Origin of the sequence: Kordiimonas pumila (genome assembly GCF_015240255.1) — a bacterium.
In the GTDB taxonomy this organism is placed as follows: domain Bacteria; phylum Pseudomonadota; class Alphaproteobacteria; order Sphingomonadales; family Kordiimonadaceae; genus Kordiimonas; species Kordiimonas pumila.
This window is the reverse complement of sequence record NZ_CP061205.1, coordinates 2,463,943-2,579,285: the sequence shown is the minus strand read 5'-3', so window position 1 is coordinate 2,579,285 and position 115,343 is coordinate 2,463,943. Positions and strand designations below refer to the sequence as shown.

The following is a 115,343-nucleotide window of genomic DNA, read 5'->3' as shown; positions in this document are numbered from 1 at the left end:
TCTCTATGTAAACGGCATCATCACCAAATGCTGCCTTAGCTTCTGTACGGCACGCATTGAGGGCAGTTGATAGATCTTCTTCTTTTTTAACGATCTTCATACCGCGGCCACCGCCACCGGCTGACGCTTTAATGATAACCGGAAAGCCTATTTCTTTGCAGACCTTGCGAGCTTCTTCATCCTCAGTAATGCCGCCTTCTGAACCGGGCACTACAGGTATCCCCAGCTTTTTAACAGTTTCTTTGGCAGTGATTTTATCACCCATCATGCGAATATGTTCAGGGCTTGGGCCGATAAATTTGATATCATGCTCGTTTACAATTTCTGCAAACCGGGCATTTTCTGATAAAAAGCCATAACCAGGGTGAATAGCATCTGCACCAGTAATTTCTGCGGCAGAAATAATGGCTGGTATATTTAAATAACTATTGGTTGATGCCGGAGGACCAATACAAACGGATTCGTCAGCCAAACGTACATGCATAGCATCGCTATCTGCCGTTGAATGTACAGCAACCGTTTTAATGCCCATTTCATGACAGGCTCTATGAATGCGAAGGGCAATTTCACCCCGGTTTGCAATCAGGACTTTTTCAATCATTCGGAATTAGCCTATTCAATGATACACAAAATTTCGCCGTATTCGACAGGCTGACCATCAGAAAAGAACACTTCTTTTACTTTACCAGACTTAGAAGAAGCAATTTGGTTCATAACCTTCATTGCTTCAATAATGAGCAATGTGTCTCCCTCTTTTACCATATCACCTACTTTTATAAAGTTGGGTGATTCTGGTGAAGGGGCTGCATAAGCGGTACCGACCATAGGGGCAGGGATAGCACCAGGATGATCAGCGATAACGGCTGCTGAAACATCAGGCACATGTGTTGGCGCTGCCATTTGTTGAGCAGGCTGGGCTGGGTATGCCGGTGCGGCGTAATTAACTGTATTGGTTATTTCGCGTGCAACCCGGATACGGAAATCATCTTCCTGAACTTCAATCTCAGACAATGTAGATTTGTCTAATAGTTCTGCGAGTTCATGAATGAGTTCTTTATACTCTTTTAATTTAGACATGTAGCTTACCCTTAGATCAAGACTGGTTGCGCAGCATACTGGCTATCGCATCAATCGCAAGTAAATATCCTTGTGCCCCAAAACCACAAATAACACCAACAGCTACGTCTGAAACGTAAGAATGGTGTCGGTAATCTTCCCGAGCAAAGACATTGGACAAATGAACTTCTATTACAGGCGTTTTAATTGCAGCAATAGCATCATGTATCGCAATGGACGTATGTGTGTAGGCGGCTGCATTCAGAATGATGGCATCAGCTTGACCAGCTGACTGCTGAATCCAGTCAACCAGTGTGCCTTCAATGTTTGTTTGTCGAAAATCTATTGTAAAGCCGTGGGAATCAGCCCTGGCTTTTGTCAATTCTTCAATTTCTGTGAGAGTTGTACTGCCATATGTTTCTGGCTCACGGGTGCCAAGTAAATTTAGATTTGGACCATTTAGTACCAAAATATTATGTATTTTGTTTTTACTCATCAGTAGCAACCACTCTTTCGACAGACCGCTTGAAGGAACCTGTATAATGCCATATGCATAGTATGCAAAGCAGGAACACTAAAATATTCATTATGCTGTTCGATGGCATGCTTATCCTGCTTCGCCGGTAAGGTAAAGCTTAATACTGCAAAGGGTTACTTCAAGTGAATACAATACTTGTAAATGGTGATGAAAAGAAAATTCCAGAAGGCATAACTGTTTGGAGTTTTTTGGTTAGCCTCAAACTTGATCCTAAAAAAGTTGCAGTAGAGAGAAACTTGGAAATTATTCCAAAATCCACATTTAGAGAATCAATGCTGAATGACGGCGATACTTTAGAAATAGTACATTTTATAGGCGGAGGATAATACCGTGACACATAAAGACGATACATGGACACTTGCGGGTAAGGAATATCACTCACGCTTGATCGTTGGCACAGGGAAATATAAGGACTTTGAAGAAACCGCCGCTGCGGTGAATGCTTCTGGTGCTGAAATTGTGACGGTTGCTGTGCGCCGGGTTAATGTTTCTGATCCCACTCAGCCAATGCTTGTTGACTATTTAGATCCTAAAAAAATTACATATTTGCCGAACACAGCCGGATGTTTTGATGCTCAATCTGCTGTTAGAACGCTCAGACTTGCACGAGAAGCGGGGGGCTGGGACTTGGTTAAGCTTGAGGTTTTAGGAGACCAAAAGACATTGTACCCGAATATGCAGGAAACTTTTGTTGCGGCGGAAGTTCTGGTTAAAGAGGGTTTTAAAGTTATGGTTTATTGTAGCGATGATCCAATTGCGGCAAAAAAACTTGAGGAAATGGGCTGCGTAGCCATTATGCCTCTTGGTGCACCTATTGGCTCTGGCCTTGGAATTCAAAACCCTGTTCAAATACGCTTAATGATAGAGCAGGCGGGCGTACCCTTACTTGTTGATGCAGGTGTAGGGGCTGCATCCGATGCGTCCATCGCTATGGAGCTAGGTTGTGACGGTGTTCTGATGAACACGGCAATTGCTGAAGCGAAGTACCCTGTTAAAATGGCTGAAGCTATGAAACTTGCTGTGCAATCAGGCCGGCTTTCATACCTTGCAGGTCGGATGCCCAAAAAGAAATATGCCGACCCCAGCTCACCGCTTTCTGGCCTAATCTAAGTTTTATAGGGTGAAAAGTAGATAATGCACCCGCTTTTCACCTGTATTTCTTCTTACTCTTTAGTTTTATTATCTGCTCTAGCCCTTGCTACAGCAGACTTTAGCCGCTCATAGCCTTCGGCTCCCAAAACAACATCATTACCAATGACATATCCGGGCGTGCCGCTAAAGCCAATGTCCTGCCCAATAGAAAGCGCATTGTTAATCACTTTGTCAGTTAGTTTGTTGGCCATATCAGTTTTTAATTTTTCAATATCCAAACCAACAGAACGGGCTGTATTAAATATATACTCTTCAGTGATAGCACCAGCGCCTGTCATCATAGCAATATGAAATTCAGCAAATTTCCCTTGGTTTCCTGCAGCGATCGCGGCAAGTGCTGCCTTGCGTGATAGAGCCGGTTCTCCTGGGCGGTCAAGAATTGGAAAATGTTTTAGGACCCATTTAACGTTACCATCATCTTTTACTAAACGCATAACTTCTTGAAAGTGCCGACGACAATAACCGCAGCGATAATCAAAAAACTCAACGATTGTAACATCACCGTCTGGGTTACCCAGTACAGGCTGGTTTTGTTCATTTTCAAGGTATTCTCTGTACATTTTAATGGCAGGCAACATCTGAGCAAGGTTTTGACGCCGTTGCAATTCCTGAATGGCAAGAGCAATAATTTCAGGCTTTTCCATTAGATAATTTTGAATAACAGCTTCTATTTTTTCACGCTCTGCATCTAATATTTTAGCTTCAGACGCATGTGTTGTAGGCGAAAGCAAGAGAGCTGCAATAACTGCAGAAAATACAAATTTCATATGGGACCTATTCTTTCAGTAATTCTTGTTGTTGGCCGAAGGTTACATTCAGTCGTTGACGGCCCCGTTGACGTTCCATTCGTTCGGTGGCCTCTTGCGAGACAAAGAAAATATCTTGAGCTCTTAAATGTTCAGGAGTACCGGGCTTAAAGCCTTCCATTGCACGTCGTGCATGCATCATTGCCTGAGGGGGAACCCCTGCAGAAAAAAAGCGCTCTGCTGTAGCCAGGCTAGCTTTTGCATCCTGACCTATCCAGCTATATGCCTTTGCCAGGTTAAACCAGGCAAACGTGTTTCCGGGGTCAATACGAGTTGCATCTTCCAGTATGGGTATGGCCTTTTCCATCATGTCTTCTTTTTCAAGTGAGACCATGGCTTGGCCTAGTGCAGTAGCCACAAGTGGTTCATGTGGCGCATAAGCTACGGCTGATTCGAATATTGGCAACGATTGTTCAACATGGCCATTTTCGAACAGGATTTGCCCTTTAATTTCATAAAAAAATGGGTTGTGCGGTTCTTTTTCGATTAAAGCGTCCGCTTCCTTTAGAGCTAAATCCCATTCTAAAGCTTTGTGGTAGGCATAAACCCGGGCGTAGTGTGCCGCAATGGAGGTATCACTAAGTGGATATTTTCTAAGTGTTATTGTGGGATTGGTTATATAGCCAAAAAGCTTTGCTTTTAACCTGTTAAATTCCTCATTTAAGACTGGGTCAGGCCCTTTGTTATAATAAGGGCTTTGGCTAACAACAGCTCGAAGGGATTGTATGCGCGTACCAGTAAGAGGGTGGCTCCTAACATAAGGGTCTTGGCGCGCTTGAGACAATATCTCCTGATGGCGAAGTTTTTCAAAAAACTCAATTAAGCCAATGCCTGAGTAACCAGACTTTTCCAAGAATGTCGCTCCTGCTTGGTCTGCAGTGCTTTCTTGTACTCTTGTGTATGCTAGAAACTGGCCTTGGGCCATAGACTGGCCTGCCATAAACATGCCCATGCCTGCATCTGGGCTGCCTGCCAAAATTGCTGCTGCGCCCAGAACCATTGAGATAATGCTGGTGTTGGTGGCAACTGATACGGCATCACCAATTCGAGATAGGTGTCCACCAGATATATGGCCGGTTTCGTGTGCTATAACGCCAATAAGCTGGTCAACATTATCTGCTTCCATGAATAAACCAGAATGGATGAATATATTTTGGCCACCCGTCACAAAGGCGTTAAGAGATTTGTCTGATAGCAGATATATTTTTACTGATTCTGGGTTCAGGCCTGCTGCAATAAATAGAGGCTTTGATATTTCATTCAGAAATTCTTCAGTTTCTGCATCCCGCAATATAGACTGGGCATGTGTTTTGCCCGCCGGCATCCATAAGAAGGCAAAAACAATAAAATATTTAATAAGGGCTGAATTTAGTCGCACACGTATCTCCTGCAATTGCAGTGTAGGCTAATGATACCCACGTTAACCGTCAATGAACATTCAGTGACAAGCTTGTGATACAATCTGCATAAAAAAAGCGGCAAAGCTAAGGCTTTACCGCTTTTGATATAGGTTTTAGCCAAATGTGCGTTGCCACCAGCCTTTACGCCGTGATGACGAATCTGTAGCAGGCTCACTGTCTGGTACTTTATTGACAACAATTTTAGTGTTGCTGTCTGCGGTTTTGGCCGCTGCTTTTTTAGGTGCACTTGTTTCGACAGCAGCCGCTGCTGCTGCAGGCGCGCGTTTACGCCGCACAGGTTTCTTTTCTGCTGTAGTGTCCGCAGTTTCTGCATTAGAAACTGTATCAGTAGAGGTGTCAGCCGGTGCAGCTTTTGGCTCAGCTTTTTTACGTGTTCTACGAACAGGTTTCTTAGCCTCAGGTACATCTACAGTAGCGTCAGCCACCGTATTTTCAGCAACTTTTGCGGCTGGCGTAGCCCTTTTACGAGGAGCCCGGCGTTTAGGTTGCGCCTTTTCTACAGTGTTTTCGCTTGGCGCAGATTGAGGGGCGGTATCATTTGCCTCTGGTTTTTGCGTCTCAATTACAACGGGTGCTGCCTCAGAAACAACAACCTCAGGCACGGCTGTTTTAACAACACGGCGTCTACGACGTACAGGCTTTGCATCTTCAATCGGAGCTGGAGCTATGGCAGGTGTCTCAGTGCTTGTTGCCACAGTAGCTTCCTGTGCCACGGCGTCAGTCGCTGCTATTGCTGCGTCTGAAGGTGGTGCTTCAGTTGCAACATCTGTATCAGGGCGTTCACGCCGCCTACGACCACCTCGGCTACCACGCCGCCTGCGTGATGTACGGTTAGCGGGGCTCGTTTCATCTTCAGATGAAGTTCCCTCAGGTGTTACAACTGCTTCACCTTCCGGCGCTTCATCTGACGTTTCGGTATTAGGCTGATTTGCAGCACGAATTTCTCCAGTTACAGCATCTTCTGGTCCCCGGCGACGACGGCGACGGCGACGGCGTTTCCTACGAGGTTGATCGTCAGAAGATGCTTCTTCGGTATGATGCTCCGGCACGGTGTCAACAGAAGCATGATTTGCAGCTGAGGCGCTAGCAACTGGAACAGGAGCAGCTACAGCAGGCATAATTGTTTCAGGAGTAATGGCCAGTTCTGGTAATACCTCAGGGCGTGGTTCTGTTGCAGCTTCGCGTGTTAACTCAATATCTGATTGCCCAAGTGACGGCTGAGAAAGTATCTCAATAACGTAATTATACTGCACCTCAAGGTTTGTGAGCATAGCACGCTTTTTATTAAGCAGATAAACAGCAACATCAGGATTTGTGCATATCCGGACCACTGAACTACGATTACGGATGCCTTCTTCTTCAAGCTGCCTCAGCGCCATTAAGGCAGCAGATTCAATGGACCTTACTATACCTGTTCCTGCACAGTGGTGACATGTCTCCATAGCCACTTCGAGAAGGTTAGGGCGCAAACGCTGGCGCGACATTTCCATCAAGCCAAAGCTTGAAATACGCCCAACCTGAATGCGGGCGCGGTCAGCCTTAAGGAAGTCCTTCATCCGCCTTTCAACAGAGCGGTTGTTGTTTCGGTCTTCCATGTCGATGAAATCAATAACGATTAAGCCGGCCATGTCACGCAGCCGAAGTTGGCGCGCTACTTCTTCTGCGGCCTCAAGGTTTGTTTTGAGGGCCGTTTCTTCAATATTATGTTCTTTGGTTGCCCGGCCAGAGTTAACATCGATAGAAATCAACGCCTCAGTTGGGTTAATAACAATGTATCCACCTGATCGCAACTGAACGATTGGCTGGTACATCGCCTCTAAGTGGCTTTCGACTTGATACCGGTGAAATAGCGGTATGCGATCTTTATAATGTTGAACTTTTTTTGCATGGCTTGGCATCAAAAGTTTCATAAAGTCTTTTGCCGCGCGATATCCCTCTTCACCTTCAACGAGAATTTCATCGACTTCACGAGCATAGAGATCCCGAATGGTACGCTTAATCAGGTTGCCTTCTTCATAAACAAGGGCAGGGGCCGTTGATTGAAGCGTGAGGTCTCTGATGCCATTCCAAAGGCGAAGCAAATATTCATAATCGCGCTTAATCTCGACTTTTGTTCGCTGCATACCCGCAGTTCTAACAATAAGCCCCATATCCTGAGGCACTTCAAGCGAGGATATAATCTCTTTCAGCTTCTTCCTATCAGCCATGCTTGATATTTTACGGCTAATACCACCAGCATGTGTTGAGTTAGGCATTAACACGCAGTATCTGCCAGCCAAAGAAAGGTATGTCGTCAGCGCAGCACCTTTATTACCACGTTCCTCTTTCACAACCTGAATGAGTAACACCTGGCGGCGTTTAATGACTTCCTGAATGTTATAGCGACGCTTTAGAACGCGCAAATTCCGGCGGCGGCTCGCAACTTCTTCAATTGCGGCATCTTTATCTTCTTCGTCACCACTTTTAACTTCAGTTGCAAGCTCATCAGTTTCTTCCATAGCCTCTGAACTGGCATCTTCACCAAGATCTTCTGCGTCTGATGAAATAGAAGCAGATGAATCTGCCACTTTTTCAGCAACAGCAGGGCGCCGTCCTCTACGCCGGCGCGAAGGTTTTGGCTTATCTTCTTGAATTGATGTATCATCATCAACCTCAGCCGCATTCACTTCTTCAGATTCAGCCGCGATAAGGGCTTCTCTGTCTTCGACAGGGATTTGGTAATAGTCAGGGTGAATTTCGCTGAAAGCAAGAAACCCGTGACGGTTTCCTCCATATTCAACAAACGCTGCCTGAAGGGAGGGTTCCACACGGGTAACCCGTGCCAAATAAATATTCCCTTTTAATTGTCTTCTAGTAGATGATTCGTAGTCAAATTCCTCTACGCGGCTACCTTTAACAACTGTGACGCGCGTCTCTTCTGAGTGACGAGCGTCAATAAGCATACGGGTGGACATATAATAGTTCTCCGGAAACACTGCCGCGCTATCACTCCGAAATCGGTTCTTAAGGCATGGGTAGCCATTTCGGGAATCGAACGAAGGGCACAGGCAGTTCCTGTTTTCAATAAAGTAAGTTGATTTGCTAAATGGTAGGAAAAAATCGGATGATTAAATATCAAAGAAACAGACCTTGCCAAACGCACAGTTTGACAAAGAACTTTAGTATTTAATAATGCGCACAGCCTTTTGGCCATTGCCGATCTTGTCCTTTTTTGGTTACCAATGTGCCGGCGATCCTAAACTAGTGGACCGCTACGTTTGCGCCTTTGGTACCGAGACTTGCCGCCCTTTAGCTGGCGGAAAATCAGTAAACCCATACTCGCAAGGTAATGAACAAGTTGCTGAATTACAATTGAAATCGTTATTATATGGTTCATAATTAGTTCTGGCTTGGCTTAATTATAGCAAATTTGTTCAGAACCATTGGTTTTTCTTGTGGGATAAACTATAAATTTCTAGTGTTTGAGTGTAAATATATTGAGTTATTATAAAGTTATGGGGATATCAGGTTTGCGTTCGCTTGTTTTTTTGGCACTCCGCGTATCAGCATTGTTGTGGCTAAGCTTTTCTGTTTTAGCGGAAAATACTAATATATCTGGCGTTAGGTTCGGACAAAACGGAGCAGATACGCGTTTTGTTATCGATATGTCAGGTCAAGTTGAACCTAATATATTCTTATTGGCCAACCCATCAAGAGTAGTTATTGATCTACCCAATGGCTCATGGGAAAAGGATAACAATACAAAGCCAACCGGTGTTGTAGAGGGTTATCGTCATGGTTTGTTTTCACCCGGTATATACCGTATTGTTCTTGACCTGAAGCAGCCCGCTATTTTGGCCAAATCATTTTCCCTGCCTGCTTCTGGGGGCTACGGTGACCGTTACGTTATTGACCTACGCCCTGCGACAGACTCTAGTTTTGCTGAAGCTGTTACATCTTCCAAGCACGAACGCCCGACACCAAGAGATGTTGTACCCGACACGCCAGAGCGTGTTTCAAGAAGCAATGGAAAACGTATAGTCGTGGTGGATGCGGGGCACGGCGGCGTAGACCCAGGCACCCTTGGGCGGTCTGGTGAAAACGAAAAAACGTTGACTTTGAAAATTTCAAAGCAAATCAAAGCTGATCTTGAACGCACAGGGCGATACCAAGTGTACCTAACGCGTGACAAGGACATTTATATACCCCACAGGCAACGCTTTGGGCTGGCAAAGGCTGTAAATGCTGACCTTTTCATAAGTGTGCATGTTGATGCTATTGCTGATCCAGATGTGCGTGGAGGCACTGTTTATACACTCAATGAAAATGCATCTGATAAGGAAGCTGGCCGCCTCGCTAGAATGGAAAACAAATCCGATATCATCGCGGGTGTTGATTTGGCTGAAACCAATAATGAAGTGACCAGTATTCTTATTGAACTTGCCCAGCGAGAAACGATGAATGCTTCTGCACAATATGCAGAAATTTTGTTAGCTGAAATGCGCAGCCAAGTGCACATGCATAAACGTGGGCACAGGTTTGCAAATTTACTTGTGTTGAAATCGCCTGATGTTCCTTCAGTGCTGATAGAAACAGGTTACATCACCAATAAAATTGATGCCCGTATGCTTGCTAGTACTGATGGGCAAAAGCGAATTGCAAAGGCCGTTGCCCGTGCTACAGACCAGTATTTTGCAACGCTGGTTGCACAAGGTCGGTGATATAACCATAATAGAGCCATAATTTTAGTACAGCTAATTATAGTATCGCATTTTCCCTATTATTAAGCCGTAATGAATGGCTTGAACGCCCGACTGGGCTATATTGAGTGTGTAATGAGCAATAGTTCTGAAGATAAAGCTAAAAGTACTCTAAACCTTAGAAAGCCACTGTGGGTTAGGCTGGTTAAATGGTGTCTTGTCCTTGGTATTGTTGGTGTGGTTTGTGCTGCGGGGCTGGTACTTTGGGCTATTATTTATTACGGCAAAGATTTGCCTGATTATCGTCAATTGGCAAACTATGAGCCTGCGGTCGTAACGCGTGTTCATGCGGGTGATGGTAGCTTACTAACGGAATATTCAAGGCAGCCACGTTTATTTGTTCCGATTAATGTTGTGCCCGAGCAACTTATTGAAGCCTTTTTGTCGGCTGAGGATAAGGACTTTTATAATCATAACGGCCTAGATTATATGGGAATGATACGGGGTAACATCCGTAATATTAGCAATTTGATTAAAGGCAGGCCCCTGCAGGGTGGCTCAACAATATCACAGCAGGTTGCGCGTACCTTTTTGCTAACGCTAGACCAGAAGCTTGACCGGAAAATTAAAGAAATCATTCTCACCCTGAGAATTGAGCGTGCCTACAGTAAAGACCATATACTTGAACTGTACCTTAATGAAATAAACTTTGGCAACAGGTCTTACGGTGTTGCCGCTGCAGCACTGAATTATTTTAATAAATCGCTTAATGAACTTACCGTCGCTCAGATGGCGTTTTTAGCAGCGCTCCCTAAGGCACCGCACAATTACCACCCACAACGCCATAAACAGCGTGCCCTTGAACGAAGAAATTGGATTTTAGGGCGCATGCATGATCTTGGCTATATTGATAAAGCGACTTATCAAGAAGCACTTGCTGAAGATTTACTTATGACACCTCGGGCAGGGCATCATGAATTTAAAGCGGACTATTTTGAAGAAGAAGTGCGCCGTAGGGTTAATAGCATATATGGCTCAAAGACGCTTTATGAAGGTGGCTTGTATGTTAGAACATCGCTGGAGCCTTCATTACAGGCAATAGCTGAAAAAACATTACGCCAAGGCCTAATTGCATATGACAGGCGTCATGGTTGGCGTGGCGCTATTGGCCGCATGCCTGTTGGCAAAAACTGGACTGAAACACTTTTAGAGAAAAGTGTGCCGCTCGGTGTGCCAACATGGCGTGATGCTGTTGTTCATGAGGTGGGGGCAAAAGGTGCTGTTATAGGTTTTCAGGATGGTAGCTTTGGCTTCATACCGTTTGAGGAAGTTGAATGGGCACGTAGCTGGCGTACAGGCGAATACTTAGGCCCCAGTGTCAAAGATATTGGTGAAGTTCTTGCGCTTGGTGATATTGTTGCAGTTGAGGCTTTACCAAATAGCCCCAAGGTGTCTTTGCAAAACTTTATGACAATGGATGGTCGTAAAGTTGATAAGGTTTCGGCTTATAGTCTTCGGCAGATCCCCGAGATTGAAGGGGCTATTGTTGTTATGGACCCCCATACAGGCAGGGTTTTGGCGATGGTTGGCGGCTATGATTATAAAAGCAGCCAATATAACCGTGCTACACAGGCAGAAAGACAACCAGGGTCTGCTTTTAAACCTTTTGTATATGCGGCTGCTTTAGATAATGGGTTTACACCCGCGAGTTTAGTGCTTGATGCCCCTTTTGTCATTGACCAAGGGAATGGCCAGGGTAAATGGAAGCCCAAGAATAGCTCAGATAAATTTTATGGACCTAGTACATTAAGGTTAGGCGTAGAGAAGTCTCGAAACCTTATGACGGTGCGATTGGCCCAGCATATAGGGATGCCTGTTATAATGCAGTATGCTCGTAACTTTGGCATAGCGGATAATATGGAAGCATCACTGGCGGCTTCACTGGGGGCAGGAGAAGTAACACTGATGCAGCTCTCTGCCGCATATGGTATGCTTGTGAATGGTGGTAAAAAAATAACACCATCTCTCATTGACAGGATTCAGGATCGACGCGGACAAACCATTTTTCGCCATGATGACCGAAGTTGCCTTGTGTGTAATTTAAGCTTTGATGGTACAGAGCCTGTGATTACGGACAATAGGGAAACTGTTTTAAACCCTCTTACTGCCTACCAGATTGTTTCCATTCTTCAAGGTGTCGTTGAAAATGGTACTGGTCGTAAGATACGCGTTCTAGGCAAGCCTCTCGCAGGTAAAACCGGAACGACAAATGATTCTCTTGACGCTTGGTTCGTAGGCTTTTCTGCCGATATGGTTGTCGGTGTTTTTACAGGGTTTGATAATCCTCGTTCTCTTGGGGCTCATGAAGAGGGTTCCAGTGTTGCAGTACCCATTTTCCGCGATTTTATGGCAGAGGCACTTAAAGGCGAGCCCGGTATTCCGTTTAGGATGCCTTCAGGCATACGGCTGGTCCGTGTCAACCGAGAAACTGGTTCTCCCGCAGGGTTTGGGGATAGTGATGTTATTCTTGAAGCCTTTAAACCGGGCACAGAACCACGCCCTGGTCAGGTTGCAGTACTTGACGGATCGCTCGAAGTCAGTAATACGAAGGGCATTGTTCGCGACGGTACAGGCGGTATTTATTAATACCGTGTGACTATTTTCACGAAAGGATATTTTTTATGGGAGCGGAAGCTTTAGCAACCGTTGATAAACTTAAGCAGTCTATGGCACTGCTGAGGAGGCATCTTTGACTGGGATCGTGCAGTCCTCAGACTAGAGGAATTGAATGCCCTTTCAGAAGACCCTGAGTTATGGAATAACCCTGCTAATGCACAAAAGTTGATGCGTGAACGCACCAAGCTTGATGAAGCTGTTTCTGCTGTCCTGTTCATTGAAACAGAGCTCACTGACACCTTAGAAATTCTTGCCCTTGCTGAGGCTGAAGCTGATACAGACATGGAAGCTGAGGCTGAGGAGGCTTTAAAGGCATTAGCTGAATCAGCGAAGACAGCTGAACTTAAAGCTTTATTATCAGGTGAGGCTGATGGGAATGACAGCTATATTGAAATCCATGCGGGAGCTGGCGGCACAGAAGCACAAGACTGGGCCGGTATGTTGTTTCGTATGTATTTAAGGTGGGCAGAAAGCCGCGGGTATAAAACGGAAACTGTTCAATATATGGACGGTGAAGAAGCGGGCATAAAATCTGCGACAATTCAGGTTAAAGGCGAGGATGCTTATGGCTGGCTGAAAACCGAATCAGGTGTTCACCGCTTGGTGCGAATCTCCCCATTTGATTCTAATGCAAAGCGCCATACCAGTTTTGCGTCTGTTTGGGTATTTCCTGTTATTGATGATTCAATTGATATTGAAATTATTGAAAGCGATTTGAAGGTTGATACCTATCGTGCATCTGGGGCAGGTGGCCAGCACGTTAATACTACAGACTCAGCAATTCGTATTACACACCTACCTTCAGGGATTGTTGTACAGTGCCAAGCGGAACGCTCACAACATAAAAACCGGGCTACGGCTATGAGTATGTTAAAAGCGCGCTTATATGAAGAAGAACTGCGTAAACGCGAGGAAGAAGCGAGCGCGGTGAATGCCCAAAAAACTGATATTGGATGGGGGCATCAGATACGATCTTATGTCATGCAACCGTATCAAATGGTTAAAGACTTGCGTACAGGTGAGGAATCAGGGCAACCTCAGAAAGTTCTTGATGGTGCACTGGATCCATTCATGGCTGCCGCACTTGCTGCCCGTGTGCACGGAGACAGCGGTAAGCCAGTAGAAGATATTGATTAAACCTTCTAGTAGGGAAAAATAACGTGAACGACGAAGACGATAAAAAAGACGACACGAAGATCGAAAGTGAACATCTGAATAAGATTTTATTTGGTGCGCGGAAGGTTTTCATTTCAAGTGCTATCAATATGGATATGGCAAAGGATGTTTGTGCCCGCTTGCATGCAATGGCGCATCTTTCAAATGAACCCATCACTATGCACATCTGTTCCCCTGGTGGCCACGTTGAAGCTGGTGATATGATACATGACACAATCAAGTTTATTGAGCCTGAAGTGATCATGATAGGTTCGGGGTATGTAGCGAGTGCAGGCGCATTAATCTATGTTGCTACAGATAAAAAGAACCGCTTCACAACACCTAATACGCGGTTTTTGTTGCACCAGCCAAGCGGCGGTGTTGGCGGTGATGCATCGAACATTTCAATACAGGCCAACCAAATACTTGCAATGCGGGAACGCCTGAATAAAATTTTTGCAGCAGCAACAGGGCAATCTCTTGAGCGGATCAGCAAAGACACAGATAGAGATTATTGGCTGACAGCAGAAGAAGCCAAAGAATATGGCTTGGTTGGTAAAATTATTACCACGCAAAAAGATATTAAATAATAGAAAGATACTTCGGTATTTAAAAAGGCGCTTTAAAGCGCCTTTTTTTATGAGAAAGAAGATAGAGCCTTACAGGTTACCCGTAAGACGTTTATTCTGCTGCAGCTTTTTTCTCGACAAAAGAGGGCGTTTCTTGCTCAGAGCTTTTTTTCTCGCGCGGGCTAGATGTATGTGCAAAATGCCCCGTTAATTTAGCTCCAGCCTCGACAGAGAGGCTTTCATGGTAAATGTCACCCTCAATAACCGCACTTTGTTCTAACCGAACTGAGCGCGCGCGTACTTCGCCTTTAACTGTGCCTCTAATACTAACTGTATCAGCTATAATTGTGCCAACAACAGAACCGGTTTCTCCCATGGCTAGGCCGCCACAGGCTAGGTCGCCTATAATGGTGCCATCAAGTTGCAATTCACCAGAGGTTTTAATGTTTCCTTTAATCTCAACATCTGATGCAATGATTGAAGGTGTTGCTGAAGAAACAGGTCGTGGAGCCTGTGTATTAAGATGAGCTGTTTTTTTCATGTCTTCCCTGGATTTTGAGAACATCGTTTGCTGCCTTTAAGAAAGGTAATGGATCTCTGACTTCACCTTCAAACCATATTTCATAGTGAAGATGACTGCCTGTAACGCGACCTGTTTTTCCCATTTCGCCGATCTGTTTACCTAAGTCTACTATTTCGCCCTTTTTAACGAGCAATTTACTCATGTGGCCATAACGGGTTTTAAAACCATTACCGTGTTCTATTTCGATCATTTTCCCGTATGGGCCAAACCAACCTGAATGAACAACTTTACCCGGAGCCGTCGCTAGTATCGGAGTTCCAGGCCACCCTGCCATGTCAAGGCCTGGATGATTAGCCCACGTGTGTTTAAGTGGGTCTTTCCTTCGTCCAAAACGGCTAGATAGGTAATATTCCTCAACAGGTTCGCCTACAGGAAAACTATCTAATACCATTGTGACAATCTCAAGGCGCTGCCAGCTTTCAAGCAATTCACTAAAGTTTTGGTTATCTTGCTCTGTGAATATGGGCTCAAAACCAATATCTGGGCTATACGGGCCGCCCATAGCTTGAGTATCGCTTTGCCATTGTCGAGTTAAATCATCCTGAGAGAGCAAAGTTGGCTGAAGGGCGCGGTCTATAATTTGGAGTTTGTTATTAACATCAATCGTTAAATGTCTAGCCAGTCTTTGCTGTTTATACTCTGCTTGCTGCAGCCGCGACATTAACTGTGCACGACGGGTAGAACTGGATAGTTCCCCAGCATTTACTTCACTACTACCCATAAGCACATCTAAAAGGGATGTTTTCGCTTTTGCTGCAGCTTCATCAGAGGTGTCATCCGTTTTTTTAGATTTTGGTTTAACGATGAGCGGCGCTGGCTGCATGGGGCCAATCACTTCTTCTAAAAATTTCTGCCGATCTTCAAGTTGGCGCGCACGACGCTCAATTTCTACTTCAAGGGTAGAAAAATCACTAGATAGAGTTTGATACTGCACAGACATGTTCGAGATAGTCTGGTTTTTTTGTTCAAGGCGCATATCATGTGTGAGGTAAGCGTAAGTTGTAACAGAACCCCAAATTAGAAACACCGAAGCAGCTGAAGCTATGAGAACTTGCGCATTGGTGCTGATGGTTAGAAACCTTACGCGACCTTCACTGCGCAGAAAAAGTTGGCGCTCAGGAAAGTACTTTCCGCGCCAGTATAAGATTTTTTCTTTTAATGTTAGTACTTTACTCAAATAAACTTCACGCTACTGCGTGCCCTAGCCATCCCTGTAGTATGTAGAGTATTCATTAAAATAATTAAAAATCACTCAAATTCGCTGCATTCCACCTATTTTGTGCAAAAAGGTCAAGGTAATTATGCATTATCTAACAAGTCTACAAGTGGTTCATAGAAAGAAACAGGCATGCCCGCTTGGTTTCTGGCATCACGGTTAAACGGGCCGCGCAAGGCACCTTTGAAATATGATTGAACCAATTCTTTAAACCAAACATTTGGGTCAAGGTCACCTTTTTCCGCTAAATACTTAAACCAGCGCGTTCCCGCCGCCACGTGGCGAATTTCTTCATCGTAAATAGTTTGCAGGATTCCAGCAGATACTTGATCACCGCTTTTTTTGAACTGCTCAATCATCTTGGGGGTTACATCCAGGCCGCGAGCTTCGAGAACCATTGGCACAATGGCCAGCCGGGCAGGTAAGCTATTTCTGGTATCAAGAGCTGATTGCCACAAGCCGTCATGCGCGGGCAGGTCACCATACAAGCATTCCAGAGTTTTCATCCTACTTGCAATAAGCGTGTAATGACGAGCTTCATCATCGCCAACACTTACCCAGTCATCTGTAAAGGCGCGGGGCATGACCCCCCCAAAACGAGCAATCAAATCGAACGCTAAATCAATGGCATTCAATTCAATATGTGCAATAGCGTGCAAGAGGGCGCGTTTGTTTGATTCAGAACCAGCTTTGCCACGCTTTGGCATTTGTGAAGGGTCTAGAAGCTGTGGGCGCTTGGGCCGTGCTGGCCTATCTGGGGGTGATTTATCAAATTGAAAGGATAGCTCGCCTGACTTCCACGCAGCAGCAACTATTCTGGCCTGATCAGCCTTTTCTCGTGCATTTTCTGTTTCCATAACACAAATGGCGGCATCAGATATATTCTCAAAAGTCTTTCTCATTAGGTGATAGCTTTCGCAGCATCTAGTACTGTCTCTGCATGCCCTTTTACTTTTACCTTACGCCAGATATTGTTAACCACGCCTTGGCGGTCAATCAAAAATGTAGCGCGCTCTATGCCCATATACTTTTTGCCGTACATGTTCTTTTCGACCCAAACACCATAATCCTCAATGGTTTTGCCTTCTTCATCAGATAAAAGCGTTACTTCAAGGCTATGTTTTGCAATGAATTTTTGATGCTTTGCTACGGTGTCCTTTGAAACACCAAGCACGATAGTTTCTGTTTTGTTGAAATCTTTAATAAGCGTCGTAAAGTCTTTAGCTTCTGTAGTGCAGCCGGGAGTGTCGTCTTTTGGATAAAAATACAGAACCACCTTTTTACCCAGTAAGGACGATAGTGATACAGTTTCATTACTATTCGCTGTTATGGTAAAATCTGGCGCTTTTTGGCCTATCTCAACAGACACTTTTTTCTCCGAAAATCATTTTAGAAGGTTGCTTTTACAGGGTGTTCTATCAGCTTTTTATATAGATTGAAAACCTTATGCTGTTTTTCCTTTAGAGTCTTTTCAAGTGCTTCAAAATTAGGTGCCTTTGTTGCGTCGATTAGAACCTGTTGCAGTCCTTCTGCAATTTCGTCTGAACTTTTAGGTGAAGAGCCTAAACATAATCTTAAAATGGATTGAATTTTTTGCTCATATGATTGCGCATCCAGTAATAAGGTTGCATCCTGCTTATGAAGAACCTTAGCAGTTTCCAGACGTTTTATAGCTTTTGTTAAATTTGAATGAAAAATTGAAGGGATCGCCGCGCCCTCTTTTAACAAAAGATATTGGCATATAAATTCCATATCAATCATACCGCCCCGGCAGTGCTTGATACTCCATATTGAAGTGGAGCCAAATTGGCTGAAAAGTTTTTCTCTCATATCCGCTACAGCTAATAATAGATCGTTTGTATCGCGGGGCTGAGTAAGCACATTCATAACGGCTTTGGTTAAGGGCGCTTTCATAGCTTCTGGGGCTAAGATAATCCGCGCGCGAGTAAGGGCCATATGTTCCCACGTCCAAGCCGAGGTTGTATAATATTCTTCAAAGGTTTTAAGCGTTACAACAAGTGGTCCTTGGCTGCCAGAAGGACGTAGCCTTGTATCAACCTCAAACAGACGACCTTCTGGTGTTAAGGCTGTGATAGCTGTTATGATATTTTGCCCTAAACGTGAAAAGTATAAGCTGGGTGTAAGCGGTTTTTCACCGTCTGATACAGCATCCATATTTTTCGTATGATAGAGAAAAATGATATCAAGATCAGAGGTATGGGTAAGTTCACTGCCGCCGTATTTACCCATGGCAAGGATACCAATTCCGCCGCCCGGAAATGCGCCATGCCGCCGCGCAAACTCCGTGCAAACACGGGGAACAAGTGCTTTTAAAACAACATCAGCTATACGGGCAAGTGCTGCACCAATTTCTTCTGTGCTTGCAATAGATTCAAGTAAATGGATACCTGTTCTAAATTTTTGTTCAGCAACATATTTTCTTGTTATGTCTAATACATCTTGAAAGTCATATGCGCTCGACAACATATTCTCTAGCTCATGCTGAAGGAATGCCTCATCCTCCACCGGTAAAAAAAAGTGTGGCTCCAGAACCATATCCCACAGTTGTGGTTTTTTTGATAATGTCTCTGCCAGTGCAGGGGCTAAGCCCATGACGCGTGCCAAAAGCTTAAATAAAGAAGGATTTGAGTGTAAAAGCGAAAACAATTGCACACCAGCAGGAAGTTGAGAGACAAAGCCGTCAAACCGGGCAAGTGCCGCCGACGGATTATATGTGCTACTAAAGGCTGTCACAATTTTTGGCAGACACTTTTCAAGGAGTTTTTTTGCTCGCTCTGTGTTTAGGGCTTTATATCTGCCTTGACGCCAACCGGCAATTATTGCCATTGCGCCTGATATGTCTGAGTAGGAAAGAGTTTCCAAGGTTTTTGCAAGTTCGGGCCCTGTAAAATTTTTATCTTCCGGCGTATTTTCTTCTGGCATGAGTTGGTCATAAATTTGGCTAACAGTTTCACAGTGCTCTTTGAGGGCAAACAGCAACTTTTCTGGGCTTTCATACCCTGTAAATAACGCAATCCGAAGTATGTCTTTATCGCTATTGGGAATTGAGTGTGTTTGTGCATCATCAATCATTTGAAGGCGGTGTTCTAATGTACGCAGAAATATATAGGCTGATCTAAGGGCTTGTTCAATTTCGGGTGGAATGAACCCTAATGATGAAAGTTCATCAAGGGCATTAAGTGTTTGTGTTACGCGCAGTTCTGGGTGTCTGCCAGCATGTAATAATTGGTTAATTTGGGCATAAAATTCAATTTCCCTAATGCCACCGTGACCTAGTTTAACATTGAAACCAGCCTTATATTCAGGCTTTTGGTCATAATGTCTGTTTATCTGGTTTTTGATGGCGGCTATATCGGTAAGTGCCGCGAAGTCTCTACTTTTACGCCATACCCAAGCAGCCATGTTTTTGAGATAGTCAGCGCCTACGGCTTTATCACCCGCTATAACTCTGGCTTTTATCATTGCTGATCGTTCCCAGTTAACAGCCATTGAATGATAGTAGTTTTCTGCCGCGCTTACGGATATGGCAAGAGGTGTGGCACTAGGGTCAGGCCTGAGGCGAAGATCAGTTCTAAATACATACCCATGCATCGTTCGCTGCTCAAGAATTTGCATCAGTTCCTGAGTGATTTTAACAAAACAAGTCGCTATTGATTTTGTACCTGAATATGTAATTTGTTCGGGATCATAAAGAGCGATAAGATCAATGTCGGATGAATAGTTTAGTTCGCCAGCACCTAATTTACCCATACCTAAAATAAAGTAACCACAGTTTTGTGCTAGTGAAACATTGACAGCTTTATCGTTATTTTTAGGCCACGGCAGTTCACCAGTTACCATGCGATCATGTAAAAGATGGGCGAGGGCAAGTTCTGTCGCCATATCAGCAAAATCACTGAGTGCTTTTGTGATTTTTTGAAGATGCCACCAGCCCGCTATATCCGCAACAGCAACTAAAAAGCTGACAAAAGCTTTTTGATTTCGCAAAAAAGCCATAAAATCAGCGCGTGTTTCTCCTTCAGGGCGGTCTGTTTTCATGCCGTCCATGATGTTTAAAAAGTGATGTTCTGAATCACCTTTTAGTATTTTAAGGGCAAAGTCAGGAAACCGTTCTGCGATGTTTGCCAAATAAGGACTGTTACCAAATATGGCATCAGCAAGATTTTTATCCGGGCCGTTTTGTTCATTTTGGTGCACAGTATTATTAAGAAGTACCCAGATTTCGTCTGCTTTTTGCGTATCATATGCATGCGGATATGGACTGGTTTGTATTGTCATGCTTTATATCCATAAAATAATCGGTTTATATAGTGTTCATACCTTGCGAACCCAAATCAAGGACCTTTGAGTGACTATCGACACTCCTATAACAAAACTGCTTAAATTTACCGGGCGCCTCATGGTGTCTCTATGCACTATTACGGTACTGTTAACATGTCTTGTGCTTGCACGGTTATTTTATGCACCTATTAATCTGGATTTTGCACGTGATGTAGTTATCGATGAAGTTGACGATTTTCTACCCGGATGGCAAATCTCTTATGAAACAGCAGAGATAGGGTGGGATTGGCGCTCAGTAAGACCATGGGTTTCGATTACTGATATCGCTCTGGTTGATAGACGAGAAAGAATGACAGCTTATATACCAGAAGCACGTGTGGGGGCTTCATTCTCAGGGCTGTTAACTGGCGCAGGTATATCCGACATTGAAATTGATAAAGCTAATGTTCATGTGCTTGACCTTGCTGGCTTTAGCGATTCTACGAGTGAAAGTATTTTTGCAGATTTATTGGCGTTTAAAGGCTTTCCTAAGCCTGTAGTTTTCAAACCAATCGCCGAAGCGTTCAGCCGCTTTACTGCGCGGCTACTTAAAAATGCGCCCAGACTGCAAAGCGTTATTCTTAATAATAGCAAAATATCGCTGGTGCGCGGCGCAAACCTGCCAGATGTAAGCCTAAGCTTACCTTCGCTTCGACTTGGAAATAACAATGAAGCGCTGGAAGTTAGTGCTCAAATAGATGCTTATATGGCTCAACAGCCAGTTAGAATCAGACTGGGTGGAAATGCTGAACCCTTTGAAGGGAAACTTTCGCTTAACCTTTCATTCACGGATATAGATTTTGCCCGTCTTGCCCTAACAAATGAAATGCCAGAAATTATGAGCTATTTGCATTTTCCTGTTGGTGTAAGTTTTGGCCTCAACATGACCTCAGCAGAGGGATTACGGTCTGCTTCCTTTAATCTAGATGTTGGTGAAGGGTATTTGCTTGATCCTGTAAGTTATCCCAAACCCGCTACCCTTCAATACGGGGTTATTTCTGGTGCATTTGATATGTCAGAAGAAGTTATTGTTTTCGACCGCATAGAATTTTCAACCGGCCAAAGAAATATAACTGGCAATGGGTTGATATACTGGGAAGAGGGGGAAGATAACGCAGGCTATCTTCTTGACCTAACCGCAAGTAAAGCCAGTATTTCAGATGTTTTAAGCTATTGGCCTATTAAAACACATCCAGATGGAACCCCGAGAGGGGCTCGCGTTTGGGTGGAAAATAATATGGTAGGTGGCACGGCGCTGGATGCACACTTAATGGTAAATATAAATCCTGATGGATCCACGCCGTTTTTGAATAATAGCCCGTTTCAATTAGACTTTAAGGTTCAAGGCGTTGAAACTTATTATCTTAAAGATATGAAGCCACTAAAAGATGTTTCAGGTTCAGGGTTATTAACAGAAACGAACTTTTCCGTGGATATTGATGACGGCACTATTGCGGGACTGCCTATTGCTGGATCAAAAGCTGATATGTCAGATATTGATGTGCCTGGCGGCGGAACAGGCGTGTTTTCTATTAACCTAAAGGGGCCTATTCAAGATATTCTTAGGGTGATTGATCCTGAACCGGTTCGTGTCTCTGATCGACTAAATCTAGATATTAATAGGTTTGGAGGTGAGGCAGAGGTTTTTGCAAAAATTACGCTGCCATTGGTGAAAAGCCCTGATACCGATGATGTTAAATATGAAGTTTCGGCGAAGACCTCCAACACTGTTTTAAAAGACCTATTGGATGGTGAAGGGCTAAGTGCGAGTGATATCACTCTCCAGCTAAATAACGATGAATTAACAGCGGAAGGTACGGGTGTTTTGAACGGCGTACCTATGAACTTATATTGGCGAGAAAACTTTCTTCTTGGTAGGCAAAATTTGTCAGCGGACACTAGTTTTTTGGTTATGAGCGCTAAGGTAGATGAAAATGACCTGAGTGCTTTAAAGGTTGACGTTAAGGATTATTTGGCCGGAAAAGCCATAGCGGAGGCAAGCTTTCTAGGACGTAACTTAAAGTTCAGAATTGGATATTTTTCAGCGGACGTTACGGATACTGTGCTTTCAATTCCTCAAATAGCTTGGGAAAAACAGACCTCTGTGCCGGCACATGTGACAGGCACATTAAAGCTAGATGGCGATAAGGTTACTCTTGAGCCTGTTATTATTCGTGGCGATAATATTGACATTGCATCAACGATGGAGTTTCCCTCTGCAAATAATGATACTTTTTCTCTTAATGCTACCGTGAGAAATTTAAATAAAACAACAGGAATGACGGTAGAGTTGCAGGCAGGTAATGCAAAGCCGGTTGAAGTGCTAATCACAGCTGACGCATTTGATTTGGCTCCCTTGCTATTAAAAGGAAAAACCACGCAAGCTGCCTCCGATGATCAGAGTAAAGACACTCAAGGCTTTAAAATATCACTAAAGACTGGCATTTTATACCTATTGAACGGTGAAAGCTTTTCAGATGTTGTTGCAAATCTTGAATTTACTAATGATGAACCCAAAAACCTATTCTTTACAGCCCGTGATGATATTGGACTTAGCCGTATTATTATCGAACCAAATGATCAAAATAATCAAAAAATTACTGTGGAAACCCAAGATGCAAGCGTTTTACTACAGGGCTTAGGCCTGTTCCCCCATGTTGATGGCGGAGGCCTTTTATTAAAAGGCGAGACAGGAGGGTGGGGCGAAGCTTTAGCTTTATCTGGTGATCTCGAAATCACGGGAACGCATCTTGTTGGCAGAAAACATCTATCTTCAGAGGTTACTGAAGGCATTATTGATGGCTTAGATGAATACCTAGGTGATGACGAGCTAGACCTTGATAAAGTAACTATGCCATTTTCATATGCAAACAGCTTGCTTGATATTAATAATCTGAAGGCAAATGGCTCATCACTTGGTATGACTATGGAGGGGCAAATACAAACAACTGAAGGCAAAATTAACATCAATGGTGTAATCGTTCCAGCCTACGGTCTAAATTCAATTTTGGGGAAAATACCTCTTGTTGGCGGCCTATTTTCTGGCGGTGATGGTAAGGGCTTATTTGGGGTAACATACAGAATTAAAGGCCTGACCAGCGACCCAAAAGTCTCTGTAAATGCTCTTTCTGGCTTGGCGCCAGGCTTTTTACGGCTACTTTTTGAAGGGGGCAAAGGAAAGGTTGACGCTATAGAAAGTCCAAAAGTCGATAAACCGCTGGATGAGCCTCAATCTATAACGCCCGAGGCCACGACAAACGAAAGCCAAGAGGCCCAAGATCCTGACCTTTACCAGGAACCTGAGCCTTAAAAATAAAGTTATTACGCAGTCGCTTTTACGAGAGCATGCCGCTTTTTACCCGAAGACAGTTTTATTTGACCACCCTGAATATTACTGGTGGTTACAAGCATCTCTTCACTGTCAATTTTTGCATCATTCAGCTTGGCCCCACCTTGCTTTATTAGGCGGCGCACCTCACCTTTGGAGGTGGCTAGCCCGGCATTTATAAATAGATCTACAATATTAATGCCAGTCTGTAAGTCAGATGATAACATTTGAATAGTTGGCAAGTCTTCACCCGCGCCGCCGTGTTCAAAGGTTTCTCGAGCAGTTTTTGCTGCAGCTATAGAGGCATCTTTACCGCGACATAGAGCAGTTACTTCATTTGCCAGTATAATTTTTGCCTCGTTAATTTCCGAGCCTTCAAGCGCTTCATAGCGTTTGATTTCACCCAAAGGCAATTCAGTAAACAAGCGCATAAAACGGCCAACATCAGCATCTTGAATATTACGCCAAAACTGCCAATAATCATATGCTGGCAGGCTAGCCTCGTTCATCCAAATTGCCCCGGAAGCCGATTTACCCATTTTTTTCCCATCTGACATGGTAATAAGCGGTGTCGTTAATCCGTAAAGTCCAAGGCCATTTACACGCCGGGATAGTTCAATACCATTGACAATATTGCCCCATTGATCAGAACCACCCATTTGAAGAAGGCAGTTATGTCGTTTCCCTAGTTCCATGAAATCATAAGCCTGAAGGATCATGTAATTGAATTCAAGGAAAGTCAGGGGCTGTTCACGGTCTAGCCTTAGTTTAACACTATCAAAAGTGAGCATGCGGTTTATGGTGAAATGAGGCCCAATTTCACGCAAAAACGGAATATATTCAATTTTATCGAGCCATTCTCCGTTGTTGACCATTACGGCATCTGTTGTGCCATCACCAAAAGTGAGAAAATTATCAAAGATAGATTTAATACCGTCCATATTACTCTGAATAATTTCATCGGTCATAAGTAGGCGAGATTCATCGCGTCCCGTTGGATCACCAATTTTACTCGTTCCGCCACCCATCAAAACAATAGGTTTATGGCCACATTTTTGCAGCCACCGAAGCATCATTATTTGTACCTGACTGCCAATATGCAGAGAGGGGGCCGTGCAATCAAAACCAATATAAGCTGAAATCGGACCAGATGCCATTTTATGATCAAGGGCATCCATATCTGTTGTTTGATGAATAAACCCTCGTTCATTCAATACGTTCAGAAAATCTGATTTTAAAGCAGCCATATTACATTCCAGTTAGATAAAATTTATCGTAATCTTAAAAAAGACTATTTAAGAAGTCGCTGATGTACCATAGGGTGTTCAAAAGGCAAAGCCTATCAAATACCCACAACGAATTTACAGGGAAAATTATGTCGTTTTTTGGTGAAACCGGTGAGATCAAGTGTGCAATCGGTTTAATGAGTGGCACATCAATGGACGGTGTTGACGCTGCGATGATTTATACTGACGGTGTTAGGGTGGAACGCTTAGGGCCATCAATGACAATTCCGTTTCCCTCAGATGTTAGGGACCGCATAAAAGAAGGAATGCATGTTGCAGCCAAGTGTGGCAGCAAGAATGATGCTCCAGAAGTTATTCGCTTGCTAGAGCAAGAGTTAACAGACTGGAATGCGCATGCGGTTGAAGAGTTACTTGCCATAACGGGGCAAAAGAAAAAAACTATCGATGTAATTGGCTTTCACGGTCAAACATTAACACACCGGCCCGATAGGGGCTGGACATGGCAAATTGGTGATGGTGGCCGGCTTGCAGGCCGTACGGGCATTCCTGTAGTGAATGATTTTAGGTCAGCTGATGTTGCGGCTGGCGGTGAAGGAGCTCCATTGGTGCCCCTATATCATGCGGCACTACTGAAAAGAGCAAGAAAACATAAAACGATTGCCGTTTTAAACATTGGTGGTGTTGCCAATGTGACTTGGGTTTCCTTCGCCAATAGTGATGATGAACCAGAAGTTATTGCCTTTGATACAGGCCCCGGCAATGCAATGCTTGATGATTGGGCTGAAATCCACACCGGCAAGCCATGTGACACCGACGGCAATTTGGCAGCGAGAGGCCTAAACCATGAAGAGGTTGTCATGGGCCTGATGGCTTCGCCGTATTTTGATGAGATGCCCCCAAAAACCTTGGATAGAGATGATTTTAATATTCAGGCAGTTCGGGGTTTATCGGCAGAAGATGGTTCGGCAACACTTACAAACTTTGTCGTAGAAACTATTGTTTCGGCCCAAAGTCATTTTCCAAGGCCGCCAGAGGCTTGGTATATTTGCGGCGGCGGGCGCCAAAATATTACATTAATGCGCAGGCTGAGGCGGCGTTTACCTGTCCTCCTTGATCCTATTGAGACCATAGGCCTTCGCGGCGACGCTATAGAAGCGGAAGCTTTTGCTTTTCTCGCCGTCAGGTCTAGACGGGGACTTCCTCTTAGTATACCTAGCACAACTGGTTGTAAGGAGCCCACATGTGGGGGCGTTTACCATGTGCCTTTAATGGCTAACTTTAAAAAATAAAACGCTAACCAATTGAGTGATGATTATTCACCACTCAATCGCATATTTAGGTATGCGTTAACTGATGCCATCATTGCGTTCAGTTCGGTTTCAAAAAAGTGGTTAGCATTTTTGATTATGTCATGATGAATGGTAATGCCTTTTTGCATTTTTAATTTTTCGACTAGCTTATGAATCGAAATAGGCGTCACCAAATCATCAGCGTCTGCTTGCACAATGAGTCCAGAGGACGGGCAGGGTGCCAGAAAAGAGAAATCATACTGGTTTGCTGGTGGAGCAACTGAAATGAAGCCTTTGATCTCTGGACGGCGCATTAAAAGCTGCATACCAATCCACGCACCAAATGAAAAACCTGCAATCCACGACCCTGTTGCATTTGGGTTCATCGACTGAAGCCAGTCAAGAGCAGAAGCAGCATCGGAAAGTTCACCAATACCTGCATCATATTCACCCTGACTTCTACCAACGCCGCGAAAGTTTATCCGAAGCGTTGCAAAACCACGATGCGCAAAAGCATGGTAAAGGTAATATGTGACCTTATTATCCATTGTCCCACCATATTGTGGGTGCGGATGTAAAATAAGCGCCACGGGAGACGTGTCTGTTTTACCAGGCTGGTATCGGCCTTCAAGTCGACCGGCTGGTCCGTTGAAAATAATTTCGGGCATAAGAAATCTTTTTCGGTACTAGATGTTAAATGTTAAAACAGCAGTAAAGCCGTAGTGTGAAGTGATATATAGAATTTTAACAGCAAACCGCAAGTAAACTCGACCATCATATGCAAATTAGAATTGAATGTACCCAAAAATGGGCCTATGCCAGCCATTATGAAATATAAACACTATCTTGATTATAACGCGACATCGCCGATTCGCACCAGCGTGATTGAAAAGGTTGCCTCCACAATGGCAGTGGTGGGTAACCCATCTTCTGTTCATGCTGCTGGGCGTGGTGCACGTGCTGAAGTGGAAGAAGCCAGATCAAAAATTGCAGCACTTGTCGGTGCACGGCCACGGGATATTGTATTTACCGCAAGTGGCACGGAGGCAAATAACACTGTCATTATGGGGTCAGGTGCAGCTTCACTTGTCGTTTCATCTATCGAGCATGACAGCACTTTGGCGGCTGTCCGTAAGTCTGGCTTGCCAGTTCATATGATAAAAACATCCAAAACCGGAGTTGTTGATTTAATAAGCCTCGAGCAGAACCTGAAAATAGCCCTTAGACCAGCGCTTGTTTCAGTAATGCTTGCTAATAACGAAACCGGGGTGCTTCAGCCGATTAGTGAAATTGCAGAAATAGTGCAAAAATATGGCGCAAGGCTGCATACTGATGCTATTCAAGGAGCTGGTAAGGTTCCGATAGACCAAACCTCGCTGGGGGCAGATTATATAACGCTCTCGGGCCATAAAATTGGTGGGCCACAAGGTGTTGCGGCTATTGTTTTAAAACCAACAGCCCCCTTAATGCCCCTTGTTGTTGGTGGCGGACAGGAGCTTGGGCGCAGGTCTGGCACCGAAAATGTTGCAGGTATTGCAGGTTTTGGGGTAGCCGCGATTGATGCTTTAGTTGGCTTGGCTGATATGATGCGCTTACAGCAACTGCGTGATACGCTGGAGCGTAAAATAATAGCTATTTCAGGCGAATCTTCTGTTGCAGCCTTATCAAGTGAACGCTTGCCTAATACCAGTTGTTTACTTATGCCGGGTGTCAAGGGGGAAACACAGGTGATGCATTTTGATTTGGCTAGTATATGCGTTTCTTCAGGGTCCGCATGCTCATCTGGCAAAGTAAAAGTATCCCATGTTTTATCTGCAATGGGGTATGATGATACAACGGCGACTTCATCCATCAGGGTATCGCTTGGGTACCAGACAAGTAACGATGATATAGTTGCGTTTGCTAATGCATGGCATACAATTTATAACCGAACACATAATTCGCGCGGATAATAGAGTTTATGACACAAGCTATCTATCTTGATTATCAGGCCACGACACCGCTTGACGAACGTGTTCTTTCGTCAATGATGCCTTTCTTTCAAGAAAAATTTGGCAATCCGCATTCAAGTACACATGCTTATGGCTGGGAAACAGAAGCAGCCATTGAACTAGCTCGTGAAAACATTGCGACCTTAATCGGTGCTGGCCATGATGAAATTATATTTTTATCGGGGGCAACCGAGGCCAATAATCTTGCTATTAAAGGTGTGATGGAGGCTTGGGGGCAAAAGAAACCCCATTTGGTGACTGTTGCAACAGAGCATAAGTGCGTACTTGAAGCAGCAAAATACTGTGCCGCAAAAGGGCTTGAGTTAACCGTGCTCCCGGTAAAACCCAATGGATTAATAGATTTAGACCAATTGCGCGGTTCACTCACTGATAAAACGGCGCTGGTTTCGGTTATGGCTGTTAATAATGAAATTGGCGTTATCCAGCCTATTGCTGAAATAGGCAGAATTGCACACGCAAAGGGGGTGCTGTTTCACTGCGATGCAGCACAGGCTTTTGGCAAAATTCCTCTTGATGTTAATTCTATGAATATTGATTTCATGAGTATTTCTGGCCATAAAATATATGGCCCAAAAGGAATTGGTGCCCTTTATAAACGTAACGGTCGTCAAACTGCCCTTATCCCTCAAATGTCTGGTGGCGGACAAGAATATGGCTATAGGTCTGGTACAGTAGCGCCTGCTCTTGCGGTAGGGCTTGGTAAAGCGGCTGATATAGCATCAGATGAAATGGTTCAGGAAATTGGTAGAACAGCTACAAAAATGGGACGCTTTAAAGATATGCTCTTTAATGCTTTGCCCGGGCTTATCCTCAACGGTGATGCCTTGGCACGGTGGCAAGGCAATTTAAATCTAACATTTCCCGGTATAGACGGTTCAATTTTACTAAGCTCAATTAGGGGAATAGCGCTGTCTAGTGGTGCTGCATGTGCTTCAGCTGTATCTGGGCCTTCGTATGTTTTGCAGGCGATAGGGAAAACGGAAGCTGAGGCCCAATCCTCACTACGCATTGGAATAGGGCGCTTTACTACTCGTATTGAACTTGATAGAGCTGCAGATATAATTATTAAAGCTGTTCATGAAGCAGGGGGCATTCGCTTATGACGCTTGTGCGGCTTTATTTTATTAAACACGACGGTAATGAGGTTGAAGTTACAGCAGAATGTGGGGCTTCCATCTTGCAAATAGCACAAGAAAATGGCCTTGAAATTGAAGGTGCCTGTGAAGGCAATATGGCTTGCTCAACATGTCATGTTATTGTTGATAAAGAGTTTTATGACCTGCTTCCTGAAGCTAGCGATGAGGAAGAAGAAATGCTTGATCTCGCAAGTGGGCTCAGGGCCACATCAAGGCTAGGGTGCCAATTACTTGTGACATCAGAGCTTGACGGTATGAAGTTAATTCTGCCTAAGGAAAGCAGAAATATGATTGGGTTTTAAACTCATGATAAACCGCTAACGCAGCTCTCCGATGTGTTAAGCGCCAAAAATACGGCCTTATTCAAATCGCTCTGGAAGATGATCCTCATCCGCTAAATCAGAGAAGCGTGTAAATTCTTTTTCAAACGCTAACTGAATAGTACCCACGGGACCGTGTCTTTGTTTGCCAATTATTAGTTCGGCCTTCCCATAGAGTGCAGACATCTGCGCTTGCCATTCTGCATGCTTCACTTGATCGCTTTCAGATGGTTGATCTTTTTCTTTGTAATATTCTTCCCTAAAGACAAACATCACCATATCAGCATCTTGCTCAATAGAGCCAGATTCGCGAAGATCAGAAAGCATGGGGCGTTTATTTTCGCGCGATTCAACGGTACGGCTAAGCTGCGATAAAGCTATTACTGGAATATGAAGTTCCTTTGCTAACCCTTTAAGACCACGCGTAATTTCTGAAATTTCTTGTACACGATTTTCTGAGCCACCTGCTTTGTTACTACCACGTAGAAGCTGTAAGTAATCGACCACGATAAGCCCTAGATTGTGTTGGCGCTTAAGCCGCCGTGCGCGGGTTCTAAGGCTAGCTATTGTCAGGGCTGGTGTATCATCAATAAACAAAGGTACATCTTCAAGAGTAATTGCCGCTCTAGCAATTGCTTCAAATTGATCTTGTGTTAACTTGCCCTGACGCATGGCGTGAGATTGAATAGGGTTATGGCCATCATAAAACCGATTGGCAATATCAGAGAGAATACGCGCAGCAAGCTGATCGGCGGACATCTCAAGGCTAAAAAAGCAAACAACAGCGCCTTTAGATCTTTCTAAGTCCACGCCGGACATTCGGTCCTGAGAGTATCGCTCTGCGGCATTAAAGGCGATATTTGTAGCTAAAGCTGTTTTACCCATAGCCGGACGGCCTGCAAGTATCACAAGGTCACTGTTATGAAGCCCTCCAATTTTATCATTAAGTTTGGTAAGGCCTGTCGTAATACCAGATAAACTGTCAGGGTCTTTGTAAGCATTTTCAATATTTTCAACGGCTACTCTAAGAGCGCGAGAAAAGGGCTGTGCACCAGTCTCTGCTTGCCCAAGTTCAGCAAGATCAAATAATTGTTTTTCTGCGTCTGAAATTTGATCAGATGCTTCCTCATCAATTGGAGAATCATAAGCGTTATTAACCATATCTTCGCCGATATGAATAAGAGACCTGCGAATTGATAGGTCATAAATCGTTCGACCATAGTCTTCAGCGTTAATGATGGTCGCTGCGGAGGCGGCAAGCCTTACAAGATACTGGGCGCCACCAACATCAGTAAGGGCTTCGTCATTTTCAAAATATGGTTTTAATTTAACCGGATCAGCAATCTGGTTTTTATCCAGCAGTTTGAGAACAGATTCGTATATTCTGCCGTGAACCGGCTCGAAAAAATGCTCAGGGCCTAAAAAGCCCTGAACCTTTTGTGCGGCTTCATTGTTTACCAGTATAGAGCCAAGTAAGGCTTGCTCAGCCTCAAGGTTATGCGGGGGTTGCCGGTATTTTGGAGAGGCCTCATCGTCATTAGCAATAATTGGACTGTTTCTAAGTGACATGAAGTTACTTTCCCTGAGATTTATATCTTATACCTATGGCATACTAAACATATGCCCGGCTATACAACTGGCAAATAAACTTATGCCCGTTATTTTATCCACAAGGGGATAACTCTGGGGATAACTTTTGAAAACGGTAAATAAAAAGGCGGCTAAAAAAGCCGCCTTTTAAAGAACGATAAGAGAGAAATCTATTCTTCAGACTTTTCCTCTTCAGACGCTTCAGCTTCTGAAGCGTCAAGAACTTCATCTTCCAGATCATCATCTTGATCGAAAGTGCTTTCGAAGTCTGATTCAAACCGGTCATCAGCAACAACAGCTGAGCCTGTTTTAAATTGCGTTTCAGCTTCATCAACAGAGCGGGCAATGTTAACAACAACTGTTTGTGCAACTTCAGGGTGCAAACGAATAACTACATCGTGCAAACCGATAGTTTTGATTGCGCGATCCATAACAACAAGGCTACGGGCAATCTTAACACCAGCTTCAGTAACTGCATCAGCAATGTCGCGGCTTGTAACCGAGCCATAAAGCTGACCGCTTTCACCAGCAGCACGAACCATAATAACCTTAATATCGGTCATTTGTGCAGCAACTGCTGAAGCTTCATCTTTACGTTTCAGGTTCTCAGTTTCAAGGTATGCACGCTGAGCTTCAAAAGCGGCTTTGTTTGATGCAGTAGCACGCAAAGCTTTTTTCTGAGGCAGAAGGTAGTTACGGGCAAAACCGTCTTTTACTTTAACAACAGCGCCCATCTGGCCGAGTTTTTCAACGCGTTCAAGTAGGATGACTTCCATTTTATGTCTCCTCTGTGTGCGACTATTGAACGATAAACGGCAGTAAAGCGATATTCCGTGCACGTTTAATCGCTTTAGCCAATTCGCGCTGTTTCTTTGCAGATACAGCTGTAATACGGCTAGGAACGATCTTACCGCGCTCAGAAACATACTTCTGCAGCAATTTTACGTCTTTATAATCAATTACTTGTGCACCTTCGCCAGTAAACGGGCATGTTTTACGACGACGGAAAAAAGGACGACGAGCAGCCATTAGTAACGCTCCTCTCTCTTGTCACCGCGTGGTGGGCGACGGTCTTTATCTGCTTTTGAGCGAAGAACAACCGATTGGCCTTCCTCAAACTCATCAACGCGAATTGTCATAAACCGAATTACATCTTCGTGCAGACGTGCTTGACGTTCCATTTCTGAAACTGCAGCATGTGGTGCATCGAGATTCAAAAGCACATAATGGCCTTTACGGTTTTTCTTGATTTTATAAGCGAGGTTTTTAAGGCCCCAATATTCGTTTTTAGCGACTTTACCGTCATTTTCCTCAATGATTTTGGAAAAATCGGCAGTAATGGCTTCCACTTGCGAGGTGCTAATATCTTGCCTTGCAATGAAAACATGCTCATATAAAGCCATGTTTTGCTCCTGTATGCTGATCGCGCTATAGTCCCCATGACCATAGCCTCCAGCTCTCTTCCGAAAGTGCCTGACGCGTCAGGACGGGCCTCTATAGCGTCATGAATGCCCAAAAGCAAGGAAAAGTGGGCTTTCAAAAACAAATTCGTATAAATACTTGCTATCAACTATGCTCCTGTGTCAGATGCCGATAATATTTTGACGTGAATCGGAGGATAAATATGACCCGCGCACTCATTTTTCCTGGGCAAGGTAGCCAGTTTGTAGGCATGGGCAAATCTCTTGCTGATGCAGAGAATGCCGCAAAGCTGGTATTTGAGGAAATTAACGATGCACTTTCGCAAAATCTTTCAAAGATCATGTGGGAGGGTTCAGAAGATGATTTGCGTCTGACAGAAAATGCTCAACCTGCCTTAATGGCTGTTTCCCTTGCTGTTATAAGAGTTCTTGAGGCTGGCGGTCTGAAGGTTGCTGATATAGCAAGCCATGTTGCGGGTCATTCCCTCGGGGAATACTCTGCACTTGCCGCCGCTGGTGCTTTCTCTATTGCGGATACTGCACGCCTTTTAAAGTTACGTGGTCAAGCCATGCAGCGTGCCGTTCCAGTGGGTGAGGGTGCTATGGCTGCCCTTCTTGGCCTTAGCATGGATGCTATAAAGGAAGTTGTTGAAGCTGCAGCTCAAGGGCAGGTAGTGGTCGCTGCTAATGATAATGCTGACGGGCAAATTGTAATTTCTGGACATTTAGCAGCTGTTGAGCGTGCTATTGAAATTGCTAAAGAAAAGGGGGCAAAACGTGGCATGTTGTTACCTGTATCCGCACCGTTTCATTGTCCTTTAATGAAACCAGCTGCTGATGAGATGAAAAGCGCACTAGCTGATATTAAAGTAGAACGGCCTGTTCTGCCTGTTATTGCGAATGTATTAGCTGCTCCTATTAGTGAACCAGATGGCATTAAGACTTTACTAGTTGAACAAGTAACAGGCTCTGTCCGGTGGCGAGAATCAGTCGCCTCCATGGCCTCTCTCGGCGTAACATCAACTGTAGAGGTTGGTGCAGGTAAAGTGCTAACAGGCCTTGTGCGCCGTATTGATAAGTCACTTGAAACTTTCAATATTCAGGAACCTGCTGATATTGAAGCTTTTGTAAAAAGCATATAAAATCGGGGAATTTCATGTTTAATCTAACAGGTAAGAAAGCACTGGTAACTGGTGCTACAGGTGGTATAGGGGCTGCTATTGCAACTACTCTCCATGCGGCTGGCGCAGAAGTTGCCATATCAGGTACGCGATCAGAAAAGCTGCAAGAACTTGCAAGCAAGCTTGGTAACCGGGTTCATGTTTTGACAGCTAATCTTTCAGATCGTTCAAGTGTTGATGACCTTGCTAAAGCTGCCGCTGATGCAATGGGAGGCATTGATATACTTGTTAATAATGCAGGCATAACCAAAGATAACCTTGCCATGCGCATGAAGGATGATGACTGGGATAGTGTTATGCAGGTTAATCTCGAATCAGCTTTTCGCCTTATGAAAGCTTCTATGCGTGGCATGATGAAGTCTCGCTGGGGCCGTATTATCAATATAACATCTGTTGTTGGGGTTACAGGGAACCCGGGGCAGGCAAATTACTGCGCTTCAAAGGCTGGAATGATTGGTATGTCCAAGTCCTTTGCACAGGAAGTTGCCACTCGTGGCATCACTGTAAACTGTGTTGCGCCAGGATTTATTGCAACACCAATGACTGATGTACTGACAGACGATCAAAAAGCGTCTATTACAAGAAATATTCCATCGGGTGACTTGGGCTCGCCAGAAGACATTGCTGCAGCTGTCTTATATTTAGCAAGCCCAGAAGCTGGTTATGTTACAGGCCAGACCTTGCATGTGAATGGTGGGATGGCCATGATTTAGAGATACGTAATCATAACTAATGCCATATTTAAGTAACTCAGGCTTCTCAAAGCTGGGAAACTGTGTTACGAGCACCAACGATGCGGCGCGGTTTAAGGATTTAACGATCCTTAAGGCCGTACAACGGGGGAGTTTAATGTTGAACAAACCCATTATATCAGTGTTAAGAACGAGGAACTGAGCAATGAGCGATATTGCCGACAAGGTGAAAAAAATTGTAGTCGAGCACTTAGGCGTTGACGAAGATAAAGTCACCGACACTGCTAGTTTTATTGATGACCTTGGCGCAGACAGCCTTGACACCGTCGAGCTTGTAATGGCGTTTGAAGAAGAATTCGGTATTGAGATTCCAGACGATGCGGCTGAAAAAATTCAGACCGTTAAGGATGCGATCGATTTTATTAGCGCGAATTCCTAAGCAGATTCTGCTATTCATAAGGGCAACTGCCGAACCATTTGGTTAGGTTGTTGCCCTTTTTAATTATCTCTTTTATTTTCTGTCGGTCTGGGGCTGATCGGTAATAGCAAGGAAATGGTCATGAGACGTGTAGTCGTAACAGGAATGGGAATGGTTTCACCGCTGGGAAGCAGCCTTGATACCACCTGGAAACAGCTTATTGAGGGTCGCTCTGGTGCAGGCACCATAACTCTTTTTGACCCAACTGAGTACCCATGCAAAATTGCATGTGAGGTAAAACTTGGCGACGGTACAGGTGGCACGTTTAATCCTGATGACTGGATGGCCCCAAAGGATCAGCGCCGCGTAGATAATTTCATTCTTTTTGGTATGGCTGCTGCCATGCAGGCCGTCAAGGATTCTGGCTGGGAAGAACCGAGTGAAGAAGAGTGCTTGCGAACAGGTGTAATGATTGGTGCAGGTATCGGCGGCCTTAAATGGATTGCTGATACTTCAATCATCCTTCATGAACGCGGTGTGAGAAAAGTAAGCCCTCATTTTATTGCAGGCTCTATTATTAATTTAGCTTCTGGTAACGTTTCTATTAAATATGGCTTTAAAGGCCCAAATCATGCGCCAGTAACAGCTTGTTCAACCGGTGCGCATGCCATTGGTGATGCTGCTCGGCTTATTATGCTTGATGACGCTGATGTCATGGTGGCAGGCGGAACCGAAGCTTCTATTTGTGAAATAGGTATGGCTGGGTTTAGTCAAGCCCGTGCTTTGTCAACTAAATACAATGATAATCCAGCAGCAGGGTCTCGCCCTTGGGATGAAGGCCGGGACGGCTTTGTGATGGGTGAAGGTTCAGGCGTTGTTGTTCTTGAAGAACTTGAGCATGCCAAGAAACGTGGCGCCAAGATATATGCTGAGATTGTTGGTTATGGCATGTCTGGTGATGGATATCACGTAACGGCACCAGCACCAGACGGTAATGGTGGTTACCGCGCTATGTCAGCCGCATTGAAACGCGCTGGCTTTGGTGTTGAAACGTTGGATTACATCAATGCGCACGGCACATCTACGCCGCTTGGTGATGAGATTGAGTTTGGTGCGGTTAAAAGGTTATTGGGTGATCACGCAGGCAACGTTGCCATGTCATCAACAAAATCTGCTATTGGCCACCTTTTGGGGGCAGCTGGTGCTGTGGAGGCAATTTTCTGCATCAAAGCAATTAATGAGGGCGTGGTTCCCCCAACCCTTAATCTTGATAACCCGTCTGCAAGCTGTGTTGGTATTGACCTTGTTGCGCATGAGGCACAAGAGAGAAAAGTGAAGGCTGCGTTGTCAAATTCGTTTGGATTCGGTGGCACGAATGCTTCATTGGTGATGCGTGAATACAACGGAGACTAAGTTTCTCTGCCAAAACTATATAGAACGGTTCCGCATTATATCTGATGTTAGTAAGCTACAGATATGAAGCAGAACCGTTTTTATTTGGTGGGCTTGTTGGTTGCTGGTTATACAGTGCTTATTGCAGCGCTTTTCACCGGGCTGTTTCTGCATATTTTATCACTTCCAAGCGTAGTTGAAACAACTCAATATCTATATGTTGAACCAGGTGACGGTGTTTTACGGGTTGCTTATAAAGCTAAAAAGCAGGGCATTGTTCGCAGGCACTGGCACTTGTCATTGGCTGCCTCAAGCTTGGGTTATGAAAGAAGTTTAAAAGCGGGCGAATATGAAATATTACCGAAAATGCCCCTTAAAAATACTCTGCATAAAATAGTCAAAGGGCAGGTTTTTCTGCGTCGTGTTTCTATCCCGGAAGGTACATCCTCAGCAGAACTTAAACTTATTCTTGAAAACTCTTTTGGGTTGGATACGAAGGATTTCAGCCTTCCTCCTGAAGGTACGATTTTACCGGAAACATACTTCTACAACCGGGGTGAAAGCGCAATGACGCTTGTTCATCGCATGCAGCGTAACCTGAGAGATTTTTTGTCTAAAGCATGGGCAGAAAGACAATCAGGGTTACCAATTGAGGACCCGGGTAAAGCAATAATACTTGCTTCTATCGTTGAAAAAGAAACAGGTGTTGGCAATGAACGAGCATTAGTTGCGGCTGTATTTGTCAATCGGCTTCGTAAAGGCATGCGCCTGCAGTCTGACCCTACAGTTATATATGGCCTCACCAAAGGCCTACCTTTAGGGCGAGGGCTAACGCGTAATGATCTTAAGGGAATGACAGACTACAATACATATAGGATAGCAGGGTTACCCAAAGGCCCTATTACCAACCCCGGGAAAGATGCAATTTTAGCGACATTGAATCCTGCAAACGTGCCATACCTTTATTTTGTAGCTGATGGCACAGGAGGGCATGCTTTTTCCATAACGCTTGATGAACACAATAATAATGTGACGCGTTGGCGGCAGATGAGAGCAGCACAATAACGTTAACGGTTATTTCCCTTTTAAATGTAGTCTTAGCCAGTATAGTTTGCCATCACCTTCAATCAGTATTTTGGAATATATATGCCCTTAAATAGCATGACAGGTTTTTCTCGTAGTTCAGGTGCCGGTGAAGGCTATCGCTGGAACTGGGAACTTAAAACAGTCAATAATAAAGGCTTGGATATCAGGGCCAGAATCCCTAACTTTCTGGATGGGTTTGATATCACCATAAAAAAACAGCTTTCATCGGCTTTAACCCGTGGCTCTGTTTTTGTTTCTTTGAGTGTTGAATCTGAAGAAGGTGACGAATCTTTTGTCATTAATGAAGGCAGGCTTCAATCTTTGCTTTTGTTAGCAGAAAAATATGCAGACAGTAAAGGTTTGGACAAAGCCAGACTTGATGGCCTTCTCGCCATTAAAGGAGTGGTTGATCTTGTTGGGCGTGATTTAACAGACGACACCAGATCTAGCCTTGAAAAAGCGTTAAGCAAAGACTTAAAGCTAGCGATTAGCGACCTACTGGCTAACAGGGCTGATGAAGGTGAGCGCATGGAAGCTGTTTTACGGTCTCAGCTTGATGAAATAGCAAGTTTGGCACAGGCTGCGCGCCAATTGACAGGGGATAGATTAGAAACAATGTATGCCCGCTTCAAAACACAATTAAACAAGCTTACACAAGCGGACACTTCTATAACTGAAGAAAGATTGGCTCAGGAGTTAGCAATCATAGCTGTTAAGGCGGATATCCAAGAAGAACTTGATAGGCTTGATAGCCATATTCTTGAAACTGAAAAGTTGATTTCTTCTGGCAACCCTGTAGGAAGACGCCTTGATTTTTTGTGTCAGGAGTTTAACCGGGAGGCAAACACTCTTTGTTCAAAATCAGGGGATACAAACCTTACTAAGATTGGTATAGAGCTAAAAACAGTGATAGATCAATTTCGTGAACAGGTTCAGAATATTGAGTGATAGAGGGTTGAATGGCTGAAAAAGATATAAATACCCGCAGGGGCCTTATGTTAGTCATGTCCTCTCCGTCAGGTGCAGGAAAAACCACGCTGACCAGACGGTTGCTCGCGGATGATACAGATGTTGTTATGTCTATTTCTGCTACAACCCGCCCGGCTCGGCCTGGGGAAGTTAATGGGCAAGATTATTACTTTGTTTCTCATGAGCGCTTTCACGAGATGATAGAAACTGATGAATTGCTTGAGCACGCTGTTGTGTTTGATAATAGATACGGTACTCCGCGTGGACCAGTTTTAGAAGCTTTACAGACTGGTAAAGATGTTATTTTTGACATCGACTGGCAAGGAACACAGCAACTCATGTCCAGCTCGCGAGCAATTGACCTTGTGCGTATTTTTATATTACCACCAAGTATTTCCGCGCTTGAAAAGCGTCTCAGAACGCGTGGGCAAGATAGCGATGAAACTGTCCGTAAACGCATGGCAAAAGCGGAAAGCGAAATTAGCCATTGGGCTGAATATGATTATGTTCTCGTTAATGATAATCTTGAAAAAACCTATGAAGACCTAAAAGCTATAGTTCGGGCAGAGCGCTATAGACGTGAACGTAGGCCTGGCATGTCGATTTTCGTTAGGAAGTTGATGGAAGAACGCAGTAAGGAATAGGCTAGGGTATTAATCCCCGCCAAGCATTTGGCCGTAACATTTAGCTAAACAAACAAAGTCTGCAACAGAGAGTGTTTCTGCCCTATCAGTAGGGTTTAACCCTGCGGTTTCGAGCAGTATAAGAGCATCAACACCCATGCCTTTTAAGCTTGCTCGCAACATCTTGCGCCTTTGCCCAAATGCCTTTGCAACAACATATTCCAAATGTTTTAGTTTGACAGAAGCATCAATAGGCTCTGTAGGCTCAAAGTGAATAACAGCGCTATTTACCTTTGGTGGAGGCGTGAAAGCAGCAGCAGGAACAGTAAGAGCTAACTTTACCTTCCCACGCCACTGTGCGAGCACAGACAGACGCCCATAAGCCTTAGACCCCGGTTTCGCAACTATACGCTCAGCAACCTCACGCTGAAACATAAGGGTAAGCGAACTATACCAGGGTTTCCACTTTTCAAGTGTAAGCCATTTCACAAGAAGCATCGTTCCAACGTTATACGGTAAGTTAGAGACAATTCGCGCAACATCGCCTTCAACAAGCCCTAATAATGCCGGCTCATCCATATCAAGTGCATCGCCCTGTTGGATAGTTAAGCGATCATTATAATGATTTGAAATATCTGCAAGTGCAGGGATGCAGCGTGTATCCATTTCAACAGCAACTACATGCTTGGCACCGCTCGCGAGAAGGCCTCGTGTTAAGCCTCCAGGGCCGGGGCCAACCTCATAAATAATGCTGTCCGATATATCGCCAGGCACTCGTGCAATTTTTGATGTTAGGTTAAGGTCTAGCAAAAAATTTTGGCCGAACGACTTTTTAGCGCGCAGCTCATAGTTTGTAATAACCTCGCGGAGGGGAGGGAGTTCTGATGACATTAGCGTGCCTGTTTTTCATACATATCAGCCGCCATTTTAATAGCGGCCAGCATGCTATCATGACGTGCTGTATTTTTGCCTGCGAGGGGTAATGCTGTACCATGGTCAGGCGAAGTTCTTATGATCGGCAATCCAAGTGTTATATTAACACCGCCCCAGAAGTCTATGGTTTTTAAGGGAATTAAGGCTTGATCATGGTACATGCACAGCACAGCATCATAGTTTATTCTGGCATCTGTATGAAAGAGCGTATCTGCGGGTAATGGCTTTGAAACGTTAATACCTTGATCCCTTAGAGCCCATACCGCCGGCTGTATATGGGTGGCTTCCTCAATACCCATTGCGCCATCTTCACCTGCATGTGGGTTGAGGGCAGCAATAGCAATGCGTGGGTTGGAAATGCCGAAGCGGTTTTTTAAATCATGCGCTGTAACCATGCCTACATGAACAATTTTATCTGCCGTTAACGCCCGAGGTACATCCTTTAAAGCTATGTGCACTGTAACAGGTACAACTCTGAGGTTTTGGGCAGCCAGCATCATCACAGAGCTATCGTCTGTCATGCCGCACAGTCGGGCAAGATATTCTGTATGCCCTGGTGCATCAAACCCGCAATTATAGAGGACAGCTTTATGTATAGGTGCGGTAACAATTCCTGATACCTTACCAGAAAGCACCATAGCAACGGCTGCATCAATAGCAGCTATAACAGCCTTACCATTTGAAGGTGAGGGGGTGCCAGGCTGAACTGGCTCTTGCAAAGAAATATCAAAAACCGGGAGTGCACTAGAAAACACCAAAGGAACCGATGATACATCTGTCACAAGTTCATATGGAATATCAGGCGCATAAACCTTAAGAGCATCTACAGCGCCACAGCAAACGAAAGGAGGAAGGTCGTGCTCATTTCTAGCACGCCATAATCTAGTGATTAGTTCTGGGCCAACACCCGCAGGCTCACCCATTGTAATAGCAAGCGGTTTCTGTGGTGCATGGCTTAACATTGCATTACTTTAACGGTAATCAACAATCGCATCACGCCTAAGGTCACGTAAATAACGACGTCCCATCATAGCAAGGCGCTGTTGTTCAATCTGGTTATGAACAATATCAAAGTTTGGTTCTTGCACTTGGGGTTCCTGCTTGTCACAGACCACTAGCACACGCCAACCGTCTTCCATTTTTAGAAGCTCGCTGGCTTCATTAATGTCGAGGCTTTCAACTGCAGTGCGGATAGGACCCTGTAAGTCTCTGAAGCGGAGAACGCCAATATCAAGGGGGCCGTTAGCGTCGGCTTCTTCAACAACTTGAGGTAATGCCTCACACTGTACAGGGGTTTTGTGCATATCTTTTGTTGCCGCTTCGAATTTGGCAGCGCGCACTGTATCTTCAACGGCATCAGCTGTTAAAAACACTTGGCGTAAAGCAACTTGGGTATCTAGAGGGTCCGCCACTAGAATTCTACGTCGATCACGAAGGGCAAGTATAGCAAAGCCGCCTGCTGTTCTGATAGGTGCGGAAACATCACCAACAGGAATGTTTTCAGCAAATTTTGCATATTTTTCATCAAGGGAATCAACGGTTAACCACCCAAGGTCACCACCAACTGCTGCAGTAGGAGAGGACGATAATTGCTGTGCCACATCTGGAAATGATGCCCCTGCTTTAATGCGTTCAACCAATTGTTCTGCGTTGGCTTTAACGCTTGCTTCCTGTTCTGGCGAATTTACATCAAGAACAATTTCAGCAAGGCGGTATTCAAATTTGCCTCTATTATCAAATATCTTTTGGATTCTGGCCTGTACTTCTTCTTCAGAAACAGAGACAAAAGCACCAAGGCGACCTTCAACAAGCTGGGACCAAGCAATCTCAGCTTCCATCTGTTTTTGCATCGACTGTTTACTAGAGCCAATACTTGCGAGCGCTTGCTCCAATTGCTCTGGTGTTTGCCCAAGCCCCTGGGCCCGTCGTGCAAAAAAGTCATCCAGTTGAGCTTGTGGAACTTTCAGGTCTACCGTTGAGGCTTCTTGAAGCTGTAATTGCTCGTCGACCATTGAACGTATAACTTGTTCGCGGACCTTTAAAAATTCCTGCTCTGATTTAACACCACCAGAAACAGCAATCACCAATCTGAGTCGCTGGTTAATGTCATACGAAGACAAAGGATGGTCATTAACAAGAACTTCAATGCTGTTAATCGCTTGCTGAGATAGGGCAGAGGTAGCGGCCGCAACACAAAGGAAACTTGCCATAAGGCCACTGCGAGCCAAAGTTTTTACTTTTTTTATCACTGTTGTAATGCCTGCATGTTAAGCAATTGAAATCTTGCAATTAATAGAATCTAATAAATCAAGAATAGCGTTGTAGCGGCTTTCTTTATGTTTCTCTAGCCTAAATTCATCAATTTAAGCCTGAACAGGATTGAAGTGCCCGGTTCGATATCCCTATCTTCTGTATAAGTACGTCTTAGTTTAAGACCCAGTTCAATACATTCGTTTTGGTATCCAACACCAAAACTATATTCAATATTGCCGTTTCCTTCATCGACTCCGTCAATTACAGCACCCTTTAATCGTCGAGTAAAGGTTCCGTTTAAATTCCATTCCCGATTGATTTTGTAAAACGCGCTTGCTCGAATTTCTTCTCTGTCTTCACGGTTAATAATATCAAGGTCGCGGTTTAACTTCAGATAACCAATGCGTATAAACCGTGTGTCATCACCCAGCGTAACATCTATTTCGTTACGCAGAGCCGCAAATGTTTTTTCATTTAATCTGTAGCGGTGCTCAACATCTAGCCAGTTTTTATAGGTAACTGTGGTACGGCCAACAAGGTTCGAAATGTCACCCTCTAAGCCAATACCATCAGCGAGGACTACATCTTCGCCTGTAATTCGCCATGTTTGCCCAATCAGAATATCCGTCGTTAAGTCAGTGCCTTCATAGCGCCAGCGCATGCCGTATGTCATACGACTACCTTCTTCCCATAGATCAAATCCGGAAGTTCTATCAGCAGAAAACAAATTGAGCGCATTCAGCTCAAAGGCGCGGCTATCTTCGTTAACAATATTATCTGGTGTACCTTTACGCGGTGATACGGTTATTTCCACAATAGGCTCAAGTGTTTGCGTGCCACTTCCTGAATATTTCACAAGAGGCCAACTTATTGATGTGGTTAGACGGGCGAGGTTTCGCCAGTCGCTGCCACCAGAACTACCAAAGGTGCCTGCAAAGGCTTCAGTATCGGGTTTATCAGCATCATTCAGGTTATAGGCATCACTACGGGCAAAGGCATTTGCATCAACAATGAAGCCTTTTGGTGTTATCCAACGGCGTTCCCAGCTTGCAGAAAGAGAAACGCGCTGGGTATCAAGCCCAGCTGTTCGGTGAAGGGCAAGCGCATTACCACGAAAATTCAACGTCCCGCCAAAAGGTTTGTAATTAGGTACATATTCGGCATCAATAAGGGGCAAAGCAAAGGCTGTTAAGCCTGCAATATCTTCTTTCCTTAAGCCTTGAAAAGCCATTGTACGGGCAGAAAAATAGGATTGGCCCAAAAACCCTTCGAGCTTGTATTCGCTGGTTAGTGTATCGGCATCAGAGATATCATATCTTCGTAGATATGTGTCATCAGATGCCCAGTTAAGCTGGTATGTTGATCGCCATTTTGGGCCATGGCCAAACTGTCCTTCAGATTCAACGTGGCCCCGAAACTCATGATCTCCCGTTAACATATTCAGGGTATCACGTTCATCTGTATAAGTAACACTACCGCCTAAACTGTATTTCCCACTTCTCAGATGTTGTCTGTATTCTGATTGTAAAACAAAGCCTTCTTTCGTGGTAAATACCGGCGTAACCGTCAGGTCTTTACTATCATCAATAACCCAGTAATAGGGCAGGCCAACATAAAACCCGAGGTTTTTGGTTGTTTGAATATTAAGGGGTAATAGGCCGCTTGCCTTATCAACTGTTGGGTCTGGATGGGAAAAATACGGTGTCCAGAAAACAGGGACCCCAAACACCTCAAGAACAGCATCATCATAAATAAGCCGGTGCTTTTCTTTATCGTGTACCACTTTTACAGCGCGAATCTGCCAAAGTGGTTTTTTTCCACTTCCATCAGCGCAAACTTTGCAGGGACTGTAAACAATACGGTCAAGCGACATGACGCCAGATGCATCATCCCGCACACCTTTTGCGGCACGTACTTGTGCTCCGTCAGCTAAAATTAAACGCAAATCTTCGATCAAGGCATCTTTTAAGGCATTATCTACCATCATGTGTGGTGCGTATAAAATATCACCGTTAGGTGTAGATAGCTTTACTGCGCCAATAGCCTCAGCAACGCCGGTTTTTTCATTATAGCGCACTTCCTGCGCTTCAAGAATAAAACCATCTTTTTCAAGCCGAACGTTGCCGGTTGCTATAATATTAGAGGTTTCCTGATCATAGGATAGATTGTCAGCAGAAAATTGTATTTTTCCCGCTTCTGTATCAGCTACAGTAGTATCATTCTGTGCTATTACAGTTGATACTGAAATAGGCACAAATGAAAGCGCAGTTGCTGCCAATAAAAGGCTTTTTTTTGTATGCCGTCTAATCTGCACGCTATTTATATCCTCACAATTACAGAAACCTAGATAACTGCTGCGCACCTAGCATGCAATCTCCATAAGGTTTAATAACGAAAATCAAGCCTGTGTCATGTAAAATTGTGACAACTTCATGAGTATATTTTACTCGAGGCCTTGCGAAAGACTTCATATAAGGGCATTAAACACAGGATGCAAAGTGAAGATAAAATGCACATTCAGTGTATATTAAAACAAGTGAGGTAAAAATGCAGGTTTCCTTTAGTAAAGTTGAATTTCCGAGCAACGGTGCGCTCGTGTTTTTTGTAGAAAAAGATCAGCCATTCAAAGGGCTTGCAGCAAAGGCCGATGAAGTTTGTTCTGGAGCCTTGTCAAAGGCACGTGCAGCGTCCCGTTTTACGGGGGCTGAAGGGCAAACACTTGAAACCATTGCACCACACGGCTTGGATGCAGAACGCGTGTTACTGGTTGGTATAGGGAGTATTAAAGACCTGACGGAACAGAAATGGCTTGAAGCAGGGGCCACTATCACCGCCACACTCGCTATGTCAGGCAGTATAAAAGCAACTGTTATTACCGACTTTGATGGTGCTAATGCGGCAGCTATCGCAGAGGGGGCGTTGCTTAGGTCATACCGCTTTGATAAATACCGTACAAAGGAACCTGCTGCTAAAAAGCCAAGCCTTGCAGAGCTTGTTATTGGAACATCAGAGGCCGGGGCAGCTAAAGATGTCTTCAATGCACGCCAAAAAGTGGCAGACGGCGTATTTTTGACCCGCGATCTTGTTTCTGAGCCAGCGAATATTCTTTACCCCGAGAGTTTTGCAAAACGTATTACAGAACTTCGCAGTCTGGGCGTTGATGTTGAGGTGCTTGGCGAAGCTGAAATGGAAAAGCTCGGCATGGGATCTTTATTGTCAGTTGGCATGGGGTCTGAAAAAGAAAGCCAACTTGTTGTTATGCGCTGGAACGGCGGCAAATCAGATGCGCAACCAATCGCCTTTGTGGGTAAAGGTGTAACATTTGATACTGGCGGCATCTCGCTCAAGCCTGGTGAAGGTATGGACCAAATGAAATGGGACATGGGCGGTGCTGGTACAGTGGTTGGCCTTATGAAGGCGCTTGCTGGCAGGAAAGCAAAAGCAAATGTGGTTGCTGTTGTTGGTCTTGTTGAAAATATGCCGTCAGGGAATGCTTCACGCCCGGGGGATGTCGTAAAGAGCATGTCTGGCCAAACAATTGAGATTTTGAATACAGATGCTGAAGGGCGCTTGGTTCTTGCCGATGCAATTTGGTACACACAAGACAGGTTTGACCCTGCCTTTATTATTGATCTTGCAACACTTACTGGCGCCATCATTGTATCACTAGGCCACGAACATGCCGGAATTTTTGGTAGTGATGATACCTTGTGTGCACAGCTAACAGCCGCAGGTTCGCTCACTGGTGATAAAGTGTGGCGTATGCCGCTTCATGAAAATTACGATAAACTTATCAATTGCCAGACCGCTGATATGAAAAATATTGGTGGCAAAGGTGCTGGCTCGATCACGGCTGCGCAGTTTCTGAAGCGCTTCACCAATGACGTGCCTTGGGTACATATTGATATTGCAGGTACTGTGTGGTCAGATAAAGATATGCCGTTGGCTGAAAAAGGTGCAACTGGATACGGTGTGCGGTTATTAGACCGCTTGGTATCTGACAATTATGAAGGGTAGGGCTGTTGCCTGAAATTCGTTTTTACCATTTGCAGCGGCAAAGCCTTACAGAGGCTTTGCCCAAGCTTGTGGAAAAAATATACTCAACTGGTGCTAAAACTATTATTAAGGCTGATACACCCGAAACGGTAGCTGCACTTGATACAGCCCTCTGGGTGCACGACCCCAAAAGCTTTATTCCTCATGATACTGATAAGTCTAGGCGGCCATCTGAGCAGCCAGTGTTTATTTCTATACACGATGAAAACCCGAATAATGCCACTATTCAATTGCTGGTGAATGCCGTCGAAAGCGATAAAATACCAACCTTTGAAAAGTGCCTCTATATGTTTGATGGCCGCGACGAAAGCATTGTCATGAAAGCACGGGCGGCATGGAAGGCTTTTAAAGAGCAAGGCTATGACATGTCATATTGGCAGCAACGCGAAACGGGTGGCTGGGAACAAAAAGCCTAGTACAGCCATTACACCCAAATTATAAAACTCTTACAGTTTCTTTACACTTTTACGTTTATACTCCTTACTGGGAGGGATATGAAAGTGTAGGTGTTACCATGCTTTGGTTAAAGCGTTTAATGTGGTTATTATCTGTCGTATATGTGGCTTATGTTGCAATACTTTATACAATGCAGGAAAAAATTCTTTTCCTGTCAGAGCCTGTTGACCAAGATTTTGTTTATACTTTCCAGCACTCTACAGAAGAGATCAGACTAGAGAATGGCGATGGCCATCTGCATGGTATTCTGTTTAAAAACGACAATAAAAAACCTACCAAAGGTATTGTCCTGTATTTCAAAGGCAATATGGGCAATGTTGGACACTCCGAACAACTTGCCGAACTTTTTCTAAAACTTGGGTATGATGTTGTTTCTATGGATTATAGAGGTTCAGGGAAAAGCCGAGGACCGCTTTCAGAACAAGCGCTTTTAAAAGATGCTGAACTATGGTTCGATTGGGCAGCTCAACATTATGACAATAAAGTTAGGGTCGTCGGCTACTCGTTAGGCACCACATTTGCCAGCCATGTCGCTGCTATTAAAGAGGCATCTCACACTATTCTATTTGCCCCCATGCGATCGATCCTTGATATTGCAGAGCGTCGCTATCCAATAGTGCCAGCCTTTATTACGCGCTTTCCTCTTAAAAGTTACGAAAAGCTACGTCAGGCTAAGGGGCAAATAGTTATCTATCACGGCACAAAGGATGAAATTATACCATACGAATCTGGTGCCTCGTTAAAAACAGAACTGGGAAGCGACGATGTTTTTTTAGCGGTAGTTGGTGCCAATCATTATACAGTTGCTATGCAAGATGAAGTCCAGAAAGACATAACTGATCGCTGGTAAAAGTAAGCTCTATCCTTGTGCTTTGGCCTGCTCAGATACATATTTTTCTTCTAATTCTAGCCACTTTAGCTCGGCAGCCTCGATCAATTCATCAAGCTCACCAGCTTTTTTAGTGATATCAGCCACTTCATTTTCACGGCCTTGATCATATAAGCTTGCGTCAGCTAGGGCTTCATCAAAGCGAGCTTTTAACCCCATAAGCTTTGTCACTTTAGCTTCTGCATCTTGAACTTGCTTTTTGAGGGGCGCTAGCTTTTTTCTGGCCTCGGCTGCATTTTTTCGCTCAGTCTTTTTATCAACGCTCGGTCGTTTTTGCTTTTCAGCTTTGTTTCCAGAACGTTCACGCAGTAAATAGGTTTTATAGTCATCCAAATCACCGTCAAACGGCTTCACATCACCGCTATCAACAATCCAGAGGTTATCAACACATGCACTAACCAAATGGCGATCGTGGCTAATAAGGATGACTGCCCCGTCATATTCGTTAATAGCATGGGCAAGTGCCTCACGGCTATCTACATCCAAATGGTTTGTCGGCTCATCAAGGAGCAAAATTTGGGGTTTATGAAATGTAGCAACAGCAAACATCAGCCGAGCTTTTTCACCGCCTGACAAACTTTCAATCGGCCTGTCAGCCTTATCAATACCAAAACCAAAGCCGCCAAGACAGGCCCGGACTTTACTTTCGATCGCATCAGGCATCAGGTTTTTCATGACATCAAGTGGGGTATACTTAGGGTTAAGCTCATCAAGCTGATGCTGGGCAAAATAGCCAACACCCAGAGTTCTTGGTTTACTTATACGCCCGTCAAGAGGCGCAAGTTTGCCTGCCAGCAATTTGGCAAATGTAGATTTACCATTACCATTTGCACCCAGAAGACCAATACGGTCATCCATATCAAGGCGCAGGTCCAGATTTTTTAAAACTGGTTTATTTTCCGCATACCCAACAGATACATTTTCAAGGGCAATCAAGGGACTTGAAAGAGGGTCAGGCTTTGGAAAGCGAAAAGGTATTGTATGGGCTTCCATCATTGTAACAATGGGCTTCATACGCTCCAGTGCTTTTACCCGGCTCTGTGCCTGTTTGGCTTTACTTGCTTTTGCTTTAAAGCGGTCCACAAAAGACTGGATATGCTTTCGTTCAGCTTCCTGTTTAGTCTTAAGCGCCATTTGCTGTTCGAGCTTTTGGCGTCGAAGCTCTTCAAAGCGGTCATACCCACCTGTGTAGCTATTAAGCTTCAGGTTTTCTAAATGAATGATGTGGGTAACCGCTTTGTTCAACAGGTCCCTGTCGTGGCTGACAATAACAACAGTATAGGGGTATGTACGTAGGAAATTCTCAAGCCAGATAACACCTTCAAGATCAAGATAGTTAGTTGGCTCATCAAGTAGCAGCAAGTCAGGCTGGTTAAAAAGAACACAAGCGAGGGCAACCCGCATACGCCAACCGCCAGAATAACTGGAGCAGGGCCTTCGCTGCGCTTCATCATCAAACCCAAGGCCGGATAATATGATAGCGGCGCGTGATTCTGCCGTGTGAGCGCCAATATCTGCCAGCCTGATATGAATTTCTGCAATTCTTTCAGGGTCTGTTGCTGTTTCAGCTTCTGCATTTAACTTTGTCAGTTCTTTATTAGATAAGAGAACTGTTTCCAGTAGGCTTTCCGGCCCACCTGGTGCTTCCTGACCAACATGGCCTATAAAAGCACTTGGTCTTACCTTAACCTCGCCAGATTCAGGGCCGATCTCTTTCAAAATCATTTTAAGCAGGGTTGATTTTCCTGCTCCGTTTTGTCCCACCAAGCCAACTTTGTGTCCGGGCGGAATCGAAACAGTGGCCTGCTCAAAAAGAAGCCGGTCACCAATTCTGTAGGTTATGTCATTTATATGCAGCATGGGCAGGCAAGTATCATAGTGTCCATTCTCATGCAATGGAGATAAAGCAATGCTTGGCTTTATTATCAGGACTCGTTATAAGGCGCCCGAATCAATCTTTTACCCACGATAACAAGGGATAGTCACATGGCTCTCGAGCGTACTTTTTCAATAATTAAACCAGATGCAACTAATCGTAACCTAACTGGTGCTATCAATTCACTTTTTGAAAAAAATGGTCTGCGCATTGTTGCACAGAAGCGCATTCAAATGACTACAGCACAAGCTGAAACATTTTATGCTGTTCACAGTGCGCGCCCATTCTTTGGCGAACTGGTTGAGTTCATGACGTCTGCCCCAGTTGTTGTTCAGGTTCTGGAAGGTGAAAACGCCGTCCTGAAACACCGTGAAGTGATGGGTGCTACTAACCCGTCAGAAGCTGCTGAAGGTACAGTACGTAAAGAGTTTGCTCTCTCAATCGGTGAAAACTCTGTTCACGGCTCAGATAGCCTTGAAAATGCGGCTATCGAAATTGCGCAATTCTTTGCGGGCAATGAAATTGTTGGCTAACCACACTTAAATAATTAAGAAAAGGCTGCTTTTAGCAGCCTTTTTTATGCATTCTAAGGATAAAGAATGCCAGCTTCAGCCGGATGTTTGCCAAGCTTTCCTGTAATGCTTGATGCATTATGGCTAGAGAAGAGGGCTGATTTGTCCGATAGAACCTAAATTCACATCTTCACCAAAAACTACTTTATGCCCTGAAACACGTACTTTGCCTTCCGCAATAAGCTTTACAACAACCGGGTACATCTGGTGTTCATAGGTCAGTGTTTTTGCAATCAAACTTTCTTCCGTTTCATTGGGTTCAATGGGGATGGCTGCCTGCATGATAATGGGACCATTATCCATTTCTGGGCGTACATAATGAATAGTACAGCCAGCGAAGCGTACACCGTCTTCCAGGGCCCGGGCATGTGTATGTAAACCTTTATAGGATGGCAGCAGGGAAGGGTGAATGTTGATCATCCGGTCTTTCCACCTGTTTACAAACTCAGCATTCAAAAGCCGCATAAAACCAGCAAGGCATACAAGCTCAACCTTGTTTTGTTGCAAGGTTTCATGAAGCTCAGCCTCAAAGTCTTCTCTGGTTTCATAATTTTTATGGTCGAGCGTAACCGTTTTGATGTGCGCGGCTTCAGCCCGTTTGAGGCCCATAACATCGGGCCTATTAGAAATGACCACGGCTATTTTAGCGGGGAAATTATGTGCTCTACAGGCATCGATGAGCGCTTGCAAATTAGTACCGCTGCCTGAAATTAGGACACCAAGGCGAAGTTTTCCCATATTATGCGCTTTCTGTTATAGCAGACCAATCAGCGCTTGCGCCCCATGTTCCAGCCTTCCCGGAAACACGGCACTTTGGTTTGCCTTCAGCTTCGCTGATCTGGCCAATCACATAAGCGGTTTCACCGTGTTCTTCAAACAAGGCTTTAGCATCTGCAGCATTTTCGGCTGTTACAACAACAACCATGCCAATACCGCAGTTGAACGTGCGAGACATTTCTCTGGTTTCAATGTTCCCCTCAGCCTGTAACCAACTGAATACACTTGGTAATTCCCAAACAGAACTGTCAATTTCAGCCAAAGTATTTTTAGGCATAACACGAGGCACATTTTCCAAAAAACCGCCCCCTGTAATGTGTGAAAGCGCTTTTACATAGCCTGCTTTGATGCCAGCTAGGCAGCTTTTTACATAAATTTTTGTGGGCGCTATTAAGGCTTCGCCCAAAGTAATAGACTTATTAAACGGCGCGGGCTCACTGTATTTAAAGCCTTTATCCTCAATTATGCGGCGAATAAGGGAATAGCCGTTTGAATGGGTTCCGTTTGATGCGAGCCCTAAAAGAACATCACCCGCTTCCACAGTTGAGCCGTCAATAAGAGTGCCACGTTCGGCAGCGCCAACAGCAAAACCAGCTAGATCATAGTCTGCGCCGTGATACATGCCCGGCATTTCAGCCGTTTCGCCGCCAACCAGAGCACAGCCCGCCTGCCTACAGCCTTCCGCAATACCCGCTACAACATCTGTCATTTGGGCAACATCAAGCTTGCCTGTTGCCATATAATCCAAAAACAACAATGGCTCTGCACCTTGCACCACAAGGTCATTCACACACATGGCAACCAAATCAATACCAACCGTATCATGAAGACCTGCATCAATGGCTACTTTAAGCTTTGTACCCACGCCGTCATTGGCAGCGACCAGTATCGGGTCTTGAAAGCCAGCAGCTCGCAGGTCAAAAAGGCCACCAAAACCGCCAAGGTCAGCATCAGCGCCGCTGCGCTTTGTACTGGCCGCAAGGGGTTTTATATTGTTAACGAGAGCATCGCCAGCGTCGATATCAACGCCGCTTGACTTATAGGTATAAGATTGTTTTTTTTCTGACACGCTAAAACCTGTTTTGCCATAGTAGTGGCTAAATTTGTTATCACACTGGTACTATGCAGAGCCTATTTCAAATATGCTCGCAAATAAACATGCACGCGTTATAGTGCCCTGTTAGTCGATATGAAAGACCTTATGAAGCAGCAACCACAAAATACAGCTTTTTCAGCCAGAGTGTGCCATTTTCTTGTGCCAATATTGTGCCTAATATGTGCCAGTGTGCCATTTGGTGTGCTTCATGCTCAGCAAGATGATTCGCTGGACCTATTATTTACCATTCGGGGTATCCATGTTGACGTGACGGCGAATAAGGCAAGTGCTGCACGCGATGAAGCATTGCAGGAAGCTGAAACCAAAGCCTATGATACGCTACTCAAAAAAATTACACAGCCAGAAGGCAGAGCAAAGTTGCCAGACCTTACTATTGCAGAGAAACAAGCTTTAGTAAGTGGTATTGAAGTTCGTGAAGAACAATCATCTTCCCGTCGGTACATTGCTACACTTGATGTGCGTTTTGAGCCTACTGTGTTTAGCAGTTTTCTTGCAAAATATAACGTTCCGCATGTGGTGGGGACCGGCAACGGTGTGCTGGTAATGCATAGTCATAAAAGTGGTTTGGAAGAATACCTTTGGGAGCCTAATGACGCGATGAAAGCCGCGCGTGGTACCGTGGACTGGCACAACAGAATTAGAAACTATGTATTTTCTAAAGGCCTTATAAAAGAACGCCTTATGGTTACTTACGGAGAAGTTTCAAAGGGTTTTTTGGACAGCGCTTTAACTTTAGCATTAGATTATGGTGTTCAATCAGCACTGTTGATAGATTCTGAGTGGAAACCGGTTGCTGGCGGGGGAGGTACTCTCATATACACCTATAATTCCAGTGAAAGCATGCAACAACACGAAGCAATGCAAACAATACAAAGTGAAATTGGTGAAGAAGATGCAATAGCTAGAATGTATGATAGCGTACTTGATTCGAACGATACATTGTGGCGCAAGCAACTGCTTGTTGATACCAATAACCAAGGTATTATGGAAACATATGTAACAACGAGTGACCTGCAAGCTATTGCAAAGATTGAAAAATGCTTGTCTCAGGTAACACTGATAACGGATGTACGGGTTTTATCAATCAGTGTACCCCTTAGTAAATTCTCTTTTTCCTACACAGGAAATGATGATCAGCTTGCTCTGGCATTGCAGTATGCAGGCCTTGTGCTAGATGATTATGGTACTCAAAAAATGCTGAGCCTTAAAAAAACGCAAGGAATCAAATGACTATAAAGCGCTGGGGCTGGATAGTAGCCGCCATTTTTGCCATATTATTCCTATACCTAATAAAGGGAATATTATTACCTTTTTTGGTGGGTTTCGCTGTTGCTTATTTTCTGGATCCTGTTGCTGATAGGCTTGAGGCAAAAAAACTGCCGCGCTCCATTGCCGCAGGCCTTGTGATTGCAGGATTTTTTATTCTAATAACAGGCATTGTTTTAGCTTTTTGGCCTATTGTTCAATCACAGCTTGGTTCTGTTTCAGAAACATTACCGAAGACCATATCAGGCTTGAGGCCCTGGCTTTCAAAAGCAATGCAGGGCCTTTCAGACAGTTATAATATAGGCAACGGTGAAGACATAAACAGCATTCTTGGTTCTTTTTCAGAACAAATTCTTGGTAAAGTTCAGGACAGTGCAACAAATATTCTGAAGGGTGGGTTAGCACTCTTTAATATTCTTACATTGGTGCTGATTTCACCGGTTGTAGCATTTTATATGCTGCGTGACTGGGATTTGTTGGTTGCGAAAGTGAATGGTTGGTTGCCACCAGAACAGGCACCTGCAATTAGGCAAGTCTCTGCAGACATCGATACTGTTCTCGCAGGTTTTGTGCGCGGCCAGCTTATGGTTAGCACCATTATGGGAGTTATGTATGCTCTTGGGTGGATGCTGGTTGGCCTTGATTTTGCTATCATTCTAGGGCTTCTCGCCGGTATAATGTCATTTATTCCATTCGTCGGCACGCTGGTTGCCTTGGCGGTTGCTCTTGCCTTAGGTGTTGGGCAATGGGGGCTTGATCCTATACAGTTAGGGCTGGTGGCTGCTGTCTTTTTTGTTGTTCAGCTTATTGAAGGCTCGTTCTTGACGCCGCGTCTGATCGGTGAACGTGTTGGCCTGCACCCAGTTTGGGTTTTGTTTGCTGTTTTAGCAGGTGGAGAGCTGATGGGCTTTGTTGGGGTGCTGATTGCTTTACCTGTATCCGCTGCCCTTGCTGTTCTTGTACGGTACTGGATTAAACAATATAGAGAACACTATAAAATTGCAGACCCTACTGAAGACCAAGGCAGTATAAAAACAACGTCCAAGCTATGAAAACAACACACCAGATACCACTTGACCTTACTCATGTTCCTAGCTTTAGCCGGGAAGACTTTATTGTTTCAGGCTCAAACTCTGCAGCGATCACATTGTTGGATAACTGGCAGTCATGGCCAGGACATACTGCTGCACTGGTTGGCCCTACGGCCTCTGGCAAAACCCATATCGCCAATATATGGGCAGAAGAAACCGGCGCAATACGGTTTAATGCGGGTACCAGAATATCAGAGTTGGCCGAATCCTGCTCTATAGTGCTTGATGATATTGATGATATGTTATCGACTAAAACATTATCTGAAGAAAACCTGTTTCACTTGTTTAATTGGTCGCGTGAGAAAAACGGAATCATGCTGATAACAGCAAGAACAGCACCCAACAACTGGCCTGTTAAATTACCTGACCTAAAATCGAGGCTGGCTACAGTTCATATTGGCACCATCGGTGAGCCGGACGACAACTTATTGTTGATGTTGCTCGTAAAGCTATTTTCTGACAGGCAGTTAACTGTTAAGCATGAAGTAATGACTTATATTACGGCTCATATGGAACGGTCTTTTTCTGCAGCATATGATTTAGTGAATGCGCTGGATCATGTTTCACTAACGACCAAGCGCAACATAACCAAACCGCTTGTAAAAAGTTGCCTTAATGGTTTTGCAAACGGATAATTGTAACAATTCTTTCTTATAGCCATACAAAATAGTCGCGGGGATGACAAAATGGCGGACGGTGATTTGAAAACAGCTTCTACTCAGAAAACAACTTCTAATAGTTCAGCGCTGGTAGCAACCTTGCCGGAGCGATCTGTTATTGTGCAGCAAATCTCTAACACAATAAGCGGAGAAAAATATCTAAACCGAGAAATGAGCTGGCTACAGTTTAACATGCGCGTTCTTGAAGAAGCCGAAAATCGCGCACATCCTCTTTTAGAGCGCCTTCGTTTCTTATCTATCTCCGGTAATAATCTTGATGAATTTTATATGGTTCGTGTTGCAGGCTTACGCGGGCAACAGGATTTACGGATGGAAGTGTTATCTGACGATGGCCTTACGCCCGTTCAACAGTTACAGCGCGTAAACGCTTTCGCCGAAGAGTTGATGGACAAACAACAAGCTGTTTTTGCTTCTCTGCGAACCGAAATGAAGGAAAATGGTATTGACCTGCTTGACCTGCATGAAATTTCTACAAGCGATCGGGGCTGGATTGAAACCTACTTTCTAGAAAACGTACTACCTGTTTTAACACCTATTGCCGTAGACCCCGCACACCCATTCCCTTTCATTCCCAACCTTGGTTTTACCATGGCTTTGTCGCTTGTACGTAAAGCAGACAAAAAAGATATGTTGGCCTTGCTGCCAGTGCCAAACCATGTAAAGCGCTTTGTACGACTGCCTAATGATGATAACGGCGTAAGTTTTGTATCCCTTGAGCGCATGCTAGAGCTATTCCTTGATCAGCTCTTTCCGGGCTACATTGTTGATGGCTGCGGTGTTTTTCGGGTTATCCGCGACAGTGACATGGAAATTGAAGAAGAAGCAGAAGACCTAGTGCGCGTATTTGAAAGCGCACTTAAACGTCGTAGACGGGGCAGGGTAATTCGCCTTAAAATTGACGAAGCAATGCCACAAGAATTAAAAGACTTGGTTATTTCAAAGCTTGGCGCCGACAAAGATGTTGTTGTGCAAGTGGATGGAATTTTAGGCATCAATGAAATTAGCCAATTAATTGTTGATGATTTTCCTGACCTTAAATTTAAAAACTACACACCACGCTACCCAGAAAGGGTGAGAGATTTTAACGGCGACATTTTTAAGGCAATCGCTGCAAAAGATTTTGTTGTACATCACCCTTACGAATCGTTTGATGTGGTTCACCAATTTCTGCGTCAAGCTGCACGCGATCCTGATGTTGTTGCTATCAAACAGACATTATACCGCGCCGGCTCGCAGTCAGATATTATAGGCGCACTTATTGAAGCTGCGGAGGCAGGAAAATCAGTCACTGCCGTTGTTGAGTTAAAGGCACGATTTGATGAAGAACAAAACATTAAATGGGCGCGGGACCTTGAACGGGCAGGTGTTTATGTTGTGTTTGGCTTTATTGAGCTTAAAACCCACGCTAAAGTATCGATGGTTGTGCGGCGCGAATCCGGCATTCTAAAAAGCTATATGCATTTTGGTACAGGTAATTATCACCCCATCACTGCAAAAATTTATACAGACCTATCCTTCTTTACGGCAGATCCGGCTCTATCACGTGATACAAACCGTTTATTCAATTATCTTACAGGCTACATTGAACCAATTGGGCTTGAGAAACTCGTGCTTTCTCCGTTTATGATGCAGAGTCAATTGCTTAGGTTAATTGACTGCGAAATTGAACATGTACGTGCTGGTCGTCCTGGCGCTGTTTGGGTTAAAGTTAACTCATTACTAGACCCGGTGATCATTGATAAGCTTTACGAGGCTTCCATGAACGGTGTTATGGTTGATTTGATCGTGCGGGGAATATGCACACTGCGCCCCGGCATTCCGGGTCTAAGTGAAAATATTCGTGTCAGGTCCATTATTGGCCGCTTTCTAGAACATGCACGAATATGTTGCTTTGGCAATGGTCATAGGCTGCCTTCTAAGCATGCTAAAGTATTCATTTCATCAGCAGATTGGATGCCACGTAACTTTCATTCGCGGGTTGAAACTCTAGTACCAATAGAAAATCCTACTGTACACGATCAGATTATGGGGCAGGTGATGGCCGCTAATCTGCGAGATAATTGCCAATCTTGGGCTATGAATGCAGATGGTTCCTATATAAGAAATCAACCCGCTGAAGGGGAAGAACCGTTCATTGCCCATCATTATTTCATGACAAATACATCCCTTTCAGGCAGAGGTAAGGCGTTGGGTAGTGCTGACCAGATACCGCACTTACTGAAATACGGGTATGATGAGTAATTAACGTATGTTCGAAACACCAAGTGTTACAAAAGATTATGTCGGCGTAATTGATATTGGTTCAAACTCTATCAGGCTTGTTGTTTTTTCTGGCAAAAAGCGCGTTCCAGACACCATTTTTAACGAAAAAATTATGGTTGGCCTTGGTGCTGAAATCGGCAAAACGGGCAAAATGGGTACTGCTGCTATTAAGCTTGCAATTTCTACCTTACAGCGTTTTGTTTCATTATGTACGCACATGGGGGTTGGTGAATTACGTGTACTGGCCACTGCCGCCGTGCGAGATGCCTCAAATGGTGCTTATTTTGTTAAAAAAGTAAAAACTGAATGCGATCTTGATATCCGCATTATTATGGGCGAGGAAGAAGCACGGCTTTCTGCGCTAGGTGTATTATCTGGTGATCCTCGTGCACACGGAATTTCGGGCGATTTAGGCGGCGGCTCTCTTGAACTTGCGCGCATTAAAAATGGTGCTGTGCATGAAACCATCAGCCTGCCGATTGGCCCCCTTCGGCTTATGGCAAAGTTTGGCAGGAACCGAACGGCACTTAGAAAATATTTGCATGAGCAATTTGAAGAAATTCCATGGCTTGATAAGGGCGGCGATCATAACCTTTATCTGGTTGGTGGAGCTTGGCGGAACATTGCACAACTTATGATCCGTGAACAATCATACCCACTGCCAATTTTACAGGGCTATTATAGCAGTAAAACAGAGTTTACAGCCTATTGCAGGCGGTTGAGTAAGCTTGATCCAGATGACATCCCTTTTGGTTCTGGCTTAACTGCCCGGCGCAGAGAAGTTCTGCCTACAGCCGCGATTATCATGATAGAGCTGATGTATGCCATGAAAGCCCGTAGGATTGTTGCGTCTGCGCACGGTTTGAGGGAAGGTGTCATTTTTGATGAGCTACCTGAAGAAGCTAAAAAAATAGACCCGTTCATGGCCACGTGTCATGAACTTGCAAACGAACGTTGCCGTTTTCCGGAACATTCTAAACTTATCTATGATTGGACCCGGCCGTTATTTTACAAATTACTGCCAGATAAAAAATATCGAGAACGCCTACAGATGGCCATTTGCTTGCTAAGTGATATTGCTTGGCGCGGGCATCCTGACTTTAGAGCGGAAAAAGCTGTTTCAATGGTTTTGCACAGTAATTTAATAGGTGTTAGCCATAAAGAGCGCTGTTATATTGCCGTTGCTCTCAATCAAGCTTACGGCGCGTCGATAGACGAATCTCATTTGGGACCACTTTTACCACTTTTGAAAATTGAAGAAATCATGGAAGCTCGCACAATGGGCGCTGCCGTTCGTTTGGCGCAGCGCCTTTCAGGCGGTACGGTCAAAGCTTTAACTGTCAGTAGCTTGCGAATTTCAAAGGCAAGACTGTACCTAAGCTTGCCCGAGGAACATGCAGAGCTTAAAAATGATATTGTTCACCGCCGCCTGCGACAGCTAGCACAGCTTGTAGGTAGGTCTGCCAAAATAGAGATACTTTAATCAGTGCAAGAAAAGAGAGCTTAGCCAGCCTCTTCTTCGAGCTCCACAATATCAATGTCACCGTTTCTTGCTGTTAAAGCCAGATCACCGCGCATCAACTTTAAGGCATCTTCGCCAAATATTTTATAGCGCCAACCCTGCAAGGCTCTGATATCAGTTTTTTTAGGCATAGCAGCCCATTCTTCCAGCTCTTGCGCGCTGGCAATCATGCGGGTTGCAACCTTTGCATCCTGACACTTCTGTTTTAAAAGCACTTTCAAAAGGTCAGCCATCGGCGGCGTTGCTGGCCGGGGTTTTGCCCGTTCAATTTTGGGTAAATCAGCTTCAGGGATATCGAGGCCTTTTTGTATGGCATCAAAAAGTGCTTTACCAGAGCGTGATTTGCTAAATCCTTTAGGGATACCCCTTAAGCGATCAAGCGACTCCATATCTTTTGCTGGATGTGCAGCAATTTCGAAAAGGACCTCATCTTTCGCGATGCGGCCTCGTGGCATATCGCGTTCCTGTGCCTGAATTTCGCGCCATTCAGCAAGGGCCTTTAAAATACCAAGAAAACGTGGCTTGTTTGTGCGCACTTTCATGCGTAACCATGCCTCTGACGGTTCCACGACATACAGAGATGGATCGCGCAGCATCTCTGTTTCCTCTTCCACCCAGCTAGTTCTGCCGGTTTCTTCCAGCTCTTTTTTCAAGCTACGATAGATTGTTCTCAGGTGGGTTACATCACCAAGCGCATATGTTAACTGCGTGTCAGAAAGCGGGCGTTTTGACCAGTCCGTATAACGAGCTGATTTATCAAGCTGCGCGTGGGTAATCTTTGTAACCAGCGTTTCATAACCAACCGAATCGCCAAAGCCACAAACCATAGCCGCGATTTGAGTATCAAAAATTGGGGCAGGGAGGTCTTTCATCAGAAGATAAAAAATCTCCATATCCTGCCTGCAGGCGTGCATTACCTTAAGGACATTTGTATCGGCAAAAAGATCAAAAAGTGGCTGTAAATCAAGACCTTCTGCAAGAGGGTCAATACAATGCGCTTCGTTATCATCTGCGACCTGAACCAAACACAATTGCGGGAAGTAGGTATTATCACGCAAAAACTCAGTATCAACTGTGATGAACTCTGCCTTTGATAATCGCTTGCACAAAGCGATAAGATCATTAGTTTTAGTTATGGGCTGCATGCAGTATTCCATTGTTGTTTGGGGCATCTAATACACAGCTTTTCCAGTAAGGTCACGCTTTACTCGCATGTTTCTTTTTACTGGCCTTGACATTCGAGGGTATTCATGCGCTTTTCCGGCCCAATTTGGTATATTTTTTTGCGTATTGTAGCGCATCAGTATAGACATAATAGTTAGAATTAACAGAAACGTAGGATACCATGCACGCATTTCGTTCGCACACTTGTAATGAGCTCCGGGGCACCAATGTTGGCGATACAGTACGCCTTTCAGGTTGGGTTCACAGAAAACGAGACCATGGTGGTCTTCTGTTCATTGACCTGCGCGATAACTACGGCCTTACACAATGTGTTTTTGATGTTGATAGTAGCTGTTTTGCCGCTGCGGAATCAGTACGCGCAGAAAGTGTTATCCGTATTGATGGTCGTGTGAAAGCGCGCATGCAGGAAACAGTGAACGCTGATTTGCCGACAGGCGAGATTGAAATCTATGTTGATGACATGGAAGTACTTTCTGCAGCAGGCGATTTGCCTATGCCAGTATTTGGTGACGTTGACTATCCTGAAGATATTCGCCTTAAATACCGTTTTCTTGATCTGCGCCGCGAGCGTCTGCACAAAAACATCTTGATGCGCTCACAAGTAATATCATCTCTACGCCGCCGTATGACGGATCAGGGCTTTAATGAGTTTCAAACACCTATCCTAACGGCCTCCTCACCTGAGGGGGCAAGAGACTTCCTCGTGCCAGCACGCCAGCACCCGGGCAAGTTTTATGCGCTACCGCAAGCGCCGCAGCAGTTCAAGCAACTGTTGATGGTGGCTGGTTTTGATCGCTATTTCCAGATTGCGCCTTGCTTTAGAGATGAAGATGCCCGTGCTGACCGCAGTCCTGGGGAATTCTATCAGCTCGATATTGAAATGAGTTTTGTGACACAAGATGATGTGTTCGCGGCGATTGAACCTGTTCTGGTTGGTATTTTTAAAGAGTTTTCTAAAAAGAAAATCACTGAAGCCCCATTCCCGCGTATCCCGTTTAAAGAGTCGATGCTTAAATATGGTAACGACAAACCAGACCTTAGAAACCCAATTGAAATTTCTGATGTAACAGAAATTTTCCGTGGCTCAGGATTTGGTATTTTTGCCAGCATGATTGAAAGCGGTGCTGTAGTTCGCGCGATTCCAGCACCGGACGCTGGCCTTAAATCACGTAAATTCTTTGATGGTACAAATGACTGGTCAAAAAAAGAAGGTTTTGCAGGTCTTGGTTATATCAATATTAAAGAAGGTGTACCTGGCGGCCCGATTGCCAAAAACCTTGGTGAAAAAGTAACCGCACAGCTCATTGAAAAGCTTGGTCTTAAAGAAAATGATGGCGTTTTCTTTGCCTGCGATAAAGAAGCGGGTGCGGCCAAGTTGGCCGGCCTTGCACGTACAAAGGTTGGTGAAGAACTTGGCCTGATATCTGATGATGAGTTTAAATTTTGCTGGATCGTTGACTACCCAATGTTTGAGTATAACGAAGACGAAAAGCGTGTTGATTTCTCTCACAACCCATTTTCTATGCCGCAAGGTGGTATGGAAGCCCTTGAGGAACAAGATCCGCTTGAAATTCTCGCTTACCAGTACGACATTGTTTGCAACGGTATTGAACTGTCATCTGGTGCTATCAGGAACCACAGGCCAGATATTATGGTCAAAGCTTTCGGAATTGCTGGATATGACCAAAAAACGGTTGAAACAGAGTTTGGTGGTATGCTGAACGCCTTTAAGTACGGCGCGCCGCCACACGGTGGTCTTGCGCCAGGGGTTGACCGCATGGTTATGCTACTAGCCGATGAACCTAACATTCGTGAGGTTATTGTTTTCCCAATGAACCAAAAAGCGGAAGACCTAATGATGAATGCGCCGAGCGAGGTTTCACCAGCACAGCTGCGCGAGCTTTACATTCGCTGCGTCGAGCCGCCCAAAAAAGACGTTTAGAAATTTCACAAATGGGGCTTTGTTGCCCCATTTTTCTTGTGCTTATATATGTTTCAATAAGTGAGAGTGTTGATGAACGATAAAATCCTTATTCTTGATTTTGGATCACAAGTTACCCAGTTGATTGCGCGCCGGGTAAGAGAAGCAGGGGTTTACTGCGAAATCGTTCCATTCAATGCATCCGATGATATTCTGGATAGCTTCAAGCCAGCCGGTATTATTCTTTCTGGTGGTCCAGCAAGTGTAACCCACGCTGATACGCCGCGCGCGCCAGCACGTATCTTTGGTTTAGGCATTCCTGTGCTGGGCATATGCTACGGCCAGCAAACCATGGTTGATCAGTTGGGTGGTAATGTTACAACGTCTGACCATCAGGAATTTGGCAGGGCATTTGTTGATGTGCGGGAAAATTGCGCACTATTTGACGGTGTATGGAAAACAGGTGACCGCGAACAGGTATGGATGAGCCACGGTGACCATGTTGACCGGCTGCCCGAAGGTTTTTCTGTTGTTGCGACAAGTGAAGGTGCACCCTTTGCGGCTATAGCAAACGATGAGAAAAAATTCTACGGCGTCCAGTTTCACCCAGAAGTCATGCATACCCCGCACGGTGCAGAACTTCTAAAGAACTTTGTTTTGAATATTTGCACATGTTCAGGTGACTGGACTATGGCCAGTTTTCGAGAAACAAAAATTCAGGAAATTCGTGACCAAGTAGGGTCTGGCAAGGTAATTTGCGGCCTTTCTGGTGGTGTTGACAGTAGTGTTGTTGCTGTCCTTATTCATGAAGCAATTGGTGACCAGCTAACCTGTGTTTATGTGGATCACGGCCTTATGCGGGCAGGGGAAAGCGATCAAGTTGTTAGTCTGTTCCGTGAACATTACAACATTAACCTTGTTCACAGAGATGCATCTGACCTGTTTCTAGGTGAACTTGCTGGTGTTACTGACCCTGAAAAGAAACGTAAAATTATTGGGAAATTATTCATTGATGTGTTTGAAGAAGAAGCACGCAATATTGGCGGCGCAGACTTTCTGGCCCAAGGAACACTCTATCCTGATGTGATTGAATCTGTATCCTTCATTGGCGGACCATCGGTTACCATTAAGTCACATCATAATGTTGGTGGTTTACCTGAACGCATGAATATGTCGCTGGTGGAACCGCTTCGGGAACTTTTTAAAGATGAAGTCCGAGAGTTAGGCCGCGAACTTGGGCTACATAATGATTTTGTGAGCCGCCATCCATTTCCTGGACCGGGCCTTGCCATCAGAATACCGGGGGAAATTACCCGTGAAAAAGCCGATATTCTACGCAAAGCTGATGCAATTTATTTAGAAGAAATCAGGAATGCAGGCCTTTATGATACAATTTGGCAGGCGTTTGCAGTTCTCTTACCCGTTAAAACAGTTGGCGTTATGGGCGATGCCCGTACATATGATCATGTGTGTGCACTAAGAGCTGTTACCTCAACGGACGGTATGACGGCTGACTATTACCCGTTCCCACATGACTTTTTAGGGCGTACAGCAACACGTATCATTAATGAAGTACGGGGCATTAACCGAGTTGTATATGATGTGACCAGCAAACCCCCAGGAACTATTGAGTGGGAATGATAGTGTCTGTCGCGCGCCAAACTACAGAGGCGTGCTGAAAACGTCACGATCCAAAGCCATAAAGGTAAAAGTCTAACATAAAGCATTTACTACATTCATATGGTTTTGCGGCACATAGCTTTTATACAGTTTGGGCTTATGCATTCAGCAATTATACTGTCGTAATCTTGGTTGGAAAATTCAACTCTCTATTGTAATAGAGGTTATATTCTTTCTTTATATGACTCCCCTACGGCTCTATCAAAAAGAGACTGCCCTATAATACCTAAAATCACAGGCCCTATAGCAATGCAGCATAACCCTTACAATGAACTTCCTGATAATTCCTTTTGGAAAAAAGGTGTGGAGCAGTCTGATCCTCATGAACTAAAGGGTATTCACACTGCGAAGTGGCGCATCAAAAAAAATGATGTCGTTGTGACTATGGGGAGTTGTTTTGCGCAGCATATAGCTAACTGGATGCGGAATAAAAACCTAAATGTTCCTTTCTATGATAGCACAGAAAACATACATAGCCCTTCATTTGCAGCTAATTATGGAAATGTATACACTGTCAAGCAAGCATTGCAGCTTGTAAACGAAGTAATAGGAAACCGTCAATCTAGCGAGCCTGCGTGGCAAGCTGATGCAGGCTTCATAGACCCCCTGAGACCAAATGTTTTTATCAAGCCATTTAGTACGGTTGAAGACCTACTTGAATCCAGAGCCTTACACCTAAAAAATTTAAAGAAGGCATTCTCTGAATTAGACGTATTTATATTTACGTTAGGCTTAACAGAAACATGGCAGATAAATGCTTGTAAAACAGTTTTGCCAACGGCGCCTGGAATCTTAGGCGGTGACTATAAAACAGATAACTATTCCTTCGTAAACTATACATATAATGAAGTTTTACAGGATTTAGAGGACTTGCATGAAGCCATCAGGCTGCTGCGTAAAAACAAACCTTTTAGAAGCTTGCTAACCGTTTCTCCCGTTCCCCTGACTGCGACAGCAGATAACAGACATATTTTAGTTTCCTCCACATACTCCAAAGCTGTTCTGAGGGCTGTAGCAGGTGACTTTGCATCAAAACATAACCAGTCAGATTACTTCCCTTCTTTTGAAATCATCAACAATCCGGCAGCAGCTTCTACACATTTTGAAAATAACTATCGAACCATCAAAAAGTCATCTGTTAATACTGTAATGGGCATTTTTGCAAACTCATGTTTGGATGAAACCCCGGTTACATTAAATAATACGGAAAACTCTGTTCAGGACATTGATTGTGAAGATGCACTTCTTGATGCATTTGTACCGAGCAAACCAACACGAGAAAGTTACAATAAAAAGATATTTTTTTTTGGTGACAGCCATCTAAGCAGCGTAAAAAGATGGGTCCAAAGTAAAGTTCCAGACGAGAAATTCCATTATATCCCGCATCAATGGTTGAAGACAAATGACGGCAGTGGCTTACTTCACTCAAAGTTTCAAAAATTTGAGTTCAAACCTCAATATCATGACAAGATTCAAGATATTGTCATTCATACTCCTGAAACAGTAGTACTTGTTGGAGAGTGCTTATTTGGGGACGGCATTATAAGACACCACGGTAAGCTTAAAGCTGGTTTTTTAGGCTGTAAGGGAGCGGATATAACCCCGCAGATGCCATTTGTTGATAAAGTTGAGGATTCACTTGTAAGATTTTATAAAAAAGAGGTTCGCCGAAAAATAAACTTTGTGAAAAACCTTGAGAGCCAATCTGATTATAAACACATCAAATGGATGTGCGCGCCAGATATACCCTACAAAAGTGCTGTATTTAGATTTGGAAAAGAGTTCGTTGAATCAGGATCTTATCAAATTCATAAAGAAGCATATTATCAAGCTTTTTTATTAGTAAACAAGGGCCTGCAAAGAACTGAATTTATATTTCACGACTGGAGTTCTCTTTGTGACAAATCAGGTTTTACACTAGATAAATACAGGGCGTCAGAAAGCAACTGGGATATTCATTGCAATCCTGACTATTATGCAGGCGCTATAAAACAGCTTGGTCTATAGCCTTTTGATAAGGCGTGTAAGACATAAATGAGTCAGTGTTTCAATAGATAAACCATTATATTAAAAGTTGATTTTTACTATCTCTAAATTGAAGAATATTAATATTCGTATATTTATACTCCCGACTTTAAGGGAAATAACAGGAGATTATTTAATAATGGTTGTCCATATTAGCTATTCTATGAGCCTTTTGTAGCTCTTAAAAAATCATACGTAGGTGTAATTATATTGCAGTATCGACGTGAAATAGATGGATTGCGTTCGTTAGCTGTAATTCCAGTAATCTTGTGCCATGCAGGGCTTACAACGTTCAGTGGTGGCTTCATTGGCGTTGATGTTTTCTTTGTAATAAGCGGGTATCTCATAACGTCCATTGTTATTTCGTCTCTAGATGCTGGCACTTTCAGTTTGCTCAGGTTTTATGAAAGACGTGCACGCAGGATCTTACCATCCTTAATTTTCATGGTGATGCTGGTTACACTTCTGGCCATTTCAGTTTTGACACCAAGCGACCTGAGAGACTTTTTCAAAAGTATTATTGCTGTTGCTACCTTTACTTCCAACATCTTCTTCTTGAAGGAGGTCGATTATTTTGCCAAAGCTGCAGAGCTTAAGCCGCTTTTACATACTTGGAGTCTGAGCGTTGAAGAGCAATATTATATAATGTTCCCCGCATTCTTATTGCTTTTTTCTAAATACGGGCAAAAGTGGGTACTGGGTTTAACAATATTGGCTGTTATCATCAGTATTACAGTTTCCCAAATTGCATCACAACTATATCCATTCGCAAATTTTTATCTTTTGCCATCACGGGCATGGGAAATTCTATCTGGTGCACTTGTTGCTTTTTATATGGCGCATACACAGCTGGTTAATGCGCCAAGCCTTAAAAATCAGCTTTTTAGTATATTAGGCCTAGGTCTAATTTTGTTTTCTATATTTGTTTATGATGACCAAACACCTTTACCTAGCTTCTATACACTTGTTCCTATTTTAGGAACTATATTTATTTTGGTATTTGCAACAAATAACACATATGTTTATAAAATTCTAAGTACACGATTACTCGTTGGTACTGGAATTATTAGCTATAATTTATACCTATGGCATCAGCCCTTAATTTCTTTATTAAAGTACAAATATGGCAACATGCAATACTATGACTTACTTGTCGTATTGGCAATTTTGACTACTGTGATAATGGCTGTAATTACGCATTATTTAGTTGAAAAACCATTCAGATATGCACGTGGAAAAGTAGTTTTAAAACTTGCTGTTACAACGATTTCATTGCTAATTATAGTACCTTTCATTGCTATTTTTCAGCTTAACTCATCACGAAACGCTTATGCTGGTGAAGGTGTTGGTTGGGGTGAAAATCAACATATATCAAATGCAGAAGTAATATTATACGGTGATAGTCATGCCCTTCAGTATTTCAAGGCACTCAATAATCTTACTAAAACAAAATTGATTGCGGGCGGGGATTGCATAGCGTTACCAGGTATCATTAACAAATCTCACGGAGAAAGAGAGAACAAAAGACACAAGTGCCTCAGCAAACTTGATTACCTTACCAAAGAGTTGAACAAAGCTACCCCACCTAAAATGCTCGTGATTGCCTATCGCTGGTATAAAAAGAGAATTATAGATATTAAGCACAATAAAGACTTAGGTAATAGTCAAACTTCAGAAATTGCAAGAAATGCCGTAGTTTCTGCATTGTTAGAGCTAATACGTCAGGTACCAAAGGACATTACAATATTGATTATAGGCAATGTGCCTGCGAATATAACGAGCAACCTAGATATGCAATACGGCATTGAACGATGTAGATCATATGCCAATGCATTATGCCCTGTTCAATATGAAGAAGCTCATTCAGAGGGCATAGAGGTGAACCAAGCACTACAAGAAGGGCTGAAAGAGATTCCAAATATTTACTTCATTGATCCAACGGTTATTCTCTGCCAAGACGGCACATGTTACAATGAATTTGAGCAGCATATTTTATACAGTGATGACAGCCATTTAACAGAGTACAGCGCTGAAAAGGTTATTCGGCATATTTTACCCCTTATAGAAAAATCGACTAACCGCGACTATGCAAATATGCCTTAATCGCTACACAGCAGTTAAAGAATTTACTGCTAAGCTATTAAATATATGCCATATCTGTAGGCCGTTCTACTAACGACAGAGATGGTATTATGTCTACGATCAATAAAAATGTGTCTATTGATGCTCGGCCAAAGCGCCGGACCACAGCAAAAAACATTAGTAGCATGAAAGGTGGCACGCCTATTGTGTGCCTTACAGCCTATGTAACACCCATGGCTGCACGGCTCGACAAGCACTGTGATCTGCTGCTTGTTGGCGACAGTGTGGGCATGGTGCTGTACGGGATGGATTCCACACTGGGTGTAGATCTCGATATGATGATTCGTCACGGCAGAGCTGTGTGCCGGGGGGCAAAGCAGGCGCTGGTTGTTATAGATTTACCTTTTGGTTCCTATGAAGAATCGAAAGAGCAAGCCTTCAGGAGTGCAGCACGAGCACTTTCTGAAACAGGTGCAAGTGCAGTGAAACTTGAAGGCGGTGTTGAAATGGCTGAAACCATTCGCTTCCTCAGCCATAGAGGTGTGCCTGTACTTGCCCATGTTGGTTTAATGCCACAGTCAGTAAATTCGTATGGCGGTTACGGCGCTCATGGCCGGACGGTTGATGAATGGCAGCCCATAATTGATGATGCTCTGGCGGTACAGGAAGCGGGGGCTTTTGCTGTCGTTTTAGAAGGTGTTGCCGAGCCTCTCGCACGCAAAATAACCGATGAACTTAAAATCCCAGTAATTGGAATTGGAGCATCCAGCGCTTGTGACGGCCAAATTTTGGTTACAGAGGACATGATGGGCATGTTTGCAATTAATCCAAAATTCGTGAAAAGGTTTGCTGAAATTGGCCTTGCAATTGAAGGCGCGATTGAGAGTTATGCAACAGAGGTGCGGAGCAGAAGTTTCCCTGAAGAAGAACACACCTATAAAATGGTAGGCAGTAATAAATAACTCTGCCGAACAAATACCATAATTTACTGGTGTCTTCTCGTTTGCTATCGGCGCAAGCTTTGTCTATGGTAGCGAAAATTTTATGGTTTTGTGCACAAGCTTGCGTACAAATGTGTTTGGAATAGATTACGCCTGATCAATGATTAGGCCCACAGTTTAGGAGTTTCGCGTGTCGGATATAAACCCGGACCTTGCTGCACAAGAGGTTGATGAAGACCTGCGGCGTGACCAGCTTATAGCCCTGTGGAAAAGCTACGGTAAATTTATCATTGCAGGTGCTGTTGGTATTGCTCTCGTTGTTGCATCGAACGAACTCTACACAGCCAAGATAAAGTCTGACGAAGAAGCAAATGCTTTAGCTTTTGATCAGGCTGTAGAAAAATCGCAGTCTGATGGTGCTGATGTTGTTACAGTTTGGGCAGAAACATTGCCTTCTCTTGAGGGCGGCTATCAAACCTTAGCGGGACTTCGTCTTGCGCAAGCAAAAGCCGCTAGCGGCGATATTGACGGCGCTATTAGCTCTTATGACAATATATCCAAACAAAGTGGCGTGGACGATGCTCTACAGGATTTAGCCCAGTTTGCTGCCGCCACACTGGTCGGGAAAGACCCAATAAGGCAAGCGGAAGCAATTAGCCGCCTATCTGTTGTGGCTATAAAAGGAAAAGCTTGGTATTTCAGCGCCATGGAACAGCTTGCATTTTTAACAATGAAATCAGGTGATAGTGACACTGCGCTTTCCCATTTTTCTATTCTCGCGGATGACCCAGAAACGCCGCCGCAAATCAAAACACGTGCAGCACAGTTCCGCCAGATGATTGAAGGCAAGATGTCCGCCCCTATGAAAGAGCCGGCTCCTGCAGATGCTATAAATAATGAAGGAGACAGCAGTGAGAGCTGATACAACAAACAAGCTTTTTCGTGCTGCAACGATTATAACACTGGCACTTGCTGTTTCTGCCTGTAGTGGTAGTGGTAAAAACAAAAACAAGTATGATGATGAAGGCCGGGAACGTATTTCCATCTTGACATCTGCACAGTCTCTCGATGCGGATAAGGCCATTGCGACCTTACCTGTCGTGCTGCCACGGCCTTATAAAAACACTAGCTGGCAACAGTCTGGCGGAAATACAGAGCACTTGGTTCAACATTTGTCTATTGGTGAGACACTTAATCGTGCTTGGCGTACTAAAATAGGCCGAGGAAACCAGAAATACGAACGCTTGATTAGTGGCCCTGTTGCAGCCGATGGCCGTGTTTTTGCTGTTGATACAGAAGGCAAGGTCGCTGCTGTTTCTATTTCTACTGGCAAGGTGTTATGGTCACGTTTGCTTGAAAACAAAGAAGAACGTAGCGATGTGGCGTTCGGCGGCGGTGTTGCCTATGCAAAAGGTAAAGTTTTTGTAACCTCCGGCTTTGGTTTTGTTGCCGCTCTTGATGCTACATCAGGGAGTGAGTTATGGCGCTACAAAGGTGCGGTACCTTTCCGCGGTGCCCCAACAGCAAGTGACGACAAGGTTTTTGCCATAACCCATGACAACCAAATGCTTGCCCTTAACCCAGAAGATGGAAGTTTGCTTTGGGATCAGGTTGGTATTGCTGAAAATGCTGGCATGCTTGGTGCCGCAAGCCCCGCTTATGATGGTACTACCATGATAGCGGCACTTTCTTCTGGTGAGTTGATCGCCCTAAGAGGGGCTAATGGCCGTATTTTATGGCAGGATGCACTTTCCAGTTCACAGCGGCTTACACCCCTAGCTACACTTGCTGATATTGATGGTAACCCAGTAATAGATAGTGGTAAAGTTATTGCGGCTAGTCATTCCGGTCGGATGGTTGCGATTGATATGCGCAGCGGTGAACGATCTTGGGAAGCAGATGTCGCAAGTGTTACTACCCCTTGGGTCGCAGGTAATTTTGTTTTTATTACCACAGTTGACGGGCAAATTGCTTGTCTTGCCATTGGTGATGGTCGAGTACGGTGGGTAACCCAGTTGCAACGTTTTAAAAAACCAGAGAAACGTAAGGGTCTAATTAAATGGAATGGCCCTGTACTCGCTGGTGACCGGCTTATAGTTACAAGCACACACGGTTATATACTCTCGCTGTCACCCTATACAGGGGAAGTTTTAAGCGGTATTGAACTGCCAAGTGGTGCTAGTACACCGCCGATTGTTGTGGATGAAACACTTGTAGTCCTAACAGATGGCGGCGAACTCGTCGCTTATAAATAGCATTTTATAGGCCAGACGTATCTGGCCCCTTACAGGTGAAAAATGGTTTTTACACTTGCCATCGTTGGGCGCCCCAATGTGGGAAAGTCTACCTTGTTTAACAGACTTGTTGGCAAGAAGCTGGCTCTGGTTGACGATACCCCCGGTGTTACCCGTGATCGACGCGGCGGTGAAGGCCGGATAGCTGATCTAGAGTTTCTCCTTATTGACACTGCAGGCTTAGAAGAAGGCGATGTTGGCTCTCTGTCTGAACGGATGAAAGCACAAACAGCGCAAGCTTTAAAAGAAGCAGATATTGCGCTGATGCTGTATGATGCCCGCGCAGGTGTTACTCCTATGGACGAGCATTTTGCTGCTTGGTTACGCCGTACAGAAACCCCGGTTATACTGGCTGCTAACAAGTGCGAAGGTAAGATTGCCTCTGTTGGTTTTTATGAGGCATACGCGCTTGGCCTTGGGGAGCCTGTTGCGTTATCAGCAGAGCACGGGGACGGCCTCGCAGACCTGTATCAAGTTCTTGTTGAAACGCTAAAGGAAATTGGCATTGACCCTTATGAAGGTGAAAATGATGATTCCAGCAAAGATAACCAAAAAAATCTAGATACCGGCCCTGTTGAAGGGGACATGGACTATGAGTTTATAGACCCAGATGCAAAAGAAGCTCAGATACGCCCCCTCAGGCTGGCAATCGTTGGCCGGCCAAATGCTGGAAAATCAACATTAATAAACCAGCTTATTGGTGAAGACCGAATGATTACGGGACCAGAGGCTGGCCTGACCCGTGATTCTATTTCTGTTGATTGGGAATGGGATGGTTTGCCGGTAAAACTATTTGATACAGCTGGGATGCGCAAACGAGCAAGGGTTTCAGAAAAGCTTGAAAAACTGTCAGTTGCTGATGCGCTCAGAGCTATTCAGTTTGCCGAGGTTGTGGTGCTATTACTTGATGCCGAACTTGGCATTGAACGGCAAGACCTGAAGATTGCAGAACACGTCGTTAGCGAGGGTAGGGCGCTGATTATTGCCCTTAACAAGTGGGATATAGTTGAAAACAGGCTTGATGTTAGTCGCGCATTAAAAGACGTGTTAACACGTAGTTTGCCGCAGCTTAAAGGGGTTAAGTTTTTACATTTCTCTGCACTGACAGGTAAGGGGTTGCAAAACCTGATGCCTATGGTCGCAGAAGCAAACGAACTGTGGAATGCCCGGATATCAACATCGGTATTCAACCGCTGGCTTGCAGACGCTATGGAAAAACACCCAGCACCATCTGTTTCAGGAAAGCGCATTAAAATACGGTATGGCGCCCAAATTAAAACCCGACCGCCTACATTTGCCCTATTTTGCAATAGACCAGAAGGTTTACCAGATAGTTATATTAGATATCTGGAAAATGAGCTGCGTCGTGACTTTGATTTGCCAGGCGTGCCTATACGGATACTTATGAAAAAGGGCCAAAACCCATATGAAAGTAGGCGTAAAAAGCATCGATAGCAGGATGGTTTGTTAAAATGGCATTGCCATTAAAGCTGCTACCCATAAAAATAGTCTAAATTTAAGCCTCGTCTCCTGACGGGGCTTTTTATTTCCTGTAGATTTTCTAGAAATGATAGGAGGTAAAAAAATGGCACAAAAAATTCATGTCCGCGATGAAAATAGAGGTGGGAATATTAAAGACTATTGGCCATTAATCGCTCTTGTAGGTGTCAGCGCCCTTGCTGCCATTGCTGTATGCGCTGGCTTTTCTTCCTTCACCATGAAATCTCTTATGCACGTCTATATGGGGGTTTTCTTGATTGTGTTTGCTCTTTTAAAATTGTTTGACCCCAATGGTTTTCAGGATGGCTTTGCAATGTATGACTTGCTTGGAATGCGTTTCGCACCCTACGGCTATATTTATCCATACCTTGAGCTAGTACTTGGGCTTGCCTTTCTTTCATTTCTAGCCCCCGTCACTACGTACTTAGCTACTATCATCCTTTTTACTTTTGGGGCCGCAGGGGTAATAGCTGCGTTACAAAAAGGGCTTGATATTAACTGCCCCTGTATGGGGAATATTTTAAATGTCCCTTTATCAACCGTTACGTTAACAGAGGACTTAGTTATGATCGCAATGGCCTTTTTCTTGCTCTTTACATAATTGGTTGCTGTGATAGAGCTTTATCCAAGTTATAAGTATACTCCATGCTTACCAAGTTGAGGTGACTATGTTTTATCGCACATTACCTATTTCACTTGTTCTATCGTTATTGTCAGCGCTACCTCATGCTCTGGCTAAAGATGAAGCTGTAGCTCTTACTTTTGCAACAGACTGGAAAGCCCAAGCTGAACATGGTGGTTTTTATCAAGCTTTAGCAAAGGATTATTACAAAAATCTCGGGTTAAACATTAAAATAAGATCTGGTGGCCCACAAACAGATAATCCGCGTTTAATGGCTGCTGGTGCCTTGGATATTGCGATTGCTTCTAATAATTTTCAGCCCATCAATCTTATTACTGCGGGCGCTGGCGTTACTGTAGTGATGGCAAGTTTCCAAAAAGACCCGCAGGTTTTGATGGCCCACCCAGAAACTAAAGCTGAAACATTTGCAGATTTTAAAGGCCTGCCAATTTTTCTATCTGACAGTGCCATTGCTACTTTCTGGCCGTGGCTAAAGGCCAAATTTTATTATCGTGATACACAAATAAGGAAATATACATATTCACTTGCCCCTTGGCTGGTGAATAAACAGACAATACAGGAAGGTTATTTGTCATCTGAGCCCTTTAGTGCCCAAAAAGCAGGTGTAAACCCAAAAGTTCTCTTATTTGCAGATGCTGGGTATCCGGGCTATTCCGGCATGGTTATGGTCAGAAATGTATATTTGGAAAAACATCCAGATGTTATAAAAGCCTTTGTTGCAGCATCAATTAAAGGCTGGCAAGACTTCATATGGGGGGACGCTTCAGCCGGGAGCGCGCTCATATTAAAAGATAACCCTGAAATGACGCAGGAATTGATCAATTACGCCATCGACGCAATGAAGAAAAATACAATGCTAGGAAACAAGCATAGCGTGGGTAGCATGACACATGAGCGCTGGCTTAGCTTTGTTGAAGAAATGGCAAGCCTTGGCCTTATTGAATCTAATTTCAAAGCAACGTCTGCTTATAGCCTTGAGTATCTACCGGCAAAGGATTGAACTTTAAATGCTCATGGTAAGTAACGCATATTTTGCCCATAAAGGCCAACCTGACACAATCAGAGGCATTAGCTTTTCCGCACAAAAAGGCGAGATTATTAGCCTGGTGGGTGCAAGTGGCTGTGGTAAATCTACTTTATTACGTATAATTGCAGGCTTGCTACCAAGTAATATTCAGCACAGTGCAGGTCAATGCGCCTTTGTTTTTCAGGACGCGGCTTTAATGCCGTGGGCAACTGTCAATAAAAATGTGGCCTTACCCTTGCGGCTTGCTTCAAAGAAAAACCCAGATGCCATTGATAAAGCGTTATTAGCTGTTGGCATGAATTCATATAGTAACCGTTACCCTTCAGAGCTTTCTGGGGGCCAGAGAATGCGAGTATCGATTGCTCGTGCTCTTGTATCCAAACCTTCCTTATTGCTACTTGATGAACCATTTGCTGCCCTTGATGAGTTGCTCCGCTTTCAAATGAATGAACTTATTTTGCAATTGCGAACAGAATTACAATTTTCCTGTGTGTTTGTGACCCATAGTATTTATGAAGCGTGTTACCTTGCAGACAGAGTTCTTGTCATGAAAGAAGGTAAAATATTCGCTGAGGTTGAACCGAATCTCGATCGAAACTTGCTACCGCTTGAACAGCGAAGCCTACCGCAATTTGCCAAATCTGTCACTGAAGTATCAGCCGCTCTGGCTGAAGGAGCGCACACATGAAGCATGTTTTGTTTCCGCTCTCAGCCTTTGTTACAGCAATTTTAATATGGCAAGGCTATGTTCTATATTATGATATCCCTGTATTTATTTTGCCTAGTCCTATGGCCGTTATAAAAGCGTTAATATTGGACTTTCAGGGGTTGCTGGCCGCGGCTTTTACAACAATGGTTATAACTCTTTGGGCTTTGATAGCTGCCGTTATAAGCGGAACCATGTTAGCATTAACATTCAGCCTTAGCCGTACCTTTGAACTAACCTTTTATCCCTTCGCTGTTATTCTTCAGGTTACACCTATTGTCGCTATTGCACCTTTGATAATTATTTGGGTTGGCCTTGATAATGTTGATACTGCTCAAGTCATTATAGCATGGTTAGTTGCCTTCTTTCCTGTACTTGCCAATATGTCAGCGGGCTTAAAGTCTGTTGATAAAAACCTAAATGACCTATTCACCCTTTATAAGGCTAGTAAGTGGCAACGCTTTTGGCTGCTTCTGTGGCCTACATCCATGCCTTATTTGCTCGCAAGCCTTAAAATCAGCGGCGGCTTGGCCCTTGTTGGTAGTGTTGTTGCTGAATTTGTTGCTGGTTCTGGCAGCTCAACCGGTATTGCATGGCGTATTATCGAAGCTGGCAATAGACTTCAGATTGCCAAGATGTTTGCGGGGCTTGTGTTATTAATTATAATGGGTGTTATAATTTTTTATGGCTTTTCATTTTTAGAAAAAATGGCCTTACGTCGGCAAAAACAATAAATCGCTTTATTTTCCCGTCAATACTGCAGATTTTAAAGATATTGCCGCGTCCATAATCTGGCTTGAAACGGATTTAGAAACTTTATATGTATCCAATGCTGCCTGCAGGCATTCCATCGCGGCATCAAAATGTTCGTCAGTCATACCTTTTTTATGAACTAGATTACGGTGTGACTTTCCTAAGTATTCAGCAGTTCCTTGCGCTGTCCCCAGCATCAATGTTGTAAAAAACCAGTGTTGTTTTCTCTGTAGATTTGCAACATCTACGTTTAGAAACAGATGCTGAATTCTATTATCAAGCAACATTTTTTCATAAAATACAGCTATTACATCCTGCAAGGATGCCTGTTCAGTAAGTTGATGTAAAAGGTTACCCATATGCAAGTTCTATAAAAGCATACTATATTTTTTCAAGATTAATTTTATGTTTTTTCTAACTGCGACAAGAATGCCCTTGCAGGAAAAATTGTAAGCCTGTAGCAAAGCACTATGGTGTTTCAAACAACAGATAAAAATCGCCGCTTTGTTGGCTATTGGTTGCTTGTTATGGCGGCAATGGTATTTGCTATGGTTGTTGTCGGCGGAGCAACGCGTCTCACAGAATCTGGCCTTTCCATGGTGAACTGGAATCCCGTCACTGGGGTGCTACCGCCACTCACAGAACAGTCTTGGCGAAAAGAATTTTCCGATTATAAGCACAGTCCTGAGTACAAACTTAAAAATGCAGGCATGTCCCTTGAGGATTTTAAGGGCATTTATTACTGGGAATGGGGGCACAGACTTCTTGGTCGTATCATAGGCATTTTCTTTCTGTTGCCATTTTTATATTTTTGGATGAAAGGGATAATTCCTCAGGGTTACAAACGTAGGCTGATAATACTCTTTATACTAGGCGGTGGGCAGGGCTTGCTCGGTTGGTATATGGTTATGTCTGGGCTAATTGATGAACCAGCGGTTAGCCATTACCGCTTAACTGCACACCTCGGGCTTGCTCTTGTTATATTTAGCGCTCTTTATTGGACAGCACTATCGTTATTGAACCCGCATCCAACAGTATATGCACCCGCAATGAAAGGCTTAACACATATGTTTATGGCAGGCCTTGTGGCACAATTATTAATGGGCGGCTTGGTGGCTGGCCTAAAGGCAGGTCATATTTTTAACACATGGCCTCATATGGGTGATACCTATATACCCGAAGGCCTACTTATGATGGAACCCATTTGGCGTAATTTTCTTGATAACGCCATTACCGTGCAGTTTGATCATAGAATAGGCGCCTATATTCTTTTTGCTTTGGCGATTGTTTTATTTTTTCTTTCCCGGTTGCAAGGTGGTGCAATACGGAAAGCTGCAACATTTTTAATGATTACTATACTAGCGCAGATAGCAGTTGGTATTGTAATGTTGCTTGAAAATGTACCTGTTTCATGGGGTACGCTTCATCAGGGAGGTGGGGTTATTGTTCTGGCAGCAACTCTTACATTGATGCATACAATGCGAAGAAAAGAAGCATTATAATGACCGAATATATAACTGTTTATACCACTGTAGAAAATGAAGATGTTGCAGTTCATGTTGCGACAGCACTCGTTAAAGAAAGGCTTGTTGCCTGCGCCAACATTACGTCTGATATGCGATCAATATATGAGTGGGATGGTATTATACAATACGACAGTGAAGTTGTTGTTGTTTGCAAAACCAAAACACATTTAGTGGACAAAATTATCGCCCGGATAAAAGAAATGCACAGTTATGATATTCCATGCATTACTGTATCCCCTATTACAGCGGGAAATCCAGAGTATCTGGAATGGATTTCCCGACAAGTGTTAGAGGCTTAAGTTACTCATCCGCAAGCTTCACAACCTGTTTGCCAAAGTTTTTACCAGCGAGCACATCTAGAAAAGCTTGTGGTGCATTCTCAATATTTTCTGCAACAGAAACCCTGTATTTGAGCTTACCTTCTTTGAGCCATTTAGCACCAAGAGGGATCCAGTCTTGACATTCCTTGAGATAATTAAAGACAATAAACCCTTGCATCTTCACACTGCATTTTACCAAAGCAGTTAAATTCCTTGGGCCAACAGGCAAATTGTCGACTGTTGCGTTATAATCAGCAATCATACCGCAGAGTGCAATACGGGCCTTATCGTTAATATTATTAAGAACTGCTTCCAAGATAGGACCACCAACATTCTCAAAATAAACGTCAATGCCTTTCGGGTTGGCCGTTTTCACAGACTTATAAATATCGCCTTTTTTATAATTGAAGGCTGCATCAAAACCTAGCTCGTCCTTTAGGTAGGCCACTTTGTCATCAGTTCCTGCACTACCAGCCACATGGCAGCCCATATTTTTACCAATTTGACCAACAACCTGACCCACGGCTCCAGATGCAGCCGACACGAACAATTGATCACCCTCCTTAAGGTTTGCAATGGCCGTTAGCCCGACATAAGCAGTCATGCCGGGCATGCCTAATATACCTAAATAATAGTGTAGGGGAGCAATGGACGCATCAATCGGCTGAAAACCAGTGCCGTCAGTTACAAAATAATTTCCCCATATCCCCATACCCATTAAATAGGTTCCTTCAGGGAATTTTCCATTATTTGATTCCATCACTTTTCCAACAACACCTGCTTGGCAAGGCTCACCAACAGCAAAAGGCTCAGCATAGCTTTTTGCGTCGCTCATACGACCACGCATATAGGGATCAACTGACATATAGATAACCTTGACCAGAACTTCTCCATTTGCTGGTTTTGGAATATCGACTGTTGCTACCTCAAAATTATCCAGTGTAGGCCAGCCAACAGGGCGGCTTTTTAAAAGAATTTGGCGATTTGTCATGGTGGAATACCCCTTTCTGTTTCAAGTATGTATATAGAGCAGACACAGACAAGGTAAAATTATCAGCTAAAATAAGAAAAATTAAGTGGGGTATTATAATACCTTTTACTTAAGTGTATGTTTTAAAGCAAAATATTTTTATAATATTGAAAAATAAGCATTTGACTTAAATAAAAACTCGCCTATATTCCGCGCCACGAGCAGCACATCAACGCATCGTGTGTTGTATGGATTGATTATTAATAACCGATACGTCGGTAACCGAGGCAAATTGCGATGAAAACTTATTCCGCAAAACCATCGGAGATTGAAAAGAAGTGGCTTCTTGTCGACGCCGAAGACGTTGTTCTTGGTCGTATGGCACAAGCTATTGCTGTTGTTCTCCGTGGCAAACACAAGCCAACATATACACCACACATGGATTGTGGTGACAATGTTATCATCATCAACGCAGAAAAAGTGAAGTTGACGGGTAAAAAGCGCGAAAATAAAGTGTATTACCGTCACACTGGCCATCCAGGTGGTATCAAGTCTGCTACTGCTGCTGAAATTCTCGATGGCCGCTTCCCAGAGCGTGTTGTGGAGAAAGCTGTTGAGCGTATGATCCCTAAAGGACCATTAGGTCGTCAGCAAATGCGTAACCTTCGTGTTTATGCAGGTAGCGATCACCCCCATGCCGCACAGAACCCTGAAGTTCTGGACGTTGCTGCAATGAATCCCAAGAACAAGAGGTAAGCACAATGGCCGACCTTCAGGATCTGAAAGAAATTACCGGTAAAGCAACTGCAGAAGTTGCCACCGAAGAACGGAAACCCGTTGTTGATGCACAGGGCCGTACATATGCAACAGGCAAGCGTAAAGATGCCGTTGCCCGCGTATGGATTAAGCCTGGTTCAGGGAAAGTAACTGTTAATGAGCGCGATCAGGAAGTGTATTTTGCACGCCCAACTCTGCGTCTTGTCGTTAACCAGCCTTTCCAAGTTGCTGGCCGTGAAAAACAGTATGATGTTATCGCGACAGTAAAAGGCGGTGGCCTTTCTGGACAAGCCGGTGCGGTTAAACATGGTATTTCAAAAGCTATTCAATTAGCGGAACCAGAACTACGCGGCGCTCTTAAAGCTGCAGGCTTCCTGACACGCGACAGCCGCGTTGTTGAGCGTAAGAAATACGGTAAAGCAAAAGCACGGAAAAGCTTCCAGTTCTCCAAGCGTTAAGCTTTCTGTACAAATTTTGTTTCGAGTATCAAAAGGCTGCCCAAAGGGTGGCCTTTTTATTTGGGTATACGGTATGATATGCTGCAAATAGCAATTGCCATCTCATGAGGAAAAACATGCCAATCATCAATTTAGCTGGGTGTAAGGTTACGCCGGAAAAAAGCCTGCCTGCGCCTGAAAAAATACTATCTGGGCACCCGGTACAGGAAACTGAGAATCTCTATACCGATGCAAAAGAAAAAGTTTTTGTTGGTTATTGGTCAAGCGACATTGGGAAATGGTCAATTGACTGCACTGGTGATGAGGAATACTGCCACATTTTGTATGGAAAAGTTTGTTTAACTGATGATGCAGACGGTAAGAAAGTAACTTTTGTAGAGGGTGATCAGTTTATCATTCCTGAAGGTTTTAAAGGCACATGGGAAACCATAGAAAAGTGCAAAAAATTATACTTCATAACCAACGTTGGATAAGGCCCTAATACAAGACTTTTTATTCTTCCTTTATATATTTACTATTGCCATCAAATAGCCCGTTTATTTTAGAATCTATATAAAGGAGGGATAATTACATAGGGATAAATCCATGAAAAATACTCGATCTACAGCCTTGTTGGTTGCGTCAGTGTTCGCACTTCATGCTTGCACGACCGATCCGTATACTGGCGAAAAAAAGATATCAAAAACAGCAGTTGGAGCCATGATTGGCGCAGCTGCAGGCGCGGCAGGTGGGGCCATTGTTGGCGGTAGTAATAAGCGCAAATCTATACTGATTGGTGCTGGTATAGGTACGTTGGTTGGCGGCGGAGTTGGCCTTTATATGGATCAACAAGAAAAAAAGCTGCGAAAACAGCTTGAAGGTACTGGTGTCCAAGTTGTCAGGGACGGTGATAACATCATCCTTAGTATGCCTGGCGATGTTACATTTGACACAAACAGTTCAGTTGTTAAGTCTCAGTTTAATGATGTGCTTCATTCAGTTTCATTGGTGCTTAACGAATATGAAAAAACCTATGTGGATGTTCTAGGTCACACCGACTCGATCGGTTCAGCAGAATATAACATGACATTATCGCAGCAACGGGCACAATCAGTGGCTAACATACTGGCGTCTAATAAGATCTTGCCTGAAAGAATGATCATTCGTGGTGTAGGTGAATCCTATCCCATCGCTTCGAATGACACACCCTCAGGCAGAGCACTAAACCGCCGCGTGGAAATAGCTCTCACACCTGTTGTGGAATAGTGCTCACAGAGTTAATGGTGATCGTGGTCACAACCAGGGTCACCACAGCTATGATTACGAAGTTGTTTTTGCATTTTCTTGATTAGAATATCACGTTTAATTTTTGACAGATGATCTAGGTAGGTTTTGCCTTGTAGATAATCCATCTCGTGTTGAATAACTGTTGCCAAAAAGCCTTCAGCATCTAGCGATTGATCTTTACCTTCTAAATCAAGGTACCGAACATGCACTGCATCGGGGCGAGTTATTTCTGCAGATATACCAGGGAAACACAGTGAGGCTTCTTCCTGTGTAGTTTTTGTATCTGACTGCCATGTTATAATCGGGTTAATGCAAACAAGAGGGGATTTTTTACCTTCTTGCTGCAAATCAACCACAATAATTTGCTCAAGAATACCAACCATATTGGCGCCAAGTCCAACAGCACGGTGTTCATAGAGTGTATCGAGCATGTCCTGAATATTTTTTTTCGTATCATCCGTCACAACCTCTACGGGCAACGATTTTTTTCTAAGTATTGGGTCTGGGCCGAGAATAAGGGGAAGAGCTGGCATGATAACATCCGTATTACTGTCACGATATGTTTATAACTAACCTACTTGTCAGCGTTATTCTAGTAGTTAAGATAGGGGTATGGGACTTATTTTTTTGGAGAGATACTATGAAAAAACTAATAATGATTTCACTAGCTTTTATAGGCTTTTTAGCAGCACCGGTTATAGCAAATGACCAAACTCCCTCAGCAGATGGGGCTGGAGTCTATTTTATCTCACCAAAAGATGGAGATGTTATCAAAGGTCCTGTTACAATTCGCTTTGGACTAAAAGGAATGGGCGTTGCCCCAGCAGGTATTGAGAAATCAGCGACAGGCCACCACCACCTGATCATTGATGCTGAACTTCCGCCGCTGGATGAAAATATTCCTATGGATGAGCACCACAAGCATTTTGGTGGCGGCCAAACTGAAGTGACCATGGAACTAAGTCCAGGCACTCATACGCTGCAACTTTTACTGGGTGACATGAACCATATTCCGCATGACCCAGCTGTATATTCTGAAAAAATTACGGTTACAATTAAGTAGACAACATTATATGCACAAACTAACACTTTTTTGTGCGGTTGTTATCGGCTTGCTCTTGCCCGTCTCTGCTGCAGCGCATGAAACGGTTGGGAGCGACGCCGAGATTCAAGCTTGGACCACAGGAGCCAAAGCTTTTGTTTATTGTGCTAATTGCCACACCATAAACGGTACTGAAAAGATGCGATTTGGGCCAGATCTTCTTGGCATCGTTGGTAGACCTGTTGCCAGCCTAGCCGAGTATTCATATAGCGATGCCCTACATCTCTATGGTGGTATATGGTCAAAAGAACGATTAAACCGCTTTATCGCTAAACCAGACCATGCCGTTAAAGGCACCAAAATGCCATATGCGGGCTTGCTGAGTCCCCATGCGCGAGCTGACCTTATTGAATATCTGGACGCTGTTGGTAAAATGCCGCGGGAGCTTGATACAGGAGACATCCTCTCAAAAGCATTGCTGGAAGGTAATGCTGATCATGGCTCTGTATTATTTACACCATGCCTTGCATGTCATAATGCAGAAAAAGGCTTAGGACACAAAATTGGCCCCAATCTCAGCGGTATTATTGGGCGAAAGATAGCTTCCTCTGAAAACTTTGAATACAGTGAACGTCTCCGCAGAAGAGGGGGCTACTGGACACCTGAAGCTCTCAATGCTTTCTTTTTTGAAGTGAAAGAGTTTGATCAAGGTAGCCATATGGCATTTTTAAGGTTAACGCGTTTAAAAGATAGAGCGGATCTTATTGCATGGCTTAATACGCTATAAGGTTAACGCAATAGTGAGGTGCATGTGGGTGTCTAGTAATGTATGAATAATTCTACCAACTTCCTTACTGGAGCATTATCTGTGGCTTTTTTTTTACGTCTCTTTTGCTTGGGCTTTGCGATCGTATGCAGTAGCACTGTTTTCGCCAAGGAATTGTTGCACTATGAAGCGAGCCACAGCACTTTAAGCGTTGATTTGGAAAGCAACGGTTTTCAAAAAGGCCAAATAGTCTGGCTTGCCGTGCAGATCAACCCCACTGAAGGGTGGCATACTTACTGGGAAAATTACGGTGACAGTGGCGCAGCACCTGTTTTTGAATGGTCAGTGCCCAAAGATGTTACAGTTGGTAAAACCCTATTTCCCGCTCCAGAAAGAATACCTGTTGGGCCTCTTGCAAATTATGGCTATCACGGCAGGTCAACCCTTCTAGTGCCCCTAAATATAGGCTCTGAATATTCTGCAAATGATATACCTATATCCTTGAGTGCAGAATGGCTGGTATGCGATATTGAGTGTATTCCCCAGTATGGGGACTGGTCTTTTACTCTTGAAGCTGCCTCAGGGCTAGATTCAAGCGCAGAACAGTTATTTGCACAGGCCCGAAGCCAGATTCCTGAGGATTCATATTGGCAATCAAAAATAATTTTATCCAATAAAAACAATGAATTGCGTGTTTATATTGATAAAAAAGATTTAGGCAATATTCAAGAAGTGTATTTTTACCCTTTATCCGACGGCCTAGTATCATATTCCGCCAAACAGGACTGGCAATGGGTAGATGATAGTATATCAATAAACCTTCCTAAAGAGCACAGCACGGACACCCCAATTAATGCAAATGGCGTGCTTTATATTTTAACAAATACCGCTGATTATTATTTTAATCTTCAGCCAAGCCTTGATGCGATGACAGTTGTGTCTACCGACGCATTGCCAAGCACCAAGGCATCCGTTGCAGTAATGCCATTATGGCAGGTGTTTGTGTTCGCCGTGATTGGGGGCATCATTCTCAATTTAATGCCGTGTGTCTTTCCTGTCCTGTCACTAAAAGCCATTGCACTGGTTTCCGCTAATTATAAAAGCCGCAAAAACCGTATTCTAGAAGGCTGGGTCTATAGTTTAGGTATATGGGTAAGCTTTATGGCCATTGTTTTTGTGTTGGTGCTTATTCGTGCAGGCGGCAATGCAATTGGCTGGGGGTTTCAATTACAATCGCCTCTCTTTGTAGGGTTGCTTGCAATACTTATGGTTATTGTTGCACTTTCACTTTTCGGTATTTTTTATATAAGACTTGGCATTGAAGGGGCGGGCCAAAGCTTAACTGTGCAGGACAGTTTAAAAAGTACGTTTTTTAAAGGTGTACTTGCTACACTTGTTGCAACACCGTGCACGGCACCTTTTATGGCGCCTGCCATTGGTTATGCCCTTTCTCAGCCTACACCTATTATTTTTGCAGTTTTCACCGCACTTGCTTTTGGTCTCGCGTTGCCTTTTCTGATTTTGTCATACAGCGATAAAGCAGCAAACCTAATGCCAAAACCCGGACCTTGGATGGAAAAACTCAAGCAAGGTCTAGGTTTTCCAATGCTTTTAACAGCATGCTGGCTTGTTTATGTCTATAACATTCAGGCAGGAAGTGATGCTGCTTTCATCCTTTTGGTCGTTATAACATCTATCTCTTTTGCGTTGTGGCTGTGGTATGATTTTCAGCTAAAAGCCACGAAAACAATCGCCATTTTGATAACGGGTTTAGCATTATATGGCTTTATCACGGTCTCTAAACCAGTAAATAATGCTACATCAACAAATAGCGAGTATGAACAAACCTTTACAGAAGCCCGCCTGAAAAGCCTTCTTGATGCTGAAAAGCCAGTCTTTGCTTATTTCACTGCAGAATGGTGTATTACATGTAAGGTTAATGAGCGTGTTGCCCTAAAAACGGATCGCGTGCAGCAAGCGTTTGCTGAAAAAAATATCACCGTTTTAAAAGGAGACTGGACCAACAGAAATGAGGACATTGCTTCTGTGTTGGCCCGTTATGGCAGGGCAGGCGTGCCACTTTACCTTTATTTTCCTGCTGGGAGTAAAGATGCGGTCCTTCTACCTGAAATTCTTAGCCCCGCTATTGTTATTGAACATCTCAAATAACTGAGGGAGAAAAAATGTTGATACTCTTTCGCCGTTTCCTCACTACGCTTTTTGTAGTTTTGTGCGGCACAAGTGCAGGAAATACTAATCCGGTAATCAATACACCAGCTCCACCTTTTGTCGGGCTTACTTCAAAAGAAACATCAGTGGCTTTGTCAGACTTTTCAGGAAAGTATGTTGTTCTTGAATGGACAAACAATGAGTGTCCATACGTGAAAAAACATTACCAAAGCGGCAATATGCAGCAGATACAACGCCAATTAACCGACGATTCTGTAGTTTGGATATCGGTTATTTCATCTGCCAACGGTATGCAGGGGCATGTTTCTGGTTCGGAAGCAGATAAAATAGCCAGTTTAAATGGTTCATATGCTGACATGATTATTCTGGATGAGGATGGTACTATTGGAAGGCTATATAACGCCAAAACTACACCAGAACTATTTCTTATCGATCCAGAAGGCTTTGTTCGCTACATGGGTGCGATAGATGACAAGCCTTCTGCTCGGCCACAAAGCCTTGAGAATGCACATAACTATCTTATTGCTGCATGGAATGCAGTGAAAGAAGATAAAACAATTCCAGATGCAGTAACAAAGCCATATGGCTGCTCAGTAAAATACGCCGAATAATAAACAGCTATTGGAAATAGAAATTTTTTTCTTGTATTTCAAATCGATAGCGCCATTAATAATGTCTTAAATGTATTGAACCAAGCTATGAAGCAATAAAATAGCACATTAGGGAATAGGGGCCCAGACACAGATCTATGTTTTTTATCATTGGTTTAATATTGGTCTTTGTATTAGTTTTTGGTGGATTCTCGCTTGCGGGTGGTAAGTTTGCGCCAATTTTAAAAGCCCTCCCTTATGAACTTATGATGATTTTTGGCGGTGCAGTGGGTGCATTTGTCAGCGGTAACTCGGGCGGCATTATCAGTAAAAGCCTTAAAGGTATTGGTAAAGTTATGAAAGGGCCTCACTGGAAGGCCGATGACTATAAAGACCTACTATGCCTAATGTTTTTGCTTGTTAAAACCATTAGAAGCAAAGGTGTTGTGGCGATTGAAGCCCATATTGAAACACCTGATGAATCAAAAATATTTCAGCAATTCCCGCGTATTGTGGCCGATCACCATGTTGTAGAGTTCATTTGCGATTATGTACGAATGCTAACGATGAACTTTGATGATGCCAACCAGATGGAAGATGCAATGAATGCCGATCTGGACAAGCACCATAAAGAAGAACATGAACCTCAGCATTCACTGCAAACCATGGCAGACGGCTTTCCTGCAATTGGTATTGTCGCTGCCGTTTTAGGTATTGTAAAAACCATGGGTGCCATTGCTGAACCCGTTGAAGTCCTTGGTGGGATGATTGGTAGCGCCCTTGTTGGGACATTCCTTGGTATCTTTTTATCGTATTTGGTCATTGCCCCTATTGCAGGAAGGTTTAACCAGATACTTGAGGAAGAAGGCAGGTTTATGCCTATTGTCAAATATGTGCTAGTTTCACACCTACAAGGAAATGCGCCACAAATTTCTGTTGAGCTTGGCCGGCGCATGGTGCCATCACATCTTATGCCAACCTTTGTTGAGCTAGAGGAAGCAATAGCTGAGCTACCACCAGACTTATAAACCAAGCTTGGCCTTGCCTTAATTCAAAACTATTTGTAGATGATTATACTGCATGTGCGGTGTATACGCCGTAGTATGAGTTCTTAAATTATAGGAAATGAAAATGCTAGCCGATCGCAAATACAGAGTGGGTGTCCTTGGTGCAAGTGGATATACAGGCGCAGACCTTGTACGGTTACTGATTGCCCACCCAAATACTGAGATTGCGCTCTTAACTGGTGAACGTAAGGCTGGTATGTCTTTAAAGTCAGTGTTTCCTCATTTTGTTGGGTATGACATCCCCGACATTATTAGCATTGATGAAGTAGAATGGCCTGCAATTGAGCTAGATGTCGTTTTTTGCGCATTACCGCATGCAACAAGCCAAGATGTGATCAAGGGATTATTGCATAGTCTTAATCATAGTATTCTAGATGAAATGATCGTTACCACTACAGCCGACCAAGCAAATAGCTTACGAAGCGAAGTAAAGGTCGTTGATTTATCAGCCGATTTTCGTCTTCGTGACACTGAGACCTATGCCAAATGGTATGGTAAAGCGCATGACGCCACTGACCTACAGAAAAAGGCCGTGTACGGGCTAACCGAAATATACAGGGACGATATCAAAAAAGCTGACCTTGTTGCGTGCCCAGGTTGTTATCCGACCGCGGCGCTCTTGTCCCTTATTCCGCTGTTAAAAGCGGGCCTCATCAAGACTGAAGACATCCTTATTGATGCAAAGTCTGGTGTTTCTGGGGCAGGGAGGTCACTTAAAGAACAAAACCTGTTTGTTGAGGTCTCCGAAGCCATGCATCCCTACGGAATTGGCTCGCATAGACATATGCCAGAGATTGAGCAAGAACTCGCGGTTGCCAGCAAGAATGATGTTACAATCAGCTTTACCCCTCATTTAGTGCCCATGAATAGAGGCGAACTGGAAACAATCTATGTGAAACTAGAAGGCAATGAAACACCAGAGACCCTTAAAGCAGCTTTACTAAGTGCTTATGAAAATGAACCCTTTGTTCATATTCTCGAAGGCTCTATCGCTCCAGCAACCCGCATGGTTAGGGGGAGCAATAACTGTGTTATTAATGTTTTCCCAGATAGAATACCGGGGAGAGCGATCATTATTGCGGCAATTGATAATCTTGTTAAAGGCTCATCAGGACAAGCAATACAGAATATGAATCTTATGCTGGGGCTTGAAGAGACAACTGGACTTATGCAAGCCCCTATGTTCCCATAGATAAACATTATAATGACACCTTTATATAGAGAAACAGAGCTTGGGGGAAGGCTAACCCCATTTAAGGGTATATGGCCCACTATTGATACAACTGCTTTCGTATTTCACGGCGCTCAAATAGTTGGCGATGTCAAAATTGGCGCAGAAAGCAGTGTATGGCATAACTGCGTCCTACGTGGAGATGTCAATCATATTCATATTGGTACACGCAGTAATGTACAAGATGGTACAGTCATACATGTAAGTACCCATACATACCCAACTATCATTGGAAATGATGTTCTTATTGCCCACATGGCACTTCTACATGGCACAATTCTTCACGATAACGCTTTTGTTGGTATGGGCGCAATTGTTATGGATAACACTACTATAGAAACAGATGGCATGTTAGCCGCTGGTGCTATGTTAGCCCCTAGAAAGGTTATAAAAAAAGGGGAGCTATGGGCAGGGCGCCCGGCAAAGTTTATGCGTCTTGTAACGGACAAAGAGCTCGCCAAAAACCAATCAATGGCCGAACACTACAGAAAAATTGCATGCCAGCACCAGTATGATTCAAAAGCGAAAACTGCACCAGTTCCATACCCTTAAAGCGAAATCGCAATAAATATTAATCAACTGTTTACCCTAAATGTTAAGATTGTTATAAGGTTTCCCTTGTAATTAACTTGATGGCAACCACATAAACACAAGAATTGTGTCGTAAAAATACAGGATGTATTAATGTCTTTTGAACTCCCCCCCCTCCCTTATGCACAGAACGCCCTTGAACCTTATATCTCTTCAAACACGCTAAGTTTTCACTATGGCAAACACCATAACGCCTATGTGACAAATTTGAATAAGCTTGTTGAAGGTACTGACTTTGCTGGAAAATCCCTTGAGGAGATCATGAAAGCAACAGCAGGCGATTCAAGCAAAGCTGGCATTTTTAATAATGCTGCACAAGTTTGGAACCACACATTTTACTGGCACTCAATGTGCGCAAATGGCGGCGGCAAGCCTTCAGGCGCTCTTGCAGAAAAAATTGTGACAGACTTTGGTAGTTTTGAAAAGTTTGTAGAAGCTTTTAAAACTGCAGGCGCAACTCAGTTTGGCTCAGGTTGGACATGGCTGGTACTACGCGATGGTAAACTTACTGTTGAAAAAACAGCTAACGCAGAATGCCCATTAACAGACGGTGCTACACCACTTCTTACAATGGATGTTTGGGAACATGCCTATTATCTGGACTTCCAAAACCGGCGCCCAGATTATATTGAAACATTCCTAAATAGCCTTGCTAACTGGGAATTTGCAGCTAAAAATTTAGCTGACGCAGCTTAAGGCACTGCACTAGCGCTATAGATCAAAAGGGCCGCACACAAACTGTGCAGCCCTTTTTTTACGCGCTCTCAGTGCTGAGATTAAAGGATCAGACCATTTTGCTGGCCAACCATACATAAAAGCATTGGAATGGATAATAGAGTATTCGTACGGCTGAATAGCATTGCCTTACGAGCCGCAGCTGGTTTTGCTTCAGCTAGTGCATCTACCAAACCAAGTGCGATTTTCTGATTTGGCCAAATAATGAACCAAACATTGAACCACATTATGATGGCAAGCCACATGCCGATGCCTATCATTCTAGAGCCTTCGGCAAGGCTAAGAGCATCCTTAATATAACCATTCATCATGGCAAGCAGCAGGCCAGTTAACAATGTTAGCATTGCTCCCCAACGAAACCAAAACAAAGCCTTAGGGGCAATGTGTTTGCCAATAGCCGGCTTTAGTTCATCTGGTATTGAAGGCATTGTTGGTATTTGCACAAAGTTAAAATACCACAGTAACCCGATCCACATAACACCAGATAGCACATGTGCATATCTTACATAAAGTACGCTGCTAACCTCATAATTTGCAAACCATGATGACTGCAGCCCAAGAAGAATTACTGCCAGCACAAAGCCTGCAATAACCGTATTCGTGATTGATTCAAGGATTTTCCCCATTCCTAACTCCCCTAGTATTGAAATGTTCGATAAAAAACCCTACCCCTGCAGTGAGGCTCTAACAAGAAAAACAATATAAATTAGACCAAGAACTGCATTATTATTGCTTTTTGCTTGCTTAAATTTACGTGAAACACCATTTTGCGGGCATGGAACCAAGGAACTCTAATCTGCAATACTGCAAGGACATGGTCAGGAATGATGACTATGACCGTTATATATTATCTTTATATGCACCGTCATCTTCGCAACGCCATATATGGGCTATTTTGGCATTCAATCAGGAAGTCGCCAAAATACGTGAGACCGTATCCGAACCTATGCTGGGTGAAATACGCCTTCAATGGTGGCATGATATTCTGGATGAGATTGAGGCCAATACAGTAAGAGACCATCCTGTAGTGCAAGAGCTGGCTGTTGCTATCAAAATAAAACCTGTTATCAATTTGCTGCGACAAACATTGCAAGCTCGCCGACAAGACATTCTAGGTGAGGGGACAGTTACACAAAGAGCAGTTTTAGCCTATGCCAACGATGCAGGTGGCACCTTACAACAAGCACTCACTTATTATTACATACAAAAAGATACTCCATCACCAGAATGTCTGCAGGCCGCTGCAAAGCTGGGTGCTGCTTGGACAGTGCTTGGCCTTATCAGAACTATACCGTTTTACTGGCAACACAATGATAGCCATTTATTGCCACAAGAGGCCTCGCTTGCCATAACATTACAAAACACAGAAGATGCATGGAATTTGTTAAAGCCCATTATTAGTGAAATGAGTTTAACCGTATTAGAGTGTAAAAACAGTGCATTAAAGTATAAACAGAATTTAACAACTGCTGAAAAGCCAACTTTATTACTCGGAAGTTTGATTTCTTATTATCAGAATTTGCTTGAACGCGCCGATGGCAATCCATTTAAAATGCCAGCCCATGACAAATCTAACTTTAAAAAGCTATTACATGTTTTTTGGGCGCAACTGGCAGGTAAATACTAAAAAGCCCGCAAAAGACATTTGCAGGCTTAACACTAAAAGCAGGTATGAATTCAAACTTTACTAGGCTTGAATATCAACATTATCGCCAACACCTGGCAATGTTGCAGAAGGCTCAGCTTCTTTGCGCTCAATTTCAGAATCTGCGGCAACCTTACGTTCTGTTGATGCGGATTCTAAAGAACCAGAGCGGCCAGACGTTGCAATAGTTTGATTTGCAGCAGCAGCAGTAGCTTGAATATCAGCCATTTCATTACTCCATTAACGTGCATTTACCCATGACACACGCTTTCTCAGCATTTATAGTATAGCCTAAAATGTGTTAAAAGACCATTAAAAAGCTATACTGCTATAATATCATTATAAAACATAATGTTAGCTAGGTAATTTCATAGAAAGAGGCTTTAATGCCTGAAATATTCACGTTCATACTGAGAATAATACTAGCATGTGTTCTAGGCTTTGCTTCAGGCTGCTCCTCTGGACCAAGCAAAAGAACAACAGAATCCGAAGGGCCAATTACTGCATACGCAAGGAACACACTTGCTTCGGAAAACCCTTTAGGGCTTGTACGTGTAGGGGAAGGCTTTGAGCGTTCAGGGAACCTGCAAGGAGCCTTAAATCTATACGGCCAGGCAATGACGGCAGATCCCAGTTTAATTGAGGCACAAATAGCGTTCGCACGTATTAGAGGTCTGTTAGGAGATACAGAACAAGCTATTACAATGCTTACTTCGCTACTCACGGAACATGCAGAGAATGTCTCAATTCGTAAAAACATTGTAACAGTTTATATAGCTGCAGGGGAATTGAGAGCGGCCCGTTTATTTATTGGGCCACTTCTTAATAATAACAACATTGATATAGAAGTTCTCACCATTGCAGGTAAGCTAGATCAAGCCTTAGGGAAGGGAGAAGATGCGCGTCAACATTTTGAACAGGCATTAAGCCTTGAACCCACCAACCCTGAGGTATTACGTAACATTGGCCTGTCTTTTGCTCTTGATAATAATTATTCATCAGCCATTGCTTTAATTCAACAATCAATGGACCAAGCTTCGGGAATAACACTTGGTAAAAAAGCCTTAGCAACTGTTTATGCGCTCTCAGGGCAATATCAACTTGCACTGCAGATTGCCCGAACGGCCATGCCGCTTGAAGAGGCTAATAGCATGCATTTTTTTTATAAGCTTTTGCCCCAATTAGAAGAACAGGCGAAAGCTCAGGCTGTATTGTTTGGCCAAATGCCTACTGGACCCTTAAACCTCGAAATGGGTGCGGTAAAATAACCTATTGAACAGATAGTTTTTGGAGGGTAAGCAGTCAATATAGCTGAAACTATAAAATGTAAAAGTAAGGGAAAACATAGTGAAGTCATGTACTACTATGCAAGATGTTCGACAGGAAATTGATCGTCTGGATAAGCAGCTTGTACCGCTTTTACTTGAACGCCTTGCTTATGTAGCGCAAGCAGGAACAATCAAAGAATCACGAGATACTGTAATTGATGAATGGCGTATTGAGGATGTTGTTAAAAAAGTTAAATTCAATGTGACATCAGGGCATTCTGAATCGGAGTATATTGAAAAGCTGTACCGCTATCTCATAACTTTAAGTATAGAACACGAATTTAAGATATGGGACCAGCATAATAAAAACCTTGAGAAGCGTTTATGATTACACTCGACAACCAAGTTTCATGAAATCGCGTTAGAGTCATCTTTATTTTACTGTACCACGCCTTAAGAGATTCTCCCGTCTTTCTTAGTATTTTCCTTTATAAAGCAAAAAAACAGCCGCTCGAAAGCAGCTGTTTTCTTTTTCAGTATGGTTGTAACCCTAGAATTTTTGCGAACCCTTGCCAAATTCAGGATAAGCTTCCATACCCAGCTCCGCAAGGTCCGAACCAAGCTCTTCTTCTTCGGCTGTAAGGCGAATACCCACTGTATATTTGAGGGCCAGCCAAACAATCGCGCTTGTAACCAGAACGAATGCACCGATAGAAATTACGCCAATAAACTGTGCAGCAAAGCTTGTGCCGTCATTTGTGATTGGCACAGCCATTGTGCCCCAAATGCCGCAAACAAGGTGAACAGAGATGGCGCCAACAACATCATCAATTTTCATCTTGTCAATTAATGGTACAGCAAACACAACAAGCACACCACCAACAGCACCAATTAGTGTTGCAGACAAGGGTACTGGCGTAAGTGGTTCAGCCGTAATGGAAACAAGGCCAGCCAAAGCGCCGTTCAATACCATTGATAAGTCTACTTTGCCGTAAACAGCTTTTGTCACAATTAACGCCGCAAGTGCACCGCCAGCCGCAGCCATGTTTGTATTAACAAAGATGTTAGAAACAGCCGCTGCATCACCAAGAGTGCCTAAGGCAAGCTGTGATGCACCATTGAAGCCAAACCAGCCAACCCAAAGGATGAATGTACCAAGAGTAGCAAGAGGCATGCTAGAACCTGGCATTGGCCGAATCTTGCCATCCATGTAACGACCAAGGCGTGGACCAAGAATGATTGCACCAGTGAGAGCCGCCCATCCACCTGTTGAGTGAACAAGTGTTGAACCCGCGAAGTCAGAGAATTCTGCACCAAAAGCTTCTGCAAAGCCTTCAGAATTCAACCAACCGCCGCCCCATTCCCATGAGCCTTGAATTGGATAAATAACACCCGTCAGAAACACAGTGAAAATCAGGAAAGGGATAAGCTTAATACGCTCTGCAACCGTACCAGATACAATAGAAGCTGCTGTTGCAACAAACACCATTTGGAAGAAAAAGTCGGAGCCAGAAGAATATCCGGCAGGATCAATTTCAGCACCTTCAGCCAATGTTGCTACGTCATCGGGACCCCATAGTGAGAAGAATGTGCCATAATACCCGCTGACATCAGCATACATAAGATTATAGCCCATTAGCATCCACATGATGCAAGCTACAGCATAAAGAACGACGTTCTTTACACAAATATCAGCAACGTTCTTAGAACGAACTAGACCAGCCTCAAGCATAGCAAAACCGGCAGCCATCCACATAACAAGGAAACCACCAATTAAGAATAAGAGTGTATTGAAAATATACGCTGTATCTGGTGCTACTGCTGCCGCTGGCACAGTCAATATTGCAGCCCCGCCTGCAGCAATCAAAAGTTTTTTAGCTATTGATTTATCTAACATTGAAATACTCCTTAAAGGGCTGCGGCGTCTGATTCGCCAGTGCGGATACGCACTACCTGAGCCAGATCAAGCACAAAAATTTTACCATCACCAATTTGCCCGGTGTGTGCTGTTTGTTGCAGTGCCTCAACAGCCTTATCGGCAACAGAATCTTCTGCTGCGATTTCAAGTTTCACCTTGGGTAAAAAATGAACCTCGTATTCAGCGCCGCGGTATATTTCTTTTTGACCGCGTTGCCGACCATACCCTTGCACTTCAGTAACGGTCATACCGTTAATGCCGATTTCGGCCAGTGCATCCCTCACCGGGTCTAATCGGTGGGGCTTTATAACTGCTATAATGTATTTCATGACAGCTCCCTGTTGTTGACCTTATTATCAGGGGCTGATAGAGCACTAAACGTGCCAGATTCATCAAAACCAATAAATTCAATGGGTTAATTGCGTGACTTAGATAAGGTGTGTCAATTTTATGCACAATTTTTAATATATGATTAAATTTTATGCAATATTATGAAGGGCAGCTATTCCAAACTAGTTTAAAGATTTTAAATGACGTCTAAATGTTAGGCTTTTTTGAAATTCCATCTATTAAGGCGCTATTCTTTTCCTTTATGGCAGCATCCTCATCCCCATACAAAAAGGGTAGGGTCGCATACCTCACACCGCGTGTAACTGGCGTTGCCTCATGTAGTAAACTACAAGAAAAAACAATAGCACCCCCAGTGGGGGCTTTATACAAGCGTCGACCAAATTCAGGAAAACGCAGTTCCCCACCGTCATACTCTTCTGAGTTCAAATTTATTGTCACAGCAAAGCGTCGGTGCATAGTACCGCTTGTTGTATTATCCCTATGGGCCCGAAAAAATCCTTTATCATCATCGTCATAACAAGCCACTATAGACCGTTCTATTCGCGTTGTTTTAAATTGAAAACTCTTTTTGATCTCAGGTACTAACCTCGCATCAATCATATTACGCAAGGCATTTTTTAAGGCTTGATCAGTTATGGTTATATCTTTTCTGCGCTTGAAGCTTGGATCAAGCTTACCGACTGTTCGCCCACCAATAGATTGCATAAAGCCACTAGGGCCCGGCTCGCCGTCTTTATAATATTTAATCAGCTTTTGACAAAAGTCTCTCGGCAAAACGCGGGGCACCAACAAGACTGGTGCCCAAGTTTCACCTTGCACACCCGTATGGTTCTGCGACGAAGGTAGCACCTCAATTGATTTTATAAGTCTATCAACATTATGAAGGGTACCCCATGTATAAACTCGTAACATTGGGTCAATGATATACCAAAAAGGGCAAAATTCATGATCACCAGCTATGTTTCGGGAATAAACCCTGTATTTCGCAGCTACTTCCCAATCACAATCAAGAAACAATCGGTCATTTGGAAAACAACCTAAAACCTCAGGATTATTGAGATCAGCTGGATCGGACGTAACACCAAATAGAACAGGATCAACGCCAGAAAACTTACTTCTAATTTTCTTTATGCTATTTTTAAACATAGAGAATTCAGTAGTTTGAGAACTCCCTAGAAATACAAGGATAATAAATCGACCACCCAGACTTGAGAAATCAAACGTTTTGTTAAATGTTGTCGGTGCCGTGAAATAAGGAGCAGACGTGGCCCAAGGCAAGCATGTAGCGCTATCTGTAATACTGGGAAAGTCTTTATCCCCCATGATGGGTTACATCCTAAAAGCTACTTCAAGGTAGGCCACTGAAGTAATAACCTAATCAAATCATTACATTCAACAACATGTGATCATTATACTAAATGATCACATTAAATAAAGGTAATGGCGGGCAGGGTGGGATTCGAACCCACGGTGGGCTTGCACCCACGCCGGTTTTCAAGACCGGTGCATTCAACCGCTCTGCCACCTGCCCAAACACATGACTTCAGTCGGATACCGGCGTGCTTTTTAACGATAGAAATTCAATCCGTCCAGTCTATTTTGCAACAATATTATAAACACGCCCAAATGAGGTGGTTCAAGCCTTGCTTCATATCCAGCAACTTGTTAACAATACTAACAAATTTGGAATATTTTTCTCAATTCAAAATTGAAATGGTTAGTTAATAACTATCATTAATGGCTTTAGACACATGAAAGGTAACAATGTGAAATTTGTATTAGTTTTTGCATCAATTTTATTATGTTTTGCAGGCTTTGAGCAAAGTAAGTCAGAAGATACAGCCGCTAAGCCCGCTCTAATAACAATTACAAATGTTACTATCATTGATGCTATAAACGGTATTCATGAAAACATGACTGTTACGATATCAGGTAATAAGATCACAAATATTGTGTCCAGCCAAAGCGCTTCCACCAAAACTGCAAATCAAGCTATTGATGGATCAGGCAAGTATTTGATTCCTGGTTTGTGGGATATGCATGTGCATTTGTCATTTATGCCAGAGTTGGAAGAGACAATATTCCCACTTTTTATTGCAAATGGTGTTACCTCTGTCAGAGACACGGGTGGCTTAATTGAAAAGGTTCTGCCTTACCGCGACAGATCTAGGCGAGAGCCAGAAACTACCCCGCGCGTCTTTATTTCCGGCCCTCTTCTAGATGGCTTTCCTGCTGTTTATGATGGAAACACGCCAGGCCTTGCTAAAATAGCAATTTCTTTAAAAACGCCTGATGATGCTATCAAGGCCGTGGACTATCTCAATCAGCAAGGTGTTGATTTTGTTAAAGCCTATGAAATGCTTTCCCCTGAAACCTTTAAAGCTCTAGCAAAACGCGCGAGAAAATATGACTTAAAAGTCGACGGTCACATTCCTCTGAGCATGACAGCAGAACAGGCCGCAGATGCAGGAATGAATAGCATGGAACATTTGCGAAACCTGCAAATGGCTTGCTCATTTGAGGAGGAGGCTCTTTACAAAGAACGCCAAGCTATTTTGGCAAACACACAAAATCAAACCGGGGCCAAGCTTAGAAGTGAGCTCCACAAGCTTCAGCATAACCGAGCCATCAACACCCCCGATGAAAAAAAATGTAATTTGATCATTCAAAAATTAGCCGAAAAGCATATCTGGCAAATTCCTACTCTAGGTATAAATACATGGAGTATTACCGGATATTATAATGATGAAGAGTGGCGTAAAACTTTCATTCATTTACCTGAAGCCCTCCAAAAAGAATGGGCAACACCACTTAATATAAGTGAAGAAGGAAAGGCAAAGGGCGCTGAAATGGCCAATTGGTCCTTTGAAATGACCCAGAAGCTAAATAAAGGAAATGTTGGTATCTTAGCTGGCACAGACACCCCATTAGCACGGCTAACACCAGGGTATAGTTTGCATATGGAACTGGAATTACTGGTTCAAGCAGGGCTAACCCCACTTGAGGCCATAGAAGCTGCCACGATAAGACCCGCAGCCTATTTCGGGTTAGACAATAAAATAGGCACGATAGAAAAGGGTATGATCGCAGACCTTATATTACTATCAGCTAATCCGCTTGAGAAAATTAACAATACTCAACAGATTGAAATGGTTATTAAAAATGGCCATATCATGGATCGAGAAAAACTTAATAATCTTTTTACAGTCAGAGAAGAAGACTCCCCCTTAACAGGTAAATTGGAGGGGCGCTAAAAGCTGCCTCCTGTATATAGGCCGGCTGATTTTATATCTTTATTATGATCAGTATGAAAACTGATGGTATTGACCTTGCACCCGGCTCCTTGAATTGTTAGAAAAGCCTATGTGAACCACAATATTTCGCGCATAGGCGAATATGGGGAACAAGAAGTTGTTTTAAAAGGTAGCGGTAGCTACTCTAGATCAAGGGGCTATTACTGGTGAGCGATAACACACCTATTACACCAGAAGAAGAAGGCATCACGCCAATTACCATTGAAGAGGAAATGAAAGCCTCGTATCTGGATTATGCAATGAGCGTGATTGTTTCACGTGCACTGCCTGACGCCAGAGACGGCCTAAAGCCTGTGCATCGCCGGATTCTCTTTTCAATGCATGAAAATGGCTTTGAATGGAACAAACCTTTTAGAAAATCAGCCCGTATTGTTGGGGATGTGATGGGTAAATATCACCCACACGGTGACAGTGCGATTTATGATGCTTTGGTTCGTATGGCGCAGGATTTTTCCATGCGAGCGCCACTTGTTGATGGGCAGGGGAACTTCGGCTCCATGGACGGTGATAGTGCAGCCGCTATGCGTTACACTGAAGCCCGCATGGACAAGGTTGCCAGCGTACTGCTTGCAGATATTGAAAAAGAAACTGTACGTTTTCAGCCAAACTATGATGAAAGCGAACGCGAGCCGGTTGTTCTTCCTGCGCGCTTTCCAAACTTGCTGGTTAATGGCGGCACCGGTATTGCCGTTGGCATGGCAACAAACATTCCGCCGCATAGCCTGCGCGAAGTGATCGATGGGGTTTGTGCTCTGATTGATGATCCTGAAATCGAAACAGATGGCCTGATGGAACACATCAAAGGCCCTGACTTCCCAACAGGAGGCATCATTCTTGGTGCTGGCGGCATACGCCAAGCTTATGAGACGGGGAAAGGCTCTATCACTATTAGAAGCCGCACCCATGTTGAAGAGGTCCGTAAAGACCGAATGGCTATTATCATCACGGAAATACCCTTTCAGGTAAATAAATCTTCCATGATTGAGAAAATAGCGGAATGCGTTCAAACAAAACGTATTGAAGGCATATCCGACATTCGTGATGAATCTGATCGCGACGGCGTCCGTGTGGTTATCGAATTAAAACGTGATAGTGTTCCTGAGGTGATTCTGAATCAGCTTTTCAGGTTTACACAGGTACAAACCAGTTTCGGCATTAATGTTCTGGCGCTTAATAGCGGCAAACCACAACAAATGACGCTTAAACAAGTACTGCGCGCTTTTATCGACTTCAGGGAAGAAGTTATTACAAAGCGTACCAAGTTTGACCTGAACAAAGCACGTGACCGTGCCCATATCATGGTTGGCCTTGTAACAGCAGTTACCAATATTGATGAAGTTGTTGCTATCATTCGGGGTGCACCATCACCGACTGCCGCACGGGATGCACTGAGTGCAAAACGATGGGAAGCCACTGAAATATTGCCATACCTTGAGCTAATCAGCGAGATAAGCCACCTGAACGAAGACGGTACGTATCAGCTTTCAGAAATTCAAGTGAAAGCAATTCTGGACTTGCGCTTGCACCGCCTTACAGCATTGGGACGTGATGAAATTGGCGGAGAGCTAGAAGAATTAGCACAGAAAATTCGTGAATTTCTGGAAATACTTCAATCTCGTGTAAGGCTTTATGAAGTGTTACGCGGTGAAATTGAGGCAGTAAGAGAAGAGTTTGGAAATGATCGCCGAACTGAGATTGACTATACATCAATTGGCGGTTTTGAAGACGAAGACCTTATTGCTCGCGAAGACATGGTTGTTACAGTTACGCATACGGGCTATATCAAACGAGTGCCGCTTTCAACATATCGTGCACAGCGTCGTGGTGGAAAAGGCCGCTCTGGTATGCAAACCAAAGATGAGGATTTCCTCTCCACTGTGTTTGTTGCAGATACTTTAACACCAGTCCTATTCTTCTCTAATACCGGCCAAGTATATAAGATGAAAGTATGGAAGCTTCCACCTGGTTCTCCTACATCTAAGGGGAAAGCTGTCATCAATCTATTACCGCTAGCCCAAAATGAAACTATTGCTACCATTCTCCCACTCCCAGAGGACGAAGAGACATGGAAAGACCTAAATGTGATGTTTGCAACCGCAAAAGGCAATGTGCGACGTAACAAGCTTTCTGACTTCTCAAATGTAATGTCAAACGGCAAGATTGCCATTCGGTTTGCTGATGAAGACGACAAATTGATCGGTGTTCATGTTTGTACTGAAAATGACGATGTAATTCTGGCAGCAAAAGGGGGGCGAGCTGTTCGCTTTAAAGCTTCAGATGTACGTTTATTTGTAGGGCGGACATCTACTGGTGTACGCGGTATGAAATTTGCTGCCTCTGATGAAGTCGTTTCTATGAGCATCATTAATGGAACTGATGCGAGCACAGAAGAGCGGGATGCTTACCTAAAAGCTGCACCTTGGAAGTCTGAACCTGGCGAGCAAACCCTTACTGATGATAGAATGCAGGCTCTACAAGCAACCGAGCAGTTTATTATTACGGTAACCAGTAATGGCTTTGGAAAACGTACAAGTAGCCATGAGTACCGTCTAACAAATCGCGGTGGCCAAGGTATATGGAACGTGCCGTCAGATGAACGTTTACGAAACCAAATTGGGAATGTTGTAGCTGCAATGCCAATTACAGTTGAAGAACAGCTGATGATGGTTACCGATCAAGGTAAACTTATACGCACACCCGTTTATGATGTTCGTATTGCTTCTCGTAATACTAAAGGCGTAACGCTCTTTAAGGTTGCGGACGGCGAAAGTATTGTATCTGTTGCAAAACTGCAAGAAACTGCAGACGATGATGCAGAAAGTGATGATTTTGAAAATAGTATAGATACAGGGATAGAGTCTGTAGAAGCTACTATTGAAGAATAGATGTTGAATACCTGAACCCTTATAAATCCTGCAATTTTGGCGACAGAACTGCGGGATTTATATTTTTTAATATATTTAAAAAACCTTAGAAAAAGTATACCACACGACTTAATTACTTGTATTTTGCTTTATCTTCGGGAATCTTGCAGCAAATAAAAACGACGCATAGGGGAAAGAATGTGAGTGCAAAACGTGTAGGAATATATCCTGGAACATTCGATCCTATTACTAATGGCCATATAGACATCTTTAAACGCGGCCTTCGTCTGGTTGATAAGCTTGTTGTTGGCGTTGCAACAAATCCCAGTAAAAACCCCATGTTTACACTGCAAGAGCGTGTTAAAATGGTGGACCGTGAAGCTAGGCCTCTTGCCGAAGCTGCGGGTGTAGAGTTTGAAGTTGTTCAATTCAATGAGCTGCTAATGAACTTTGCGGAGCGTGTAGGAGCTTCTATTATTGTTCGTGGCTTACGTGCCGTCGCCGATTTTGAATATGAATTTCAAATGACAGGCATGAATTACCAGATAAACCCAGATATCGAGACAGTATTTCTTATGGCCGATCCACGGTATCAAACCATTGCATCACGTCTCGTTAAAGAAGTAGCCCGTTACGGTGGTAATATTGCAGCTTTTGTGCCCAAAACAGTAGCAGAAGAAGTGGTAGAAAAGGTTGACTACAAGCCTTCATAAAATAGGTAATACTCTACAATGAATAAACTTTTTGCAATTCTAGTATTAATGGTGACCTTCATGACAACAACAACTGAAGCCATGCAATTGGACAAAGAAAATATCATCTATATTGATACAGCAGATGGACGTATTGCTATTGCCATGCGCCCAGATGTTGCCCCAAATCATGTTGCCCGAATTAAAGAACTAACGCGCCAAGGCTTTTATGACGGTACAATTTTTCACCGGGTAATTGATGGCTTCATGGCTCAGGGCGGTGACCCTGATGGAACTGGCACAGGTGGTTCTGGTCAGAATATTAAGGCCGAATTCAATAACCTACCACACCTTCGCGGCACAGTATCTATGGCCCGTGCGGCCTCTGTTGATAGTGCAGATAGCCAGTTTTTTATCTGTTTTGATCGGAGCCCATTTCTAGACGGGCAATATACAGTTTGGGGTCGGGTTATAGGCGGTATGGATGTTGTTGATGCAATCGTACGCGGTGAACCGCCTGCCAACCCGACCAAAATCATTAAAATGTCGGTGGCAGCAGACGTGGATTAGAGAGTAGCTATCAAAGAATTTTTTATGGGCGCTATTTGGCGCCCTTTTTACATTTATTAAACCCAATTATTTTATAAAAGCACACCATGAAAGTTGATTTATTTGATTTTGATCTTCCAAAAGATCGCATTGCCTTAAGGCCTATCTCACCGCGAGATCAGGCGCGGATGATGCTGGTTGATAACGACATTCAACATACCTTAGTTAAAAGCTTACCAGACATTCTGTTGCCAAACGATATACTCGTGTTCAACAATACCAAAGTGATCCCTGGTAGGCTTTTTGGTAAGCGCGGCAATGCAAAAGTGGAGGTAACCCTTCATAAGCGTATTGATGAAGTTAATTGGTTGGTATTTGCGAGGCCTGCGAAAAAGTGCCGGTTAGGTGATGTTTTAAACTTTAATGGCTTAGAAGCTGAAGTCACCGCTATAGGTGATGAGGGTGAACGCCGTATACATTTTAATATCGAACCATGCAAAATATGGGGCGCCTTATCACAGCATGGTACAATGCCTCTACCACCTTATATTGCCTCTCAGCGTGACATTGACGAACAAGATAGTATTGATTATCAGACCATTTACGCTGCCGAGGAGGGGGCCGTTGCAGCCCCTACAGCAGGGCTGCATTTCACCACCCAGCTTTTAAACGCCCTTAATGACAAAGGTATTCATACTGCCGAAGTAACACTTCATGTAGGAGCGGGCACATTCTTGCCTGTTAAGGTTGATGATACAGCCAACCATAAGATGCATAGCGAGATAGGGGAAATTTCGGTTGAGACAGCAAATAAGCTGAACGCTGTTAAAAAAAATGGTGGGCGCATCGTGTCTGTTGGCACAACATCTCTTAGGTTGCTAGAAAGTGCCGTAACACCAGATGGCACAATTCACCCCTTTAAAGGCGAAACAGATATTTTCATCACCCCTGGCTACACGTTTAAAGCGGTTGATATTCTGATGACAAACTTTCATCTACCAAAATCAACCCTTTTCATGCTTGTATCAGCCTTCGCTGGAATGGAAAAAATGAAAACAGCCTATAAAGTGGCCATAGACAAACAGTACCGTTTTTATTCTTATGGTGATAGCAGCTTGCTGTTTCGAAAGACAAATAATGACCAGTAACAGATTCAAATTTACGATTGAAGCCACAGATGGAGAAGCCAGAACAGGCGTCATTCAAATGCACCGTGGGGAAATACGTACTCCTGCGTTCATGCCAGTTGGCACGGCAGGTACAGTTAAAGCCATGATGCCTGAAAATGTGCGCTCTACTGGTGCGGATATTCTTCTAGGCAATACCTATCACCTTATGCTTCGCCCAACAGCGGAACGCGTTGCAAAGATGGGGGGGCTACATAAATTCATGAATTGGGAACGACCCATCCTTACTGATTCCGGCGGCTTTCAGGTAATGTCGCTTACCGACCTTAGAAAAATGACAGAAGAGGGGGTCACCTTTAAAAGCCACCTTGATGGCAGCCGTATATTGCTAACACCTGAGCGCTCAATGGAAATTCAGCGCCTTCTTGATAGTGATATTGTCATGGCCTTCGATGAATGCACACCATTCCCTGCGGAATATGATGTAGCAAAAGAATCAATGGAATTATCTATGCGTTGGGCAAAACGCAGCAGAGAAGGCTTTAATATTGGTGAGCAACATGCTGATAAATCAGCATTATTTGGAATTGTTCAGGGAAGTACCTACAAGGAACTTCGTTTCAAATCCATAGATGCACTCGCAGAAATTGGCTTTGACGGATATGCCGTTGGTGGACTAGCTGTTGGGGAAGGGCAAAAAGCCATGTTTGAAGTTCTTGACTTTACCATGCCCCGAATGATCAAGACAACACCCCGCTACCTGATGGGTGTCGGCAAACCTGATGATATTGTTGGCGCCGTAGAGCGAGGCATTGATATGTTTGACTGTGTTATGCCCACCAGGTCAGGTCGTACGGGGCAAGCTTTTACCTGGGGAGGTGCCATCAACATGAAAAACGCACGTCATAAAGAAGATGAACGTCCTATAGAATCAGCCTGCATATGCCCAGCATGCAAACAATATTCACGTGCTTATATCCATCACTTGATTCGATCTGGAGAAATACTTGGAGCGATGCTACTTACATGGCACAATTTGCAATTCTATCAAGACCTCATGCAAAATTTACGGAATGCTATAGCTCATCAAAACCTGTCAAAATATGCCGCAGATTTTAGATTTAACTATAATGCTGGTGATATTCCAGCCATCTTGTGAATAAAAGGCATCGTCATTAATATAAAAAGGCCTTTACCAAAGGCTTTTGATGATTATAAACCAAGACATAAGTAATTGATAATATTTAAAAATTTAAACCTTGTAAGAAAAAATTCAGAAAAGGTGCAGCTTTTTCTTGACCCACTCGTTCGATGCACCTATGTTCCGCCGCGTTCGGAAGGAAATTACCTTCCAACATGTGTGAGGGCCCGTAGCTCAGCTGGTAGAGCAACTGACTTTTAATCAGTAGGCCACAGGTTCGAATCCCGTCGGGCTCACCATTTCAAAAGGCTGACACTTAAATGTGTCGGCCTTTTATTTTTACAGGCTTCCAGATAAATTTTATGTGTGCCACGAAAAAGGCGTGTTTCTAGCCTTGTCTTTATAGGGCAGTCCATCCTAAAGTCAGACGTATTCATCAGTAGCCAGGAGTTGAAGCTCGCATGTTATTTTTACGAGGTACTATAAGCCTTTATCTTATTGCGAGTATGGTGCTTGCACATAATCTTTCTGCACAAGACGCATCCTCTACAGTAGAGGAAGATGCTGCTTTCCAAAGCTGGCTTCAAGGGGTCCGAACTGAGGCGCTAAATAAAGGGATTTCAGAAGCTACACTAAATAGTGTTTTACCCACTATACACCCTATTAAACGTGTTATTAGTCAGGACAGGAACCAGCCTGAAGTTAAGCAAACCTATGTAGCTTACCTTCAAAGTAGGGTTAGCCAGTGGCGACGTGAGAAGGGCGCCGCAATGATGGTAGAGCATGAACCGGCCCTAAGTGCCGCAGCAGCCAAATACGGTGTGCAAAACCGTTTTATTGCTGCCATATGGGGTATTGAAACAAATTATGGCACCGTTCCTCTCACCTATTCTGTTTTTGATGCCGTTGCTACTCTAGCTTACGATACGCGCCGGGGCCCACGTTTTCGCCGAGAGCTTTTTGCATCCCTTGAGATTTTAGATAAAGGCTATGCACACCCGGACAACATGAAAGGCTCATGGGCAGGCGCAATGGGCCAACCTCAATTCATGCCAGAAGCTTATCTTGCCTATGCTGTAGACATGGATGGTGATGGATTAAGGGATATATGGGACAACAAAGCTGATGTATTTGGTTCGATAGCCCATTACCTTAGTTCATTTGGCTGGAAAAATAATGAAACCTGGGGCCGGAAAGTAAGGTTGCCCAAAAATGGTGAGCATACATTGGTTGGCAAACAAGAAGACGGCTTAGAACCTGATAAATATTGTAAGTCTTACAAGTCACTTGGAGTCTGGAAAGACCTCAAAGAATGGCAAGACCTTGGTCTTCGCAGGTGGGATGGTAGTAATTTACCTGATGTACAGATACCTGCCGCGCTTGTGTTTGCAGACGAGGGTGATGATGAAGGGTATCTTGTATACCGTAACTTCTGCTCAATCATGCGTTATAACCCATCGTTTAAATACGCACTTTCTGTTGGCCTTCTGTCGGATACTATAAAATAATGCAGCTTTCCCGCATCCTATTAATAGCAATTTTTTGTATGTTTGTTGCTGCGTGTTCGTCAGCACCTCAGAAAACAGCCCCTTCAGGTCGCTACCCTGATGACGGCGAACTGCCAAAAGGTGATCAGGGTGTAAAAAGGAAGGTTGGTACACCTTATAAGGTTGCCGGCGTCTGGTATCATCCTAAAGAAGATCCCGGCTACGATGAAGTAGGTATTGCTTCATGGTACGGACAGGATTTTCACGGTAAAAAAACTGCAAATGGTGAATACTTTAATATGAATGCGCTAACCGCCGCTCATAAAACATTACCATTACCGACATTTGTTAAAGTTACGAACCTTGATAATAACCGCTCTATTATTCTTCGAGTTAATGACCGAGGCCCTTTTGTACCCGGCAGGATCATTGATATATCACGACGAGGGGCACAATTGCTTGGTTTTGACAAACAAGGCACCACTCGTGTCCGTGTTCAGGCTGTTGATGAACACGGAAAGCCTGAGAAGAGCAGCCCAAGACCGCAATCAGTATCCACGGAAACTATTGTAACAGAAAGCCTTTCTGATGCCTTACCACAAGCTCCTGTAGCCAGCACCAATGACCCAGTGGTAATTTCAAACGAAACCCATTACATACAGATTGGTGCCTACAGCCAGCGTGCTAATGCCGAGCAACAAGCAGAACGTCTGCTTAAGTTTGGACACCGTGCACTAGTAGAGCAAACAAGAAATTCGAATGGAACATTTTGGCGCGTTCGGGTTGGGCCTTTTGTTGAACGGTTAATCGCACAGCAAAGACTTGACCGTATCGTTGCAGATGGTTTTTATGAAGCGCGTATCTTATCAGAATCAGTAAAATAGGGCCAAAGTCCTTTCTAACCTAAGCCAAGGAAGTATCATGTTTAAGAAGCTATATGGGCACATCATAACAATCACATGCTTGAGTGTTGGGTTAGCATTACCAGTGCTTGCACAAGGAATGGAAACGCCCGCGCGTGAGGCTATCCTCCTCGACGCCAGCACCAACAGTGTTCTCTTTGAAAAAAATGCTGATACACCGTTTCCCCCAGCTTCGATGAGCAAGTTAATGACTATTTACTTGGCATTTGACGCTATAAAGCAAGGCACACTTCGCTTATCTGATGAAGTGATTGTATCCGATGATGCATGGCGCAACTGGAACAATAGAGGTTCCACTATGTTTCTGCGCGCTGGTGATACTGTGACAGTCAAGGACCTCTTGCAGGGCATTATTGTCCTCTCTGGAAATGATGCCTGTGTTGTACTTGCAGAACATATGGCCGGATCTCATAGTACTTTTGTAGAATGGCTAAACGCTAAAGCCCATGAGATAGGCATGACAAATAGCCATTTTGAAAATGCTAATGGCTGGCCAGCAGACGGGCATGAAATGTCTGCTCATGATTTAGCCATCCTAGCGCAGAAACTTTCAACTGAGTTTCCTGACTTGTACCCAATTTTTGCTGAGCGCGAATATGTGTATAAAGATTTTCACTCCAACAAATATAACCGAAACCCTCTACTCGGGCGTTTCCCCGGTGCAGACGGTCTAAAAACCGGCCATACAGAAGAATCAGGTTATGGCTTGGTTGCATCAGCAGAACGTGATGGCAGACGGCTTGTTCTCGTGGTTGGTGGACTATCGTCAACAAGCGAGCGCATGCGCGAAAGCGAGCGCTTAATGCAATATGGATTTAGAAACTTCAGCCATTACCCTTTGTTTCGCACGGGCGAGACAATCGACTATGCTGAAGTTTGGCTCGGTAACTCAGCAACAGTACCTCTCGTCATCGGCGAAGATGTCGCTATTACAATGTCACGCATGCAACGAGCCCAAATGAAAGTACGCATTGAATACGCAAACCCAGTCCCTGCACCTCTAACCAAAGGGCAGCAAGTTGGTGAACTTGTGATTGAAATGCCAGATAGAGCTGAAATTAGAAAACCACTTCTTGCTGGCGAAACTATAGAAGAAGTTGGCGGCTTTGGGAAAATTGGTGCCGCACTTGAATATATGTTGTTTGGGTCAGCAGGCAGCGCAAAAGAGCAAAAATAGTGGCAGACAATAAACCTCTGAAAGCAAAGTTCATATCGCTTGAAGGTGGCGAGGGGGCCGGCAAGTCAACTCAGATCCGCCTGCTTGCTGATTGGCTTAGCTCTCAGGGGATACCATCCATTTGTACGCGAGAGCCTGGCGGCTCTGATGGTGCAGAACTTATACGAGACCTGCTTGTAAAAGGTGCTGTAGACAGATGGACCCCGATTACAGAAGCTCTGCTTATGACAGCTGCAAGAACTGAGCATATTGCACGAACAATAAAACCTGCTCTTGCAACTGACAAATGGGTGCTCTGTGACCGTTTTTTTGATTCGTCTATTGCGTATCAAGGGGCAGGGCGCGCTTTAGGTACACGCTATATAAAAGATATGCAAACCCTTGCTTTTGATGCTTTCAAGCCTGACCTTACGCTCATTTTGGACTTGCCAGTTAAAATTGGCCTTGCGCGGGCTAAATCACGAGAAAACGCTAAAACTGATAGTGAAGACAGATTTGAGCGCCTTGATCTGTCATTTCATGAAACATTGAGGGCGGCGTACCTTGCTATAGCTTCAGATGAGCCAGAGCGCTGTAAGGTTGTTAAGGCAGATCAAACAGTAGATTCAATACAAACTACTATACGACAAATAGTAAAACAGAAATTTAACCTGCCCAATGACTGAGGATGTAGAAAATAACCACCCGTGTTTTACGCGTGGTCTTACAGGACACGAGCATGCTGAAAGGCAGTTTCTTGATGCCTTCAATGCTGACCGTCTGCATCATGCGTGGCTAATTAGTGGCCCAAAAGGAATTGGAAAGGCAACACTAGCATGGAAATTTGCTAAGTTTTTGCTAACACAGCCTTCAAGTGAAGATGAAGGTGAAAGCTTATTTGGTGACGTTTTGCCAACCGAGGTGGTATCACTAACTGTTTCTCCAGAAAATAATGATCTACAGCGTATTGAATCAGGTGGTCACGGTGGCTTGATTACAATAGAGCGCACAATAAATGACAAAACCGGAAAATTGAGATCTGATATTGTTATTGATGACATCAGACGCCTTATACGGTTTTTTGAGCAAACCAGTGCAGAGGGGGGCTGGCGGGTAGCAATCATTGATGCTGTCGACGAAATGAATACGAATGCTTCTAATGCCCTTCTAAAAGTGCTGGAGGAACCACCCTCGAAATCCATTATTCTGCTCATTGCCCATTCACCAGGTAAATTGTTGCCTACAATTAGAAGCCGGTGTCGCGCCCTTAAATTAAAAAACCTACACGAAGACAGTGTAAAGGCAGTTCTCGCAGGTAAATACCCTGCACTGAGTAATGAAGAACTGCTCGCAACCGCGCGCTTGGCAAATGGCGCGCCCGGAAGAGCCATTGAACTGGCATCACTTGGTGGCATAAACCTATATACAAAAATATATACTATTCTGGAGACATTACCCCGCCTCAATAGACCTCAGGTTCATGCCTTGGCTGAACAGCTTGCTGCGCTAAAGGCAGATGCTGAATATAGGCTTTTTATCCAGCTTTTCCTTGGTTGGCTAGAGCGCATGGTCCGCATACGGGTGCATGATGGTGACACTACAGACATCATTCCGGGTGAAAAAACTCAAATGGCACGCATTTCTACACTTGCCGGGGTTGATCAGTGGCTAGACCTGTGGGAAAAGATGGGCAACTTGGCCGAAAGGGCAAATGCTGTAAATCTTGATAAAAAGCAGATTATAATCAGCATGTTTACAACCCTTGCGGCCGTGGCATATAGCCAATAACCCTTTAGATACGAGATATATATGACCAATAGGCCGTCCTTTTATATTACGACGCCCATCTATTATGTAAATGATGTGCCGCACATAGGCCATGCTTATACAACGCTTGCATGTGATGTTATGGCACGATTTAAGCGTCTTGATGGTTATGATGTTATGTTCCTTACAGGAACAGACGAACACGGTCAAAAAGTTGAAAAGTCTGCAGAAAAGGCGGGAATACCACCACAAGAATTTTGTGATAAGGTTTCAGAGCGCTTCCGCGAGCTAGCCACAGCCATGAACTTCTCGAACGATCAGTTTATTCGCACAACTGAAGAGCGCCATAAAAATGCTGTCCAACACCTTTGGAAAGTTCTTCTCGAAAAAGGCCACATCTACGAAGATAAATATGCAGGCTGGTACTCAGTTCGAGATGAAGCATTTTACGCGGAAAGTGAACTTCAGGACGGCAAACCCGGTGAAAAGCTAGCGCCAACAGGTGCGCCCGTTGAGTGGGTAGAAGAGCCTAGTTATTTCTTCCGTCTCTCAGCCTTTGGTGACAAACTCCTATCCTACTATGAAGCCAACCCTGACTTTGTAATGCCAAAGTCACGCTTAAATGAGGTAACAAGCTTTGTAAAAGGTGGTCTTGATGATCTTTCAATATCGCGCACAACATTCAACTGGGGTGTTCCTGTGCCAGATGTTCCCGGCCATATCATGTATGTCTGGATTGATGCTCTTGCAAACTATCTAACCGCTGTAGATTATCCGAACATGGATAGTCAGACCTATCAGAATTTCTGGCCTGCTAATGTGCATATGGTAGGAAAAGATATTCTTCGATTCCACGCAGTATACTGGCCTGCCTTTCTTATGGCAGCAGGCCTACCTCTGCCTAAAAGGGTTTTTGCCCATGGCTGGTGGACTAATGAAGGTCAAAAGATATCAAAATCCCTTGGTAATGTGATTGACCCCTTTGAATTGATTGACACCTACGGACTTGATGCAGTCAGATATTTTATGCTCCGTGAAGTTCCCTTTGGAAATGATGGAGATTTTTCCAGAAGATCATTTGTTCTGCGCTGTAATTCTGACCTAGCAAACGGGCTTGGTAACCTGTCACAAAGAACACTTTCCATGATCGCCAAAAATTGTGATGGATTCATTCCTGAATGCAGCACTTTAACAAATGATGACAAAGAGTTATTAGGCAATGTTGAGAATTTACTTGACACTGTAAGAGACCATATAAATGCTCAAGCATTTCATCATGCATTCGAGAGCATTTTCGCACAAGCAGCGGCCGCAGACACCTATATAACGGTGCAAGAACCATGGAAGCTAAAGAAAACAGATCCTGAGCGCATGAAAACTGTCCTCTATGTATTGGCAGAAGCTATTCGCCAACTTGCCATTCTTGTTCAGCCTATAATGCCGGAATCCGCCGCGAAAATACTGGATCAGCTTAATGTCTCAGAACGGGGCTTTGACCAATTAGGTGGAGCAGGAAGGTTAAAAGCTGGTGTAGAACTACCTACACCAATTGGTGTCTTTCCACGCCTTGAACTGCCTGAGGATGATGCCGCATGAGCAAATACGGCTACATTGTTGATAGTCACTGCCACCTAAATTATAAAGGCCTTATAGAAGATCAGCCCGCTGTCATTGAAAGAGCACGTGGCGCAGGAGTTGGTTGTATGCTCTCCATTAATACCAAACTCCATGAATATAGCCAAATCATTGATATTATTGAAGCTTATGATGATATATTTGGAACAGTAGGCGTTCACCCTCATGAAGCTGAGAATGAACCTGATGTTGCTATTGAGGCACTGTGTGAACGTTCAAAACACCCTAAAATTGTCGGCTTAGGCGAAACAGGGCTAGATTATTATTACGACAGTGCCCCACGTGACATGCAAATAGTGAACTTCCTTGCCCACATTGAAGCAAGTCGCCAAACTGGGTTACCTATCATTGTTCACACGCGTAATGCTGATGATGACTGTATTCAGTTGCTGCAGTCTGAAATGAAGAAAGGCCCATTTACCGGTGTCATCCATTGCTTTACAGCAAGCCAAAGGCTTGCTGATGCTGCTCTTGAATTAGGTTTTTATATTTCAATTTCAGGCATTGTGACTTTTAAAAATGCGAAAGACTTACAAGAAAGTGCCAAAACCATTCCTAGCGATCGGCTTTTAATAGAAACGGATTCCCCATTCTTAGCTCCGGTTCCTCACCGCGGCAAGATCTGTGAGCCTGCATATGTTGCCGATACAGCAACGTTTCTTGCCAAGTTGCGTAATGAAGACGTAAAACAGCTTGGAGAAACAACCACGCAAAACTTTTTTAATCTGTTTTCAAAAATTACACCACCTTCACCGTGGGAAAGTGCATGAAGCTAACAATCCTTGGCTGCGGTACATCTGGCGGTGTACCAAAACTGCCTGAACATTGGGGAGCATGTGACCCGAAAAACCCAAAAAACAGGCGCCGTAGAGCAAGTATACTGGTAGAAGAGGAAGGTGCAACGGTCGTTATAGATACGACACCTGATTTTCGCGAGCAAATGCTCGCGGCTAATGTTTCAAAGTTAGACGCTGTTTTTTATACCCACGATCATGCCGACCATGTACACGGCATTGATGATCTGCGGGGATATTACCAACAATCCAGAGAAAAATTACCTGTCTATGCTGATGCAGAAACATTAAGCCTTCTTCAGCACCGTTTTGACTATATTTTTAAAAGCCAAGCAGGATATCCTGCAATGTGCACAGGGCATAAAATTTCCGGCCCCGTGAATGTGGGTCCTCTAAAAATGATACCCTTTGAGCAAGGACATGGCTCAGGTATAAGTCTTGGTTTCAGGTTTGGTGACATGGCATATTCAACTGACCTGAATCGTTTGCCTGAAAGTGCATTTGATATACTTGACGGCGTCAAAGTCTGGGTTGTAGATGCCTTAAGGTATGATCCTCACCCCACACATTCGCATTTAAAGCAAACACTGGAATGGATAGAACGCTTAAAACCTGATTGTGCTATTCTCACCCATATGACGTGGGATATGGACTATCAAACTCTCGTTAACAACCTGCCACAAGGTGTTGAGCCAGCTTTTGATGGTATGGTTATCGAGCTATAGTTTGCAGAATACACTGTTATTGTCGAATGTATAAACTTGTCGTATTCTACACACAGTGTGTGGGAAAGAAACTAAATGGCTCAAGACCCTTGGAAAGTACCAAAGACAAGCGTTGAAGAACAACGTAAGGCAATTCAACGCCTTATGGAAGAAGAAGAGCGTCGGCAGTTTCACAGAGAACAGCCAAAAGTGCTACGCCTTGCCATTTTCTTAATTGGCATGGCATTAATGCTGTTTGGATTATCACTTGCTTTTCCACTAACAAGTTCATTTGATCCATATCTTGTTAGAAGCCTGATCATCGTATTTATCTTTGGCGGTGCTGCTGCTTTTTGGAGCAGGGCTAGCTTAGTAAAAATCATAAAGGTTGCCGGGCTTTGGGCTCTCATTATTGCAGGGATATCGCTATTTTACCTTTACCGGTCTGATTTGGGGGACAGGTTTATGGCAAGTATTGATCCCGCTGGCGTCACAAGCACCGATGAGGGTCTGATTGTACATCGTTCCAATGATGGTCATTTCTGGGTAAGGGCACGCCTTAACGGTGTCCCTTTATTAATGATGGTGGATACCGGCGCTTCAAATATTGTTTTAAGCCCTGAAGACGCAAGAAAGTCAGGGTTTTCGAATGGTACTCTCAGCTTCCGTGAAAGTGCGGATACTGCAGGTGGCAAGGTTCCCTTTGCAAGGGCAACCGCAACAACATTTGTTTTGGGCGACAGCACCTATTATGATGTTCCCCTTACCATCAACAGTGCAGAAATGAGTGGCTCTCTAATGGGGATGTCGGTACTTAAAAACTTTTCAAGCGTAGAGTTTAGAGGGGATACTCTTATCTTGCGACACTAATAAATAAACCCACGCTAAATAAAGCGCAGGTTTATTTTGTTATCTGTACGTTTTAGTGGCTAGTTAAGGAGTTTCTTCCTGTTTCTTTTTACCTTCAAATCGCCTGCATATAACATAAAAGGCTGGCGTAAATAAAAGCCCAAACAATGTTACACCTATCATACCGGCAAATACAGCTGTGCCTAGCGACTGTCTCATTTCCGATCCAGCACCAGTGGCTATTGCAAGAGGCAAAACCCCAAAAATAAACGCAAATGATGTCATTAAAATTGGTCGCAACCGCAGACGTGCGGCTTCAATAGCAGCCTGAAAACGATCCATGCCTTGCTGCTCTAACTGCCGAGCAAACTCCACGATCAGAATTGCATTTTTTGCAGCGAGGCCAATAAGAACAATCAAACCTATCTGGGTTAGGATATTATTATCCATTCCCCGCATTGATATACCCGCCATAGCCGCAAGCAAACACATAGGCACAATCAAAATAACGGCAAGGGGCAATAGCCAGCTTTCATATAAAGCCGCCAACAGAAGGAAAACAAAAACAATTGCAAGGCCAAAACTGGTCATACCTGAGCCACCCTGGCTTTTTTCCTGCAAAGCCAGTTCTGTCCATTCCATACTGAAACCGTTGTTCAGGTTTTCAGTGGCAAGACGTTCAACTGCCTCAAGGCTTTGCCCCGTAGAAAACCCTGCTGTTGTCGCCCCCTGTAGCTCAGCCGCAGGGTACAGATTATACCTCGACACACGGAAAGGAGCTGTTTGGTCTTTAAAAGTTGCAACGGCACCAATCGGCACCATTGCACCGCGATCAGACCTAGCCCTTAGTCGGGTTATGTCCCTAGGATTATTTCTAAACTCACCATCAGCTTGCGCTGTTACACGGTATGTTCGACCAAGAAAGTTAAAATCATTCACAAAAGCTGAACCAAGATAAACTTCCAAAGCTTCAAAAACCCTTTCAGGTGGAACTCCAAGCATTTCAGCCTTGACCCGGTCAATATCAGCATAGATTTGCGGCGTTGCGGTATCATAAAGAGTATAGGCCTGCGTTATAGTTTCATCCTCATTGGCAGCCATCATCATCTTTCTGGTTTCCTGCTCCAGAGCCTTAAGTCCAAGACCGCCTCGGTCCTGTATATAAGCTTTCCAGCCGCCAGCATTGCCCATACCTCGCACTGGAGGCGGCTGAACTACAATGATGCTGGCATCCTTTATTTGGTAAAGCCTTGCTTGAAGGTCTTGTACAATTTTATCAACTGTCCAACCATCTGACAGTCTATCACTGTAGGGGGCAAGGCTTGTGAATATTGTCCCTGCACTTGACGAGTTTGCGTAAGTCGCTACATCAAAGCCTGCAAAAGCAACAACATTCACAGTCGCTGGGTGGTCCATTATAATTTTATTAGCATCCCTGATAACCTGATCCGTTCTGGATAAGGATGCTCCCGCAGGCAAGTGTACGAGGGTTAGTACAACACCTAAGTCTTGCGAAGGGATAAAGCCAGTTGGCACACGGTTAAACTGCACAACAGTTAAAGCATTAAGTCCTATATATAAAATGGACATGATCAATGTAGCCCTAACAAGCTTTTTAGTAACCTGTGCATATCCATTTGCAAGCTTGTCAAAACGGCTATTGAATGCATTTGAAAATTTATTCAGCAAACCTTTACGATCTTTAGAGTCTGTGTGTGCTTTTAAGAGTATAGAAGACAGAGCAGGGGATAGTGTAAGCGATACCAGCGCAGAAATGATCGTTGCGGACGCAATTGTTAGAGCAAACTGTTGATAAAATTTCCCACTAATCCCGGGCACAAATGCCGATGGAATAAATACAGCAGATAATACGAGAGCAATAGCAACAAGGGCCCCACCAACTTCCGTCATGGTTTTGCGCGCAGCCTCTTTCGGTGAGAATCCTTTTGCTAAATAGCGTTCCACATTTTCAACAACAACAATAGCATCATCCACCACGATTCCGATGGCTAAAACCAACCCAAACAAAGTGAGATTATTAATTGAAAAGCCAAAAAGCGCCATGACAGCAAAGGTCCCAATCAAAGATATGGGAATTGCCAAAATCGGGATAATGGAGGCTCTCCACGACTGCAGAAACACAATTACAACCAAAACCACTAGAATAACAGCTTCAAATATAGTGCTATACACAGCATCAACAGACTTAGCGATATAGTCTGTAGGG

The 115,343-nt window shown here is 43.9% G+C and carries 103 protein-coding genes, 2 tRNA genes and 1 pseudogene (2 of these 106 only partly in view); 71 read left to right on the top strand and 35 right to left on the bottom strand.

The window, feature by feature from the left end:
• The 3 genes in view from accC to aroQ are tightly spaced (at most 16 nt apart) and all read right to left on the bottom strand, a layout consistent with a single transcriptional unit that may run on beyond the window.
• Window positions 1-601, bottom strand: the start of a protein-coding gene (gene accC, locus ICL80_RS11315) for an acetyl-CoA carboxylase biotin carboxylase subunit (RefSeq protein ID WP_194212322.1). Its footprint begins 746 nt before the window's first position; the window shows 601 of its 1,347 coding nt (coding positions 1-601); its start codon is at window positions 599-601; its stop codon lies beyond the left edge, outside the window.
• Between the two features lie 11 nt (window positions 602-612).
• On the bottom strand, window positions 613-1,077 hold the full coding sequence (gene accB, locus ICL80_RS11310) for an acetyl-CoA carboxylase biotin carboxyl carrier protein (protein WP_194212320.1): 465 nt from the start codon (window positions 1,075-1,077) through the stop codon (window positions 613-615).
• A gap of 16 nt (window positions 1,078-1,093) precedes the next feature.
• On the bottom strand, window positions 1,094-1,552 hold the full coding sequence (aroQ, locus tag ICL80_RS11305; RefSeq protein ID WP_194212317.1) for a type II 3-dehydroquinate dehydratase: 459 nt from the start codon (window positions 1,550-1,552) through the stop codon (window positions 1,094-1,096).
• A 164-nt stretch (window positions 1,553-1,716) separates the two neighbouring features.
• Here aroQ and thiS point away from each other — a divergent pair.
• Window positions 1,717-2,704 (top strand): annotated as a pseudogene (thiS, locus tag ICL80_RS11295) (sulfur carrier protein ThiS).
• A 53-nt stretch (window positions 2,705-2,757) separates the two neighbouring features.
• Here the strand turns inward: thiS and ICL80_RS11290 are convergent.
• From ICL80_RS11290 to ICL80_RS11280, 3 genes are all read right to left on the bottom strand, one after another.
• The gene (locus ICL80_RS11290) at window positions 2,758-3,513 is read right to left on the bottom strand and encodes a DsbA family protein (RefSeq protein WP_194212311.1); all 756 of its coding nucleotides are present in this window, start codon (window positions 3,511-3,513) and stop codon (window positions 2,758-2,760) included.
• A gap of 7 nt (window positions 3,514-3,520) precedes the next feature.
• The gene (locus tag ICL80_RS11285; RefSeq protein WP_194212310.1) at window positions 3,521-4,930 is read right to left on the bottom strand and encodes a M48 family metalloprotease; all 1,410 of its coding nucleotides are present in this window, start codon (window positions 4,928-4,930) and stop codon (window positions 3,521-3,523) included.
• A gap of 135 nt (window positions 4,931-5,065) precedes the next feature.
• A complete protein-coding gene (locus ICL80_RS11280) occupies window positions 5,066-7,927 on the bottom strand; it encodes an Rne/Rng family ribonuclease (RefSeq protein WP_194212308.1) in 2,862 nt (953 codons plus the stop codon).
• Between the two features lie 555 nt (window positions 7,928-8,482).
• Here ICL80_RS11280 and ICL80_RS11275 point away from each other — a divergent pair.
• The 4 genes from ICL80_RS11275 to ICL80_RS11260 all read left to right on the top strand — a co-directional run bounded on the left by ICL80_RS11275 (window position 8,483) and on the right by ICL80_RS11260 (window position 14,073).
• Window positions 8,483-9,673 (top strand): N-acetylmuramoyl-L-alanine amidase, encoded by a 1,191-nt coding sequence (locus ICL80_RS11275; protein WP_194212306.1) that lies wholly within the window; start codon window positions 8,483-8,485, stop codon window positions 9,671-9,673.
• Window positions 9,674-9,787: 114 nt separating this feature from the next.
• Window positions 9,788-12,298, top strand: a complete 2,511-nt coding sequence (locus ICL80_RS11270) for a penicillin-binding protein 1A (RefSeq protein WP_194212304.1) — start codon at window positions 9,788-9,790, stop codon at window positions 12,296-12,298.
• Between the two features lie 35 nt (window positions 12,299-12,333).
• Window positions 12,334-13,465, top strand: a protein-coding gene (gene prfB / locus ICL80_RS11265; RefSeq protein WP_194212303.1) for a peptide chain release factor 2 whose coding sequence is annotated in 2 segments (ribosomal slippage) — window positions 12,334-12,402 and window positions 12,404-13,465 — 1,131 coding nt in all. Because the reading frame shifts where the segments join, the coding sequence is not laid out codon by codon here.
• Between the two features lie 23 nt (window positions 13,466-13,488).
• Window positions 13,489-14,073 carry an ATP-dependent Clp protease proteolytic subunit gene (locus tag ICL80_RS11260; RefSeq protein ID WP_194212301.1) on the top strand — a complete coding sequence of 195 codons (585 nt, stop codon included), beginning with the start codon at window positions 13,489-13,491 and terminating at the stop codon, window positions 14,071-14,073.
• Window positions 14,074-14,164: 91 nt separating this feature from the next.
• On the opposite strand, the gene ICL80_RS11255 is transcribed toward ICL80_RS11260, so the two are convergent.
• From ICL80_RS11255 to ICL80_RS11235, 5 genes are all read right to left on the bottom strand, one after another.
• Window positions 14,165-14,593, bottom strand: a complete 429-nt coding sequence (locus tag ICL80_RS11255) for a bactofilin family protein (protein ID WP_194212299.1) — start codon at window positions 14,591-14,593, stop codon at window positions 14,165-14,167.
• Complete coding sequence (locus tag ICL80_RS11250; protein WP_194212298.1) at window positions 14,571-15,812, bottom strand: M23 family metallopeptidase; 1,242 nt, start codon at window positions 15,810-15,812, stop codon at window positions 14,571-14,573. Before ICL80_RS11250 ends, ICL80_RS11255 begins: the two co-directional genes overlap by 23 nt.
• 122 nt (window positions 15,813-15,934) lie before the next feature.
• Window positions 15,935-16,753: a ferritin-like domain-containing protein gene (locus ICL80_RS11245; protein WP_194212296.1), complete on the bottom strand. Its 819-nt coding sequence runs from the start codon at window positions 16,751-16,753 to the stop codon at window positions 15,935-15,937.
• Window positions 16,753-17,220, bottom strand: coding sequence for a thioredoxin-dependent thiol peroxidase (gene bcp / locus ICL80_RS11240; RefSeq protein ID WP_194212294.1), 468 nt, complete (start codon window positions 17,218-17,220; stop codon window positions 16,753-16,755). The genes ICL80_RS11245 and bcp overlap by 1 nt, the downstream gene beginning before the upstream one ends.
• A 20-nt stretch (window positions 17,221-17,240) precedes the next feature.
• Complete coding sequence (locus ICL80_RS11235; protein ID WP_194212293.1) at window positions 17,241-20,150, bottom strand: bifunctional [glutamine synthetase] adenylyltransferase/[glutamine synthetase]-adenylyl-L-tyrosine phosphorylase; 2,910 nt, start codon at window positions 20,148-20,150, stop codon at window positions 17,241-17,243.
• A gap of 70 nt (window positions 20,151-20,220) precedes the next feature.
• Between ICL80_RS11235 and ICL80_RS11230 the strand changes: the two genes are divergently transcribed.
• Window positions 20,221-23,502, top strand: a complete 3,282-nt coding sequence (locus tag ICL80_RS11230; RefSeq protein ID WP_194212288.1) for a YhdP family protein — start codon at window positions 20,221-20,223, stop codon at window positions 23,500-23,502.
• An 11-nt stretch (window positions 23,503-23,513) separates the two neighbouring features.
• Here the strand turns inward: ICL80_RS11230 and tyrS are convergent, their stop codons facing one another.
• Window positions 23,514-24,767, bottom strand: coding sequence for a tyrosine--tRNA ligase (tyrS, locus tag ICL80_RS11225; protein WP_194212286.1), 1,254 nt, complete (start codon window positions 24,765-24,767; stop codon window positions 23,514-23,516).
• Between the two features lie 128 nt (window positions 24,768-24,895).
• Here tyrS and ICL80_RS11220 point away from each other — a divergent pair, with 128 nt between their 5' ends.
• Window positions 24,896-26,056, top strand: coding sequence for an anhydro-N-acetylmuramic acid kinase (locus ICL80_RS11220; RefSeq protein WP_194212284.1), 1,161 nt, complete (start codon window positions 24,896-24,898; stop codon window positions 26,054-26,056).
• A gap of 23 nt (window positions 26,057-26,079) precedes the next feature.
• Here ICL80_RS11220 and ICL80_RS11215 read toward each other — a convergent pair whose 3' ends face one another.
• Window positions 26,080-26,724: an alpha/beta hydrolase gene (locus ICL80_RS11215; RefSeq protein WP_194212282.1), complete on the bottom strand. Its 645-nt coding sequence runs from the start codon at window positions 26,722-26,724 to the stop codon at window positions 26,080-26,082.
• Between the two features lie 159 nt (window positions 26,725-26,883).
• Between ICL80_RS11215 and ICL80_RS11210 the strand changes: the two genes are divergently transcribed.
• The 3 genes from ICL80_RS11210 to ICL80_RS11200 are packed head-to-tail and all read left to right on the top strand — an operon-like array spanning window position 26,884 to window position 29,506.
• Window positions 26,884-28,008 (top strand): cysteine desulfurase family protein, encoded by a 1,125-nt coding sequence (locus ICL80_RS11210; RefSeq protein WP_194212280.1) that lies wholly within the window; start codon window positions 26,884-26,886, stop codon window positions 28,006-28,008.
• Between the two features lie 8 nt (window positions 28,009-28,016).
• On the top strand, window positions 28,017-29,171 hold the full coding sequence (locus tag ICL80_RS11205) for a cysteine desulfurase family protein (RefSeq protein WP_194212278.1): 1,155 nt from the start codon (window positions 28,017-28,019) through the stop codon (window positions 29,169-29,171).
• Window positions 29,168-29,506: a ferredoxin family 2Fe-2S iron-sulfur cluster binding protein gene (locus ICL80_RS11200; protein WP_194212276.1), complete on the top strand. Its 339-nt coding sequence runs from the start codon at window positions 29,168-29,170 to the stop codon at window positions 29,504-29,506. The genes ICL80_RS11205 and ICL80_RS11200 overlap by 4 nt, the downstream gene beginning before the upstream one ends.
• A gap of 57 nt (window positions 29,507-29,563) precedes the next feature.
• On the opposite strand, the gene ICL80_RS11195 is transcribed toward ICL80_RS11200, so the two are convergent.
• The 4 genes from ICL80_RS11195 to rpsF form a co-directional block, all read right to left on the bottom strand.
• Entirely contained in the window at window positions 29,564-31,093 is a 1,530-nt protein-coding gene (locus tag ICL80_RS11195) for a replicative DNA helicase (protein WP_194212274.1), read from the bottom strand.
• A 191-nt stretch (window positions 31,094-31,284) separates the two neighbouring features.
• A complete protein-coding gene (rplI, locus tag ICL80_RS11190) occupies window positions 31,285-31,890 on the bottom strand; it encodes a 50S ribosomal protein L9 (protein WP_194212272.1) in 606 nt (201 codons plus the stop codon).
• 22 nt (window positions 31,891-31,912) lie between these two features.
• Entirely contained in the window at window positions 31,913-32,143 is a 231-nt protein-coding gene (gene rpsR, locus ICL80_RS11185) for a 30S ribosomal protein S18 (RefSeq protein WP_194212270.1), read from the bottom strand.
• Window positions 32,143-32,517 carry a 30S ribosomal protein S6 gene (gene rpsF, locus ICL80_RS11180; RefSeq protein WP_194212268.1) on the bottom strand — a complete coding sequence of 125 codons (375 nt, stop codon included), beginning with the start codon at window positions 32,515-32,517 and terminating at the stop codon, window positions 32,143-32,145. The genes rpsR and rpsF overlap by 1 nt, the downstream gene beginning before the upstream one ends.
• 221 nt (window positions 32,518-32,738) lie before the next feature.
• Between rpsF and fabD the strand changes: the two genes are divergently transcribed.
• From fabD to gmk, 7 genes are all read left to right on the top strand, one after another.
• Entirely contained in the window at window positions 32,739-33,677 is a 939-nt protein-coding gene (fabD, locus tag ICL80_RS11175) for an ACP S-malonyltransferase (protein WP_194212267.1), read from the top strand.
• 14 nt (window positions 33,678-33,691) lie between these two features.
• Window positions 33,692-34,429 carry a 3-oxoacyl-[acyl-carrier-protein] reductase gene (gene fabG / locus ICL80_RS11170; protein ID WP_194212265.1) on the top strand — a complete coding sequence of 246 codons (738 nt, stop codon included), beginning with the start codon at window positions 33,692-33,694 and terminating at the stop codon, window positions 34,427-34,429.
• A 184-nt stretch (window positions 34,430-34,613) separates the two neighbouring features.
• Complete coding sequence (locus ICL80_RS11165) at window positions 34,614-34,847, top strand: acyl carrier protein (protein WP_194212262.1); 234 nt, start codon at window positions 34,614-34,616, stop codon at window positions 34,845-34,847.
• Between the two features lie 120 nt (window positions 34,848-34,967).
• Window positions 34,968-36,239 carry a beta-ketoacyl-ACP synthase II gene (fabF, locus tag ICL80_RS11160; protein ID WP_194212261.1) on the top strand — a complete coding sequence of 424 codons (1,272 nt, stop codon included), beginning with the start codon at window positions 34,968-34,970 and terminating at the stop codon, window positions 36,237-36,239.
• A gap of 63 nt (window positions 36,240-36,302) precedes the next feature.
• Window positions 36,303-37,283 carry an endolytic transglycosylase MltG gene (mltG, locus tag ICL80_RS11155; RefSeq protein WP_194212259.1) on the top strand — a complete coding sequence of 327 codons (981 nt, stop codon included), beginning with the start codon at window positions 36,303-36,305 and terminating at the stop codon, window positions 37,281-37,283.
• 81 nt (window positions 37,284-37,364) lie between these two features.
• Window positions 37,365-38,252: a YicC/YloC family endoribonuclease gene (locus ICL80_RS11150; RefSeq protein ID WP_194212256.1), complete on the top strand. Its 888-nt coding sequence runs from the start codon at window positions 37,365-37,367 to the stop codon at window positions 38,250-38,252.
• 11 nt (window positions 38,253-38,263) lie between these two features.
• Window positions 38,264-38,917, top strand: a complete 654-nt coding sequence (gene gmk / locus ICL80_RS11145) for a guanylate kinase (RefSeq protein WP_194212254.1) — start codon at window positions 38,264-38,266, stop codon at window positions 38,915-38,917.
• A gap of 9 nt (window positions 38,918-38,926) precedes the next feature.
• Here the strand turns inward: gmk and rsmA are convergent, their stop codons facing one another.
• The 4 genes from rsmA to ICL80_RS11125 form a co-directional block, all read right to left on the bottom strand.
• Complete coding sequence (gene rsmA, locus ICL80_RS11140) at window positions 38,927-39,787, bottom strand: 16S rRNA (adenine(1518)-N(6)/adenine(1519)-N(6))-dimethyltransferase RsmA (protein WP_194212253.1); 861 nt, start codon at window positions 39,785-39,787, stop codon at window positions 38,927-38,929.
• Window positions 39,787-40,791, bottom strand: a complete 1,005-nt coding sequence (pdxA, locus tag ICL80_RS11135) for a 4-hydroxythreonine-4-phosphate dehydrogenase PdxA (protein ID WP_194212250.1) — start codon at window positions 40,789-40,791, stop codon at window positions 39,787-39,789. Before pdxA ends, rsmA begins: the two co-directional genes overlap by 1 nt.
• A 9-nt stretch (window positions 40,792-40,800) precedes the next feature.
• The gene (locus tag ICL80_RS11130; protein ID WP_194212248.1) at window positions 40,801-42,078 is read right to left on the bottom strand and encodes a peptidylprolyl isomerase; all 1,278 of its coding nucleotides are present in this window, start codon (window positions 42,076-42,078) and stop codon (window positions 40,801-40,803) included.
• A gap of 95 nt (window positions 42,079-42,173) precedes the next feature.
• Window positions 42,174-44,396, bottom strand: coding sequence for an LPS-assembly protein LptD (locus tag ICL80_RS11125; RefSeq protein ID WP_194212246.1), 2,223 nt, complete (start codon window positions 44,394-44,396; stop codon window positions 42,174-42,176).
• A 233-nt stretch (window positions 44,397-44,629) separates the two neighbouring features.
• Between ICL80_RS11125 and ICL80_RS11120 the strand changes: the two genes are divergently transcribed.
• From ICL80_RS11120 to ICL80_RS11110, 3 genes are all read left to right on the top strand, one after another.
• Window positions 44,630-46,099 carry a leucyl aminopeptidase gene (locus ICL80_RS11120; protein WP_194212244.1) on the top strand — a complete coding sequence of 490 codons (1,470 nt, stop codon included), beginning with the start codon at window positions 44,630-44,632 and terminating at the stop codon, window positions 46,097-46,099.
• A 5-nt stretch (window positions 46,100-46,104) separates the two neighbouring features.
• Window positions 46,105-46,554 (top strand): DNA polymerase III subunit chi, encoded by a 450-nt coding sequence (locus tag ICL80_RS11115; protein ID WP_194212243.1) that lies wholly within the window; start codon window positions 46,105-46,107, stop codon window positions 46,552-46,554.
• 98 nt (window positions 46,555-46,652) lie between these two features.
• Window positions 46,653-47,444, top strand: coding sequence for an alpha/beta hydrolase (locus ICL80_RS11110; protein WP_194212241.1), 792 nt, complete (start codon window positions 46,653-46,655; stop codon window positions 47,442-47,444).
• Between the two features lie 9 nt (window positions 47,445-47,453).
• Here ICL80_RS11110 and ICL80_RS11105 read toward each other — a convergent pair whose 3' ends face one another.
• On the bottom strand, window positions 47,454-49,343 hold the full coding sequence (locus ICL80_RS11105; RefSeq protein ID WP_194212240.1) for an ABC-F family ATP-binding cassette domain-containing protein: 1,890 nt from the start codon (window positions 49,341-49,343) through the stop codon (window positions 47,454-47,456).
• A 126-nt stretch (window positions 49,344-49,469) separates the two neighbouring features.
• Between ICL80_RS11105 and ndk the strand changes: the two genes are divergently transcribed.
• Window positions 49,470-49,892 carry a nucleoside-diphosphate kinase gene (gene ndk / locus ICL80_RS11100; RefSeq protein WP_194212239.1) on the top strand — a complete coding sequence of 141 codons (423 nt, stop codon included), beginning with the start codon at window positions 49,470-49,472 and terminating at the stop codon, window positions 49,890-49,892.
• A 123-nt stretch (window positions 49,893-50,015) separates the two neighbouring features.
• Here ndk and purN read toward each other — a convergent pair whose 3' ends face one another.
• Both purN and purM read right to left on the bottom strand, forming a co-directional pair.
• Window positions 50,016-50,669, bottom strand: coding sequence for a phosphoribosylglycinamide formyltransferase (gene purN, locus ICL80_RS11095; protein ID WP_194212237.1), 654 nt, complete (start codon window positions 50,667-50,669; stop codon window positions 50,016-50,018).
• A 1-nt stretch (window position 50,670) separates the two neighbouring features.
• Window positions 50,671-51,777 carry a phosphoribosylformylglycinamidine cyclo-ligase gene (purM, locus tag ICL80_RS11090; RefSeq protein ID WP_194212235.1) on the bottom strand — a complete coding sequence of 369 codons (1,107 nt, stop codon included), beginning with the start codon at window positions 51,775-51,777 and terminating at the stop codon, window positions 50,671-50,673.
• A 132-nt stretch (window positions 51,778-51,909) separates the two neighbouring features.
• Here purM and ICL80_RS11085 point away from each other — a divergent pair, with 132 nt between their 5' ends.
• The 5 genes from ICL80_RS11085 to ICL80_RS11065 are packed head-to-tail and all read left to right on the top strand — an operon-like array spanning window position 51,910 to window position 58,607.
• Entirely contained in the window at window positions 51,910-53,055 is a 1,146-nt protein-coding gene (locus ICL80_RS11085; RefSeq protein WP_194212233.1) for a DUF2066 domain-containing protein, read from the top strand.
• Window positions 53,052-54,143: an AI-2E family transporter gene (locus ICL80_RS11080; protein ID WP_194212231.1), complete on the top strand. Its 1,092-nt coding sequence runs from the start codon at window positions 53,052-53,054 to the stop codon at window positions 54,141-54,143. Before ICL80_RS11085 ends, ICL80_RS11080 begins: the two co-directional genes overlap by 4 nt.
• The gene (locus ICL80_RS11075) at window positions 54,140-54,817 is read left to right on the top strand and encodes an HdaA/DnaA family protein (RefSeq protein WP_194212229.1); all 678 of its coding nucleotides are present in this window, start codon (window positions 54,140-54,142) and stop codon (window positions 54,815-54,817) included. The genes ICL80_RS11080 and ICL80_RS11075 overlap by 4 nt, the downstream gene beginning before the upstream one ends.
• Before the next feature lie 51 nt (window positions 54,818-54,868).
• Window positions 54,869-57,103 (top strand): RNA degradosome polyphosphate kinase, encoded by a 2,235-nt coding sequence (locus ICL80_RS11070; protein ID WP_194212228.1) that lies wholly within the window; start codon window positions 54,869-54,871, stop codon window positions 57,101-57,103.
• Between the two features lie 7 nt (window positions 57,104-57,110).
• The gene (locus ICL80_RS11065; protein WP_194212227.1) at window positions 57,111-58,607 is read left to right on the top strand and encodes a Ppx/GppA family phosphatase; all 1,497 of its coding nucleotides are present in this window, start codon (window positions 57,111-57,113) and stop codon (window positions 58,605-58,607) included.
• A 20-nt stretch (window positions 58,608-58,627) separates the two neighbouring features.
• Here the strand turns inward: ICL80_RS11065 and rnd are convergent, their stop codons facing one another.
• Entirely contained in the window at window positions 58,628-59,791 is a 1,164-nt protein-coding gene (gene rnd / locus ICL80_RS11060) for a ribonuclease D (protein WP_194212226.1), read from the bottom strand.
• Between the two features lie 200 nt (window positions 59,792-59,991).
• Between rnd and aspS the strand changes: the two genes are divergently transcribed.
• From aspS to ICL80_RS11000, 12 genes are all read left to right on the top strand, one after another.
• On the top strand, window positions 59,992-61,773 hold the full coding sequence (gene aspS, locus ICL80_RS11055) for an aspartate--tRNA ligase (RefSeq protein WP_194212225.1): 1,782 nt from the start codon (window positions 59,992-59,994) through the stop codon (window positions 61,771-61,773).
• 72 nt (window positions 61,774-61,845) lie between these two features.
• Window positions 61,846-63,393 carry a glutamine-hydrolyzing GMP synthase gene (gene guaA / locus ICL80_RS11050; RefSeq protein ID WP_194212224.1) on the top strand — a complete coding sequence of 516 codons (1,548 nt, stop codon included), beginning with the start codon at window positions 61,846-61,848 and terminating at the stop codon, window positions 63,391-63,393.
• A 288-nt stretch (window positions 63,394-63,681) separates the two neighbouring features.
• The gene (locus tag ICL80_RS11045; RefSeq protein ID WP_194212223.1) at window positions 63,682-65,439 is read left to right on the top strand and encodes a GSCFA domain-containing protein; all 1,758 of its coding nucleotides are present in this window, start codon (window positions 63,682-63,684) and stop codon (window positions 65,437-65,439) included.
• 228 nt (window positions 65,440-65,667) lie between these two features.
• Window positions 65,668-67,560: an acyltransferase family protein gene (locus tag ICL80_RS11040; protein ID WP_194212222.1), complete on the top strand. Its 1,893-nt coding sequence runs from the start codon at window positions 65,668-65,670 to the stop codon at window positions 67,558-67,560.
• Between the two features lie 89 nt (window positions 67,561-67,649).
• A complete protein-coding gene (panB, locus tag ICL80_RS11035) occupies window positions 67,650-68,501 on the top strand; it encodes a 3-methyl-2-oxobutanoate hydroxymethyltransferase (RefSeq protein ID WP_194212221.1) in 852 nt (283 codons plus the stop codon).
• A 169-nt stretch (window positions 68,502-68,670) separates the two neighbouring features.
• Window positions 68,671-69,402, top strand: coding sequence for a tetratricopeptide repeat protein (locus ICL80_RS11030; protein WP_194212220.1), 732 nt, complete (start codon window positions 68,671-68,673; stop codon window positions 69,400-69,402).
• Window positions 69,392-70,735: an outer membrane protein assembly factor BamB family protein gene (locus tag ICL80_RS11025; RefSeq protein WP_194212218.1), complete on the top strand. Its 1,344-nt coding sequence runs from the start codon at window positions 69,392-69,394 to the stop codon at window positions 70,733-70,735. Before ICL80_RS11030 ends, ICL80_RS11025 begins: the two co-directional genes overlap by 11 nt.
• Before the next feature lie 42 nt (window positions 70,736-70,777).
• Entirely contained in the window at window positions 70,778-72,229 is a 1,452-nt protein-coding gene (gene der / locus ICL80_RS11020; RefSeq protein ID WP_194212216.1) for a ribosome biogenesis GTPase Der, read from the top strand.
• 130 nt (window positions 72,230-72,359) lie between these two features.
• Window positions 72,360-72,875 carry a MauE/DoxX family redox-associated membrane protein gene (locus ICL80_RS11015; RefSeq protein ID WP_194212214.1) on the top strand — a complete coding sequence of 172 codons (516 nt, stop codon included), beginning with the start codon at window positions 72,360-72,362 and terminating at the stop codon, window positions 72,873-72,875.
• Window positions 72,876-72,942: 67 nt separating this feature from the next.
• Entirely contained in the window at window positions 72,943-73,917 is a 975-nt protein-coding gene (locus ICL80_RS11010) for an ABC transporter substrate-binding protein (RefSeq protein WP_194212212.1), read from the top strand.
• Window positions 73,918-73,924: 7 nt separating this feature from the next.
• Window positions 73,925-74,632: an ABC transporter ATP-binding protein gene (locus ICL80_RS11005; RefSeq protein ID WP_194212210.1), complete on the top strand. Its 708-nt coding sequence runs from the start codon at window positions 73,925-73,927 to the stop codon at window positions 74,630-74,632.
• Window positions 74,629-75,384, top strand: a complete 756-nt coding sequence (locus ICL80_RS11000; protein ID WP_194212208.1) for an ABC transporter permease — start codon at window positions 74,629-74,631, stop codon at window positions 75,382-75,384. Before ICL80_RS11005 ends, ICL80_RS11000 begins: the two co-directional genes overlap by 4 nt.
• 6 nt (window positions 75,385-75,390) lie before the next feature.
• Here ICL80_RS11000 and ICL80_RS10995 read toward each other — a convergent pair whose 3' ends face one another.
• Window positions 75,391-75,762 (bottom strand): group I truncated hemoglobin, encoded by a 372-nt coding sequence (locus ICL80_RS10995; RefSeq protein ID WP_194212206.1) that lies wholly within the window; start codon window positions 75,760-75,762, stop codon window positions 75,391-75,393.
• A gap of 111 nt (window positions 75,763-75,873) precedes the next feature.
• On the opposite strand from ICL80_RS10995, the gene ICL80_RS10990 reads away from it, so the two are divergent.
• Entirely contained in the window at window positions 75,874-76,905 is a 1,032-nt protein-coding gene (locus tag ICL80_RS10990; protein ID WP_194212204.1) for a COX15/CtaA family protein, read from the top strand.
• On the top strand, window positions 76,905-77,228 hold the full coding sequence (gene cutA, locus ICL80_RS10985) for a divalent-cation tolerance protein CutA (protein ID WP_194212202.1): 324 nt from the start codon (window positions 76,905-76,907) through the stop codon (window positions 77,226-77,228). Before ICL80_RS10990 ends, cutA begins: the two co-directional genes overlap by 1 nt.
• Before the next feature lies 1 nt (window position 77,229).
• On the opposite strand, the gene ICL80_RS10980 is transcribed toward cutA, so the two are convergent.
• Window positions 77,230-78,240, bottom strand: coding sequence for an NADP-dependent oxidoreductase (locus tag ICL80_RS10980; protein ID WP_194212200.1), 1,011 nt, complete (start codon window positions 78,238-78,240; stop codon window positions 77,230-77,232).
• 276 nt (window positions 78,241-78,516) lie between these two features.
• On the opposite strand from ICL80_RS10980, the gene rplM reads away from it, so the two are divergent.
• The 4 genes from rplM (at window position 78,517) to ICL80_RS10960 (ending at window position 80,699) form a co-directional block, all read left to right on the top strand.
• On the top strand, window positions 78,517-78,975 hold the full coding sequence (rplM, locus tag ICL80_RS10975) for a 50S ribosomal protein L13 (protein WP_194212197.1): 459 nt from the start codon (window positions 78,517-78,519) through the stop codon (window positions 78,973-78,975).
• A 5-nt stretch (window positions 78,976-78,980) separates the two neighbouring features.
• Complete coding sequence (gene rpsI, locus ICL80_RS10970) at window positions 78,981-79,454, top strand: 30S ribosomal protein S9 (RefSeq protein WP_228073433.1); 474 nt, start codon at window positions 78,981-78,983, stop codon at window positions 79,452-79,454.
• A gap of 116 nt (window positions 79,455-79,570) precedes the next feature.
• On the top strand, window positions 79,571-79,927 hold the full coding sequence (locus ICL80_RS10965) for a cupin domain-containing protein (RefSeq protein WP_194212196.1): 357 nt from the start codon (window positions 79,571-79,573) through the stop codon (window positions 79,925-79,927).
• Window positions 79,928-80,039: 112 nt separating this feature from the next.
• Window positions 80,040-80,699 (top strand): OmpA family protein, encoded by a 660-nt coding sequence (locus tag ICL80_RS10960; protein ID WP_194212194.1) that lies wholly within the window; start codon window positions 80,040-80,042, stop codon window positions 80,697-80,699.
• 11 nt (window positions 80,700-80,710) lie between these two features.
• Here ICL80_RS10960 and def read toward each other — a convergent pair whose 3' ends face one another.
• On the bottom strand, window positions 80,711-81,253 hold the full coding sequence (def, locus tag ICL80_RS10955) for a peptide deformylase (RefSeq protein ID WP_194212191.1): 543 nt from the start codon (window positions 81,251-81,253) through the stop codon (window positions 80,711-80,713).
• Between the two features lie 107 nt (window positions 81,254-81,360).
• On the opposite strand from def, the gene ICL80_RS10950 reads away from it, so the two are divergent.
• The 8 genes from ICL80_RS10950 (at window position 81,361) to ICL80_RS10915 (ending at window position 88,893) form a co-directional block, all read left to right on the top strand.
• Window positions 81,361-81,783 (top strand): DUF4399 domain-containing protein, encoded by a 423-nt coding sequence (locus ICL80_RS10950; protein ID WP_194212189.1) that lies wholly within the window; start codon window positions 81,361-81,363, stop codon window positions 81,781-81,783.
• 10 nt (window positions 81,784-81,793) lie between these two features.
• Window positions 81,794-82,549, top strand: coding sequence for a c-type cytochrome (locus ICL80_RS10945; protein WP_194212187.1), 756 nt, complete (start codon window positions 81,794-81,796; stop codon window positions 82,547-82,549).
• A gap of 81 nt (window positions 82,550-82,630) precedes the next feature.
• Window positions 82,631-84,697, top strand: a complete 2,067-nt coding sequence (locus ICL80_RS10940; protein WP_194212185.1) for a protein-disulfide reductase DsbD family protein — start codon at window positions 82,631-82,633, stop codon at window positions 84,695-84,697.
• A gap of 14 nt (window positions 84,698-84,711) precedes the next feature.
• Complete coding sequence (locus ICL80_RS10935; RefSeq protein WP_194212183.1) at window positions 84,712-85,329, top strand: redoxin domain-containing protein; 618 nt, start codon at window positions 84,712-84,714, stop codon at window positions 85,327-85,329.
• A 137-nt stretch (window positions 85,330-85,466) separates the two neighbouring features.
• Window positions 85,467-86,336 carry a flagellar motor stator protein MotA gene (gene motA, locus ICL80_RS10930; RefSeq protein ID WP_194212181.1) on the top strand — a complete coding sequence of 290 codons (870 nt, stop codon included), beginning with the start codon at window positions 85,467-85,469 and terminating at the stop codon, window positions 86,334-86,336.
• Between the two features lie 103 nt (window positions 86,337-86,439).
• Entirely contained in the window at window positions 86,440-87,567 is a 1,128-nt protein-coding gene (gene argC / locus ICL80_RS10925; RefSeq protein ID WP_194212179.1) for an N-acetyl-gamma-glutamyl-phosphate reductase, read from the top strand.
• A 12-nt stretch (window positions 87,568-87,579) separates the two neighbouring features.
• The gene (locus ICL80_RS10920) at window positions 87,580-88,158 is read left to right on the top strand and encodes a gamma carbonic anhydrase family protein (protein ID WP_194212177.1); all 579 of its coding nucleotides are present in this window, start codon (window positions 87,580-87,582) and stop codon (window positions 88,156-88,158) included.
• Between the two features lie 132 nt (window positions 88,159-88,290).
• The gene (locus ICL80_RS10915; protein ID WP_194212175.1) at window positions 88,291-88,893 is read left to right on the top strand and encodes a superoxide dismutase; all 603 of its coding nucleotides are present in this window, start codon (window positions 88,291-88,293) and stop codon (window positions 88,891-88,893) included.
• 80 nt (window positions 88,894-88,973) lie between these two features.
• On the opposite strand, the gene ICL80_RS10910 is transcribed toward ICL80_RS10915, so the two are convergent.
• Complete coding sequence (locus tag ICL80_RS10910) at window positions 88,974-89,558, bottom strand: urate hydroxylase PuuD (RefSeq protein ID WP_194212173.1); 585 nt, start codon at window positions 89,556-89,558, stop codon at window positions 88,974-88,976.
• 188 nt (window positions 89,559-89,746) lie between these two features.
• On the opposite strand from ICL80_RS10910, the gene ICL80_RS10905 reads away from it, so the two are divergent.
• Window positions 89,747-90,559, top strand: coding sequence for a squalene/phytoene synthase family protein (locus ICL80_RS10905; protein WP_194212171.1), 813 nt, complete (start codon window positions 89,747-89,749; stop codon window positions 90,557-90,559).
• Between the two features lie 60 nt (window positions 90,560-90,619).
• Here the strand turns inward: ICL80_RS10905 and ICL80_RS10900 are convergent, their stop codons facing one another.
• Window positions 90,620-90,805, bottom strand: coding sequence for a hypothetical protein (locus ICL80_RS10900; RefSeq protein WP_194212169.1), 186 nt, complete (start codon window positions 90,803-90,805; stop codon window positions 90,620-90,622).
• Window positions 90,806-90,963: 158 nt separating this feature from the next.
• Between ICL80_RS10900 and ICL80_RS10895 the strand changes: the two genes are divergently transcribed.
• The gene (locus ICL80_RS10895) at window positions 90,964-91,845 is read left to right on the top strand and encodes a tetratricopeptide repeat protein (RefSeq protein ID WP_194212167.1); all 882 of its coding nucleotides are present in this window, start codon (window positions 90,964-90,966) and stop codon (window positions 91,843-91,845) included.
• Between the two features lie 79 nt (window positions 91,846-91,924).
• A complete protein-coding gene (locus ICL80_RS10890) occupies window positions 91,925-92,233 on the top strand; it encodes a chorismate mutase (RefSeq protein ID WP_228073431.1) in 309 nt (102 codons plus the stop codon).
• Window positions 92,234-92,395: 162 nt separating this feature from the next.
• On the opposite strand, the gene ICL80_RS10885 is transcribed toward ICL80_RS10890, so the two are convergent.
• The 4 genes from ICL80_RS10885 to ICL80_RS10870 all read right to left on the bottom strand — a co-directional run bounded on the left by ICL80_RS10885 (window position 92,396) and on the right by ICL80_RS10870 (window position 95,645).
• The gene (locus ICL80_RS10885; RefSeq protein ID WP_194212165.1) at window positions 92,396-93,742 is read right to left on the bottom strand and encodes an ammonium transporter family protein; all 1,347 of its coding nucleotides are present in this window, start codon (window positions 93,740-93,742) and stop codon (window positions 92,396-92,398) included.
• Between the two features lie 11 nt (window positions 93,743-93,753).
• Complete coding sequence (locus tag ICL80_RS10880; RefSeq protein ID WP_194212162.1) at window positions 93,754-94,092, bottom strand: P-II family nitrogen regulator; 339 nt, start codon at window positions 94,090-94,092, stop codon at window positions 93,754-93,756.
• Between the two features lie 208 nt (window positions 94,093-94,300).
• A complete protein-coding gene (locus ICL80_RS10875; protein ID WP_194212160.1) occupies window positions 94,301-95,437 on the bottom strand; it encodes a 2OG-Fe(II) oxygenase in 1,137 nt (378 codons plus the stop codon).
• Between the two features lie 118 nt (window positions 95,438-95,555).
• A tRNA-Ser gene (locus ICL80_RS10870) sits at window positions 95,556-95,645 on the bottom strand.
• A gap of 235 nt (window positions 95,646-95,880) precedes the next feature.
• Here ICL80_RS10870 and ICL80_RS10865 point away from each other — a divergent pair.
• The 16 genes from ICL80_RS10865 (at window position 95,881) to ICL80_RS10790 (ending at window position 113,137) form a co-directional block, all read left to right on the top strand.
• Complete coding sequence (locus ICL80_RS10865; protein WP_194212159.1) at window positions 95,881-97,368, top strand: amidohydrolase family protein; 1,488 nt, start codon at window positions 95,881-95,883, stop codon at window positions 97,366-97,368.
• Window positions 97,369-97,574: 206 nt separating this feature from the next.
• Window positions 97,575-100,313: a DNA gyrase subunit A gene (gene gyrA, locus ICL80_RS10860; protein ID WP_194212156.1), complete on the top strand. Its 2,739-nt coding sequence runs from the start codon at window positions 97,575-97,577 to the stop codon at window positions 100,311-100,313.
• A 179-nt stretch (window positions 100,314-100,492) separates the two neighbouring features.
• Window positions 100,493-101,005, top strand: a complete 513-nt coding sequence (gene coaD, locus ICL80_RS10855; RefSeq protein ID WP_194212155.1) for a pantetheine-phosphate adenylyltransferase — start codon at window positions 100,493-100,495, stop codon at window positions 101,003-101,005.
• An 81-nt stretch (window positions 101,006-101,086) separates the two neighbouring features.
• Window positions 101,087-101,554 carry a peptidylprolyl isomerase gene (locus ICL80_RS10850; protein WP_380082435.1) on the top strand — a complete coding sequence of 156 codons (468 nt, stop codon included), beginning with the start codon at window positions 101,087-101,089 and terminating at the stop codon, window positions 101,552-101,554.
• A gap of 86 nt (window positions 101,555-101,640) precedes the next feature.
• A complete protein-coding gene (queA, locus tag ICL80_RS10845; protein ID WP_194212153.1) occupies window positions 101,641-102,681 on the top strand; it encodes a tRNA preQ1(34) S-adenosylmethionine ribosyltransferase-isomerase QueA in 1,041 nt (346 codons plus the stop codon).
• The gene (tgt, locus tag ICL80_RS10840; protein WP_194212151.1) at window positions 102,671-103,819 is read left to right on the top strand and encodes a tRNA guanosine(34) transglycosylase Tgt; all 1,149 of its coding nucleotides are present in this window, start codon (window positions 102,671-102,673) and stop codon (window positions 103,817-103,819) included. Before queA ends, tgt begins: the two co-directional genes overlap by 11 nt.
• A 205-nt stretch (window positions 103,820-104,024) precedes the next feature.
• Window positions 104,025-104,100, top strand: a tRNA-Lys gene (locus ICL80_RS10835).
• A 162-nt stretch (window positions 104,101-104,262) separates the two neighbouring features.
• Window positions 104,263-105,309, top strand: coding sequence for a lytic murein transglycosylase (locus ICL80_RS10830; protein WP_194212149.1), 1,047 nt, complete (start codon window positions 104,263-104,265; stop codon window positions 105,307-105,309).
• A 38-nt stretch (window positions 105,310-105,347) separates the two neighbouring features.
• Window positions 105,348-106,172 carry a septal ring lytic transglycosylase RlpA family protein gene (locus ICL80_RS10825; RefSeq protein ID WP_194212147.1) on the top strand — a complete coding sequence of 275 codons (825 nt, stop codon included), beginning with the start codon at window positions 105,348-105,350 and terminating at the stop codon, window positions 106,170-106,172.
• Between the two features lie 37 nt (window positions 106,173-106,209).
• Window positions 106,210-107,388 (top strand): D-alanyl-D-alanine carboxypeptidase family protein, encoded by a 1,179-nt coding sequence (locus ICL80_RS10820; protein WP_194212144.1) that lies wholly within the window; start codon window positions 106,210-106,212, stop codon window positions 107,386-107,388.
• Window positions 107,388-108,053, top strand: coding sequence for a dTMP kinase (gene tmk / locus ICL80_RS10815; protein ID WP_228073428.1), 666 nt, complete (start codon window positions 107,388-107,390; stop codon window positions 108,051-108,053). The genes ICL80_RS10820 and tmk overlap by 1 nt, the downstream gene beginning before the upstream one ends.
• Window positions 108,046-109,155, top strand: a complete 1,110-nt coding sequence (locus ICL80_RS10810; RefSeq protein ID WP_194212142.1) for a DNA polymerase III subunit delta' — start codon at window positions 108,046-108,048, stop codon at window positions 109,153-109,155. The genes tmk and ICL80_RS10810 overlap by 8 nt, the downstream gene beginning before the upstream one ends.
• A 21-nt stretch (window positions 109,156-109,176) precedes the next feature.
• Window positions 109,177-110,730, top strand: coding sequence for a methionine--tRNA ligase (metG, locus tag ICL80_RS10805; protein ID WP_194212141.1), 1,554 nt, complete (start codon window positions 109,177-109,179; stop codon window positions 110,728-110,730).
• Window positions 110,727-111,539, top strand: a complete 813-nt coding sequence (locus ICL80_RS10800) for a TatD family hydrolase (protein ID WP_194212139.1) — start codon at window positions 110,727-110,729, stop codon at window positions 111,537-111,539. Before metG ends, ICL80_RS10800 begins: the two co-directional genes overlap by 4 nt.
• Window positions 111,536-112,288, top strand: a complete 753-nt coding sequence (locus ICL80_RS10795; protein ID WP_194212137.1) for an MBL fold metallo-hydrolase — start codon at window positions 111,536-111,538, stop codon at window positions 112,286-112,288. The genes ICL80_RS10800 and ICL80_RS10795 overlap by 4 nt, the downstream gene beginning before the upstream one ends.
• A gap of 75 nt (window positions 112,289-112,363) precedes the next feature.
• Window positions 112,364-113,137 (top strand): retropepsin-like aspartic protease family protein, encoded by a 774-nt coding sequence (locus tag ICL80_RS10790; protein ID WP_194212134.1) that lies wholly within the window; start codon window positions 112,364-112,366, stop codon window positions 113,135-113,137.
• 63 nt (window positions 113,138-113,200) lie between these two features.
• Here ICL80_RS10790 and ICL80_RS10785 read toward each other — a convergent pair whose 3' ends face one another.
• Window positions 113,201-115,343 carry the 3' portion of an efflux RND transporter permease subunit gene (locus ICL80_RS10785; protein WP_194212132.1) on the bottom strand. 992 nt of this gene lie beyond the right edge of the window, so 2,143 of the gene's 3,135 nt are visible here — the last part of the coding sequence; its start codon lies beyond the right edge, outside the window; its stop codon occupies window positions 113,201-113,203.

Excerpts from the sequence above, each read along its gene's own strand:
- accB (WP_194212320.1), bottom strand. The coding sequence starts at position 1,077 with ATGTCTAAATTAAAAGAGTATAAAGAACTCATTCATGAACTCGCAGAA.
- aroQ (WP_194212317.1), bottom strand. The coding sequence starts at position 1,552 with ATGAGTAAAAACAAAATACATAATATTTTGGTACTAAATGGTCCAAAT.
- ICL80_RS11290 (WP_194212311.1), bottom strand. The coding sequence starts at position 3,513 with ATGAAATTTGTATTTTCTGCAGTTATTGCAGCTCTCTTGCTTTCGCCT.
- ICL80_RS11280 (WP_194212308.1), bottom strand. The coding sequence starts at position 7,927 with ATGTCCACCCGTATGCTTATTGACGCTCGTCACTCAGAAGAGACGCGC.
- ICL80_RS11270 (WP_194212304.1), top strand. The coding sequence starts at position 9,788 with ATGAGCAATAGTTCTGAAGATAAAGCTAAAAGTACTCTAAACCTTAGA.
- ICL80_RS11255 (WP_194212299.1), bottom strand. The coding sequence starts at position 14,593 with ATGAAAAAAACAGCTCATCTTAATACACAGGCTCCACGACCTGTTTCT.
- ICL80_RS11245 (WP_194212296.1), bottom strand. The coding sequence starts at position 16,753 with ATGAGAAAGACTTTTGAGAATATATCTGATGCCGCCATTTGTGTTATG.
- ICL80_RS11235 (WP_194212293.1), bottom strand. The coding sequence starts at position 20,150 with ATGACAATACAAACCAGTCCATATCCGCATGCATATGATACGCAAAAA.
- tyrS (WP_194212286.1), bottom strand. The coding sequence starts at position 24,767 with ATGGCTGCTTTAAAATCAGATTTTCTGAACGTATTGAATGAACGAGGG.
- ICL80_RS11220 (WP_194212284.1), top strand. The coding sequence starts at position 24,896 with ATGTCGTTTTTTGGTGAAACCGGTGAGATCAAGTGTGCAATCGGTTTA.
- ICL80_RS11215 (WP_194212282.1), bottom strand. The coding sequence starts at position 26,724 with ATGCCCGAAATTATTTTCAACGGACCAGCCGGTCGACTTGAAGGCCGA.
- ICL80_RS11210 (WP_194212280.1), top strand. The coding sequence starts at position 26,884 with ATGAAATATAAACACTATCTTGATTATAACGCGACATCGCCGATTCGC.
- ICL80_RS11205 (WP_194212278.1), top strand. The coding sequence starts at position 28,017 with ATGACACAAGCTATCTATCTTGATTATCAGGCCACGACACCGCTTGAC.
- ICL80_RS11200 (WP_194212276.1), top strand. The coding sequence starts at position 29,168 with ATGACGCTTGTGCGGCTTTATTTTATTAAACACGACGGTAATGAGGTT.
- ICL80_RS11195 (WP_194212274.1), bottom strand. The coding sequence starts at position 31,093 with ATGTCACTTAGAAACAGTCCAATTATTGCTAATGACGATGAGGCCTCT.
- rplI (WP_194212272.1), bottom strand. The coding sequence starts at position 31,890 with ATGGAAGTCATCCTACTTGAACGCGTTGAAAAACTCGGCCAGATGGGC.
- rpsR (WP_194212270.1), bottom strand. The coding sequence starts at position 32,143 with ATGGCTGCTCGTCGTCCTTTTTTCCGTCGTCGTAAAACATGCCCGTTT.
- rpsF (WP_194212268.1), bottom strand. The coding sequence starts at position 32,517 with ATGGCTTTATATGAGCATGTTTTCATTGCAAGGCAAGATATTAGCACC.
- fabD (WP_194212267.1), top strand. The coding sequence starts at position 32,739 with ATGACCCGCGCACTCATTTTTCCTGGGCAAGGTAGCCAGTTTGTAGGC.
- fabG (WP_194212265.1), top strand. The coding sequence starts at position 33,692 with ATGTTTAATCTAACAGGTAAGAAAGCACTGGTAACTGGTGCTACAGGT.
- ICL80_RS11165 (WP_194212262.1), top strand. The coding sequence starts at position 34,614 with ATGAGCGATATTGCCGACAAGGTGAAAAAAATTGTAGTCGAGCACTTA.
- fabF (WP_194212261.1), top strand. The coding sequence starts at position 34,968 with ATGAGACGTGTAGTCGTAACAGGAATGGGAATGGTTTCACCGCTGGGA.
- mltG (WP_194212259.1), top strand. The coding sequence starts at position 36,303 with ATGAAGCAGAACCGTTTTTATTTGGTGGGCTTGTTGGTTGCTGGTTAT.
- ICL80_RS11150 (WP_194212256.1), top strand. The coding sequence starts at position 37,365 with ATGCCCTTAAATAGCATGACAGGTTTTTCTCGTAGTTCAGGTGCCGGT.
- gmk (WP_194212254.1), top strand. The coding sequence starts at position 38,264 with ATGGCTGAAAAAGATATAAATACCCGCAGGGGCCTTATGTTAGTCATG.
- rsmA (WP_194212253.1), bottom strand. The coding sequence starts at position 39,787 with ATGTCATCAGAACTCCCTCCCCTCCGCGAGGTTATTACAAACTATGAG.
- pdxA (WP_194212250.1), bottom strand. The coding sequence starts at position 40,791 with ATGTTAAGCCATGCACCACAGAAACCGCTTGCTATTACAATGGGTGAG.
- ICL80_RS11120 (WP_194212244.1), top strand. The coding sequence starts at position 44,630 with ATGCAGGTTTCCTTTAGTAAAGTTGAATTTCCGAGCAACGGTGCGCTC.
- ICL80_RS11110 (WP_194212241.1), top strand. The coding sequence starts at position 46,653 with ATGCTTTGGTTAAAGCGTTTAATGTGGTTATTATCTGTCGTATATGTG.
- ICL80_RS11105 (WP_194212240.1), bottom strand. The coding sequence starts at position 49,343 with ATGCTGCATATAAATGACATAACCTACAGAATTGGTGACCGGCTTCTT.
- ndk (WP_194212239.1), top strand. The coding sequence starts at position 49,470 with ATGGCTCTCGAGCGTACTTTTTCAATAATTAAACCAGATGCAACTAAT.
- purN (WP_194212237.1), bottom strand. The coding sequence starts at position 50,669 with ATGGGAAAACTTCGCCTTGGTGTCCTAATTTCAGGCAGCGGTACTAAT.
- ICL80_RS11085 (WP_194212233.1), top strand. The coding sequence starts at position 51,910 with ATGAAGCAGCAACCACAAAATACAGCTTTTTCAGCCAGAGTGTGCCAT.
- ICL80_RS11080 (WP_194212231.1), top strand. The coding sequence starts at position 53,052 with ATGACTATAAAGCGCTGGGGCTGGATAGTAGCCGCCATTTTTGCCATA.
- ICL80_RS11075 (WP_194212229.1), top strand. The coding sequence starts at position 54,140 with ATGAAAACAACACACCAGATACCACTTGACCTTACTCATGTTCCTAGC.
- ICL80_RS11070 (WP_194212228.1), top strand. The coding sequence starts at position 54,869 with ATGGCGGACGGTGATTTGAAAACAGCTTCTACTCAGAAAACAACTTCT.
- ICL80_RS11065 (WP_194212227.1), top strand. The coding sequence starts at position 57,111 with ATGTTCGAAACACCAAGTGTTACAAAAGATTATGTCGGCGTAATTGAT.
- rnd (WP_194212226.1), bottom strand. The coding sequence starts at position 59,791 with ATGCAGCCCATAACTAAAACTAATGATCTTATCGCTTTGTGCAAGCGA.
- aspS (WP_194212225.1), top strand. The coding sequence starts at position 59,992 with ATGCACGCATTTCGTTCGCACACTTGTAATGAGCTCCGGGGCACCAAT.
- guaA (WP_194212224.1), top strand. The coding sequence starts at position 61,846 with ATGAACGATAAAATCCTTATTCTTGATTTTGGATCACAAGTTACCCAG.
- ICL80_RS11045 (WP_194212223.1), top strand. The coding sequence starts at position 63,682 with ATGCAGCATAACCCTTACAATGAACTTCCTGATAATTCCTTTTGGAAA.
- panB (WP_194212221.1), top strand. The coding sequence starts at position 67,650 with ATGTCTACGATCAATAAAAATGTGTCTATTGATGCTCGGCCAAAGCGC.
- der (WP_194212216.1), top strand. The coding sequence starts at position 70,778 with ATGGTTTTTACACTTGCCATCGTTGGGCGCCCCAATGTGGGAAAGTCT.
- ICL80_RS11015 (WP_194212214.1), top strand. The coding sequence starts at position 72,360 with ATGGCACAAAAAATTCATGTCCGCGATGAAAATAGAGGTGGGAATATT.
- ICL80_RS11010 (WP_194212212.1), top strand. The coding sequence starts at position 72,943 with ATGTTTTATCGCACATTACCTATTTCACTTGTTCTATCGTTATTGTCA.
- ICL80_RS11005 (WP_194212210.1), top strand. The coding sequence starts at position 73,925 with ATGCTCATGGTAAGTAACGCATATTTTGCCCATAAAGGCCAACCTGAC.
- ICL80_RS11000 (WP_194212208.1), top strand. The coding sequence starts at position 74,629 with ATGAAGCATGTTTTGTTTCCGCTCTCAGCCTTTGTTACAGCAATTTTA.
- ICL80_RS10995 (WP_194212206.1), bottom strand. The coding sequence starts at position 75,762 with ATGGGTAACCTTTTACATCAACTTACTGAACAGGCATCCTTGCAGGAT.
- ICL80_RS10990 (WP_194212204.1), top strand. The coding sequence starts at position 75,874 with ATGGTGTTTCAAACAACAGATAAAAATCGCCGCTTTGTTGGCTATTGG.
- cutA (WP_194212202.1), top strand. The coding sequence starts at position 76,905 with ATGACCGAATATATAACTGTTTATACCACTGTAGAAAATGAAGATGTT.
- ICL80_RS10980 (WP_194212200.1), bottom strand. The coding sequence starts at position 78,240 with ATGACAAATCGCCAAATTCTTTTAAAAAGCCGCCCTGTTGGCTGGCCT.
- rplM (WP_194212197.1), top strand. The coding sequence starts at position 78,517 with ATGAAAACTTATTCCGCAAAACCATCGGAGATTGAAAAGAAGTGGCTT.
- rpsI (WP_228073433.1), top strand. The coding sequence starts at position 78,981 with ATGGCCGACCTTCAGGATCTGAAAGAAATTACCGGTAAAGCAACTGCA.
- ICL80_RS10965 (WP_194212196.1), top strand. The coding sequence starts at position 79,571 with ATGCCAATCATCAATTTAGCTGGGTGTAAGGTTACGCCGGAAAAAAGC.
- ICL80_RS10960 (WP_194212194.1), top strand. The coding sequence starts at position 80,040 with ATGAAAAATACTCGATCTACAGCCTTGTTGGTTGCGTCAGTGTTCGCA.
- def (WP_194212191.1), bottom strand. The coding sequence starts at position 81,253 with ATGCCAGCTCTTCCCCTTATTCTCGGCCCAGACCCAATACTTAGAAAA.
- ICL80_RS10950 (WP_194212189.1), top strand. The coding sequence starts at position 81,361 with ATGAAAAAACTAATAATGATTTCACTAGCTTTTATAGGCTTTTTAGCA.
- ICL80_RS10945 (WP_194212187.1), top strand. The coding sequence starts at position 81,794 with ATGCACAAACTAACACTTTTTTGTGCGGTTGTTATCGGCTTGCTCTTG.
- ICL80_RS10935 (WP_194212183.1), top strand. The coding sequence starts at position 84,712 with ATGTTGATACTCTTTCGCCGTTTCCTCACTACGCTTTTTGTAGTTTTG.
- motA (WP_194212181.1), top strand. The coding sequence starts at position 85,467 with ATGTTTTTTATCATTGGTTTAATATTGGTCTTTGTATTAGTTTTTGGT.
- argC (WP_194212179.1), top strand. The coding sequence starts at position 86,440 with ATGCTAGCCGATCGCAAATACAGAGTGGGTGTCCTTGGTGCAAGTGGA.
- ICL80_RS10920 (WP_194212177.1), top strand. The coding sequence starts at position 87,580 with ATGACACCTTTATATAGAGAAACAGAGCTTGGGGGAAGGCTAACCCCA.
- ICL80_RS10915 (WP_194212175.1), top strand. The coding sequence starts at position 88,291 with ATGTCTTTTGAACTCCCCCCCCTCCCTTATGCACAGAACGCCCTTGAA.
- ICL80_RS10910 (WP_194212173.1), bottom strand. The coding sequence starts at position 89,558 with ATGGGGAAAATCCTTGAATCAATCACGAATACGGTTATTGCAGGCTTT.
- ICL80_RS10905 (WP_194212171.1), top strand. The coding sequence starts at position 89,747 with ATGGTCAGGAATGATGACTATGACCGTTATATATTATCTTTATATGCA.
- ICL80_RS10900 (WP_194212169.1), bottom strand. The coding sequence starts at position 90,805 with ATGGCTGATATTCAAGCTACTGCTGCTGCTGCAAATCAAACTATTGCA.
- ICL80_RS10895 (WP_194212167.1), top strand. The coding sequence starts at position 90,964 with ATGCCTGAAATATTCACGTTCATACTGAGAATAATACTAGCATGTGTT.
- ICL80_RS10885 (WP_194212165.1), bottom strand. The coding sequence starts at position 93,742 with ATGTTAGATAAATCAATAGCTAAAAAACTTTTGATTGCTGCAGGCGGG.
- ICL80_RS10880 (WP_194212162.1), bottom strand. The coding sequence starts at position 94,092 with ATGAAATACATTATAGCAGTTATAAAGCCCCACCGATTAGACCCGGTG.
- ICL80_RS10875 (WP_194212160.1), bottom strand. The coding sequence starts at position 95,437 with ATGGGGGATAAAGACTTTCCCAGTATTACAGATAGCGCTACATGCTTG.
- ICL80_RS10850 (WP_380082435.1), top strand. The coding sequence starts at position 101,087 with ATGCAATTGGACAAAGAAAATATCATCTATATTGATACAGCAGATGGA.
- queA (WP_194212153.1), top strand. The coding sequence starts at position 101,641 with ATGAAAGTTGATTTATTTGATTTTGATCTTCCAAAAGATCGCATTGCC.
- tgt (WP_194212151.1), top strand. The coding sequence starts at position 102,671 with ATGACCAGTAACAGATTCAAATTTACGATTGAAGCCACAGATGGAGAA.
- ICL80_RS10830 (WP_194212149.1), top strand. The coding sequence starts at position 104,263 with ATGTTATTTTTACGAGGTACTATAAGCCTTTATCTTATTGCGAGTATG.
- ICL80_RS10825 (WP_194212147.1), top strand. The coding sequence starts at position 105,348 with ATGTTTGTTGCTGCGTGTTCGTCAGCACCTCAGAAAACAGCCCCTTCA.
- ICL80_RS10820 (WP_194212144.1), top strand. The coding sequence starts at position 106,210 with ATGTTTAAGAAGCTATATGGGCACATCATAACAATCACATGCTTGAGT.
- ICL80_RS10810 (WP_194212142.1), top strand. The coding sequence starts at position 108,046 with ATGACTGAGGATGTAGAAAATAACCACCCGTGTTTTACGCGTGGTCTT.
- metG (WP_194212141.1), top strand. The coding sequence starts at position 109,177 with ATGACCAATAGGCCGTCCTTTTATATTACGACGCCCATCTATTATGTA.
- ICL80_RS10800 (WP_194212139.1), top strand. The coding sequence starts at position 110,727 with ATGAGCAAATACGGCTACATTGTTGATAGTCACTGCCACCTAAATTAT.
- ICL80_RS10795 (WP_194212137.1), top strand. The coding sequence starts at position 111,536 with ATGAAGCTAACAATCCTTGGCTGCGGTACATCTGGCGGTGTACCAAAA.
- ICL80_RS10790 (WP_194212134.1), top strand. The coding sequence starts at position 112,364 with ATGGCTCAAGACCCTTGGAAAGTACCAAAGACAAGCGTTGAAGAACAA.